Origin of the sequence: Jeongeupia naejangsanensis, assembly GCF_016865585.1 — a bacterium.
Lineage (GTDB): Bacteria > Pseudomonadota > Gammaproteobacteria > Burkholderiales > Chitinibacteraceae > Jeongeupia > Jeongeupia naejangsanensis.
The window spans coordinates 902,022-1,015,855 of sequence record NZ_JAESND010000001.1; the positions used below are offsets into that span (position 1 = coordinate 902,022).

The window sequence follows — 113,834 nt, forward strand, 5'->3', positions numbered from 1 at the left end:
ACGCGCACCACCCGATGTTTTGTGCAGCGTGAACTTCAGACCTTGATCCAATTTCTTTAACCACTCCGTATTTGCCCGCCGGATAAACAGTCCTGCGGCATGTGTAAATCGCCGGGGACAGGCCCCGCGTGCTGCACACTTGGTCGTTCACAGCACAGTTTCGATCGATTTTGTCGCTTGGATGATACAAAGGAATAGCATCATGCGCACTACCAGCATTTTGCTTGGCCTGCTGCTCACCGCCTGTGGTGGTGGTGGCGGAGGGGGCGGCAACGACAGCGGTCCGCCAGTCTCTGGGACGCCAACGCCGGTCACCAGCCCCACACCCGGGACCACGCCGGCACCGACAAGTCCCTTCGCGCTGGACATGCTGGATCAGCACAACCGGGTACGACGCGCGGAAAACGCCGGTCTGGCCGACCTGAGCTGGTCGGCGGACCTCGCCGCCTTCGCGCAGGACTGGGCCAACCGGAGCGCCAGCAACGGTCAATGCCTGAATCTGACCCACCGCAGCGGCAGCGAACGCAACCTCAACGGTCAGGTCACCGGCGAAAACCTGAGCGCCTTCGGCTCGTCTTCGCCGTATTCCGGCTATCAGGACACACCCGCCGGCGTTGTCGGCCGCTGGGCCGCCGAACGCGCCGACTGGAACTTCAGCAGCATGCAGTGCCGGGCCGGCGCGGTTTGCGGCCATTACACCCAGATCGTCTGGCGGGACACCACGGCAGTCGGCTGCGGTCAGGCCCGCTGCGCGCAAAGCGAAGTCTGGGTCTGCAACTACCTGCCGGCCGGCAACGTGGCCGGGCGCAATCCGTTCTGAGACGCCCCCCTGCCCCTCGGCCTTATTCCCCGGTGGCGCGTTCGAGCAGCATCGCGTCACCATAACTGAAGAAACGATATTCACCGGCCACGGCATGCGCGTAGGCCGCCTTCATCGTTTCCAGCCCTGCGAATGCCGCAACCAGCATCAACAGGGTCGATTTGGGCAGATGGAAATTGGTGATCAGCCGGTCGACGACACGGAACTCGTAGCCGGGCGTGATGAAGATGTCGGTATCGCCTTCCGGCTCGGCCAGCACCCCCCGTTGCGACGACGCTTCGAGCGCGCGCAGGCTGGTCGTACCGACGGCGATCACCCGCCCGCCCGCCGCCTTGGTCGCGCGGATCGCTTCCTGCGTCGCCTGAGGAATCGAATAACGCTCGTGATGCATCGTATGGTCGGCGATATCGTCGACGCGGACCGGCATGAAGGTACCGGCACCAACGTGCAGCGTCAGGAATGCCGTGCCGACGCCCTGCGCGCGCAGCTGCTCCAACAGGGCGTCGGTGAAATGCAGCCCGGCGGTCGGCGCGGCCACGGCACCCGGGTCGCGCGCATAGACGGTCTGATAACGCTTGGCGTCCTCGTCGTCGGGCGTGTGGGTGATGTACGGCGGCAGCGGCAAGGCACCGGCCTGATCGAGGATGTCGAGCACCGACTGATCGCCGTCCGTCCCGGACCGATCGAATTCGAGCAGGAACAGGTCGCCCCGGCGCTCGACCATCGTCGCCCACCAGCGTTCGGCAAAGCACAGGCGGCTGCCGGGCTTGGGCGACTTGCTGGCGCGCACATGCGCCAGCGCCCGATGCGTATCAAGCACACGCTCGACCAGCGCCTCGACCGCACCACCGCTCTCTTTCTGGCCGAACAACCGCGCCTTGATCACCTTGGTATCGTTGAACACCAGCAGATCACCCGCACGCAGCAGCGCCGGCAGGTCACGGAACCAGCCGTCGTGCTGCAATTTGCCGTCAACGTGCAGCAAACGGCTCGCACCGCGCTCGGCGGGCGGAAACTGGGCGATCAGGTGTTCAGGCAGGAAATAATCGAAGTCGGAGAGCTGCATCGGGTCCATCACGTAGGAAAATGCTGCGAACAAGCGCGTAGCAAAACTACAGCAGTATACCAGCGCCCCTCGCCAGCAAGCCGCGACCCGCTTGATGGCGCGCCACTTTCAAACACCCGTTTTAGCGCGAAAATGCCGGGAATTTCGTCGAATTTGCTAGACAAGCCCGTTTCGGCTCGGCAAACTCCCGCCGATGATTTGGAACGAGACTGGGAGGTGAGCATGGCAAAAGCCCGCAAAATCCTGGTGCTGCATGGCCCCAATCTCAATCTGCTGGGGGTGCGTGAGCCACAGCACTACGGCGCCGATACGCTGGCGGACATCAACACCCGCCTGACCAAGATCGGCGCACAGCAAGGCGCGCAAGTCGAGACTTTTCAGTCCAACCGCGAATACGAGCTGATCGATCGCATTCACGCCGCTTTTGGCGACGGCACTGACTTCATCGTCATCAACCCGGCTGCATTCACTCACACCAGCGTTGCACTCCGCGACGCACTGGCCGGGGTCAAGCTTCCCTTCATCGAAGTGCATCTATCCAATGTGCATGCACGCGAAGCGTTCCGGCATCACTCCTACTTCTCGGATCTCGCCGTCGGCGTGATCTGCGGCCTCGGGGCCAAGGGCTACGAATATGCGCTGGCCCACGCCCTCGAAGCATTCAAACCGGCGTCCTGAACGGACGTCCCCGTTTCCCCCATAAATGCGTCAATAAGCATTACCTTATAAGAGGGTTGCCGTATGGATCTGCGTAAACTGAAGAAACTGATCGACCTCGTCGAGGAATCCGGCATTGCCGAACTCGAGGTCACCGAGGGCGAAGAAAAAGTCCGCATTACCCGCGTCAACCAGAACGCCGCACCGGCCTACATCCAGCAGCCGATGCAGTTCCAGGCGCCGGCCGCCGCAGCGGCAGTAGCCGCACCGGCCGTCGTGGCCGAAGCCGCTGGCAGCGCGCTGCCGGAAGGCACGCCGGTGAAGTCGCCGATGGTCGGCACCTTCTACCGTGCAGCCAGCCCGGGCGCGAAGTCCTTCGTCGAAGTCGGCCAGCAGGTCAACGCCGGCGATACGCTGTGCATCATCGAAGCAATGAAACTCCTGAACGAAATCGAGGCCGAAACCTCTGGCGTCATCAAGGCCATCCTCGTCGAGAACGGCCAGCCGGTCGAGTACGGCGAACCGCTGTTCGTCATCGGCTGATGCGGTGCCGCATCCGCCTGACGGATGCAGCACGTCTCACGGAGTTCAAAGATGTTTGAAAAAGTACTGATCGCCAACCGCGGCGAAATCGCGCTGCGCGTGCTGCGCGCCTGCCGCGAAATGGGCATCAAGACCGTGGTCGTCCATTCGGAAATCGACCGCGAAGCCAAATACGTCAAGCTCGCCGACGAATCGGTCTGCATCGGACCGAATCCGTCGCCGCAAAGCTACCTGAACATGGCCGCCATCATTTCGGCCGCCGAAGTCACCAACGCCAACGCCATCCACCCGGGCTACGGTTTCCTGTCGGAAAACGCCGACTTCGCCCAGCGCGTCGAGGAATCCGGCTTCGCCTTCATCGGCCCGACCCCCGAGTCGATCCGCGTGATGGGCGACAAGGTTTCGGCCAAGAACGCGATGAAAAAGGCCGGCGTGCCCTGCGTGCCCGGCTCGGACGGCGCGCTGTCGGACGACCCGAAGGAAATCCTCGCGACCGGCAAGAAAGTCGGCTACCCGGTGATCATCAAGGCCGCCGGCGGCGGCGGTGGTCGCGGCATGCGCGTGGTGCACAACGAGGAAGAGCTGCTGCGCTCGGTCGAAATGACCAAGTCCGAAGCCGGCGCTGCCTTCGGCAACCCGACCGTCTACATGGAACGCTACCTGCAGACGCCGCGTCACGTCGAAATCCAGATCCTCGCCGACCAGCACGGCAACGCGATCTATCTGGGTGAGCGCGACTGCTCGATGCAGCGCCGCCACCAGAAAGTGATCGAGGAAGCACCGGGCCCGGGCATCACCGAAGCGCAGCGCAAGAAGATCGGCGATGCATGTGCCGAAGCCTGCCGCCAGATCGGCTACCGTGGCGCAGGCACGTTCGAGTTCCTGTACGAAAACGGCGAGTTCTTCTTCATCGAGATGAACACCCGCGTTCAGGTCGAACATCCGGTCACCGAAATGATCACCGGCATCGACATCGTCCAGGAGCAGATCCGCGTTGCCGCAGGCCTGCCGCTGCGTTACACGCAGAAGGACGTGAAGATCAAGGGCCACTCGATCGAGTGCCGGATCAACGCCGAAGACCCGCTCAAGTTCGTGCCGAGCCCCGGCCGGATCACCACCTGGCACACGCCGGGCGGCCCGGGCGTGCGCGTCGATTCGCATGTGTATCAGGGCTACTTCGTCCCGCCGAACTACGATTCGATGATCGGCAAGATCATTACCTACGGCGACACCCGCGAGCAGGCGCTGGCGCGGATGCGCATCGCGCTGTCGGAAATGGTCGTTCAGGGCATCAACACCAATATCCCGCTGCACCAGCAACTGCTGCTCGACAGCGAGTTCATCAAGGGCGGCACCAGCATCCACTACCTCGAGCACAAGATGCCCGAGATCCGTGCGTTGCTGGAAAAGCAAGGCTGAGCGATCGGCCTGCGATTGAAAAAGGGCCGCTTCGGCCCTTTTTTCATGTTTGTTCAAGCCGTGAGACAATCACGGCCATTACTTTTCAGGAAAGACCGCCATGTCGTGGCAGGAACTGCGCATCACCACCGATTCGAAACATGCCGAAGCGCTGTCGGACGCCCTGTTTGACCTCGGCGCACTGTCGGTGTCGATCGAAGACGCCGCCGCCGGCACCGACGCGGAAAAACCGATCTTCGGCGAACCCGGTGAGCCGGTCGACCAGATGTGGGACCTGAGCGTCGTCGTCGCCCACCTTCCGGACGAGATGGACCCGCAACTGGCCGTTGCCGCTGCCGCCAATACCGTCGGCATCGACCATCCGCATTTCGCCGTCGTCACCGTCGAGGACCAGGACTGGGTCCGGCTGACGCAGTCGCAGTTCGATCCGATCCGGATTTCCGAGCGGTTGTGGATCACCCCGACCTGGCACGAATCACCGAATCCGGATGCGATCAACATCGCGCTCGACCCGGGTCTGGCCTTCGGCACCGGCAGCCACCCGACGACGCACCTGTGCCTGCAGTGGCTGGACGCTAATATCGCCGGCGGCGAAACCCTGCTCGACTACGGTTGCGGCTCGGGCATTCTCGCCATTGCCGCGAAGAAGGTCGGCGCAGGCCAGACCCACGGTGTCGACATCGACCCGCAGGCCATGATCGCGTCGAAGCAGAACGCAGAGCAGAACGGCGTCGAGATCGATTTCTTCCTGCCCGACGCCCTGCCGGCCGGCGAGTACGACGTCGTGGTCGCCAACATCCTGACCAACCCGCTGAAGGCGCTGGCGCCAATGCTGGCCGGTCGGGTCAAGGCCGGCGGCCGGATCGCATTGTCGGGCATTCTGGCCGAGCAGGCCGACGAGATCGTGGCCATCTACGGCGCCTGGTTCGATTTCGCGCCGGCCAAGGCGTCGGAAGGCTGGGTCTGCCTGTCCGGTCGCAAGCGCTGACACGCACTGCAATGATTCCGGGCTACAATCTGCGGCGATGAGTTCGATTACCCGCTGCCCCAACTGTCATACGGCGTTCAATGTCACCGCCGCGCAACTGGCCACCCACAAGGGCAAGGTGCGCTGCGGCAAATGCGCCTTCGTGTTCAACGCGCTGGAATGCATGACGGCGCCGGAGCCGGCCGACCAGCCTGTCGCCTCACCGGACACCGGGGCGCAGATCCCAGAACCGGTCGCCGAGCTGCCGACGCCGCCGGCAGCCGAACTCAGTGTCGCCGAATACCTCGCTCAGCGAACCGAACCGGAACCGGAACCGGAACCGGAACCGGAACCGGAACCGGAACCGGAACCGGAACCGGAACCGGAACCGGAACCGGAACCGGAACCGGAACCGGAACCGGCAACAGTCGACCCTGATCCGGCCACCGCCGCCAGCCCGGCCCCCTCTCCCGTTGACGAAACGCCGTCGGACTACAGGCCGATCCCGACTTTCGACAACGACGCCCTGCTCGCCCTGCCCAAACCGCCGTCGCGCTGGCGCTGGCTGGTCATGGCACTGTCCGCGCTGGCCGTGTTTGCCCTGCTGACACAAGTCGCCCTGCGCTACCGTGCAACGCTGTCGACCGAGGCCCCCTGGCTGCGGCCGATCTACGTGTCTGCCTGCAATGCACTCGGCTGCGACATGCCCTTGCCGAGGCATGCAGAACTGCTGCGCTCGGACTACTCTGAGCTCAGCTATGTGCCCGGCCGGCCCAATCTCGTTCAACTGTCCGCCAGCGTGCGCAACCTTGCGCAGTACGAGCAGGCCTTGCCGACGCTGGAACTGACGCTGACCAACGAGCGCGAAGACGTGGTGGCGCGCAAACGCTTCACCCCTGCCCAATACTTGGCCGCGAGCGAAAAGGGGCGCACGCGGCTCGCGCCGAACGACGAGCTGCGCGCATACCTGCAACTCGACCTCGGCCAACTCGATTCCTCCGGTTACTCCATTTACTGGTTCTATCCATGACGATTCCTGCCGATCTGCTGTACTCCGAAACCCATCAGTGGGCCCGTTTCGACAACGATGGTCTGGTGACCGTCGGCATCACCCACTTCGCCCAGTCGACGCTTGGCGACATGGTCTACGTCGAATTGCCCGCCATCGGCCGACAGGTGAAGCAGCAGGAAGCTGTCGCGCTGGTCGAATCGGTCAAGAGCGCGTCCGACGTCCATTGCCCGCTGTCGGGCGAGATCACCGAAACCAATGCCGAGGCGGTGGACACGCCGGAACTGATTAACGACGCACCGTACGACACCTGGCTGTTCCGGCTGCGGCCGAGCGATCTGGCCGAGCGTGCAGCGCTGCTCGACGCGGCGGCGTACGAGAAGGCCATCGCCTGAATTTGAAATGGCGCTTGATTCCTGCGGAATCGGCGCCATTTTCACAAGATGCGGCTCGCCAGAAGCCGCCTTTTCCAAGCCACATCGACGATACCACTCACCAGGAGCATCCCATGTCCAGCGTTACCCTCGGCGGCAACCCGATCGAAGTCAGCGGCGCTTTCCCCAAGGCCGGCGACAGCGCCAAGCCGTTCACCCTCGTCGGCAAGGATCTCGCCGATGTCTCGCTGGCGTCGTTCGCCGGCAAGAAGAAAGTCCTGAACATTTTCCCGAGCATCGACACGCCGACCTGCGCGACCTCGGTCCGTCGTTTCAACGAATCGGCTTCCAAGCTCGCCGACACCGTCGTGCTGTGCATCTCGGCTGACCTGCCGTTCGCGCAGAACCGCTTCTGCGGCGCCGAAGGTCTGGAAAACGTCGTCACGCTGTCGACCATGCGCGGCCGCCAGTTCCTGAACGACTACGGCGTCGAATTCGCGACCGGCCCGCTGGTCGGCGTCGCCGCCCGTGCCGTTGTCGTCCTCGATGCCAACGACAAGGTGCTGCACGCTGAACTCGTCGCCGAAATCAAGGACGAGCCGAACTACGACGCAGCGCTCAAAGCCCTCGCTTAAGTTCTTTCCGGCACCGTGACTTCGGTCACGCCGCCCGCAGGACCGAATCGGCTAGAATGAACGTTCTAGCCGATTTGCTTTTCAAGGCCTTCAGATGAAGAAATACCTCCCGCTCGTTGTTTCGGCACTGTTTGCCGTGCTCGCCACCGTCCAGTACGCCATGGCCGATGGTCCGAGGCTGACGGTACGTTTCGCCAATCCGGCGTGGAACGGCATCGCCATTCCGGCCGGCCAGCAGTGCGCGCAGCTCGGCGGCAAGGGCAACACACCTGCGCTGAACGTGTTCGATCTGCCCAGCGGTACCGGCGCACTGCAGCTGGAATACAAACAACGCGGCGGCGCCAGCCTTGGCGTCCTGCGCTACGACGTTGCACCGAATGTCGCCAGCGTGCAGCTCTCCAGCGTCACCGGCGCGCAAGCCGTGCTGCCGGCCGGGTACTCGTGGGTCAGCCAGTCCGCCACCGGGGGTTACCAGCCGCCGTGCACCAAGGGTGCGAGCTATTTCCTCGTCGTGAAAGCGCTGGATGCCGGCGGCAAGCCGCTGGGCGAAGGCCGGCTGGAGTTGGGCAAGCTGCAATGAGTGCGCGGCAATGACGGCGTGGCCCGCCACGCTTTTCGACCGGCACCCCGGCTACGCGCCGATCCGCCCGGTGCTTGCACGGTTTGATTGCCTGCCCGACTGGCAGGCATGGCAGGCGCTGGGTTCGCCGGCGTGCAACCGCCTCGGCCTGCCGCTTTCCTTCGTCGATCCGGATTCGCTGACGCAGTATTACGAATCGGAGATCCACGACGCAGGGCGCATCGCCACCCGCCACAACTGGCACGACGGCTTCAATGCCGCAGTCTGGCATACGTTTCCGCGTACCAAGGTCGCGCTGAACGCGCTCCACCACCGCCACACGCAAGGCAACGCGCGCGGGCCCGTACGCGATGCGGCGACCCTGTTCGACGAATGCGGGCTGATCGTCGCCTGTAGTGATCCGGCGCTGACCGACGCACTGGTCGGTCACGACTGGCCCTGGCTGTTCCAGCATCGCCGCGACGACTGGGGCCAGCGTATCGAGGCGCTGTGCTTTGGCCATGCCAATTACGAGTACCTGCTGGCGCCGTTCCGCGGGCTGACCGGCAAATGCTGGCTGGTCGCCGTCGATGACGCTCACTTCACCCTGCCCTTGCCCGAACGGATCAGCGTGCTCGACATGCGGATCGCGGCCGAGATCGACGCCGACCGGCTGGAACGGCCGAAGCAGCTGCCGCCGCTGCCGTTTCTCGGCATTCCCGGCTGGTGGCCCGAGCAGGATGCCGCGTTCTATGCCGACACCGGCTACTTCCGCCCCAAGCGCGCGACCACCTGACGTCGCAACCGCCTTTCGTCCGGTCAGCCGCCGGGCCCGAACCGCTCCTTGCCTTCGTCTGCACCGGTTCCGATGCTGAATCGACCGGCCCGATGCCGGCGACTCACAGAGAGAACATCGAGGAGCAGGCATGAAACGCATTCATTGTTCCGTATTCGTCGCACAGCTCGTCGCCGGCTTCGCGCTGGCGTGCCCGCCATCGGCCCGGCCGCCGTCGGCACCGTTGCCGGCCGGCATTGATGGCCAGCTGCCGCTTGTTCAGCCCGTCATCGCCACGCCGGCCACGGTCGGCGACGATCAGTGCGCCAGCGGCGGTGCCTACAGCGACACCGCGCAGCTCGCGTCGCTGTCGGATGGCGAATATCAGCGCCGCTTCGGCGTGCCCCTTGCCGCGTCGGCGCCGCCTTTCCATGCCGGCATCACGCAGACCGGCGGCGGTTACGACTTCTTTATCAGCACGCCACTCGGCAGCGGCGGCGGGCAAGCGCCGGCGAGCTGGGAAGTCCGCGTCGATGGTCAGGTCATCGCGAGCGGCAGCTGGTTCGAACTGATCGGCGCATGCCCGGCCTCGGACGAGACGTGCAGCTCCCAATCGGCGTGGATCGCCACGACGTCGCTCTCGCCGAGCGCGTTCGATGCCACGCGCTATGTCACCGTCTGGGTCTGCGGCACCGGCGATGCGTGCCGGCCGACGCCGCTGCTGTCGCCGCGATTCAAGCAAGGCATTAGCTGACGCTGCAATCCGCCCAAACGCCGTGTCCTGCGATACGGCGTTGTGCCCCCGTCCGCGAGCGGTATTCAGTACATCGGCTGCGGTCCCCAATCCGAAACAGGCTCAGACCAGCAGGCGCCCCGATTCGTCGAACACCCAGGCATCCTCGTAGCACACCTCGAACAAATGGCCGTCCGGATCGCGGAAATAGCCGGCAACACCCCATGCCGTTTGCGTGGCCGGTTTAACCAGCGTGCCGCCGTGCTGTTCGACCTGCGCCAATGTCTCGGCAACTTCACCCGGTTGGCGGGCCAAATACACGAGCGCGCTGTGCGCGGCCTGCGCCGGCTGCGATGCGGGCTGGCCGGCATCGGCAGCCAGATCGCTGCGTGAAATCAGGCCCAGTACCACACCGCCCAGATCAATCTTGATGAAGCCGGCGTGCGACGTCGGCGCAGCCTGCCAGCCAAGCGCCGCATAAAAAGCCGAGCTGCGCGCAATATCATCGACGCCAAGCAAAATCAGGTTCAGGCGTGCCTGCATCTCTCTCTCCGTGATGGACAATAAGAACGAACGTTCTATATTGCCATGCGGCACCCCGGCTGTCACACCAGCCGGAAGCTGATCGTCATTGCGTCTCTACCGGGATACACCCGAAGCGGGCCATCAAGGATGTTGGGCGGCCCCGCCAGCCTCTGCGGCGAACACGTCACGGGCTGCAAACAGGCCGTTCAGCGCGGCCGGAAAACCGGCATAGACCGCCATCTGCATGATGACCTCGACGATCTCGTCACGCGTGCAGCCGACATTGAGCGCCGCGCGGACATGCACCTTGAGTTGCGGGGTGGCGTTGCCGAGCGCGGTCAGCGCGGCGACGACGGCGATCTCGCGCGACTTCAGGTCGAGTCCGGGGCGCGAGTAGATGTCGCCGAACGGGAACTCGATCAGGTAGCGGGCGAAATCGGGGGCAATGTCGGCCAGCGAGGCGATGACCGCTTCGCCGGCATCGCCGTCGATGTCTCGCAGTCTGTTCAGGCCGCGTTCATAACGGTCATCAGGGAGTGGATTTGCTGCAGGTACGGTCATGGTCAGGCTCCTTTGAGCCTGTCCACCTCCATGCGGCGATACAGGGCGATCTTGTCGGCGAGTTTGCCCAGATGGCTTTGCAAACGCTGAACCTCGGCTTCGACACGAGCGGCATGCGCCTGCAGCAGCTCGCGCCGCTGCAGCAGCGTTGCATCGCCTTCGCGGCGCAGGGCCGCATAAAGCTGCATCTGCTCGATCGGCATGCCGGTTTCGCGCAGCCGGATCAGGAAGCCCAGCCACACCAGATCCGCCTGGCTGTAGCTGCGATGCCCCGAAGCATTGCGCGCAACGCGATCGATCAGGCCGATCTTCTCGTAATAGCGCAAGGTGTCCGCGCTCAGGCCGACCGTACTGGCAAATTCGCTGATGTTCATGGGATGGACAGGGTGAGCCAAGGCTAATACTTGGAGCTTACTCCAGGTCAAGCGCAATGACCTGCCGCCCGTCCGGACTACGGTACCAGCCGATAGCCGACGCCGGTTTCGGTCAGCAGATGCTGCGGCTGCGCCGGGTCGGCCTCGAGCTTCTGCCGCAGGTGACCCATGTAGATGCGCAGATAGTGGCTGTGCTCGACATAGGCCGGCCCCCAGACTTCGAGCAGCAGCTGCCGGTGCGTCAGCACCTTGCCCGCATGACGGATCAGGACCGACAGCAAGCGGTATTCGATCGGCGTCAGGTGCAGCGCTTCGCCGCCGCGCGAGACTTCGCGTGCCACAAGGTCGATTTCAACGTCGCCAACGGTCACCTTGCCGTCGCGGCTTGATGCGTCCTGCCGGGCATGACGGCGAAGCAGCACGCGGACCCGTGCCATCAGCTCGGCAACGCCGAACGGCTTGGTCAGGTAATCGTCGGCGCCTGCGTCGAGCGCGGCAACCTTGTCGCTCTCCTGCGTGCGGGCCGACAGCACCAGCACCGGTACATCGGAGAACGCGCGCAGTTCGCGGACCAGCACGATCCCGTCGCCATCGGGCAGGCCGAGATCGAGGATCAGCAGATCGGGCTGGCGCGTACCGGCCGCGATCAGGCCGTCGCGTACAGTGCCGGCGACATGGCTGACCATGCCCTCGCCTTCGAGGGCCAGCGACACGAAGCGGGCGATCTGCGCCTCGTCTTCGATCACGACGACGGTCGGGGCAAGGGCAGAGAGGGACGACGGGACAGGCATCAGGCAGCTTCCGGCGGGGAGGCGAAAAAGTCCGGGTCGGCATTCGGCAGTGCCGGCGGAGGACGGCGCGGCAAGCGGATGGTGAACATCGCACCGACGGCTTCGTCGTTGGTTTTGGCGTTAACGCTAGCGGCGCTGATGGTACCACCGTGGGCATGGACGATGGCCCGGCACAGCGCCAGCCCGAGGCCGACGCCGCCGATGCTCCCTTCGGCCGTGCCACGGCTGAACTTGGCGAACAGCGCTTCCTCCTGCCCCGTCGGCAGGCCCGGGCCGGTATCACTCACGAGCAGCAGCAGGCTGGCCGGTTCGGCCCGGGCCGCCAGCGTGATCGTGCTGCCCGCCGGCGTGTATTTGGCCGCGTTGTCGAGCAGGTTGACCAGCACGCGTTCGATCAGCACCGCGTCGAACTCGACCAGCGGCAGATCGGCCGGCACGGCCAGCACCACCCTGTGTGCAGCGAGCCGCTGCCCCATCGCCCGCAACGTGGCACCGAACACTTCTTCGACCGACTGCCAGTCGCGCCGCAGCCGCACCTCGCCCGACTGCAGGCGCGCCATGTCGAGCAGATTGGCGACCAGTTCGTTCATCCGGCGGGTCTCGTCGACCAGCTGGACGGCCAGCGACTGCGAGACCTCGGCCAGCGGCTGTGAGGCCAGCGTGCTGGCTAGGCCGTGCAGCACCGTCAGCGGCGTACGCAGGTCGTGCGAGATCGTCGACAGCAGGTTGTTGCGCAGCTGCTCACCCTGCATCGACACCAGCGCCTCCTGAGCGACCTCGACGAAGTGCACGCGCTCCAGCGCCAGTGCGATCTGCGCCGCGCATGTCGACAGGAAGCGCTCGTGTTCGGGACCGGGCTGCCAGTCGCCACGCGGCGTCAGCGCCAGCACGCCGCGCACGCGCACCGGGGCCGCCAGCGGCAGATAGTACGCCGACGACGCCGGCAGCGTTCCGGTACCGCGCCCGGCCGGCTGGCCATGGCGGAACACCCAGTCGGCCACCGCCAGATCGACCGGCGCACCGCCGACGTGCGAGAGCACTTCCTCACGACTCGGCAGAGCCAGCCCGACGTCGGCATCGACGCGCGGCGCCAGTTGCGCCAGCGCGATCTCGACGACCTGCTCATGCGTCAGCGCCGCCGCCAGTGCCTGCGACAACTCGTACAGCGCCGCGGTACGCCGCTCGCGCCGCGTCGCCGCATCGGCCTGGAAACGCAACCGTGCCGACAGCTGGCTGATCGTCAGCGCCACGCCGAGCATCACGATGAAGGTCAGCAGGTACTGGGTATCCGAGACATTGAACGACAGCTGCGGCGGCACGAAGAAGAAATCGAACGCGGCGACGCTGAGCAGCGCCGACGTTGCGCCGGCGGTTCGGCCGAAGCGCACCGACACCAGCAGGACCGACACGAGGTAGAGCATCACTACGTTGGGCAGCTCGACGACCTTCGACAGCGGCACCAGCAGCGCCGACGAAATCCCGCAGCCGATGGCGGCCGCCAGCATCCCGCCGGAGCGACGCCCGAGATCGACCGGTGGCCACCAGGCGCGCTCGGGCGCGTTGACGCGGATGGACTGGATCGCCAGACCCGGTGCCTGTGCGAGCACACGTTCGGCCAGCCCCGAACGCAGCCCCGACAGCCAGCGGCGCGGGGTTTCGCCGATGATCACCGTGCTGACCTCGTGCTCGCCCGCGTAAACGGCGATCGTTGCCGCGACATCGCGTCCGGGCAGCGTCGCGGTTTCGGCACCCAGCGATTCGGCAAACTTGAGCGCGGCAAACAGCCGCGCGCGCATCGCTGCGTCGCGGGACAGACGCGGTGACTCGACCAGCACGGCGAACCAGTCGGTTTTCAGCCGGCCAGCCAGTCTGGCGGCATGCCGCACCAGCCGGTCCGGCTGCTCGGCATACGGCAGCACCACCATCACCCTGCCCTCGGCAGTCGCGGAGCCGCTCGCGCGGCGCTCGGCATCGACGCGTTCGGCGGTGCGGCGCAGCGCCAGTTCGCGCAGTGCAATCAGGTTGGATTTGCGGAAGAAGTGCTCGCGCGCCCGGCTGGCGGCCTCGGCGAGATAGACCTTCCCCTCGGCCAGCCGGCCGAGCAGCTCGTCGGGCGGCAGGTCGACGAGCACGACGTCGTCGGCCGCGTCGAACACGTGATCGGGCACCGTTTCGCGCACCCGCACGCCGGTAAGCTGGCCGACGACGTCGTTGAGGCTTTCCAGATGCTGGACGTTGACCGTCGTATACACGTCGATACCGGCGGCAAGCAGCTCGTCGATGTCCTGCCAGCGCTTCGGATGGCGGCTGCCGGCGACATTGCTGTGCGCCAGCTCGTCCACCAGCAGCAGTCCCGGCGCACGCGCGAGCGCGGCATCCAGATCGAACTCGGACAGCGTACGCCCCTGATGCGGCATCGCGCGCCGGGGCAGCGCCGGCAGGCCGTCAAGCATCGCCTGCGTCTCGAGCCGCCCGTGCGTTTCGACCAGCCCGGCAACGACATCGACACCCTGTGCCGCCTGTGCCCGCGCCTGCACCAGCATCGCGTAGGTCTTGCCGACACCGGCATTGGCGCCGAAGAACACTTTCAGCCGGCCGCGCTGCGCACGCGCTTCCTCGGCCTTGAGTTCGGCCAGCAGTTGATCGGGGTCGGGACGTTGGTCTATCGGCATTGGCGGTCGTTCGAAAAGATTAGGTTCATTCTATGCCCGAGGCCGGTCCGCGGGGCGCGGCCTCGGGAGCAAGCCGGCTCAGGCGCGCAACAACCGTTCGCCCCAGCTCTCGCCGCCGCGTGGACGCGTATGCGGCAGCACCGGCACGATCAGTCGGGTCCGGCCCGGCAGTCGCGAAATCCAGCGGCCGTAAACACGGTCGGCCAGCCGGTGCAGCGCCGTCACGCGGGCATCGAGGTTGGCAAGGATATCGGCCTCGGCCTGCACCGACGCAAAACGGTGCAGGCGGATGTCCTCGGCGTCGCTGCGGCACCACTGCCGCACGCTGTCGGCGGTGACCTCGAGATGCGACTGCAGCCCCAGGTGCGGTCCGATCGCGAAACCCTTGTTCATGCAGTACGTGCCGAACAGCACACGCTTGGCGCCGCGCGGGATTTCGAAAGTGTCGAAATGCCAGTGGAACAGCTCAAGCTCGCGCCGTGCCCCGAACCATTCGACCGCCTCGTCAAAACGCGTCACCAGCACCCGCCCCCAGCCGATGTGCGGCACGCTGTTGCGGCGAACTTGCGCCCCCAGCGTCTTGGCCAACAACTGGCCACCGAAGCAATGGCCGAGCACCGGCCGTTCGAGCCGGATCGCATCGCGCAGCAGGGCCTGCTCCCGGCGCATCCACGACAGGTCGTCGTTCACGCTGGCCGGCGAGCCGAGGATGACCACGCCACTGAACTCGCCCGCGCGCGTCGGCGGTGTTTCGCCGGCATCGACGGCAAACAGCCGCCACGGAATCGCGTGGGCCTCGAAAAAGTCGATCAGATAACCGGGACCTTGCGCCGCATCGTGGCGGCAGATGGCTACAGGCTGCATGGCGTCACTCAAGGTGAAGAACACGCAGCCACTTTAGGGAAGGGCATATCAACGGCGCGCAAAGAAACGGCGGCGCCACATAAAAACGGCGTAAAAACCCGCGCCGGCAAGCAATGCACAGCGCGCGCCACGCAAAACACTTACAAACAACAAACTACATTCGTTATTACTTATTCAGTTGCACGAAATATTGAACACACAATAATCGATGTTCTCATCAACCTTTGCAGGAAACGAGCATGAAACTGCATCAAGCGCTCAACGCCATCTTGCTGGCGCTCGGCGTCACCGCCGCAGCGTATGCGGCCGATGGCATGACGCCGGGCCAATGGCTCGAAGCCAACAATACCCAGATCATCAGCACCAGCCCGGCCTACCCCGACTACACCGATCTCGCCGCCTTCGGCAAGGCGATCGGTGATGCCCGCGTCGTACTGATCGGCGAGCAGACCCACGGCGAAGGCAACGTGTTCGAGCTGAAGAACCGCATCGTCCAGTACCTGCACAAGAAGAAGGGCTTCGACGTGCTGCTGATCGAAAGCGGCATGGTCGACGGCACGGCGCTGTGGGACTACGCCCAGTCCGGCGGCAAGATCGCCGATCAGGCTCCGGGCCGGATTTTCTACATGTACTCGCGCACCAAGGAAGGCCGTGGCGTACTCGAGTACGTCGACAGCCAGCGCACCAGCAAGCGCCCGCTGATCCTCGCCAGCTACGACACGCCGCACGCCGGGCTTGAATCGATCAACCGGCTGCTGCCCGATCTCGAGCGTTTTCTGGCCGCGCGCCAGTCGCCGGCACTGGCCGATCCGCGCTGGCAGGCCTATCTGCGCGCTGCGCAGGCGGTCGTCTCGGACAACTTCAACGGCCCGCCATCCGACGCGGACAAGCAGGCGCTGATCGACCTGACACCGGTACTGCTTGCCGAACTGGACGACAGTGTCGCCGCCAGCGGCCGGATGTTCGATTCGCCCGGTTTCTGGCGCCTGCAGATCGCGAGCATCCGCGCCGGCGCCAGTGACCAGTGGCAGATCGACAACGGCGGCGTGGCATTCTGGGCCGCACGCGACCAGCAGGCCGCGCAGAACATCGCCTGGCTGGCCGACAAGTTCTATGCCGGCAAGAAGCTGGTAGTGTGGGCGCACAACTTCCACGCCGGCGCATTCTGGGGATACACGCTCGGCGACTTCGTCATCCAGCATTTCGGCCAGAAAGACACCTATCTCGCCGGCTTTGTCGGCTATGCCGGCGCCACGCGCAATATGGACAACAGCACGATCGGCGAGATTCCGGCCCCCCGCGCCGGGCTGATCGAAGCCGAGTGGCGCGCAGCCGGCCTGCCGATGGCTTTCATCGACATGAAGCAGCGCAAGAACGTGCCGGACTGGGTCTGGTCGATCTATGCCCGCCCGTTCAACTACACGGACGTGGACTGGCCGATCTTCTATTCCTTCCACGGCCTGTTCTACGTCGACCAGCCGGTACCGGCCACACCGATTCCGTAAAGCCTTTCGGCCACGCCGAGATGCAAAAATGGGGCGCCAAGGCGCCCCGTTTTCATCGCGCGGCAATCACGCCGCAGCGGTCCGGATCGGTTTCTTCAGCGCCCACAGCGCCAGCGCGGTAACCACGGTACCGGCCAGCAGCGCAACCAGATACATCCCGAGATGGGTAATCGCGTTCGGGATTGGCAGCACGAACACGCCGCCGTGCGGCACTTTGAGTTCGGCCCCTGCCGACAGCGAGATCGCCCCGGCGACGGCCGAGCCGAGCATGCACGACGGGATCACCCGCAGCGGATCGCGCGCGGCGAACGGGATCGCGCCTTCGGTGATGAAGGCAATTCCCAGCACCGCCGCAGCCTTGCCCGCATCGCGATCCTCGGCGGTGAAGCGGTTCCTGAACAGCCAGCACGCCAGCGCGATACCCAGCGGCGGCGTCATGCCGGCGACCATCGCGGCAGCCATCGGCGTGTAGATCTGGCTGGCGATCAGCCCGGCGCTGAATGCATACGCCGCCTTGTTCACCGGCCCGCCCATGTCGAACGCCATCATTGCACCGATGATCGCACCGAGCGCCAGCGCGCTGCCGGCCTGCATGCCCTTGAGCCAGGTTTCCATTGCGTGCAGCACCATCGCCACCGGTTCGCCGACGACGTACATCATCAGCAGGCCGACGATCAGCGTCGAGAACAGCGGCAGGATCAGCACCGGTTTCAGCCCTTCCAGATTGCGGTGCAGCCTGATGTGCCGGTTCAGCAGCAGCGTGATGTAGCCGGCCAGAAAGCCCGAAATGATGCCACCAAGAAAGCCCGCGCCGATCGCGCCGGCGAGCATGCCGCCGACCATCCCCGGCGTGATGCCCGGTCGGTCGGCGATTGAGTAGGCGATATAGCCCGACAGCACCGGAATCATCAGCGCGAACGCCGATTTGGCGCCGATCTGGAACAGCGTCCACGCCAGCGTGCCCTTGTGTGCGTCGTCGAAGGCGTAGATGCCGCCGAGCGCGAAAGCCACGGCAATCAGCAGCCCGCCGGCAACGACGAAGGGCAGCATGAACGAGACGCCGGTCATCAAATGCTTGTACGGCCCGCTGAAGTTGTTGCGCGCCTTCTTGGCCTCGGCCGCCTCATCGGCCAGCCCCTGTTTTGGGGGCGCCGCCCCCTGCACCGCCGCACCGGCGATCGCATCCTCGATCAGCTTCACGCCGTTGTTGATCGCACGCTTGGTGCCGGTCTCGAACACGCGCTTGCCGCCGAAACGGCCCAGATCGACCTGCGCATCGGCGGCGATGATGACCAGATCGGCGTCCAGAATCTGTTGTGCGCTCATCGGGCTTTGCGCGCCGACCGAGCCTTGCGTCTCGACATGGATCTCGTGGCCAAGTTTGGCGGCAGCGGCCTGCAGCCCTTCGGCCGCCATGAAGGTATGGGCGATACCGGTCGGGCAAGAGGTGATCGCGACGATCTTCAGCACCTTCGGCACTGCCGCCACGGCGACGTCGGGCACGCCAACTGCCGGCGCAGCCGGGGCGATCCGGCCCAGCACCGCGTCGGCGCCGGTGATCGCCTCGTCGAGGCCCAGCTTGTAGATCTGCTTGCCCTGATACGGCGCCAGATCGACGTCGTCATCGGCGGCGACGATCACGCCGTGGGCGTCGCGCAGTTCGTCGCCGCTCAGCACCTGCTGCACGCCAAGCCGGGTGCGGACTTCGATGTTCAGTGTGAACTTCAGCGTGTCGGCAGCGCGCGCCAGCGCTTCGGCGGCCATCAACGGCCGGGTCAGGCCGTCGCGGCTGGCCACCACGGCGACCAGGGAGGGGGACAATCGGGACATGACTTATTCCTCGGTAGCGTGGGCAGGTGCCACGTGGCTGGAAGGCTGTTCGATGCGGCGGATTTCGACCCGCGCGGCGATCGCGTCGATGTCGGACTGCGCCGGCAAGGCCGGGCCGACGACAGCAAGCTTGGCGCTGGCGCAGGCCACGGCGCGGCGCAGCGCATCGTCGCCGTACCGGCCTTCGAGCTGCGCGGCTATCAGGCCGGCGACCAGTGCATCGCCGGCGCCGACGGTACTGCCGAGGGCGAGTGCCGGCGGCAGGGCTTGCCGGACCGCATCGGCCTCGACCAGCAGCGCGCCCTCCTCGCCGAGCGACACCACCACCTGTGCAATACCGCGCTGCTGCAGTTCTTGCGCCGCAGCGACGACGTCGGCGAGCGTCGGCAAGGCACGGCCGGCCCATTGTTCGAGTTCGCGGCGGTTGGGTTTGACGAGATGCGGCAGTGCGGCCGACGCCGTGCCCGACAGGCTGGCGCGCAGCGCCTCGCCGCTGGTATCCAGCGCCACCTTCACGCCCTGCGCATGCATCAGCGCGGTGATGAAACGGTAGAAACCGGCCGGCACGCCGATCGGCAGGCTGCCCGACAGCACGACCCATGCGGCGTTGCCGGCCAGCGTGTCGAGCTCGCGCTCCAGCGCCTGCTGCGCGTCGGCGTCGACCGTGAACGACGGCAGGTTCAGATCGGTCGTCTGCCGGCGCTGTTCGTCGACCAGCTTGATGTTGATCCGCGTTTCGCCATCGACGCCGACCATGCGGTTGTCGAGGCCACGGTCGTCGAAGAAGCGCTCGAACACCGCCGCGTTGTCGCGACCGAGAAAGCCCGTCACCGTCACCGCCAGGCCGTAATCGGCAAGGCAGGCCGCCACGTTGATGCCCTTGCCGCCGGCATTCCGGGCGGCGTCGGCAGCCAGATTGACTTCGCCGGCGCGCAGCGACGGCAGCGCCACGGTCAGGTCGATCGCCGGATTGCACGTCACTGTCACCACCGGCTTCTGCTTCAGCGCCAGCGATACCTGCTCGCCCAAGGCCTGCAGATCGCCTTGTTCGGGGGCAAGGACATCGTCCCGGGCGGTTTCGCCCACCGCGTCGCGCCATGCATCGACGACATGCTGGCCCGACAACAGTCGTGCCGAAACCCGGCGCAGCAACGGCAGATAGCCGAGGTAAGCCTGTCGGCGCACCATCACTTCCCGGGTGGCGGCATCGGTCATCTCGCTGGCGGCCTCGCGCGTCAGGTGACGCTCGACCCGGCGCAAGGCCAGCTCCAGCGCCTTGCCGGCGACAAGCGGATCGTCCGGGCTCGGCTCGGTGGCCCTGCCCGCAGCTGGCGGGCGGGCCGGCGCTGTGCTCGCGGCAGGCTTGAACCCGGCCGGCGCATTCGCCTTCTCGGCATGGCTCAGCTCGGCAATCGTGGCGCACAGCGCGGCGATCGCATCGCTGGCATCGTCGCCTTCGGCCGACACCGTCAGCCGTGCACCGTACTCGGCGCCAAGCTGCAGCAGCGACACCATGCTCTTGGCGTTGGCGATTTCATCGCCATGGCGGACGCGCAGCTGCGCATTGAAGCGCTTGGCGGTGCCGACCCAGCCGCTGGCCGGCCGGGCATGCAGGCCGCTCGGATAATCGAGAACGATCTCGGCCTTGACCGAAAAATCCGCCACACCGCCGGCCGGCGCCGCTGCTGCCGGCGCTTCGTCGGCCAGCGCGGCGACGATCTCGTTCACGTCGCCGGTCACGAACAGTCTTTCAAGTCGTGCTTCGTCGCCGAGCAGTCGGGTCAGCCGGCGCAGCACGGCGATATGTTCGTCGTTCTGCGCGGCAATGCCGACGATGAAGCGCGCTTTCTCCTCGCCCATCCACATCACGCCCGCCGGCACCTGCAGCACGGCAATGCCGGTCTGCTTCACCAGATGCCGGTCTTTCGGAATGCCGTGCGGAATCGCCACGCCGTGGCTCAGATAGGTGTTCGCCTGGTCCTCGCGCGCCAGCATGCTGTCGCCGTAGGCCGGATCGATGAACCCTGCTTCGGCCAGCAGCGCGGCCACTTCGGCGATCGCCGCCTTCTTGTCGGCCGGGCTGGCGTTCAGTCGCGCCAGTGCCGGGGTGAGCAGTAAAGCCATGTCGGAGACTCCTGTCGGATGACGCAACAATTTGAAAACGTTTTCATCAATAACGTCAATACGGGTTACACCCTTGATGCACCAAGAGCGTCCTTCATCGTGGTGCACCTACGGCTGAAAGCGAGCAAATGCGCCGATTTTGCGTGCACCAATGGTGTACGCAGCCGACAAAAGGCGTTGTCTCACGTCGAAAACCGACAAAATCCAGCCAGCCGGCGCTAGCCAAGGCGGAGCGACGCTGATAGATTACTAGAAAACGTTTTCAGGTTATTATCGATTCATGGCCATGAAACCCAGCATCAAGGACGTCGCCGCTGCGTCGGGGCTGTCGCTGGCGACGGTGTCGCGGGCGCTGGCCGACAACGGCCTCGTCAACGAGCAGACCCGGCAGAAAGTGCTGGCCGCCGCCGAGGCGCTCGGCTACCGGCCCAATCTGCAGGCACGACGGCTGCGCTCGAAGCAGTCGCAGACGATCGGGCTGATCGTTGCCGACATCCGCAACCCCTTCTTCACCGCGGTCAGCCGCGCGATCGAGGATGCTGCCTACCGCGAAGGCATCCGCGTACTGCTGTGCAACAGCGACGAGGACCCGGCCAAGGAAGCGATGTATCTGCGGCTGATGCAGGAGGAACAGGTCGGCGGCGTGATCTTCTCGCCGACGCTGTCGGCCGCCGCCGCCATTGCAGGCACGACGTTCGACTTCCCGCTGATCACGATCGACCGCGCACTCGGCGATGCCGACTGCGTCGCGCTGAACAACCACGAGGCCCTCGACAAGCTGGTCGATCATCTCGTCGCCAACGGTTACCGCCGCATCGGCGGACTGTTCGGCAATACCAGCGCCACCGGCCAGGCGCGACACGATGCTTATGTATCGGCCATGCACCGCCACGGCCTGACGCCCGACGCGCACCGGCTGGTGCCGACGATGGACGCCGCACAGCAGCTGGTCGGCGACCGGCTCGATGCCGGCGACGCGCCCGAAGCGCTGATCGCCAGCAACGGCCTGACCCTGCTTGGCGCGATGCGCGCCATCCGCCAGCGCGGGCTGCGCATTCCCGACGACATTGCGCTCGCCGGCATCGACAACGAGGCATGGACCGAACTGGTCGAACCGGCGCTGACCGTGATCGGCCAGCCGACGTACGACATCGGCGACACCGCGATGCGCATGCTGATGAACCGGATCCACGAACCCGCGCTGTCGCGCCGCGTCGTCGCCCTGTCGGGCGAACTGATCGTGCGCGATTCGACCCGCCCCCGAACTGCCTGACGGAGATTGCCATGCCCACTTCCACGCGCCCGCGCAACGCGCTGTACGCCCAGTCCGGCGGTGTCACCCCGGTCATCAACGCCTCGGCCTGGGGCGTGATCGATACCGTGCGCCAGCATCCGGAGCGGATCGGCTCGCTGTTCCTCGCCCGCAACGGCATTCTCGGCGCACTGAACGAGGCGCTGATCGACGCGGCAACGCTCACCGACGCGCAACTGGCGTCGCTGAAAACCACGCCGGCCGGTGCTTTCGGCTCCTGCCGCCACAAGCTGAAAAAGGATGCCGAGTTCGATCGGCTGGTCGCACTGTTCGAGGCGCACGACATCGGCTACTTTTTCTACAACGGTGGCGGCGACTCGGCCGACACCTGCCTCAAGGTCGCCGAACTGGCACGATCGCGCGGACTGGACCTGACCGCCGTGCACGTGCCGAAAACCATCGACAACGACCTGCCGCTGACCGACTGCTCGCCGGGCTTCGGCTCGGTCGCCAAATACATCGCCACCTCGGCGCGCGAGGCCGGGCTCGACATCGCGTCGATGGCGCCGACGTCGACCAAGGTCTTCATCATGGAAGTCATGGGCCGCCACGCCGGCTGGACCGCCGCCGCTGCCGGCCTGGCGGCCGCCAACGCCGACACGCCGCCGCACCTGATTCTGGTGCCCGAGATCGCCTTCGACGAGGCACGCTTCATCGCCGCGGTGTCGCAAACCGTCGAACGCGTCGGCTATTGCGTGGTCGTCGCGTCGGAAGGTATCCGCGACGGCGAAGGCCGCTTCCTCGCCGAGAGCGGTGCCACGGATGCCTTCGGCCACGCCCAGCTCGGCGGCGTCGCGCCGGTGCTCGCCAATCTGGTCAAGGAGAAACTGGGCGCCAAGGTGCACTGGGCGGTCCCCGACTACCTGCAGCGCGCATCGCGCCACATCGCCTCCGCCACCGATCTGGAACAAGCGATCGCCGTCGGCCAGGCTGCCGTTGGCTTCGCACTCGAAGGCAAAAAGAGCGTAATGGCCGCCATCGTCCGCGATCAGGCCACGCCCTACCGCTGGCACGTTGACGCGGTGCCGCTGTCCGACGTTGCCAACAAGGAAAAAACACTGCCGCGCGATTATCTGGACGCCGAGGGCTACCGGCTGACCGAAGCCGGCCGTGAATACTTCGCGCCACTGATCCGTGGCGAGGCCTTCCCGCCGTTTGTCGAAGGCATGCCGGCACTACCCAACTGGCACTTCGACGACGTGGCCAAGCGGCTGGTGCCGTTCAAGGGGTGAACGCTCGCCGCGCGGGCATGACGGCATGCGTGCAATCCGGACACCGCCCAACGGCTGCCGTTGAACGGTCGGATGGCACGACAACATGCTACCCTGCGCGGCTACTTTTACCGTGCTCCGGAGTCACCTCATGTTTACCTGTCTGAACCAAGCTTGCGAAGCGAAGTGGAAGCCCGAGGAAGTCGAAATCACGAACGAAGGCCAGGGCGAGCTGTTCCGCTGCCCCCTGTGCCGCGCCCGCAACTACGTGACGCGCAGCGTCAACGCCGACGGTTCGGTCATCTACAAGCAACTGCCGCCGCCGCCCAGGATCGGATAACGGCTGCGGCCGGTACGCCGCTCAGCGCAACTGCGCAGCAAGCACCTTTCTGGGCACGACCGGCACCAAAGCCACCGGCGGGCCGATCACCGGGGTGTTCAACGGTGCCGCCGCGCCGATCATGATCACGATCGAGTTGCTGCCGGGATTGAGATCGGGATTGGGGTTCTGCTTCCAGTTGTTCATCATCCACACATTGCCGGAGCGGTCGATCTGGCCGCCGGTAATCCGCTCGAGCGAATTGCTGAGATAGCCGGTTGGCGGCGAGATCGGATCGCCGACCTTCATGCCCGGCGGGCATTTGCTGGTATCGGTGCCGCAGAAGCGGCTGATGCCGGTCAACGCGGTCGTCGGCGTGACACCGACGCCGTCCGGGCCAAAATTGAACACCCACACCGTATCGTTGCCGTCGACCGAGATCCCCCAGGGCACGGTGATGCCGCCGCCGGTAAACGGCGAGCCCGGATACGGGTCGTGGCTGCCCCGCTGAAACAGCGTGATCGACGGGTTCTTGGCCGGGCCGACGTTCGACCTGTCGGGGCACGGCGCATCCAGCCAGTCCGAATTGGCGACCCAGACATTGCCCTTGCTGTCGGCCGCGTTGCCGATCGGGTGGCTCAGCAGCGGGCGCGCCGGGTCGCCGCCTGTGTTCCCCAGCGTTTTGATGATGCTGCCGTCCGGCGCAAGCACCACCACGGTATTGCCCTTGTTGGTCGTGACCCAGACGTTGCCGTCCAGATCGACAACGGTGCCGAAGGGCTTGAGGTTCGGCAGTGCGCCGGCGGCGAGCACGCCGAGCGGGATATTGACAGCCCGGGTCGGATCGCCATCGGGAATTTTGGTCACCGAATCGTTGCCGCAATTGGCCAGCCAGATGTTGCCGGCCTGATCCGACGACGTGCCTTGCGGCCACGAAATCTTGCCCTGGGTAAAGCCGGTGGCCGGTGAAATCGCCGAACCGTCGGGCCGGAATGCCGACACGCTGTTGTGCGGTGCTTCCAAAGGCGTGCCGATGCAGGGCGGGTCTTCGAAGCCGAAATTGCCGGTCCAGATATTGCCGCTGGGATCCAGCGTAATGCCGAAGCCGGCGCCGCTGAGGCCACCACCAAAATAGGGCGAACCGGGCACGATCTGCGCCGATGGCGAGAACCGGAGCAGACTCAGGCCCGCACAGGTCGGCTGACCACTGTACTGCGGCTCGTAGTTGTCGTTGGCCCAGGCATAGCCCTGCGCATCGAAGGCTATATTGCCGACACCGTTGAGGAGATTGCTCGGGTTCTGTTCGCTGTAGAAGCCACCGGTCACCTTCAGAAACAGCAGCCAGTTGGTCGGGCGCGCCGCCAGCCCCGGATACGGCGCCGGCGCGGCCTGTGCGAGGCGGAAGATCGGGTCGGCCGCACTGTCCGGATAGCCGGGATACGCCGGGTACTTGACGATGTTGGACAGCGCCTGCAGCACGTTGACCGGTGGCACACCGCCAGGCGGGGTTGCGGCAGCGAACAGTTGGGCGCAACGGTCTTGCGCCGCGACACAAGCGGCGACGACATTGGCCAGCGAATTGAAGGTCGCCAATGTCGAGGTCGCATCACCATTCGGGGACGACGAAAGCGCGGTGCCGACCGCGCCGGAAACCGGGTTCGCCAGATTGGTCGCCATCTGCGCAGCGTTGCGCATGCCGATGGCGTCGCCGGCGATGCCGGACGCGCTGATGAACTGCGCAAACGCATTCCCGGTGGCGACCGTGGTGCGGTCGTTCACGATGACGGGTGCGCCGACCGCGCCGTTGTCGGTACCGATTGCGCTGGCCAGCATCGCCGCGCCTGAACTCGCCTCGACGAACAGGATGGGCTGCTGGTTCGCCTGCGCGTCGGACAAGGCGTAATCGATCGCAAAGCTGCCGTCACCGCTGGTCGTCGCCTCGCCCAGCAGCACCCACGCGGCCGGGTCGCCGGAAAAGCTCGCGTACAGCTCGACCTTGTAGTTGCCGACGCCAACCGACCGGCTCTGTACCTGCCCCGAGAGCCTCAGCGGGTTTTCTGACGGCGAATCGTCGCTGACGCATCCGGTCAACGCTAGCGCCAGACCGACCGACAACGCAATCGCCCGCCACAATCCGCCGCGGTGCAGATGCAGAACCCGTAGTCGCTGTTTCATGCTCACCGCCCTGCTGGTCGACGCCGTTGGAGACAAGGGGAAAAACGCGAGGAAGCTTTTTCAAGCTAATGGAGCCACACGGGCTTATCCAGCCTTTTTCAACGCGTAACCGACGTGCTACCGGCGGAGATTCTCGACAAACTCGGGATGCTGGCCGCCATTGCTCAGCCAGACTGACGCGGCCCCGTCTCGCTGAAGGACGTTGCGCCGCTGCGCTTCGAGCCGGGTTTGCGGCTGCGTGGAAGCATCAAACCAGTACGTGTCGCACTTCGGCGAAGAAGTCGTACACCTGCTGCTCGACGGCCGGATCGACCATCGTCTCCGGCCGCCGTCCGCGCGGACAGGCCAGTTTTGGCGTGGTGCCGAACAGCCGGCAGATGATCGGCCGTTCGGTGTAGACCTGACAGCCCTTGGGGCCGAGGTGCGGGCAACTCAGCTCGGCCAGCGCCGCATCGAGCTCGGCACGGGTCTTGCGCGGCAGGCGGGCCATTTCCTCGCTCGACGTCGTCACCGGCCCGCAGCAGTCGTGGCAGCCCGGCTCGCATTCGAAGGACGGGATGCGTTCACGGAAAAAGCGGATGGTCTGGGCGTGCGGGGTCATTGGGTCACATCGGGCTGGGCTTGCCCGCAATCTACGCGCATTGCGGCTCGATGCCAGTGGCACATTGCCAATACTCCCCCGCCGGGTCGGATGCGGGATCGGATATCGCGGTCTTTTCACCGCTCGGCAAAACCTTGCCGGGCGCCCTTCAATTCCGTATCCGGGTTTTCCGGAGTTCGCTGGGGGTCACCCCGAACAGGTCCTTGAACTTGCTGGTAAACCGGGATTGCGAATGGTAGCCGCACCGCTCCGCAATCCGCCCGATCGGCGCCAGCGTGGTTTGCAGCAAGTGCAGGCCATGGCCCAGTCTGGCGCGATTGACGATGTCGGTCAGGCTGACACCTTCGGCCTGCAGCTTGCGCCGCAATGTCGATTCGCTCATTGCCAGCGCGCTTGCCAGACGGTCGACGCTCCACTTCCCGGCAACATCTCCGTTGACCAGTGCGTGCACCCGGTGGGCAATACCCGGCGGCTCGACGAATGACGCAACGCCCTCATGACCCGACAGGTAAATCAGCTGAAGCAGCTCTTTTCGTCGCAGATGCCAGATTGCCGCGGGCGCGCACGCCGACCATTCGACGAATTGCTGCAATGCCTTGGCCAGAACGTCGTCCATTTTCCCGTGGACACTGGCGCCGGCCTGCTGCCTCAAGCCGTTGAACTGGTGAAAATCGCTGTAGTCGAGTTCGATCAGCACCGCGAAATAACCGTCGCCGCCCGGAATATTCCGCATGTCCACGCCGGAAGTGCTCGACAGGAAAAAGAAATGCCCGGCCGGACATGCCACTCCACCATCCGGCCCCAGCGTTTTGACCCCTGCAAGCACGAAGATCAACAACGGTTTTGCAATCGGCGCATTGAGAATGCGTTGCTCCAGCACCGACGAATACACCGAGAACGGCAACGTGGCCGACGCATCGCATGCCTGCTGCGCCAACGCCATCAAGGCCTGCATTTTCATCTGTGGATCCATTGTCGGACTGGACTCAAGCCGGGCGGCAAGCATACCAAGCAGGGCAACGGCCGACCACGCCGCTGCCGCCCGGATCAGGATCAGTCCCGCCGATACAGGGCCTCGATCGTGCTCGAAGCCAGCGTATTGGCACGGACCATATACCCCGTCAGCGCCGCCGATGCGTCTTTCGGCAGTTCCAGCTTGCTGGACAGCGCGAATACGGTGAATTGATAACGGTGCGTGCCGTGGCCTTTGGGCGGGCAGGCGCCACCAAACCCGGCAACGCCATAATCATTCCTGATGCTGATGCTGCCCTCCGGACTCCGGCTTTTGCCCGGATCACCGGCACCGGCCGCCAGGCTGTTGACGTTCTTCGGGATATTCACAAGCTGCCAATGCCACCAGCCGCTGCCGGTCGGCGCATCGGGGTCATAGGCCAGCACGGCAAATGCCGCCGTTTCTTTCGGCGCCCCCGTCCAGGACAGCTGCGGCGACACGTTATCGCCACCGCATCCGAAGCCCTGAAATTCCTGCGCGCGTTTCATCATTTCACCCTGAACGATATCCATGCTGGTCAGCGTCAAGGTCTCTGCCAGGACCGGCATTGAAATGCACAGGGGCAAGATCAAGTTCAAAAGCGTACGACACATCATGATTCGCAATTCCGGTTGGGTGAAAACCCGCCCATCTTATGAATTGCAGCACGCGCCGTTTAGTCGGAAAACCGTCATTTTTTGTCCCTGAACACCGCTCGGACGCGGCATCGCCGCAAAGGCCGTCAGCGCACTTTGCGGAACGTCAGGTTGATCCGTGTTTCACCGAGCAGTGGATGGCTGCCTGGCTTGATCGGCAGCACGCCGTGGTAGCGCAGCCGCGAAGGCCCGCCCCAGACGACGACATCACCATGGGCGATCGGAATCCGCACCTGTTTGTCGCTGCGCTCGAAGCCGCCGAACAGGAATACCGCCGGCAGCCCCAGTGACACGGAGACGATCGGGTGGTCGTAGTCGAGCTCGTCCTTGTCCTGATGCAGGCTGAGCCGGGCGCCGATGGCGTAGCGGTTGATCAGGCAAGCTTGGGGCGTGAAACCGTCGAACCCGGATTCGCGCGCGGCGTCGAGCGCCAGTTCCGCGAACGCCGCCGGCATCGCCGGCCATGGCCGGCCGGTTTGCGGATCGGTCGCGTCGTAGCGGTAGCCGCGCCGATCGCTGACCCAGCCGAGCGAGCCGGTGTTGCTCATCGCCACCGACATCGTCTGCCCGCCCGGCGTGACCAGATGGCGGAACGGCGCGCCGGCGGTGACCGCTTCAACGCCGGCCAGCAGCGCCGGCACCAAGGGCAGCGCGAAGCCGCGCAACACCACGGCACCGGGCGCGAGGTCTTCGCGCCAGTCGGGCAGCGAGTCGGCAAACAGGTCGGCAGTCATCGCAGGTTGCTCGTCATGCGCTTCACTGGGCATCGTGGAAGATGATGCCGACAGTATGCCGCGTCCCGGCGCGCACCCGGCTGACGCCATGACGCATGGCGACGCGGTAAATACCGCGCGTGCCCTGCACCGGCCGCTGGTTGACGGCGAACACCACCGCGTCGCCCTGCCGCAGCGGCACGACCTCGGCGCGCGACTGCATCCGTGGCCGCTGTTCGGTCAGCACGAACTCGCCGCCGTCGAAATCCCGCCCCGGCTCGGACAGCAGGATCGCCAGCTGCAGTGGAAACACATGCTCGCCATACAGGTCCTGATGCAGGCAGTTATAGTCGCCGGCACCGTACTGCAGCAATAGCGGCGTCGGCCGCAGCTGGCCGGCTTGGTGGCAGCGGGCGATGAAGTCCGCATGGTCGGCCGGATAGCGCACGTCCAGCCCCATCGCCGCATTCCAGCGGTTGGCGATCGGCACCAGCAGCGGGTACAGCGCGGTGCGCAAGCGGGCGACGATGTCCGGCAGCGGATGGGCGAAGTATTTGTATTCGCCGCGGCCGAAACCGTGCCGTTCCATCACCACCCGGCTGCGAAAGCCCGCATCGCCGGCGTACAGGCCGGCGAGCGCCTCGCAATCGGCAGGGGACAGCAGGCCGGGCAGCAGCGCCCAGCCTTGCACATCCAGCGCGGTTTCGACACCGGTCCAGTCAAGCGCGGCCAGCGGCGCATGCAGTGGCGCGTTCATTCCCTCGTCTCCGCCCCGCGCGCTTCCAGCGCCAGCAAAGCCTGCTTGCGTTCCACGCCCCAGCGGTAACCGGAGATCGTACCGTCGCTGCGCAGTACCCGATGGCAAGGCACCACGACGGCCAGCGGGTTCGCGGCGCACGCCCCCGCGACCGCGCGGACCGCTGCCGGCGCGCCCAAGGCCCGGGCCAGCTCGGCATAGCTGCGCGTTTCGCCCGGCGGAATCTGCCGCAGCGCCTGCCACACGGCCTGCTGGAACACGGTGCCGCGCGCGTCGAGCGGCACGGCAATCGCGCGCGAGGGCTGGCTGATCAGCGCCAGCACCTGTGCGAGCAGCGCCACTGTCGTTTCGTCGCCCTGACCGATCCGCGCTTTCGGAAAGCGTGCCTGCAGATCGTCGAGCAGCGATGCAGCCGCATCGCCGATCAGCACCGCACAGATTCCGCTCGCACTCTGCGCGACCAGCACCGTGCCGAGGGGCGATTCGCCGCAGGCATGGCGCAGCACTTCCGGCTGCACGCGCGGCCGGCAGCGTTTGCACGGCCGGAAGCCGGCGGCTTCGGCGGCATCGCAACTCGCGTGGAAGGCGACGTTCTCCGGTTTGGGGCGCGCGCCACACGACGGTCGGCAATACACCCCGGTCGTCGCGACCGAGTAATAGAACGTTGCTTCGCGGTCGCGGGTGAGCACGGCGGCCCAGCGTGGATCGGACTGCGTGGTCAGGGCACGCGCGGCGGTCGGGTTCGGCTTCATGATCGGCTCCCGTAGAGATCATGGCCTCATGCTGCGCCCGCGCCGGTAACGCCGCACTCCGGTTCTTGCGCACGTTTCATTTCCCCGGATCAGCATCGGCTGATGCAGCTGTTGTACCGGCCGCTTGCCCGCACTCCGGCACTTGAGTCCCCTATCCGGTGCTGGCAATTTGGCAACACATGACAATGTCATGCAATCAAGCAGAAAGACACCAAGGACAGGGGAATTACCAATGAAACACATCATTTACGCCATCCCGCCCCGCCACCCGGCATCGGCAAAACCACCCGGTACGCGCCTGCACCGGCTGCTGCTCGGCGTACTGCTCGCTACCGGCATGCACGGCGCGCTTGCGGCAGCCTGGCAGCCGGGTGCCGTCTATCTTCAGGGCGATGTGGTGACGCATCAGGGACAGGAATGGCAGGCCCGCTGGTGGACCCGCGGCGACACACCGGCTGCCGGCGTAGCGCCATGGCTGGCTGCGCCGGCCGAAGACGCGGCCGGTGACTGGCAAGCCACTCGCGCCTATGCCGCCGGCGAGCTGGCCGCACTCGGTGGCGAGCTGTATCAGGCGCGCTGGTGGACACGCGGCGACGCACCAAGTGCCGGCAGCCCGGTCTGGCGAGCGCTCGGCACCGGCGTCAACGGCCGGCAGTTCGTCCGCGTACCCGGCGGCAGCTTCGTGATGGGGGCGACGATCGCCGGCCCGGTCAACTACCCTAACGAATATCCGGTCCACACGGTCACGCTGTCGCCATACTGGCTCAGCGCCACCGAAGTCACCTACCGCCAGTTCGACCGCTACACCCGCGCCACCGGTCAGGCGCCGCTCAGCTCGGCCGACATGGGTGGCATCGACATGGGTCGGGGCGAGAATCCGGCCGTCAACGTCACGTGGTGGGCGGCAATCAAGTACGTGAACTGGCTGAACCAGCGCAAGGGCTGGCCCAGGGCATATGACGAAACGACCGGCGACCTGCTCGACGCCGCCGGCCAGCCCACGCTCGATGTCGCCAAGGTGATCGGTTACCGGTTGCCGACCGAGGCCGAGTGGGAGTACGCGGCGCGCGATCGCGGCCAGGACATCGTCAACGCCTGGGGCAACGGCGCACCGCTGGTCAACGGCAAGCCGGCGGCCAACATCGCCGACAGCAGCTTCAAGCAGTATTTCGAAGACCTGCTCGGCGAGCCGTTGCCTGCGTGGCTGGTGCCGTGGCCGGTGACCGACGGCTACGCACGGCAGGCGCCGGTGGGTAGCTTCGTCGCCAATTCACTGGGTCTGTACGACATGTCCGGCAGCGCGTGGGAATGGACCGGCGACAAGGCGCGGACCTACACCACGCAGGCGCAGACCAACCCGGTCGGCACCGGCGACGCGCCGGGGCGGGTGATGCGCGGCGCCAGCTGGGACAACGGTCAGGACATGCACATCACCGACCGCTACGCCGGCGACCCGGCCGAGTCGACCTCGGCCACCGGTCTGCGGCTGGCCCGCTCGGTCGTCGCCGGTCAGGCGAACGACAGGGAAGACTGAGGGCGCCGACCCTGGTTGAAAAACACCCCGCCGTCGGCGGGGTGTTTGCTCAGGCCGTTGCCGCCTCGACCACCCGCGCGCGATTGAGGCCCGACAGCAAGGCCTTGATCGCCGCGGCAACGATGTTGCGGTCGGTACCGACACCGAAGCCGGACGGGGCTCCGTTCACGGCCATCTCGATGTAGCACGCCGCCTGCGCGTCGGCGCCGCCCTTGAGCGCGTGCTCGTGATAGTCGTGCACGGCCAGCTCGATGCCGGCACTGGCCAGTGCCGCGACGAAAGCGGCGATCGGGCCGTTGCCGGTGCCAATGACGACGCGCGATTCGCCCTCGTACGCCAGCTCGACTTCGATCACGGCCCCGCCCGAACCGGAATCGCCACTGGCGCCACCGGTTTCCTCGAGGCTGTGGCGCACGTAAGTCCATGGCGCAACGCGATCAAGGTATTCGCGGCGGAACAGCGCATGGATGTCATCCGGCGTGACCTCGCGGCCGGTCGCATCGGACTCGCACTGGATCGCGCGGCTGAACTCGATCTGCAGTCGCCGCGGCAGCTCGAAACCGTGCTCCTGCTGCAGGAGGTAAGCCACGCCGCCCTTGCCCGACTGGCTGTTGACGCGGATCACCGCGTCGTAACTGCGACCGACGTCGAGCGGGTCGATCGGCAGGTAGGGCACTTCCCAGACCGCATCGGCGCGCTGCTGCGCCAGCCCTTTCCTGATCGCATCCTGATGCGAACCGGAGAACGCCGTGAACACCAGATCGCCGGCATACGGATGGCGCGGATGCACCGGCAACTGCGTGCAGTACTCGGCGGTACGGCGGATCGCATCGATGTCGGAGAAATCCAGCCCCGGATGCACGCCCTGGCTGTAGAGGTTGAGCGCCAGCGTCACCAGATCGACGTTGCCGGTGCGCTCGCCGCTGCCGAACAGGCAACCTTCGACGCGGTCGGCGCCGGCCATCACCGCCAGCTCGGCCGCGGCCACCGCGCAACCACGGTCGTTGTGCGGGTGGACCGACAGGATGATGCTGTCGCGCCGGGCCAGATGCCGGCTCATCCACTCGATCTGGTCGGCATAGGTGTTCGGCGTGCCCATCTCCACCGTTGCCGGCAGGTTGATGATCATCTTGCGATGCGGGCTCGGCTGCCAGACGTCGGACACCGCGTCGCAGACTTCCTTGGCGAAGTCGATTTCGGAGCCGGAAAACACCTCGGGCGAGTACTGGAACACCCACTCGGTTTCCGGATGCCGGGCCGTAGCCGCCTTGACCATCCGCGTGCCGTTCACCGCCAGCGCCTTCACGCCGGCCTGGTCGGTATTGAACACGATGCGGCGGAAGTTCGGCGCGATCGCGTTGTACAGGTGGACGATGGCGCGGCGTGCGCCGACCAGCGATTCGACCGTCCGCTCGATCAGGTCCTCGCGCGCCTGCGTGAGCACCTCGATCGTCACGTCATCGGGAATCCGGCCCTCATCGATCAGCTTGCGGACGAAGTCGAAATCGGTCTGCGACGCCGACGGAAACGCCACCTCGATTTCCTTGAAGCCGATGGCGACCAGCGTCTCGAACATCCGCAGCTTCTTCTCGACGCTCATCGGCTCGATCAGCGACTGGTTGCCGTCGCGCAGGTCGGTGCTCATCCAGATCGGCGGCGCGGTCAGCACGCGATCGGGCCAGGTGCGGTCCGGCAAGGCAATCGGCGTAAAGGCACGGTACTTGGTGGCGGGCTGGGCAAGCATCATCGACCTCATTAATTGGACATTTTGTAAATAAAACCAAATAGATTCATTTGAAAATCTACAAAACGTCCCTGAATTCGTCAACAAAAATTCAGAAACAGCACCAAATCTTGATTTTACCGTCACAAAATCGGACATAAAGTCCGAAATTAATGCGCAACATTCAGAAAAACCGTCGTTTACGCAATTTTTATATCCCTGCCCCGCCTTTTACCGGGGTCTTTATGCCGTCCTCCCTAGAGTTCGGGGTGAACAGGTGCCCGCCGGCTTTTGCCGCAACAGACGCCTGACCTACCACCCAGGGAGAAAGCCATGGACCTCGCTTACCTCGCGCTCACCGGCCTGATCGCCGCGCTGATATTTCTGCTGATCCAGCTGTGCCACCTCACGCGGAGGCCGTCATGACCGCGATTGCACTGCTGGCCGGCGCGGCCGCCATCGGCCTGCTCAGCTACCTCGTCTACGCCCTCTTCAATCCGGAGCGTTTCTGACATGAACACCAATGCTGTTGTGCAGCTCGCGCTTTACCTCGCGGTGCTGCTGGTTCTTGCGTGGCCGCTGTCCGGCTACATCGCGCGCGTCATGCGCGGCGAACACCTCGGCCCGACCCGGCTGCTCGCACCGGTCGAGCGGCTGTTCTACAAACTCGCCGGTGTCGATGCCGGACGGGAGACCGGCTGGAAGTCGTACGCGGTCGGCCTCGTGCTGTTCAACCTGATCGGCGTCGTCGCCGTTTACACGCTGCAGCGCCTGCAGGGCGTGCTGCCGCTCAATCCGCAAGGCTTCGGCACGATCAGCCCGGATTCGTCGTTCAATACGGCGATCTCCTTCGTCGCCAACACCAACTGGCAGGGTTACGCCGGCGAATCGACGATGAGCTATCTGACCCAGATGCTCGGCCTGTCGGTGCAGAACTTCCTGTCGGCGGCGACCGGCATCGCTGTGGTGATTGCGCTGATCCGCGGCTTTGCACGCAAGAGCCTCGACACCATCGGCAACGTCTGGGCCGACCTGACCCGCGTGACGCTGTACGTGCTGGTACCGCTCTCGCTGGTCATCGCCGTGCTGCTGGTCGGCCAGGGCGTGATCCAGAACTTCAAGCCGTACACCGAAGTGCAGACGGTTCAGGCGACGGTCTACCAGACCGCCAGGCTCGATGCGCACGGTGCACCGGTCAACGGCGCCGACGGCAAGCCGCTGATGGTCGACACCGCCGCGACGACGCAAACCTTGCCGATGGGCCCCGTCGCGTCGCAAGAGGCGATCAAGATGCTCGGCACCAACGGTGGCGGTTTCTTCAACGCCAATTCGGCGCACCCGTACGAAAACCCGACGCCGCTGTCCAACTTCATCGAGATGCTGGCGATCTTCCTGATCCCGGCTGCGCTGTGTTTCGTCTTCGGCCGCATGGTCAGCGATCGTCGCCAGGGCTGGGCCGTGCTGGCCGCAATGACCGTGCTGTTCGTCACCGCCTACGGCGTCACCGTCTGGGCCGAGCTCGCGGGCAACCCGGCGCTGCAGCACGCCGGCGCCGCCAGCAGCATCAATATGGAAGGCAAGGAAACGCGCTTCGGCATCGTCGCGTCGAGCCTGTTCGCAACGATCACCACCGCCGCGTCGTGCGGTGCGGTCAACGCAATGCACGATTCGTTCACGCCGCTGGGCGGCATGGTGCCGATGGCGCTGATGCAGCTCGGTGAAGTGGTGTTCGGCGGCGTCGGCTCGGGGCTGTACGGCATGCTGGTGTACGCGATCCTCGCGGTGTTCATCGCCGGGCTGATGGTCGGCCGCACGCCGGAATACCTCGGCAAGAAGATCGAATCGTTCGAGATGAAGATGACCGCCATCGCCATCCTCGCCACGCCGATCCTGGTGCTCGCCGGCACGGCGATCGCCGTCAGCGTCAGCGCCGGCCAGGCGGGCGTGCTCAACCCGCAGGCGCACGGTTTCTCGGAAGTCCTCTACGCGTTCTCGAGCGCGGCCAACAACAACGGCTCGGCCTTCGCCGGTCTGTCGGCCAACACGCCCTTCTACAACGTGATGCTCGGTCTGGCGATGTGGTTCGGCCGCTTCGCGATCATCGTCCCGGTGCTGGCCATGGCGGGTTCGCTCGCCGGCAAGCAGCGCCTCGCAGTGACTGCCGGCACGCTGCCGACGCACGGCCCGCTGTTCGTGGTGCTGCTGATCGGCGCGGTGCTGCTGGTCGGCGCGCTGAACTACATCCCGGGGCTGGCGCTCGGCCCGATTGTTGAACACCTGCAAATGATTGGCTGATTCGTACCGGGCCCAGCCGGGCCCGGACGATACCCTTCAGGGGAATAGAGAAATGACCAAACGACTCGAAGTGCCGGACGAAATCGGCACCGACCAACGCACCGGCAGTGGTGCACGCAAACTGCCGCTGCTGGACCCGGCGTTGCTGATGCCTGCCGTGACCGATGCGTTCAAGAAGCTCGCACCGCAAGTGCAATGGCGCAATCCGGTGATGTTCGTCGTCTACGTCGGCAGCATCCTGACCACGGTACTGTTTGGCCAGGCACTGTTCGGCACCGGCGAAGCGCCGGCCGGCTTCATCGGCGCGATTGCGGCCTGGCTGTGGTTCACCGTACTGTTCGCCAACTTCGCCGAAGCACTGGCCGAGGGCCGCAGCAAGGCGCAGGCCGAAGCCTTGCGTGCGACCAAGAAGAACGTCATCGCCAAAAAACTGAAGGTCGCCAAAAAGAGCGCCTACGAGCTGATCGACAGCCCGAGCCTGCGCAAGGGCGATCTGATCCTGATCGAAGCCGGCGACACGATCCCGATGGATGGAGAAGTGCTCGACGGCGTCGCCTCGGTCGACGAATCCGCGATCACCGGCGAATCGGCGCCGGTGATCCGCGAATCGGGCGGTGACTTCTCGGCCGTCACCGGCGGCACCCGCGTGCTGTCGGACTGGATCGTCGTGCGCGTGTCGGTCAACCCGGGCGAGGCCTTCCTCGACCGGATGATCGCGATGGTCGAAGGTGCCAAGCGCCAGAAAACGCCGAACGAGATCGCGCTGACCATCCTGCTGGTCGCACTGACCATCGTCTTTCTCGTCGTCACCGTCACCTTGCTGCCGTTCTCGCAGTACAGCGTTTCGGTCGCCGGTGCCGGCACGCCGATCACGATCACCGCGCTGATCGCGCTGCTGGTCTGCCTGATTCCGACCACGATCGGCGCGCTGCTGTCCTCCATCGGCGTCGCCGGCATGAGCCGGATGATGCAGGCCAACGTGATCGCCACCTCGGGCCGCGCGGTCGAAGCCGCCGGCGACGTCGACGTGCTGCTGCTCGACAAGACCGGCACGATCACGCTCGGCAACCGTCAGGCCTCGGCCTTCATCGCCGCACCGGGCGTCACCGAGCAGCAACTGGCCGATGCCGCGCAGCTTGCGTCGCTGGCCGACGAAACGCCGGAAGGCCGCTCGATCGTTGTGCTCGCCAAACAGCGCTTTGCCCTGCGCGGCCGCGAACTCGCCGCGCACCAGGCCGTGTTCGTGCCGTTTACCGCGCAGACCCGCATGAGCGGCATCGACTACGACGGCCGGCAGATCCGCAAGGGTGCACTCGACGCGGTGCGCCAGCACGTCGCCGATCTCGGCGGGCTGTTTCCCGATGCCGTGGCCAAGGCCGCCGACGACGTCGCCCGCCGTGGCGCCACACCGCTGGTCGTCGTCGACGGCACCACCGTGCTCGGCGTGATCGAACTCAAGGACATCGTCAAGGGCGGTATCAAGGAACGCTTCGCCGAACTGCGCGCGATGGGCATCAAGACCGTGATGATCACCGGTGACAACCCGCTGACCGCCGCGGCCATCGCCGCCGAAGCCGGCGTCGATGACTTCCTCGCACAGGCCAGACCGGAAGACAAGCTCAAGCTCATCCGCGACCATCAAGCCGAGGGCCGGCTGGTCGCGATGACCGGCGACGGCACCAACGACGCCCCGGCGCTGGCGCAGGCCGACGTGGCCGTGGCGATGAACACCGGCACGCAGGCTGCGAAGGAGGCCGGCAATATGGTCGACCTCGACAGCAATCCGACCAAGCTGATCGAGATCGTCGAGATCGGCAAGCAGATGCTGATGACGCGCGGTTCGCTGACGACGTTCTCGGTCGCCAACGACATCGCCAAGTACTTCGCCATCATCCCGGCGGCGTTCGCCGCCACCTACCCGCAGTTGGGCGCGCTCAACGTCATGGGCCTGCACTCGCCGGCGTCGGCGATCCTGTCGGCGGTGATCTTCAACGCGATCATCATCGTCTTCCTGATCCCGCTGGCGCTGAAAGGCGTGAAGTACCGCGCGCAATCGGCGGCACAGCTGCTGCGCAACAACATGCTGATCTACGGCCTGGGCGGCCTGATCGTGCCCTTCGTCGGCATCAAGCTGATCGACCTGCTGCTGGTTGCACTGCATCTGGCCTAACGGAGAAACACCATGAACATTTCCTCCCAACTCCGCCCGGCGCTGACGATCTTCGTGCTGCTGACCGCACTGACCGGCGTGCTCTACCCCGCCGCCGTCACAGGTATCGCCCAGGGCGTCTTCCCGAACCAGGCCAACGGCAGCGTCATCAGCAAGGACGGCCGCGCCGTCGGCTCCGGGCTGATCGGCCAGAACTTCACCGAGCCGCGCTACTTCTGGGGCCGTCCGTCCGCCACCGGACCGATGCCTTACAACGGCGCCGGCTCGGGCGGCAGCAACCTCGGCCCGACCAATCCGGCACTGTTTGATGCGGTCAAGGCCCGCGTTGCCGCGCTGAAGGCCGCCGATCCGGGCAACACCGCGCCGGTGCCGGTCGACCTCGTCACCACCTCGGGCAGCGGCCTCGACCCGGACATCAGCCCGGAAGCCGCCGCCTACCAGATCGGCCGTGTTGCCAAGGCTCGCAATCTGTCGATCCCGCAGGTCGAGGCGCTGGTCGCCGCGAACACCACCGGCAAGCAGTGGGGCTTTCTCGGTGAAGCACGGGTCAACGTGCTGAAGCTCAACCTCGCACTCGACGCGCTCGGCAAGTAAAGCACCACCCTCCGTGCGCCTTGATACGCCCGCCTCGTGCGGGCGTTTTTTTGAATGCAAAAAGCCCGCGCGAGGCGGGCTGAAGGGACGGACTGGCGCAGTCGGCTCAGTTGGCGATCAGGCCGACCGCGCGTTCGCTCACCGCGTTGCCGCCATTTTCGCTGACGCTTTCGATGCGTTTGGCATCCTGCATGCGGTAGCTCGTCAGAATCTCCTTCCCTTCACGCAACGAGCGGGCTCGCAACTGAACCTTGTCGCCCGAGACCGTCAGTTTGCCGACACACGGCCCATAGACCGGGTGATCGAAGTTGCGCCACTGGCCAAGGCCGTAACTGTAGGTCGCGCGGTCCTGCTGCTGCCGGTTGCGGTAGTCGGCAACGATTTGCACGCCGTCGGCATCGAGCCTGAACTGCGGCTTGCTTTGCCAGCCCAGACCGGAGAACTGCGCCGTTTTGCCGTCGAGCCGTTTGAACCATGCGGGCAGGACCGTTTTTTCCGGCTTCGGCGCCATGGCCGCCAGTCTTTGCTGCAAACGTCCCCACGCAGCATCGTCAAGCGGAATCGGCCCTTGCCGCTTGAGCTCCTGCGCAAAAAACTGCTCCAGCATGTCGGGCGTCATCCACGCACCGTTGCCGTTGGCATCGGAGCTGGTCAGCATGGCGACGACCATCCCCAGTTTGGGAGCGACGATCAGCACCTGTCCGCCCCAGCCTTGCGCCGAATAGTTGTGCCCCGAGCCGTCGACCCACCACTGGTAGCCGTACTGCGGCACCCAGCCGAACGGCGGCACGGTCCTGATCTGCGCTTGGGTTGCATCGTGCACCCACGCCGCCGGCACGATCTGCTTGCCCTGCCACTGGCCGTTTTGCAGGAAAAGCTGACCGAACCTGGCCAGATCGTCGAGCCGCAGCGTCAATCCGCGCCCACCGATGAGCGCGCCTTGCGGATCAACCGGCCAATGGTAGTCGCTGATGCCGAGCGGTTTGAACAACCTGTCATCCGCAAACGCCGCTTCGGATTCACCGCCGAGGCTGTCCTGCAGCATCAGCGACAACAGATGCGAGCCACCGCTGTTGTAGACAAAGGTCTGCCCCGGCGCTTCGGCCATCGGCTTGTCGAGCACATAGTGCCGCCAGTTGGCACTCCGCACGACCTTGCTCGGGTCTTCCTCCTCCGAGAAGCCTGCCTCGTACCATTCGAATCCCGAACTCATCGTCAGCACGTCTTTCAGCGTGGCCGGGCTGTCGCACAACGCGCCACGGCAGTCCTTCAGCAAGGCGTGCACCGGCGTCGTCACCGGGCCGATCTTGCCTTCACCCTGCGCGATACCGACCAGGGTACTGACGAACGATTTGGCCACCGAATTGAGCTGGTGGGGAATGTCGCCGCGATAAGGCGGCGTGTAGTGCTCGAACACCAGCTTGCCGTCGCGCACGATCACGAGGCCATCAAGGCTTGCGCCGTTGCGCGACACCATCGCCAGATAGTCGAGCATTTTCCCGATGCTCGCCGGCGAAATGCCGACCGTCTCCGGCCGCGCCCGCGGCCAGCCTGAATCGGCGGCCCCAGCCGGATGCAGCGCCACCGCACAGCATGCGGCCGCAAGGAAAATTTCAATTTTATTCATCATCAAGTCAGCAAACGAAAACATTCGAGTATACCCGGCGCGCCGTGGCCGCGTTCGATGGCGGCAATGCCAAGGTTGTGCTGTGCATGCAGCCGTTCCCGGGCCGCTGAATCGATCCTCCCGCTGCGCACACCATCACGGGCGGCGATTGGCACGCGCCGCATCGTTGTACGAATGCGAATCGACCGCATGCCGATGCAAAAAACCAACCGTTCATCTGCCTGCCTGCCGCTTGAAGGACGCATTTTTCGAGGCCGGGATGCCCCGAAGGACGGCAACGGACCGATCTTCAACTCTTACAAAAAAGATGCGTAAATCAACCAAAAAGATGTAGTGATGTAGTCAAATAAAGCCTTGCAAGGGTGCAACCCGAAATGCACCACCGCGCCCAACCCCTTGCATTGCATCACTTTTATGGCCTGCGCAATGGTGCAACCCCTAGGGATTATCCGTAGTTGTACCGGTCGAACTAGATCGTACTATGGACCGAACATTCAACTTGTAAGCAACGGACATGGCCAATACCACGCTGGGGATCAAGGTTGACGACGCATTGCGGACACGGATCCGCGACGCCGCGCAAACGCTGGAACGCACGCCGCACTGGCTGATCAAGCAGGCGATCTACGCCTATCTGGAGCGTGTGGATCAGGGCGTGCGGCCGGCCGAGCTCGGCAACGGTAGCACCGCCGAGATCGACGAGGCGCAACCGGCCACCGATGCCCTGTCGGTCCCCTTCCTCGAATTCGCCCAGAGCATTGCGCCGCAATCGGTGCTGCGTGCAACGATCACCGCCGCATGGCGCCGACCGGAGACCGAGTGCGTACCGCTCTTGATCGAGCAGGCCCGCCTGCCGAACGCCCAGATGGGCGAACAGGTGCAGGCGCTGGCGCACAAGCTCGTGGCCAAACTGCGCGGCAAGCGCAAGGGCGGCGGCGTCGAGGGGTTGATCCACGAATTCTCGCTGTCGAGTCAGGAAGGCGTCGCGCTGATGTGTCTGGCCGAGGCGCTGCTGCGCATTCCGGACAAGGCCACCCGCGATGCGCTGATCCGCGACAAGATCAGCAAGGGTGACTGGCATTCGCACCTCGGCAACTCGCCATCGCTGTTCGTCAACGCCGCGACCTGGGGGCTGATGCTCACCGGCAAGCTCACCGCGACCAGCAGCGAGGCCGGTCTCTCGAAGGCGCTGACCCGGCTGATCGGCCAAGGCGGCGAGCCGCTGATCCGCAAGGGCGTCGACATGGCGATGCGGCTGATGGGCGAGCAGTTCGTCACCGGTGAAACGATTGCCGACGCGCTGGCCAACAGCCGCAAGTTCGAGGCCAAGGGCTTCCGCTATTCGTACGACATGCTCGGCGAAGCGGCGACGACCGAGGAAGACGCGCAGCGTTACTACGCGTCGTACGAACAATCGATCCACGCCATCGGCAAGGCCGCCCACGGCCGCGGCATTTACGAAGGCCCGGGGATCTCGATCAAGCTTTCCGCGCTGCACCCCCGCTACAGCCGCGCCCAGCAGGAACGCGTGATGAGCGAGCTGCTGCCGCGCGTGAAGGCGCTGGCACTGCTGGCCCGCCGCTACGACATCGGCCTGAACATCGACGCCGAAGAAGCCGACCGGCTCGAACTCTCGCTCGACCTGCTCGAAGCGCTGTGCTTCGACGCCGACCTCGCCGGCTGGAACGGCATCGGCTTCGTGGTGCAGGCCTACCAGAAGCGTTGCCCCTTCGTGATCGATTTCATCATCGATCTGGCCCGCCGCAGCCGGCACCGGATCATGGTGCGGCTGGTCAAGGGCGCGTACTGGGACAGCGAAATCAAGCGCGCCCAGCTCGACGGCCTCGAGGGCTATCCGGTCTACACCCGCAAGATCTACACCGACGTCTCGTACCTCGCCTGCGCGAAAAAACTGCTGGCCGTGCCGGACGCGATCTACCCGCAGTTCGCCACCCACAACGCCCAGACGCTGGCAACGATCTACCATCTGGCCGGCGCCAACTACTACCCGGGCCAGTACGAATTCCAGTGCCTGCACGGCATGGGCGAACCGCTGTACGAGGAAGTCACCGGCTCGCTCGGTGAAGGCAAGCTGAACCGGCCGTGCCGGGTGTACGCCCCGGTCGGCACGCACGAAACGCTGCTGGCCTACCTTGTGCGCCGGCTGCTGGAAAACGGCGCCAACACCTCCTTCGTCAACCAGATCGCCGATGAAAAGATCGCGATCGAGAGCCTGATCACCGACCCGGTCAGCGCTGCCGGTGCGATCAGCCCGGTCGGTGCCCCGCACGACAAGATCCCGCTGCCGCGCGCGCTGTTCGGCTTCGAACGCGCCAATTCGGCCGGGCTGGATCTGGCCAACGAACAGCGGCTGGCATCGCTGTCGGCAGCCCTGCTCGCCGGCGGTCACTGGCGTGCCGTGCCGCTGCTTGGCGACGACACCGTCAGCACCGCCGAAGCGCAAGCCGTCTGCAACCCGGCCGACCGCCGCGATGTCGTCGGCAGCGTGACCGAAGCCGGTCTGGCCGACGTCGAGGCTGCGCTGCAGCACGCCGTCGCCGCTGCGCCGATCTGGGCCGCGACGCCGGTTTCCGAACGCGCCGCCATCCTGCGCCGCACGGCCGACCTGCTCGAAGCGCAGATGCCCTCGCTGCTGGGCCTGATCGTCCGCGAGGCGGGCAAGACACTGGCCAACGCCGTCGCCGAAGTGCGCGAGGCGGTCGACTTCCTGCGTTACTACGCGGCGCAGATCGAGCACGAATTCGACAACGACAGCCACCGCCCGCTCGGACCGGTGCTGGCCATCAGCCCGTGGAACTTCCCGCTGGCGATCTTCATGGGTCAGGTTGCTGCGGCGCTGGCCGCCGGCAATCCGGTGATCGCCAAGCCGGCCGAACAGACGCCACTGATCGCCTTCGAAGCGGTGCGCCTGCTTCGCGAGGCCGGCGTACCCACCGGCGCGGTGCAACTGTTGCCGGGCCGCGGTGAAACCGTCGGCGCGACGCTGGTCGCCGATGCCCGCATCCGCGGCGTGCTGTTCACCGGCTCGACCGAAGTCGCCCGGCTGATTTCGCGCACGCTAGCCGACCGGCTCGACCCGCAAGGCAGGACGATTCCGCTGATCGCCGAAACCGGCGGCCAGAACGCACTGATCGTCGATTCGTCGGCGCTGCCCGAACAGGTGGTGTTCGACGTGCTGAACTCGGCCTTCGATTCGGCCGGCCAGCGCTGCTCGGCCCTGCGCGTGCTGTGCCTGCAGGCCGACGTTGCCGACCGTGTGCTGACCATGCTCAAGGGCGCGATGCGCGAGCTGAGCATCGGCAATCCGGACCGCCTTGCCACCGACGTCGGCCCGGTCATCGATGCCGAGGCGCAGCAGAACATCGAGCGCCATATCGCCAAGCTGCGCGGCGCCGGCTTTGAAATCAGCCAGCTGCCGCTGCCGGCGGACGCACGCCACGGCACCTTCGTGCCGCCGACGCTGATCGAGATCGACACGCTGGCGTCGCTCGAACGTGAAGTCTTCGGCCCGGTGCTGCACGTGCTGCGCTACAAGCGCGATGCGTTCGATGCGCTGATCGACGACATCAACGCCACCGGCTACGGCCTGACCTTCGGCGTGCATACCCGCATCGACGAAACCATTGCCCACGTCACCAGCCGCATCCATGCCGGCAACCTGTATGTAAACCGCAACGTTGTCGGTGCCGTCGTCGGGGTACAACCGTTCGGTGGCGAGGGTCTGTCGGGGACCGGCCCGAAGGCCGGCGGTCCGCTTTACCTGTCCCGCCTGTTGTCGCGCCGGGCTCGGCCGGTGGCTGCGCTGCCTGCTGCACCAAAACAGGCACTGGACGCAGTTGCGGCTTACCGCGATGGACTCGCCGCACAAGGTGCGGACAATGCGGTCGCCCGTTGCAACCGTTACCTGACGACCTCGCCGCTGGGCGCCGAGCTGATGCTGCCCGGGCCGACCGGTGAAACCAACCGCTACCGCCTGACGCCGCGCGGTCCGCTGCTGTGCCTGGCCTCGACGCTGGCCGGCGCACAGGCCCAGCTGGCTGCGGCACTGGCCAGCGGCAATGTGGCGTGCTTCGTCGACAGCGCGGCGGCCAACATGCTGCTCGGCAGTCTGCCGGCAGCGCTGGCGTCGCAGGTACGCCGCGTGACGGCCGACGAGATCGACACGGTCACCCCGGTCGGCGCAGTGCTGTTCGAAGGCGACAGCGATGCGCTGCTGGAACTCGGCCGCCGGATCGCCCGCCGCGATGGCCCGATCGTGCCGGTGTTCGGCCTGTCGAGCGCCGAAGTCGAGGCCGGTGACGACTACGACCTGCTGCGGCTGTTCGCCGAGCAATCGGTGAGCGTGAACACCGCTGCTGCCGGAGGGAACGCCAGCCTGATGACGATCGCGTAGCACGTCCTCGCACACGGCTCGCCGGCAGGACGCTTGCCCGGTCGTTCCAAGAGGCCCTGCCGGCCGCTCGGAACGCCGGAACCCGCCCAGCGGCTGCGGAACCGGCATGAATGCTGGAAAGCACCTACATCAGATGAATCAGCGCCTGGTGTAGGTTTGGTTGAAAGGTTTGTTCGTAAGCCATTTACGAGTTTGTTTCGCCAGCCCCGAAGGCTGACGGCATTACCCCTGTAGCAACGGACTACAGTCCATCTAGGAGAAGGCACGATGAAGTCGAACATGAAGCAACTGATTGCCATGACCGGTCTGGGCCTCGGCGCCCTGTTCACCGCGCAGGCCCACGCCGATTACTCGGTGGCAATCGCAGGTCCGATGACCGGCGCCTACGCGTCGGCCGGCGAGCAGATCAAGCGCGGTGCGGAAATGGCCGTTGCCGACATCAACGCCAAGGGCGGTGTCCTCGGCCAGAAGCTGAAGCTCGAAATCGGCGACGACGCCTGCGATCCGAAGCAGGCCGTGTCGGTGGCCAACGCCATGGTCAACAAGAAGATCGTCTTCATGCACGGTCACTGGTGTTCCAGCTCGACCATCCCGGCTTCGGACATCTACAACGAAGCGCAGATCCCGATGGCAACGGTGTCGACCAATCCGCAGGTCACCGAGCGCGGCCTGAAGAACATCTTCCGCATCATGGGTCGCGACGACCAGCAGGGCGGCATCGCCGGCGGCTACATCGCCTCGCACTTCGCCGGCAAGAAGGTCGCCGTGATCGACGACAAGAGCGCCTACGGCAAGGGCCTGGCCGACGAAATGGCCAAGGGCATGACCGCCAAGGGCCTGAAGCCGACGCTGCGCGAATCGATCACCGCCGGTGAAAAGGACTACTCGGGTCTGGTCTCGAAACTGAAGGCAGCCAACGTTGAAGTGCTGGCCTACGGCGGCTACCACACCGAAGTCGCGCTGATCCTGCGCCAGGCCAAGCAGGCCGGCATGAAGCTGACCGTGATGGGCGGCGACACGATGAGCAACAACGAGCTGGTCACCGCCGCCGGCGGCAATGCCGACAGCGTGATGTTCACCTTCGCGCCGGACGCACGCGCCAACCCGGCCGCCGCCGAAGTCGTGAAGCAGTTCCGCAACGCCAAGGTCGAGCCGGATGGCTACGTACTCTACGCCTACGCGGCCATGCAGCTGTTCCAGCAAGCCGCAACCCAGGCCAAGAGCGTGAAGTACGGTGACCTGCAGAAGGCACTGTCCAGCGGCACGTTCAACACCGTGGTCGGCAAGCTGTCGTTCGATGCCAAGGGCAACCTGAAGGCACCGGGTTTCGTCGTCTACCAGTGGAAGGGCAACAAGTACGAGATGGTCAAGTAAGTCTTGGCTTGACCCGTCCGCGCCGGCTTGCCGGCGCGGCACCCGGGCCGGTCGGCATCGCCCCCAGGCCGCCGGCCCGCACGCACCACAGGAGCCCAGGGAGACCGGGCACCAAGCCCGACTCCTTCGAGGTCGCGTTTCCCGCCGTCCAGGCCGGAACGCCGCCCCTCCACCTCATCTTCCGGAGCAAGTCGTCATGATGGGACAATTCATTCAACAGCTGATCAACGGCCTTACGCTGGGCTCCGTATACGGCCTGATCGCGCTGGGTTACACGATGGTGTACGGCATCATCGGCATGATCAATTTCGCGCACGGCGACATCTACATGATCAGTGCGATCATCGCCGTCACCGTGCTGACCCTGCTCGGCTCGCTCGGCATCATGGCCGTGCCGGTCGCGCTGCTCATCACCCTGGTCGTCGCGATCGTGTTCACCTCGGTCTACGGCTGGTCGGTCGAACGGATCGCCTATCGGCCTTTACGCAATGCCTCGAGGCTGGCGCCGCTGATCTCGGCGATCGGGATGTCGATCTTCCTGCAGAACATGGTCCAGCTGACCCAGGGCGCCCGTGTCAAGCCGATCAATGCCCTGCTGCCCGGCGGCTTCGAGCTGTTCACCAGCAACGGCTTCACCGTCCACCTCGCCTATACGCAGATCATGATCATCGCCGTCACCGCGGTGCTGCTGGTGGTGTTCACCTACCTGATCACCAAAACGTCGTTCGGCCGGCAGCAGCGCGCCTGCGAGCAGGACCGCACGATGACGGCGCTGCTCGGCATCAACGTCGACCGGACCATCTCGATGACCTTCGTCATCGGTGCCGCACTCGCCGCCGTCGCGGGGGTAATGGTCACCGTGTACTACGGCGTCGTCGATTTCTCGATCGGCTTCGTCGCCGGCATCAAGGCCTTCACCGCCGCCGTGCTCGGCGGCATCGGCTCACTGCCCGGCGCCATGCTCGGCGGTCTGATCATCGGCATGATCGAATCGTTCTGGAGCGCCTACCTGTCGCCCGAATACAAGGATGTCGCCACTTTCGTGCTGCTGATCCTTGTACTGATGTTCCGCCCCAGCGGCTTGCTGGGTCGTCCGGAAGTGGAGAAAGTCTGATGACCACACACGCTCACAACCTGCCGAACGTGGCCAGCCGGCTCAAGGACGCCACCGGCATCGCGCTGGTGTCCCTGCTGCTCGGCGTGCCGATGATCGGCCTGAAGACCGTCGATGCCGGCGGCGCGCTCGCCATCGCGACGCGCTGGCCGTGGCTGCTGGCCTTCGTCGCGACGATGTTCGTCGGCCGCCTCGTCCTGCAGTTCGTGCTCGATCACGTGAAGCTGAACAAGGCCAAGCGTGCCCGTACCCGCCCTGAAATCGGCGCAACGCGGCCGTGGCTCAAATGGATCGGCTATGGCGTGGTCGGTTTTGCCCTCGTGCTGCCGATCGCGTTTTCCGGCAACCGCTACGTTGTCGACACCGCCACCACCGTGCTGATCTACGTGATGCTGGGCTGGGGCCTGAACGTCGTCGTCGGCCTCGCCGGCCTGCTCGACCTCGGCTACGTCGCCTTCTATGCCGTCGGTGCCTACACCTACGGCCTGCTGTCGACCCACTTCGGCTGGGGCTTCTGGGAAACCCTCCCGGTCGCCGGTGCCGCGGCTGCAACATTCGGCGTCATCCTCGGCTGGCCGACGCTGCGGCTGCGCGGCGACTATCTGGCGATCGTGACGCTGGGCTTCGGTGAAATCATCCGGCTGATCCTCGTCAACTGGACCGACTTCTCCGGTGGCCCGAACGGCATCGGTTCGATCCCGCGTCCGACCTTCTTCGGCCTGCCGTTCTCGCCGGACAGCGACGCCGGCCCGACCTTCGCGTCGTTCTTCCACCTCGAGTACTCGCCCGAACACCGGGTGATGTTCCTCTACTACCTGATCCTGGTGCTGGCGCTGCTGACCAACCTGTTCGTTTCGCGCATGCGCAAGCTGCCGGTCGGTCTGGCCTGGGAAGCGGTGCGCGAGGACGAAGTTGCCTGCAAGGCGCTCGGGATGAACGTCACCAACGTCAAGCTCTCGGCCTTCGCGATCGGCGCCATGCTCGGCGGTTTTGCCGGCGTGTTCTTCGCCGCGCGCCAGGGCTTCATCTCGCCGGAAAGCTTCGTGTTCTCCGAATCGGCCACCATCCTCGCCATCGTCGTGCTCGGCGGCATGGGCAGCCAGCTCGGCGTGGTGATCGCCTCGGTGCTGCTGGTACTGCTGCCGGAACTGGGCCGCGACTTCTCCGAATACCGGATGCTGATGTTCGGCGCGGCAATGATCCTGATCATGGTGTGGCGACCGGGCGGCCTGATCGCCCATCGCGAACCGACTTACCGACTGGCGAAAAAAGGAGCGCAGGCATGAGCGAAATGCTGCTCGAGGTAGACCGCCTCACGATGCGCTTCGGCGGCCTGACCGCGATCGACGACCTGTCGGTTGCCGTGCCGAAGGGCAAGATCACGTCGATCATCGGCCCGAACGGCGCCGGCAAGACGACGTTCTTCAACTGCCTGACCGGCTTCTACAAGCCGACCGAGGGCAGCGTGCGGATGCACCACCCGGTGCACGGCCCGCTGCTGCTGAACGAGATGCCGTCGTACCACGTCGCCCGCAAGGCCGGTGTCGTACGGACCTTCCAGAACATCCGGCTGTTCCCGAACATGTCGGTGCTGGAAAACCTGATCGTTGCGCAGCACAACGCGCTGCAGACCGCGTCGCGCTTCTCGCTCGCCGGCCTGTTCGGCCGCGCCGGCTTCAAGCAGGCACGCGAAGCCGCGCTGGAAAAGGCCGAGATGTGGCTGACCCGGCTCAAGCTGATCGAGCTGGCCGACACCGCCGCCGGCAACCTGTCGTACGGCACGCAACGACGGATCGAGATCGCCCGCGCGCTGTGCGTCGACCCGCTGCTGCTCTGCCTCGACGAACCGGCCGCCGGCCTGAACCCGCGCGAATCGGCCGAGCTGAACGAACTGCTGCTGTACCTGAGCCGCGAACACGGCAAGGGCGTGCTCCTGATCGAGCATGACATGAACGTCGTGATGCGCGTGTCCGACCACATCTGCGTGCTCAACTTCGGTACCAAGATCGCCGAGGGCACGCCGGAGCAGGTCCAGAACGATCCGAACGTCATCAAGGCGTACCTGGGCGAAGAAGACGCCGACGACAAGGAGGCTGCATGAGCACCATGCTTGAATACTCGGGCGTGCACGCCTACTACGGTGCGATCCACGCACTGCGCGGCGTCGACCTCGTCGTCAACGAAGGCGAGATCGTCACGCTGATCGGTGCCAACGGCGCCGGCAAGTCGACGCTGATGATGACGCTGTTCGGCAAGCCGACCGCGTCGAGCGGGCAGATCCGCTTCCAGGGCGACGACATCACCCGGACGCAGACGCACAAGATCTCGCGCGAGGGCATTGCGCTGGTGCCGGAAGGCCGGCGCATCTTCCAGCGCATGACGGTGATGGAAAACCTGCAGATGGGCGCGACCTTCGCCGACAAGGCGAATTTCGATGCCGACCTGAAGCGCATGTTCGAGATGTTCCCGATCCTCGAAAAGCGCCAGCAGCAACGTGCCGGCACGCTGTCGGGCGGCGAACAGCAGATGCTGGCCATCGCTCGCGCGCTGATGGGCCGGCCCAAGCTGCTGCTGCTCGACGAACCGTCGCTGGGGCTCGCGCCGCTGTACATCAAGCAGGTGTTCAAGATCATCAAGGAGCTGAACACCCGCGACAAGATGACCATCCTGCTGGTCGAGCAGAATGCCCACCACGCGCTCAAGGTCGCGCACCGCGCCTACGTGCTGCAGCACGGCGAAATCGTCCTCACCGGCACCGGCGAGGAACTGCTCGCCAGCGCCGAGGTGCGCGCCGCCTACCTCGAAGGCAGCCACTGACCGCCCCTTCGTTCCCGCCCCACGCCCGGCTTGCCCGGGCGTGTTTCATTCCTCCTTCCACGCCGCCCCGATGAACTTCAACCGCTACACGCTGTACCTGATCGCATCGATGGCGCTCGTCGGTGCCAATGTCGGCATCGGCAAGACCATCGTGATGGCGCTGCCGGTGACGCTCTTCGCATTGCTGCGCTTCGTCATCGGCGTTGGCGTGCTGCTGCCGCGCTACCGTCTCGAAAAAATGCGCACCGTCACGCGCAAGCAGTGGCTGGGGCTGTTCCTGCAGGCGCTGTTCGGCACCTTCCTGTTCACGCTGCTGATGCTGTACGGCGTGTCGCATACCAGCGCGCTGGCCGCCGGCGTGATCACCAGCACGATTCCGGCTGTCGTCATCGTGCTGTCGTGGCTGCTGTTGCGCGAAAAGCTCGGCCCGCGCGCGCTGATCGCCGTTGCGCTGGCGGTGCTCGGCATGGTGATCATCAACGTGAACCGGGCCGGCGATGCCGGTGAATCGTCGCTGCTGGGCAACGCGATGATCGCCGGCGCGGTCGTCTGCGAATCGGTCTACGTGATCCTGTCCCGACGCCTCACGCAGTCGCTGCCGGCGATCGACATCTGCGCGTACACGCACCTGATCGGCCTCGGGCTGATGCTGCCGCTCGGCCTCTCGGCGTGGTGGCATTTCGATTTCGCCAGCGTCGATGCACCGACCTGGGCACTGGTGTTCTGGTACGGCCTCGCCGCCAGCGTGCTGTCTTTCTGGTTGTGGATGAAGGGCATCCGCCACGTCCCGGCGCAGCAGGCCGGTGTCTTCACCGCCGCACTGCCGGTCGCCGCAGTCGGCTACGCGATCGTCTTCCTGCAGGAAAAACCGGCACCGGCCCACGCGATCGCACTGCTGTGCGTGCTCGGCGCCATCGTGCTGGCCAGCGCGCAGGAACAGCACTAGCGGTCTCAGCCCGGGGCCGCCGTGCCGGCGAAAGCGGATCCGTTACACGCCGCTTTCCACCCGCTCGGCGCACGTCTGGCCGGCCGCGCTGCCGACGGTACGCATGCGTCACCGCAGCAAAGTCGTAGCCCCCTTCGGTACATAGATCTGCAACGCAATTACGTTCAACAATGAATGGATCTTCGTCAGCAATTACCTGAATATTTCATTCGCAAAAATTTCTTCAAAATTGCATACGTGATAGCATTTTTGATCGTTGCCGCCCTTTGGCGCCGGCCGATCATCATGCAGCACAACACGCACGCCGGTGACCGCACTGCCCACCGGCCGACCTTGCGTGCTGCCTGCGCTGCGCCGATGAAACCTGCGAATGATCCGGCAGGCTTTTCAAAAGGAAAGTCGAATGGCCCGTCCCCTCCCCCCGCTGGACTTGCTGATCGGCTTTGAAGCCGCCGCGCGACGGCTGAGTTTCTCCAAGGCCGGCGAAGAAATCTTCCTGACCCAGTCCGCCGTCAGCCGGCAGATCAGAAAGCTCGAAGAACATCTGGGCCTGCCGCTGTTCGAACGCCAGCACCGCGCCTTGGTCCTGACCGAACACGGGCACGTCCTGTTCGAAGTGGTGAGCAACGCGCTGGCGCAACTGTCCGAAACGGTCGAAGGCCTCAAGCAGAAGCCGCACAACCGGGAAATCGCGATTTCCACGACCACGGCGTTCTCCGCGCTCTGGCTGGTTCCGCGGCTGCCCCGGTTCAGCGCCCAGTATCCCGAGGTGGCGCTGCACATCGACGCGGACAACCGGATGATCAACCTGAAGCAGTCGGAAATCGACCTCGCCATCCGTTACTGCAGCGCGGAGCAGACCCCGGCCGAGTCGAGCGTTTTCCTGTCCGGGGAGGAAATCTTCCCGGTCTGCAGCCCGGCACTGCTGCGGCGCAACGGCCGGAAGCTGAACTGCGTCGACGATCTGCGACACCACACCCTGCTGCATCTGGCCGATCCGCAGAACGCCTGGCCGTGGCTGCAATGGTCGAGCTGGTTTCGTGACGCCGGATCGGACCTGCAGGTCGGCGACATCGGCTTCCGTTTCAGCCAGCTTGACCAGACGATTCAGGCGGCGGTCCGGGGGCACGGCGTGGCGTTGGGCAGCTCGCCGCTGGTCGACCACCTGCTCGAAGAAGGCGTGCTGGTCGCGCCACTGGCCGAACGCGTCACCAGCCCCCGGTCCTTCTACCTGTGCCAGGGCGAGCGCCGCGACCGGATGACCACGGATTTCGTCTCCTGGCTGCGGACCTCGATGGCGCGATCGCCGGCACGATAAGCCGGCCCCCGCTCAGGCGAACTGCGGGTGCGCCGATGCGTATCCCTCCTGCCGGAGCCGTTCGATCAGCCGCGTCCCGACCAGCGCCACCGACGCCATCCGGGTCGGATTCATGTGTGCGCGCAGATCGGTTTCCAGATGCACCAGGCCATCGTCCGAATGCGTCGCGCAGACGCGGAACGCCTCCGCCAGCGCGGCCTCGTGATCGATGCCCTTGAACACCTGCTCGGGCAGCACCACGCCCTCGCCCGGATCATTGGGGACGACCATCGCCCGGATGGCCGGCCAGCCGATCTCGGCCAGCAAGGCCCGGGTTTCCGGCGCAGCCGGATCGGCCGGAACACGCCCCTTGACGAAGCGGGTCGGCACATCGGTCAGGTACTCGACGAACTCGACCCCGGACTCGCGATCGACGAAAGCCAGCAGCTCGACATTGCGGGCACCGGGAAACAGCGACTGGCTCGGACGGTACGAGCCTTCGCTGGCCACCGCACGCGGCACCCCGGTTGCGTCGCAAGCACGCCTTGCCTTTTCCAGCGCCGCTTCGAACGCAGTCCCCGGGCGGCGGATGTCACCGGAAAACGTGCCCAGGGCGTCGGTATCGTAGTCGACGGGCAGCAAGACCTGAAAGCCGAGCAGCGCCAGCGCCGGCGCCAGCACCGCTTCCTTGCCATGCATGGTGGCGATCAGGATTTCGGGGGCGCTTGCGTTCCCCGCAACGCGGCTCAGCAGCAACGGAGCCGTGCCGGTGGTACCGTGCTGCGGCGCGTTTTCTTTGTTTGGGGTAGCCATGTGAATTCCGTTTGATGAGGCGTGGTGAGCACTAGGCCGCGAGTGGCCGCTGTTCCGGCAGCGTTTCCACGCCGGCGCAGGTCAGGCGGGCAAAAGGCTCGAGAATCGCCGTTGCATGCGCGTGCATCGAGGCTTCCGACAACTCGCGGGAGGCGCGGGCCGCGCAGGCATCCTCGACAAAGGCGAAGCGATTCCCGCGGTGGTAGCCGTCGACGATGGTCGAAAGGCAACACATCGTGCTGCCGTAGCCGATAACCACGAATTCGTGGTCGGCGTGCTCGTCGACGAACTGGACGAAGGCGGCCGACGAAAACGCCGAGTAATTGCCCTTGACCGCCAGCGTCTCGCCCGCTTCGGGGACGAATCCGTCGATGAAATCGGCGGTATCCGAGCCACGGCCGAACAGGTCGCCGTCCTGAAGGTGCTGGACGTGCACGATGGGCCAGCCTTCGCTGCGGGCAAAGCTCAGCACGTCGTAGGCGTTCTTCAGCGACGGGCCGATCGACCTGATCTGGAACTTGCGGCCTTCGGCAATGTATTCACGCTGGATATCGATCACGACAAGCGCTTTCATGGCATTTCTCCTTCTGGGTGGGTGAGGTTTTGAAGCAGGTGGGTCAGCAAGGCCAGACGGTCCCGATAGGCCGTTTTCAGCATGTGCTCCTTGTCCGAATGCATCCCGCCGCCGTAAGGGCCGACGCCGACCAGCAGCTGGATGCCGGTCTCGGACAGGTTGTTGCCGTCGCTGCCATAACCCACGGCCTGCGCACGGAACGGCTGGCCGACGGCGCGGGCACTGGCTTCGGCAAGCGCGGCAAGCGCGGCGGTACGCTCGACCGGCAAAGGCGGCAACTCGGCGAGCTGGACGATCTCGGTGCGCGTGCCGAGCTGAAGCCGGTCGTTGTAAACGTCGCTCTGCTTGGCGATGGCACCGACCGCGGCATAGGTACGGTCCCAGTCGGCGATCGACCGGAAGCGCACGTCAAACGTCACGCTGGCCTTGTCGCACACGACATTGGGCTTGGTGCCGCCTTCGATGACGCCGGGGTTCAGCGTCAGGCCTTTCGCCGGCTGCGCCAGCGCGCTGATCCGGGCGATCTTCCTCGCGAGGTCGAGGCAGGCATCGATGCCGTTCTCGGGTTCCAGCCCGGCATGGGCAGCCTTGCCGGTCGAGGTCAGCTTGATCCAGCGCACGCCCGACTGGCTGCTGACAACCGCGCCATCCTCCAGCCCGGGCTCGAACACCAGTCCGTACGGAATGTCCTTGGCGAGCGCCTGCAGCGTTTTCTTGGAATGCGGCGAGCCGATTTCCTCGTCGTCGTTGATCACCACACGCACATGCTGCAGCCGGCCGGCCGCCTTGAGCTGCGCCAGCACGTTCAGCATCAGTACCAGCCCGCCCTTCATGTCGATGACACCCGGCCCCGCCAGCCGCTCGCCGTCGTCGACGAAATGCTGAAAACCGCCGCTCTTCGGGAATACCGTATCCAGATGGCCGACCAGCAGCACCCTCGGAGCGCCGTCAGCGGTGTCGAAACGCAGTACCTCGCGCCCCGTGTCGGCCAGCGGCTGGCGTGTCGCGCTCAGGCCGAGCACCTCGAAAGCCGGCACGAGCACATCGCGCGCCTGCGCCAGCCCAGCGACATTGCGGGTCTCGGTATTGATCTCGACAATCCGCTGCAACAGCTGCACATACCCCGGATCGATCACCGGCGTGGCCGCAGTCGCGCTACCGCAAAGTGCAAGGCCCAGCACACCGCTTGAAACCAGCCGCTTCATCCCCTGCTCCTTTCCGTCGCTGCGATCCGTTTTGCACTTCTGAACGCGCCGTGTTCGAGCGGACCCAGCAACTGGGTACTGTTTTCCGGCCGGTTCAGCACCATCGGCGTACTGCCGATGTGCATCGACGGCGACACCAGTTGCGGCTGTTCGCTCAGTTCCATCTCGATGTAGTCGTGATCGGAGAACGAAAAGGCGCTGCCGACCGGGCGAAAACCGTAGCCCTCGTAGAACCCCCGCAGCCTTGCCTGTGCATGCAGATAGAAGTGCGAGAAGCCCTTGGTCCGGCCGAGGTCTAGCAGGAACGACAGCAGGCGGTGCGCGTAGCCAAGCCCACGGTATTCCTTGCGGATCGCCAGCCGTTCGATCTTGGCGAAACCGTTGAAGTAACGAAGGCGGGCCGTCAGCACCGGTTCACCGGTCGCGGTCAGGCCGACGATCTGCGTCGCGGCATGGTCGTTGAGGTCGAACTCCTCGCTGTACGGGCAAAGCTGCTCGTGCATGTAAACGATGGCCCGCACCAGCATTGCCTTGAAGCGCTCGTCCTCGTTCTCGACGATCTTGATCGTCAGATCAGCGTGATCGGGCAGCGCAGCCGCTGCGCCCGGTTTATGCAATTGATGAATCGTCATCATGAATTCGCCATCCTATGAATTGACGCGGGTCAGCACTGGTTTTCCAGCTCGCGCGGAGCGCTGAGCGCGACAATCATTTCCTGCACCGTCGGCGTCGTCAGGCCGATTTCGCCATTGCGAATTGCGGTAGCCGACACCTTGTCGCGGCGGACGACCGGATAGGGATAGACCCAGCCGGATTCGTCGTAAATGCTGCGCACCCACATGCCGCCGAGATCGCTGCCATGAATGCCGTGAACGGCCCGGTGATGCGCCACTTTCCGGATATGTTTCAGCACGGCGTAAAAGCCCCCCCGTGCATATTCGTCGGGCAATGACAGCACTTCGACCTTGCCGCTCAACCCGGCTTCCGCCACGGCCGCACGCATCATTGCAAGGCGGGTGTCGTATTCGTAAAAACGCGATCCGGTCGGAAAATAATTGACATGCACATCGGCGCGTGCCGTTTTTTCATAGATGCGCATCCCCCGTTCATGACGCGCAATCCTGATTTCTCCCCGCTGCAATGCCTGCGCATGCAATTTCGGTACCGTCGTGCTGTGGATATAGACTTTCTCCAGCCCGCGCGATTCGATGGCCTGGCGAATCAGCGCCAGATGCGTTTTGTGAATGGGATTGAAAGTGCCGAAGAACACGCCGATACCGCCGGGCCTGAAAAACACCGCGCGCAGATCCGACGCCAGACCGATGGCGAAGAACAGCGAGCCGAACGTCAGCCCCAGCAGCAGGAAGGCCGTTTTCGACCAGCCCAGCCCGATCGTCGCCAGCGCGGTCACGACGATATTGATCGACAGTGCAATCAGCACATTGCGGTTGCGGTCACCGATTTCGCGATTCGACAAGGCCAGCGCCACATACTGCATGCCTTGCGATGCGCACGTCGTAATCAGCGCAACCCCCAGCACGCCGCCCAATGTATCGATTTGCCGGGAAGGGAAAACGCCACCGACCGTCAGCACCAGGAAGATGCCGATATTGAACGCAAGCTGGGGAATGAAACGCCCCAGCCGGCCCAGGCTGATTCGGGCCGTATGCAGATTGATGATCTCCTCGATTTTATTGCTCAGTTTCGAGTAGTACGGAATAAAGAATCCGACAAAGGCGCACAGCGCAATCAGTGCAATATTATCGAAGGCATGATGTGCAGCACCATAACTCACATACATCAATGCACCAATGGTCAAACCCAATTGAACCGAAGGACTTAGCATATACAACCGGCGTTCCATTGCTCACCCCTTCTTGATGTTTTATCCAGAAAATTCACACCGAAACCGGATTGAATACAAAAGAAATACGAACCATGGTCTGGCATGCGCTGACCCGTATGCGATTTCAGTCATTCATATCAAAGCAACCCGGCCGGTCGCCAATCGGCGCCAACCGGTATTGACGGAAGTGATTGTGGTGATTAGCCAATACGCGGACAAATGATTTTTTGGCACAGCTTGCATGCGCCGCTGGAATGCAGCGCGATCCGGAGGAGCCGGTGACAAGGACGCCCTGAACATCTCCGGGTCGCGCCACCGTCAGGGCGCGTACAATGGTGGATTGCCTGCTGAAGACGTACTGCCATGACCGACCCCATCCGCCTTTCCAAACGCATGACCGAACTCGGTCTGTGCTCGCGCCGCGAAGCCGACGAATTCATCGAACAGGGCTGGGTCCGCGTCGACGGCCAGGTGGTCGACGTCCTCGGCAGCCGCGTGCTGCCGCACCAGAAAATCGAGCTGCAGCGCCGTGCCGCCGCGGTTCAGGCCGAACGCGTCACGATCCTGCTGCACAAGCCGGCCGGCTTTCTGGCCGGCCAGGGCGAACCTGGGATTCGCCCGGCATGGCAACTGGTCAAGCCGGAAACGCACTTCGCCGGCGACCGCTCGGGCATTCATCCGCTCAAGCGTCATTTCAGCCACCTGTCCGCCGCCGGCTGGCTCGATCTTGCCGCGTCGGGACTGATGGTGCTGACGCAGGACGGCCGTGTTGCCAAATCACTGCTGGCCGACGATCTCGACTACGAGAAGGAATATCAGGTGCGTGTCGTCGGGACGATCACCGAGGAAATGGTGTCGCTGCTGAACCGGACCTACACCATCGACGGCGTCACCTGGAAGGCCGCCAAGGTCAGCCAGCAAAGCGAGAACCAGCTGCGCTTCGTGCTGCGCGAGTCGCACAAGAAGCAGATTCAGGAACTGTGCGAGGCCGTCGGCCTGCGCGTGGTCGGCATCAAGCGGCTGCGCATCGGCCGCGTGGGCCTCAAGGACCTGCCGGAAGGCCAGTGGCGCTTTCTGCGCCAGGACGAGCGCTTCTGATCACGCGTCCGATCGCACCCCGTTCGAAAAAGCCCACTGTCGAAGTGGGCTTTTTTCATGCCGGGCAGGCAAGTGCCGCAGCCCGCCACGCGGCAGCGGTCGCCGACACGGCATGAGGCCCGGCTTCCGCTCCCGCACAAAATATATACAAATGGCATCCACGATACGGTCAACATACCGTACGTCGCATGATGCTGACCCACTCCCTCCCCGATCAAGACGCGCGCCGTGCCCGCATACACGCACGGGCCCGCGCGCAGCCAGACGGAATGCCTTGGCCCATGAACAAAATCATGATCATCGAGGATGATCTCCGCCTTTCCAGACTGATTGCCGATTTTCTCGAGCAGCACGGCTATCTGGTCAATACCGAGCACCGCGGTGACACCGCGGTGGCGGCGGTCAAGCGCGTGAAGCCCGACGTGGTCGTGCTCGACATGATGCTGCCGGGCAAGGATGGCCTGCAGATCTGCCGCGACCTGCGCGAATGGTCGAACCTGCCGGTACTGATGCTGACGGCGCGCGAGGAAGATATCGACCAGATCCTCGGCCTTGAAGCCGGTGCCGACGACTACGTGATCAAGCCGGTCGAACCGCGCGTACTGCTGGCGCGCATCCGTGCGCTGATGCGCCGTCAGAACGCGCCGTCCGGCTCGCCGGACAGGCTGCAGTTCGGTGCACTGACGATCGACAGCGGCACGCGCTCGGTGACACTGGATGGCGAGGAAGTCGATACCGGCACCGCCGAATTCGAACTGCTGTGGCTGCTGGCGACGAGCGCCGGCAAGGTCTTGTCGCGCGATGCGATCCTCACCGCGTTGCGCGGCGTCGACTACGACGGCATCGACCGCAGTGTCGACGTCGGCGTCAGCAAGCTGCGCAAGAAGCTCGGCGACGATCCGCGCGAACCGCGGCGGATCAAGACCGTCTGGGGCAAGGGTTACCTGTTCAGCCGCGACGAGTGGGAGAACTGACATGCTGCGTCTGTTCATCCGCGTCTACCTGATCCAGCTCATCGGCTTCGCCATCGCGATCACCGCGCTCGAGTACGGCCTCGACTACATCACCCGCCCCTACCAGCAGGAGCTGAACTACGAGATGGGGCGCGGCTCGTTCGGCTATCTGGCCGACGAACTGCGCGGCAAACCGCTGGCAGAGCAGCAGGCACAGATCCGCAAGTGGCAGCCGAACTACGGACTTGGCCTGCGGCTGGTCGACGGCGCGCGGATGACGATCGAAGCCGACGAGCGTGCGCTGCTCGACAGCGGCAAGTTCTTCGGCCGCGACGAGTTCGAGCTATTCTTCGTGCCCATCGACTGGCCGCGCAGCAAGACGCTGCTGGAAATCCACGTCAAGCCGCCGCCGCGCACGCTGATCCTGACGATCCAGACCGGCTCCTATCTGCTGCTGGCGCTGACGTTCGCCTTCTGCCTCTACCTGTGGTTCCGGCCGCACTGGCGCGACCTGCAGCAGCTCAAGGCCGCGGCAAAGCGGTTCGGCGACGGCGACCTCGGCGCGCGGGCCGGGGCGTCGAAACGTTCGTCGATCCGTGACCTGACCACACAGTTCGACATCATGGCGACACAGATCGAATCACTGGTCGCCAGCCGTCGCGACCTGACCAATGCGGTGTCACACGAGTTGCGCACCCCGATGGCGCGGCTGTCGTTCGAGCTGGATGCCGCGCGCAAGCTCGACGATCCGGCGCAGTGGCGCGCGCTGATCGGCAATATGCGTCAGGATCTGACGGAGCTGGAAACGCTGACATCCGAATTGCTGAGCTTTGCCCGGCTCGAGCATGCCGGCAGCGCCTTTGCCCAGGAGGCCGTTCGCGCCGACGACTGGCTCGACAGTGTCGTCGCCATGGTCGCACTCGAAGCCGAAGCCCGTGGTGTCCGCTGCTCGGTCAGCGCCGGAGTCCCGGACACCGTCACCCTCGACGCCCGGCAGATGGCTCGCGCACTGATCAATGTGGTCCGCAACGGCGTCCATCATGCCCGGTCTCGCGTCGAGGTCAGTCTGGTTCAGACCGGTTCGCGGTACACGCTCTCGATCGACGACGACGGCTGCGGCATTCCCGAGGGTGAGCGGCGCCGCGTTTTCGATCCGTTCGTCCGGCTGGACGAAAGCCGCAACCGCGCCACCGGCGGTTTCGGCCTCGGGCTGGCCATCGTCCAGCAGATCGTCAAGTCGCATCAGGGTGAAGTCCGCATCGAGGACTCACCGCTCGGCGGAGCACGCTTCGTACTGCACTGGTGAAACGGGCGCCGCATGAGGCGGCGCCCGGCAGACCGGCCCGACCGGTCAGAAGGTGTAATTCAGCGTCAGCAGCGCCGAGTAATTGGTCTTGGTATCCAGCAGCGGGCTGTTCTCCACCTCGCCGGCAAACTGCGTCACGCCTGCCGACAGGTCGGTGTTCCAGTTTTTGGTCCACTTGTGGGTCCAGTTGACCGTGGCGGTATAGCTGTTGATGCCCGAACCGGCCTCGTAGGCCTTGAAGCGGCTGGTCCTGCTCTGTGCCTGCGTCACGCCGAAATAGGTCTGGTTGTACTTGCTGTCACCCAGCTGCACCGATCCGGCCAGGCCGATGGTATCGGTCTCGCTCAGCTCGAACGCATGGCCCAGCTGCACGCTCCACGACAGCCCGCGGTCGCGGTTGCTCAGCGCCTGCTCGGCAGACAGGGTGAACATGGTCGCCGGCGTGATCATGAAACCCAGCGACGTCGTGCCGAGCACCGATCCCTTGACGTCGCCCATGCCCTTGAGCCGGTCCGAGCCGGCGCCGAGATCCTTGTCGGTCTCGGCACGGCCGAAGTCGTAACCGACGCCGATCGACAGTACGAATTGCTCGCCGATCTGCGTCTGCCAGCCGACGCCCTGCAGCGGATCGAAATAGATGCCCTGCGGCGTCAGCATGTGGACGTTGAAATAGGGGCCGAACTGGTAGTCCTTGCTGCCGGCGAACTTCGGCGCATAGGCCACGCCGGCGCCGAGCGTGTATTCCGACTCGGTAAACCAATCGCCGACGCCGGTGGTGATTGCATCGATGCGGGGATCGGCCAGCGCCGGGGCGGCGGCCAGTCCCGTCAGCAGCAGCAGGGTATTGCGTTGTAACAGCGTTCGCATGTGAGGAAGACTCCGGTGAAAACAGACCGGAGTATGCGAAGCGCATGGGGTCGACTTGTCGGAGAACTGTGGGCAACTTGTAAAAATTCGTGAAATCACGAAGAAAGCAAGCACGGCGTTGTAGAGCGTGCTTCTCGCGCAACACTTTCAATACAATATCTCCACACTTTCGCCGAAGGCGGGACCGACGGATTTTCGACACTGCTGCTGTCGCCACTTCCGATGCCCTCGCCATGCGCCAGCCTGCTTGTTCTTCCGTCCTTCCGCCGCCCCGCCGCTCCGCCTTTGCCGCCCCGAGCGACGGTTCGGTCGCCATCCTGCTGGTTCACGGCCTCGGCGGTACCGACCGCGACCTCGGCTCGCTGGGCAAGGTGCTGCAGCGCGCCGGCATCACCACCCACACGCTGACCTTGCCCGGCCACGGCGGCCGCCCGGAGGACCTGTACGACGTGCAGGCCGAGGACTGGATCGCCACCGTTGTCGCCCACTATCGCGCGCTGTCGGTGCGCTACGAAACGCTGCACCTGATGGGCATGTGCCTCGGCGCGCTGCTGGCGATCGAAACGGCCAAGCGCGTCGACCTGCGCAACGGCCGGCTTGTCGCGCTGGCGCCGCCGGTGTTCATCGACGGCTGGGCGATGCCCTGGTACCGCGAACTGCGTCACGTCGTTTACCACGTGCCGGGGCTGATGCAGCTGATGCGCATCCCCGAAGCCGAACCCTACGGCATCAAGAACGAACCGATGCGTGCACTGGTCAAGGCCAAGCTCTGCGACGGCAACACCTTCCACTATCCGTGGGTGCCGCTGTCCTGCATTCGCGAGGTCGACCGGGTGCGGCGCTGGGTCCGGTCCGAACTCAATCGCGTGCGTGCCGCCACGCTGATCGTCCACGCGCGCGAGGATGAACTGACCAGCCCGCGTTCGGCCGCACTACTCAAGCGCCGGATCCCGCACAGCCGCGCGGTCATCGTCGAAAACAGCTACCACATGATCTGCGTCGACAATGACCGGAAGCAGGTCGCGACCGAAGTCCTCAGCCATCTCGGGCTCGGCCACGCGGCTCAGTCGTCGTCCTGCACCGCCTTGTAGCCTGCCGAAAGGCGCTGCTGGACCTCCGGCGGCACCGCATCGTAGTGGCTGAGCGTCAGCGCGTAAGCGCCCTGGCCGCCGGTGATCGCCTTGAGCCGGCCGGCATAGCCGTCGAGTTCGGCCAGCGGAACGTGGCCGCGGATCAGCACCAGTTGCTGCGACAGCGTCTCGGTGCCGCTGACCTGCCCGCGCCGTCCCGACAGGTCGGCCGTCAGGTCGCCCAGCCGGGACTCGGGCGCGGTGATCTCGATCTCCACCACCGGTTCGAGCACGACCGGCGCAGCCGCCTGCAGCGCCTCGAGCATCGCCTTGCGCCCGGCGGCCTGGAAGGCGACATCCTTTGAATCGACCGAATGGCTCTTGCCATCGTACACGGTCACCTTGATGTCCTCGATCGGGCTGCCCGACACCGGGCCGGCAGCCAGCGCCGCACGCACGCCCTTCTCTACCGACTGGATGAATTGCCCCGGGATCACGCCGCCCTTGACCGCATCGACAAAGGCAAAGCCCGCGCCGCGCTGCTGCGGCTCGATCCGCAGGAAGACCTCGCCGAACTGGCCGGCACCACCGGTCTGCTTCTTGTGGCGATGGTGGCCCTCGGCCGGACGCGTGATCGTTTCCCGGTACGGTACCCGTGGCACGCTGGTCTGGACTTCGAGCCGGTAGGTGCTCGCCATCCGGTCGAGCAGATAGCGCAGGTGCATTTCGCCCATGCCCCGCAAGACCGTCTCGTGCGTCACGGTGTCGTGATCGACCTTCACGCACGGGTCCTCCATCTGCAGCCGGTGCAGCACTTCGCCGATGCGCTGCTCGTCGCCGTGCCGCTTGGGCTGGATCGCCAGCCCCTGCATCGGCGCCGGAAACGCGCTCGGCTGCAGATGGATCAGATCCTCGTCGTGCGAATCGTGCAGCACGACATCGAAGGCAATGTCGTCGACCTTGGCAATGGCGCCGAACTCGCCCGGCAGCAACCGGTTGACCTCGTCGTAGCGCTTGCCCTGCACCCGCAGCAGGTGGCCGACCTTGAACGGCTTGCGGCCGTCGCCGATGAGCAGTTGCGAGTCGCGCGCCACCGTGCCCTGATGAACGCGGAAGACGCCGAGCTTGCCGACATACGGATCCATCACCACCTTGAACACGTGTGCCACCACGTGTTTGTCCGGATCCGGCACCGCGCGGAACACGCCGGATTTGCCCTTGATGAACGGCGGTGGATTGCCTTCGCGCGGGTTCGGCGCAAGCTTGGCCAGCACGTCGACCAGTTCCGGCACGCCGACACCGGTGCGCGCCGAAACGAAGCAAAGCGGAATCAGGTGCCCCTGCCGCAACGCGGTTTCGAACGGTGCATGCAGTTCGGCCGGCGTCACCTCGCCCTGTTCAAGGTAGCGCGCCATCAGTACCTCGTCGACCTCGACGACCTGATCGATCAGCGCCTGATGCGCATCGGCCACCGACGAGAAATCGGCCTCGCCGTCGGGCGAAAAAAAACAGTCGACGACGCGACTGCCTTGCCCGGCCGGCAGATTGATCGGCAGGACCTCTCTGCCGAAGGCCTCGCGCAGATCGGCGAGCAAGGCGGGCAGATCGACACGCTCGGCATCGATCTTGTTCACGACCAGAATCCGGCACAAGCCGCGATCCGCCGCCGCATCCATCATCCGCCGCGTCGACAGCTCGATGCCGTTCTGCGCATTGACGACGACCAGCGCGGTATCGACCGCCGTCAGCGCCGCCAGCGCCTGACCGATGAAATCAGGATACCCGGGCGTGTCGATCAGGTTGACCGTGACGTCGTCGTGCTCGAATCGCGCGAGCGCCGACGACAGCGAATGGCCGTATTCGCGCTCGAGCGGATCGAAATCGCAGACGGTATCGCCGCGCTCCAGTGCGCCCATCGCCGCAATGGCCCCGCTTTTGAACAACAGCGCCTCGGCCAGCGTCGTCTTGCCGCTGCCGCCGTGGCCGACCAGTGCAACCGTGCGGACTGCTTCAACCGGATCGTGGGACATCGCCGTCTCCAAACCTTACGGGTGTTTGGAGTATAGCGACGACAAGCAAGGCCGCCATCCCGGATGGTTCGCCCTTGCGCCTGATCGGCCGGCGTCCGCGCGGGTCGGATCGACTTCGTCGCGGCGCGCGGGTCCTTCGCTTCTACTGTGCTTGCGCCGTTTCGAGCTGCCGGGCCTGCGCGGCCAGAGCATCGAGCGACAGATCGCTGCCGGCAAGTGCAGCCGGCATGCCTTCCGGTGTACCAAGGAAGAAGCACTGCTTCGCCTGAACGGTGTTGCCGAACAGAATGCCGCCGGTGTAGCCGGGGATGTACGGCCCCATGACCAGATTGATCGAAACACTGAAACGCCCGTCCGCGCCGTTGAGCAGCGTCGTGCCACCACCCGGCGTTTGCGTAACCTTGCCACTGACGGGAATGGCGTAGTCCTTGTGATCGAGCGTGATCCGGAATTCACCGGCAAGCTCGTCGCCTTTCGGGGCCAGATCGACGAGCCAGGCCTTGTGCAGCAATTCGGATTCGTGATCGAAAATGGCGAGCGTAATCGTGTTCGAGGGATGGGACATCGCGGTTTTCCTTTGAAGGGGTGGATGGCAGCCTTTCGCCTTCGCCGCCGTGGCGACGCGCAAAAGTCTTCCGGTCAGGTCTTGCGCCGGATTGATGATAGTTGTCCGGCACCTGCTTCACCCGGGCACCGCCACCCCCCAAAAAAAACGCAGGCACAAGCCGGCGTTTTTGCGGACGAAGCGGGCTCAGCCCAACCGGGTCCGGATCGAAGCTTCGATCCCCGCGGCGTCGAGGCCGCAATCGGCGAGCAACTGCTTCTGTTCACCGTGCTCGACGTAATCGTCGGGCAGGCCGAGCTGCAGCACCGGTTTGACGATACCCTGCTTCATCATGCTTTCGAGCAGCGCACTGCCTGCGCCGCCCATGATGGCGTTTTCCTCGACCGTGACGATCAGATCGTGCGCAGCGACAAGTTCTGCGACCAGTGCATCGTCGAGCGGCTTGACGAAGCGCATGTTGGCCACCGTGGCGTCGAGCGCGTCGCCGGCCTTCAGCGCGGGTTCGAGCAGCGTACCGAACGCCAGGATCGCGACCTTGCTGCCGCGGCGGGCGACACTACCCTTGCCCCAGGGCACGCCGGTCATCCCGGTTTCGACTGCGACACCCGTGCCGGAGCCGCGCGGATAACGCACCGCCGCCGGGCCCGGATGCTGGTAGGCGCTGTAGAGCATCTGCCGGCACTCGTTTTCATCGCTTGGGGCCAGCACAGCCATGTTCGGAATGCAGCGCAGGAACGAATAATCGAACGAGCCGGCGTGCGTCGGGCCGTCGGCACCGACGAGACCAGCGCGGTCGATCGCAAACGTCACGTCGAGGTTCTGCAGCGCAACGTCGTGGACCAGCTGGTCGTAGGCACGCTGCAAAAAGGTCGAATAGATCGCCACCACCGGCTTGAGCCCTTCACAGGCGAGGCCGGCGGCGAAGGTCACCGCGTGCTGCTCGGCGATGCCGACGTCGAAATAGCGGTCCGGGAATTCCTGCTCGAAGCGCACCAAGCCCGAGCCCTCGCGCATCGCCGGCGTGATGCCGACGAGCTTGTCATCCTTGGCCGCCATGTCGCACAGCCAGTCGCCGAACACCTGGGTGAACGAAACCTTGGCGCCGGCTTTGCCGCCGGCCATGCCGTTCTCGGGCTGGAACGGCGTCACCGCGTGATACTTGACCGGATCGTCGACGGCCAGCTTGTAACCCTGCCCCTTCTTGGTCACCACGTGCAGGAACTGCGGTCCCTTCAGCTGCTTGATGTTCGCCAGCGTCGTCACCAGCGCATCGAGATTGTGGCCGTCGACCGGGCCGATGTAGTTGAAGCCGAGCTCCTCGAACAGCGACGCCGGCGTCAGCAGCGCCTTGACGTGCTCTTCGCCCTTCTTCGCCAGCTCCTTCAGCGGCGGCACCGCGCCGAGCACCTTTTCGGACGCATTGCGGAAGCCGTTGTAGAACTTGCCCGACAGCAGCTTGGCCAGATAATTGTTGAACGCGCCGACATTGGGCGAGATCGACATTTCGTTGTCGTTGAGGATCACCAGGAGGTTGGTGTCCCGACGATGGCCGGCGTTGAACAGTGCCTCGATCGCCTGGCCGGCGGTCATTGCACCGTCGCCGATCACCGCGATCGCATGTCGTTGTTCACCGTTGATCAGCGCCGCCTCGGCCATGCCCAGCGCCGCGCCGATCGACGTGCTCGAGTGGCCGACACCGAAGGTGTCGTACTCGCTCTCGTCACGCTTCGGAAAGCCGGCCAGACCGCCCTGCTTGCGCATCGTGTTCATGCGTTCGCGCCGGCCGGTGAGGATCTTGTGCGGATAACTCTGGTGGCCGACGTCCCACACCAGCCGGTCTTCCGGGGTGTTGAACACGTAATGCAGCGCGATCGTCAGTTCGACCGCACCGAGGTTCGAAGCGAAGTGGCCGCCGGTATGGCTGACCGAGTCGAGCAGGAAGGCGCGCAGTTCTTCTGCCAGCGGCGCGAGCTGCTTGCGGTCGAGCTGGCGCAGATCGGCGGGCGTATTGATGGTTTCAAGCAGCATGGATCAGAACCGGCGATCGACGATGAAGTCGGCAAGTTGATTCAACCGGAGGGCGCGATCGCCGAACGGTGCGAGTGCGGCGCGGGCGTCGGCCAGCAGTTCGGCGGCCTTGTCCTTGGCGCCCTTGAGGCCGAGCAGCGCGACATAGGTCGGCTTGTGGTTGGCCGCGTCCTTGCCGGCGGTCTTGCCCAGCGTGGCGGTATCGGCCTCTTCGTCGAGGATGTCATCGACGACCTGGAACGCCAGACCGACGCACTTGGCGAAATGGTCTAGCCGCGTGCGCTCGTCATCCGACAAGGCCGTGCCACAGGCGGCACCCAGCGCGACCGAAGCGCGGATCAGCGCACCGGTCTTGAGGATGTGCATCAGTTCGAGCTGCGGCAGCGTCAGGGTTTCACCGACGCTGTACAGGTCGATGCCCTGTCCGCCGCACATGCCGTGGCTGCCCGAGGCGCGCGCCAGTGTGCGCACCATGCCGAGCTGCACGACCGGATCATCGGCCAGCGGCCTGGCGGTCAATGCGTCGAACGCGGCGGTCTGCAGCGCGTCGCCGGCAAGCAGCGCCGTCGCCTCGTCGTACTTCACGTGCACCGTCGGCTTGCCGCGGCGCAGCACGTCGTTGTCCATCGGCGGCATGTCGTCATGGACCAGCGAGTACGCGTGGATCATCTCGACCGCGCCAGCGGCATGGTCGAGCCGGGCCGGATCGGCGCCGACGAGTTCGCCGGCGGCGAACGCCAGCAAGGGACGAACGCGCTTGCCGCCATCGAGCACCGCATAGCGCATCGCCTCGTGCAGGCGCGCAGGGTGCTGGTTTGCCGGCGGCAGCAGCGCATCAAGCACGGTTTCAACCCGCGCCTGCACGGCGTGCATCCAGTCTGAAAACGGGGCGTTGGATTCGATCAAGGTCATTCGGACTCCGGCTGGAAGGGCTTGAGCTGGCCGGCTTCGAGGATTTTCAGTTGCTGTTCGGCGTCGGCGAGCTTGCCCTGGCAGAAACCGAGCAGGGTCTGGCCGCGCTGGTAGGCATTGAGCGCCGCTTCAAGCGGCAGGTTGCCGGCTTCGAGCTCGGCAATCAGGGCTTCGAGTTCACGCAGTCCGGACTCGAAATCGGCCGGCGTTGCGGCCGGCGTTTTGGCTGCTTTTGGCATGGGGGCAAGGGCGGCAGGAAATCCGGCCAAAATACCCCCAAGCCACGCCGGAAGTCAATCACAGACTGGGTTTCAGCCCGGTTTCAGGCCAGCAGCGCGCGATGCAGGAAACCGTCGAGAAGCCGGTGCTCCTTCAGGTACAAGGTCACCGTGTGCTGCGCCTCCGGATACGGATAGAGCCGCACCGACGGATGGGCCGCCAGCCGCAGCGCATGCACCGCATCCAGACAGACCGCCTCGGCATTGTCGCCGCCGGCACTGGTGCCGAAACCGACGTGCAGCTCGCCCCGGTAATCGTGCTCGGCGAGCAAGGCCGTCAGGTCATCGCACAGGCCGGCCGGCGGACGCTCGGCCAGCGCCTGCATCACCGGCAGCCAGCGCCGTTCGTTGTACAGCAAGGCCTCGTCGACCTTCAGGTGCGACAGCGGGCCGAATGCGGCAATCCGCGCCGCGCCGAGCCGTACGCCGTAATGAATGGCGCCATAGGCCCCCATCGACTCGCCCATCGTCGCCACGTAGGACGGACGGATCCGCTCGATCAGCGTTTGCAGGCTGGCCAGCGTTTCATCCACGCTGTCACCCAGCCCCTTTACGCCCTGCTGGTACCACTGGCTGCGGCGGTCGCGCAGCAGGATGCGGTTGATCGGCCGGCCGGCGATGTCGGCCAGTTTGCGGGTCCGGCCCCAGCCGTAGAAACCGGGGTTGCCGTTCCAGTCGACGAAGGCAAAGGTGATCACCAGCGGTGCGCCGGGATGGATTTCGTCGATCAGGAACTCGCCGGGCGCGGCCTCGACGAGTTCGCGCGACAGCGCCGGAAACGGCTGGGCAAGAAATTCGGGGGTCAGTATCTGGCTCATTCAGGCTCCATGCTGGACTGGGTTGGCGAGGCCTTTGCCGGCCTCAGTAATCAAGCTGCCCCGGATAGAAACCGGTGAAGTCATTATCCCAACGGAAGTTGATCGAGGATACCGTGCACGAGACATCCAGTCCTTCGACAAAATGCCAGCAGCCTACCGGCAGGAAGAGGATCTCGCCCGGATTGAGGATGCATTCGAGCACCTGGACGTCGCGCATCATCGGGAAACGGTTGTAATCGATGTTGCGGCCGTCGACCTCGCTGAAACAGTGCCGATGGTTGTAGACCCGCGCGACCTCGGCCGGCGGAATCAGCAGCACGCGCTTGCGCCCGATCACCTGCGCCATGAAGTTGTTGGTCAGGTCGTGGTGGAACGGCGTGATCGTCCCGGCCGGGCCAAGCCAGAAGAAGCCGTCGTCGGGCGACGCCGCGTCCTGGTATTCGGCCAGCGGCAGCAGGTCGCGCCACAATCCGGACAGCGCGCGGCGGTTCTGCGAGGTGTTGTTCGCCGTCATGTAGAAATCGTTGGTGCGGCCCGCGTCCCTGATCAGCGCGACATAGTCGCCAAAGCGCATCGTCTGCCGGTGCTGCACCGAATTGATTTCGTACTGTGCATCCTGATTGCGGCCGAACTGCACCTGCACCTCGGCATCGCCGAATTCGCTGGCGAAATAGTCGAGGTTCCACTTCTTCATCGCCGGCCAGTCGTCGAGCATGCCGGTGATGATGACCGGACGGCCGGTGCTGTAGAACTCGCGGTAAAAGCGCTCGCGGTCAAGCTTGTGGTGACGTTCGACCTTCAGCTCGAACTGGCGGTTGAGCTTGCGCTGGATGTCGAGGATCCAGTCGTGCTTGGCCAGCCGGTTCTTCAGCCGCGCCGCGCCGGCGATGTACGGGCTGCGCTGCGCGGTTTCCAGTTCGCTCCGGGCTACCTCGGTGTCAATGCCGGCGGCGATCATCACGTCACACAGCGATTGCGGCACGCTGCCGAGGATCAGGTTTTCGGCAATCCAGCGCCGCCAGCCGTCGTCGATCTGTACGGTATTCAGTGATTCCATCGTCTTCCTCCATGTTTTTGACCGTCGCGGTCGGACCGCGATTTGCCCGTGCCGGTCGACGCCGATCGCCGGTGTTTTTTTGTTCACGGGAACGAGGAATACTTTATCCGGATATTCAGCGGACATTAAGATTTGAAGATGATTTTGCACTAGTCTTGAGACAGTCCTTCCACCCCTCCGGCGCGTCCCGTCCATGAGCACGATTTTCGGATTCATCAGCCAAAACAACGCCATTGCGCCGCTCTCCCTGGTTCTGTCACGCCACCCCGAACTCGGCTACCGCCATTTGTCTGCGCTCGGTGGCAATGCCAGCGCACTGGATGCCATCCGTGCCAGCGGTCCTCAGGCCGCGCTGGCCGATGCACTCGGTCCGCACGACGGCCAGCGCCTGCTGGCACGCCTCGACTGGTCGCACGATGGTGAACGCGCCGTAGCGCTCAGTCGAGGCCGGATTGGCGTGGTGCTGCGCGGACAGATCGACAATGCCGACGCACTGGCGGAACGGCTCACGCAACTGGGCTACCCGTCCGATCCGACGCGACCTGCGGCGCTGGTCGCCGATCTGGTCCACTGGCACGAGGACGCACTGAAGTATCTGCCGAGGGCGGTTCAGGCCGCCCGGCTGGAACTGCAAGGCATCCATGCCTTCGGTGTGAGCTGCAGCGACAGCGGAAGCCCGCTGGTGTTCACCGGCAACCGGATCGCCCTCTACCTCGCGCTTTCGATCATCGGTGTGGCCTGTACCGACAACGTGCAATTGCTGCCCGCCGACCGTCGCGAACAACTCCGCCTGTCCGAAGGCGACGTGGTCAGCCTCCATCCCGGTCATGTCGAAGTCGTCGATGCCAACGGCCAGCCGGTGCGGCGCACGGCGACGCTGACGCTGAACGGCGACGAAGCGCTCGACCGTTTCGGCCACCATATGGAAAGGGAAATCGACGCCCAGCCGGCGCTGCTCGCCGATGCGCTTTCGCTTCGCGGCGCAATCCCCACGCTCGAACGGCTGCTCGGCGACGACAGCGTCCATGAGCTGGCCGGCATCCGCACGATCACGCTGCTGGCCAGCGGCAGCAGCCACCATGCCGCGCTGACCGCGCGCTACTGGCTCGAAGCGCTTGTCGGCGTACCGACCCTGGTCGAACTGGCCAGCGAATTCCGTTATCGCGAGGTGGCCTTGCCGCCCGATACGCTGGTCATCGCCATTTCCCAGTCCGGTGAAACCGCCGACACCGTCGCCAGCCTGCGCTTCGCCCGCCAGCTCGGCGCCACGCTGACACTTGCAATTTCCAACGTCAGCGACAGCACGCTGATGCATCAGGCCCGCTGGCACATGGTCACCAATGCCGGACCTGAAATCGCCGTCACGTCGACCAAGACGTTCTCGGCGCAGTTGCTGGCGCTGTATCAACTGGCACTGGCGCTGGCACGCCTGCACCACCGGCTGACGCCGGAAGCCGAGTCGGAAGCACGCCGGCACCTTGGCGAACTCGCGCAGCGCGCGCATGCGGTGCTGGCGCTCAAACCGCTGATCGACGACTGGGCCAGGGCCATCGCGCAGGGGCAGACGCTGTTCTGCATCGGTCGGCACAGCAATTACCCGGTCGTACTCGAGGGCGCGCAGAAAATCCGCGAAGTCGCGTATCTCGGCGCCGAAGGCCACGCCGGCGGGGAGCTCAAGCATGGGCCGCTGGCCGTGGTCGATCGCAACCTGCCCGTGGTGGCCTGCCTGCCATGGAACCGGCTGGCCGAGAAAATGCTCGCCAACCTGCAGGAAATCCGCGCAAGGCAGGGGCGCATCTATGTGTTCACCGATGCCGCGCTGCCTTCGGACGAGCGGATGAACGTGATCCGCATGCCCGCCTCGCTCGGCGACCTCGACCCGCTGCTGTATACGCTGGCCTTCCAGCTGCTGGCGTACCGGATTGCGCTGCATCGCGGCACCAGCATCGATACACCACGCTATCTGGCCAAGACGGTACTCACCGAATAGCGGGGATCAGAGCGCCGCGGCCAGTTGGCCGAGTGTCCGCATCGCCCCGTTCAGTGCCCGCGTGTAGGGCTGGCCGCAGGACAGGCGGAAATAGGCTTCAAAGCGATCGGAGTTGGAAAACATCCGCCCCGGCGCGATGCCGACTCCGGCATTCATCGCCTGCTCGAACAGCGCCGTAGACGAGGCGCCGCCCGGCAGCTCGATCCACAGGCTCAAGCCGCCCTGTGGCACGGTCAGCCGGGTATCAAGCGGAAAGTAGGTCGCAATCGCTTCGGCCATCTGTTCGCGCTGATCGCGCAGCGCCAGGCGCAGGCGTCGCAAATGGCGATCGTAGGCGCCGGAGCCGATGAAGTCGGCAACGGCCAGTTGCGGCAGCACCTCGTTGGCACGCGTCTGCGCGTACTTGAGCATTTCGATCCGCGCCTGCCATCGGCCGCCGATCATCCAGCCCAAGCGCATGCCCGGCGCCAGCGTTTTGTGCAGCGATGCGCAATAGATCACGTTGCCGGTCCGGTCCCAGGCCTTGGCTGCGGCCAGCGGCGTATCGCTGTTGCTGAGCAGACTGTAGGTATCGTCCTCGATCAGCGGAATCGCGTGCGCCTCGCACCACGCAACCAGCCTCGCCTTGGCCGCGTCGGGCATCACCGCACCCAGCGGGTTCTGGAAATTCGGCACCACGACGACGGCCTTTATGTTGCGGTAGGTCTGCGCGGCCAGTTCGAGCGCCTCGACCGAAATGCCGTTCTGCGCACTGGTCGGAATTTCCAGTGCCTTCATGCCCAGACTCTCGAGAATCTGCAGCAGCCCGTAATAGGTCGGCGACTCGACGGCGATCACGTCACCGGGCTGGGCCACGGCACGCAGCGCAAGATTCAGCGCTTCGATGCACCCGTTGGTGACGACGATGTCGTCGCGGCTCGCCGCAATACGCGTCGTCAGCGCGCGCTGCGCCAGCACGCTGCGCAAGGCCGGGCTGCCGTTGGGCGTTGCCGCCGAGGTCAGCACGGTCGGATCGTGCCGCAGTGCCCGCATCATTGCCTGCTTCAATGCCTCGACCGGATACAGTTCGGCCGCGGCACAGGCAACCGCCAGATTGAACTGCAGCGGGTGCGACCGGCCCTGCGCAATGATCGCCGATACCCGCTCGTGGATACCGACATACTGCGCCGGATCGGCCAGCCGGTTCACCGGTTCGGCAACCGGCCGGCATGCCGGTTTGCCGGGCAGGCGGACGAAGTAGCCCGAGCGCGGCCGCGCCTCCAGAAAGCCGTCGCGTTCCAGATGACGGCAGCTTTGCAGCGCGGTCGACAGGCTGACGTCGTGCCGGTCCATCAGGGCGCGCAACGACGGCATGCGACTGCCGGGCGCCAACGTACCGGTCTCGATGGCCTGCTGGTAATGGGCCGCCAACTGGCGGTAAAGCGGGAGTGCGTCCATGGCCCGATTGTTCACCGCTCCCCCGCAAAGAAACAGATACAGATCGGTATCCTCTGTATCGCAACAAGCGTGTTTTTCCGTCGCTGTTCTGCATCCGGACCACACGGCCTATGCCTCGAAGCGCACCGGCGTGGCCCGTAAGCTGGTCGGGTCCATTCAGCGGAGTCCACACCATGCAGCAACGCACCCCACGCCCCGCCCGCCTTGCCCCCCGGCAGACCCTCAATCTGGCCGTCTACCCTGGCGACGTGCTGCATGTCGTCCACGGCAGGGTCAGCATGATCGCAGCGCCGCAATGGCTGGCCGAAACGCTGCTGGCGTGTGAACAGCCGCTGCGGCGGGGCGAACACTGGCATTTCGAGCGCAATGGTTACGTCACGCTACGCACGGATGACGAAGGTGCGCAGCTGATGTACCGCCCAGCCGAACCGCAGCCGCCCCGCCCCGGCGTCCACGCCTGGTCCTGGCTTTGGGCCTTCTGGCGCGGCAGCAAGCGCCCGGCCTGACGGCTCGCGGCAAGGCCTCCTCGTTCAGATGAATATTTCACATACCTGACGAGTCATCATTCCATAACTGTATACAGCCGCCAGCGCCTCAGGCCAAGGCGGCGAAAACACACACCAGCCGGCAAGGATGTCCCATTAATTAGAGTTTCATAATCAACAAATAAGATCGCAGGCTTACAATAACAACAGGATTTCGCCATGCGCATCGCCACCCAGCTCAAGCTGGTCAGCATCGTCACCGTCTGCACGCTGGGTCTGCTCGCCGGATGGATCAGTTGGCAGAACCATCGCCTGCACCAGGAGTACGGCCAGTTCCGCGATAACCAGACCGCACTCGCGGCCATTGCAACGATGAAGGGCAGCATGCTGACGCTGTCACGGCTCGACCCGCTCGCCGCCGACGCCGAAGCCCGCATTGCCGCAACCGAGCAGACCGTTGCCGGTGCCGCCGGACAACTGCGTCCGCTGCTCGACGCCGAGCGCGGCGCCCGGCTCGACGCCTTGCTGGACGGCCGCTGGCGCAACTACCTGACGCAGTACCGCAGCGCGGTGTCGATCTCGGCCACCAGCCCGCAGGACGCCATCGGGATTCCCGAGTCGATCTACCACAGCGAGCTGGAGCCGACGCTGGCTGAACTCGACGCCGCATCCCAGCGCAACCGCGATCAGGCCAAGGCGGTCACTGCGGCCATCGACCACCGCGCCGCGCGCCTGCTGACGCTGACGCTGGTTCCGCTGGGCCTGACCGCGCTGGCCATCGTCGCCAGCCAGCGCTTCTTTGCGCGGAAACTGGCGCGACGGCTCGCAGCCATGGCCGGGGGCGTATCCCGCTTGGCCACCGGCGAGCTGAGCCAGCGCATGCACGAGAACGGCGACGAAATCGGCCAGCTCGGCGGCCAGCTCAACCACTTCGTCGACCGGCTCGCTGCCACGCTGCAGCAGGCACAGGCCGCAGCGCAATCGACACGGGACGATGCAGGCGATGTCGCCCGCCTTGCCGGCGACGTCCACGCCGATGCCGACCGGCAGACCCGTCATCTGCAGGATATCGCCGGCAGCAGCGCCAGCCTCGAAGCCGCCGTTCAGCACGTCGGCCAGCGTGCCGAACAGGCGGCCGGCGCAGCGCAGCAAACCCAGGCGGCGATTGCCGCCGCACGAACGGCCGGCGATGCCTCGCTGGCCCGGCTTGACCGGTTGACCGAGGACTTCGGCCACGCCGAACATGCGATGCACTCGCTGGCCGAAGCCGTCACGCAGATCGTCGTTGTCGCCGAAAGCATCGACGCCATTGCCGGGCAGACCAATCTGCTGGCGCTGAATGCGGCAATCGAAGCCGCCCGGGCCGGCGAGGCAGGACGCGGCTTCGCCGTGGTCGCCGACGAAGTGCGGAAACTGTCGCTCTCGACGACCGATTCGACGCAGCGGATCCGCGAGATTCTCGACGCCACCCGCACCCGAACCCGCGACACGCTGGCGGCCATGCAGGCCGCCGCCGAACGGATCGGCGAATGTCACGACGACGGTGCGACGGTGAATGCGTCGCTGGCCAATATCGGCGCAGCCGCAGCGCAGGTCGGCGCCATGATGAGCGAGATCAGCGAGGCGGTCGACGAGCAGGGTCGCGCCAGCGGCGCCATCCGCGAGCGGCTCGAGCACATCGGCGACAGCGCTCGCGACAGCCGCAGCCTCAGTGAAACGATGCGTGACGAACTGCGCGGCCTGACCGATACCGCCAACGCGCTCGATGGTCAGCTGGGCTGGTTCCGGCTGGCCCGATGAACCGCCGGCCACAGGCAAAAGGCAGCCCCAGGGAAACCCCTGGGTCATGAGTTTCGGGGGGTGGCCTCGTCTGCCCCTTAGGATGCGTGCATAATATCGCTTCAATTTGTAAGGAAAGTTCTTACATACGCTGTTTACCGTCAATAAGGCCGTGCTGGTGTTAAGCAATAGTTACAATCAGCTTCTTGTTCTTTGTTCCTTTCTGGTTGCCATCCTCGCGTCGTACACCGCGCTGGACATGGCCGGGCGCGTTGCGGCAGCGACCGGCAACGCCAAGCGCTGGTGGCTGGCCGGCGGCGCATTCGCCATGGGCCTCGGCATCTGGTCGATGCATTTCATCGGCATGCTCGCCTTCAGCCTGCCGATCCCGCTCGGCTACGATCCGCTGATTACCTTCGCTTCGCTGCTCGCGGCCATCGGCGCATCGGTCTTTGCGCTCTGGCTGGTCTGCCAGCCCACATTGCCGTGGCAGCGACTGACGCTCGGTGCCTTGCTGATGGGCAGCGGCATTGCCGCGATGCATTACACCGGCATGGCGGCGATGCGCATGCTGCCCGGCATCCGCTACGACCCGCTGCTGTTCACGCTGTCGATCATCATTGCCGTCGCCGCCTCGGGCGCGGCGCTGTGGATCGCGTTCCGCCTGCGTTCCGGCTCGCCGCACCTCATGCTGGCCCGCTGCACCGCGGCCGTCATCATGGGCGGTGCCATCGTCGGCATGCACTACACCGGCATGGCCGCGTCGCAGTTTCCGCTCGGCAGCTTCTGCGGCGCCGCCAACAGCGGCATCGCGACCAACTGGCTGGCGCTGCTCGTCATCGTGGTCACGCTGGCAGTCCTGGCCATTGCGCTGATCGTGTCGGTGCTGGACAACCGCATGGCCGCACACACCGCGGTGCTGGCCGAATCACTCGCCGAAGCCAATCACGAACTGATGCATCTGGCGCTGCACGACAATCTGACCAAGCTGCCGAACCGGCTGCTGCTCGAGGACCGGCTTGCCCAGGCCATCCAGAAAGCCGAGCGAGACCGGGGCCGCTTCGCGCTGATCTTCATGGACCTCGACGGCTTCAAGGCCGTCAACGATGCCTATGGCCACCATATCGGCGACGGCCTGCTGATCGATGTCGCCGACCGCATCCGGCGCTGCGTGCGTGCGCAGGACACGATCGCCCGGCTCGGTGGCGACGAGTTCGTGCTGATGCTCGAACTGGCCGGCCCCGAAGGCGCAGCCAGCGTGGCCGAAGCGCTCGTCGACGCCATCGACCAGCCTTTCAACGTCCATCGCCATCTGCTGAGCGTGTCGGCCAGCGTCGGCATCGCGCTCTACCCCGACGATGGCCGCGACCAGCGTGAGCTGATGGCCAACGCCGACGCGGCGATGTATCACGCCAAGGATTCCGGCCGGAACGGATACTGCTTCTTCGAAGCGTCGATGAACGCCAATGCGCAGTCCCAGCTCCAACTGATGCACGACCTGAGACTGGCGCTGGGACGCAAGGAGCTCGAGCTTCACTATCAGCCGAAGTTCGACGCCGTCAGCGGCCGTGTGATCGGTGCCGAAGCGCTGCTGCGCTGGCGCCACCCCAAGCACGGACTGATCAGCCCCGATGCCTTCCTCGGCCACGCCGAGCGCTCCGGCCTCGTGCTGCAGATCGGCGACTGGGTGCTCGATGAGGCCTGCCGGCAGATGCGGGCCTGGCATGACCGGGGCCACGTCGACTGGTCGATCGCGGTCAATCTGTCTGCGGTGCAGTTCGCCCATGCCAGCCTGCCGGCCACCGTCGAAGCCACGCTGCTGCGGCACGCACTGGCACCGTCGCGCCTGACGCTGGAGATCACCGAAACCACGGCGATGCGCGACGCGGAAGCCAGCCTCGTGATCCTGCGGCAGCTGGCAGCCGCCGGTGTGAACATCTCGATCGACGATTTCGGCACCGGCTACTCGAGCCTGCTGTACCTGAAGCGGCTGCCGGCCAACGAATTGAAGATCGATCGCGGCTTTGTCAACGAACTGGCACACGACAGCGACGATGCCGCCATCGTTTCGGCGATCGTCGCGCTCGGCCAGACGCTGAACCTGAACATCGTCGCCGAAGGTGTCGAAACCGCAGCGCAGCAGGATTTCCTGACCCGGCTCGGTTGCGATTCGCTTCAGGGTTTCCTGCTGGGGCGCCCGGTGCCGGCCGACGACTTTCCCTGCGCAGCCGCCGAGGAAGTCATCCGTTGATCACGACTCGCGCTGGGCGAGCAGCGGCTTAGCGGGCGCCTGCAAGCTGGCGATCGCAATACCCGCCAGCACGCACAGCAATGCGATGCCGTGTGCCAGCGTCGGCTGTTCGCCCAGCACGAGGATGCCGTAGCCCGCGGCCGCCACCGGCAGCACCGCGGTGAACACGCCGGCCATCTGGCCCGGCACGTGGCGTATACCCTTCATCCACAGCCAGAACGAAAACACGCTCGCCGCCAGACCGTACCAGATCACCAGACCCCAAGTCTCGAGCCGGACGGCCGTGAAATCGAAAGACAGCGACGCGAACACGCCCAGCGGCAGCATCAGCAGCAAACCGATGCCGTGGGTGTAGGCGCAGATCTCGATCGCTGGCAGCGTCTGCGTCAGCCGGCGCGACAGGATCACGTACAGCGACTCGCACAGCACCGCGCCGAACACCAGCAGATTGCCGAACAGGCTGCCGCCGTCCCCGTCGCTACGAGCCAGATTGACGATCAGTACACCGCCCATGGCCAGCGCCACGGCCAGCATCGCGCGCGGGCTCGGCCGCTCGCCGAGCATGCCCCAAGCCAGCAGGATCACCACCGCTGGAATGGTGCTGGTGATCACGCCAGCGGCCAGTGCGCTGGTATGGCGGACACCGTAGAGCATCAGCAAGGTGAACAGGAAGGTGCCGAACAGGGCCTGCAGAAAGAGGTTGCGCCATTCGGCCCGGCTGACCCGGCGCAGGCGCGACGGCCGGTAGACCGGCGCCAGAACGGTAACGCCGACGACAAAGCGCAACAGGGCGAACAGCAGCACCGGCATCGTCGCGACGATGGCCTTGCCGATGCCGACATTGCTGCCGACCATCAGCATGGCCGCGATCAGGCACAGTGCGTAGCGGTTCACGGGATCAGATCACGAAGCGCATCGACAGATCGATCGCGCGGACGTCCTTGGTCAGCTTGCCGACCGAAATCCGGTCGACGCCGGTTTCGGCGATTGCACGTAGCGTATCGAAATCGACGCCGCCCGATGCTTCCAGCAAGGCACGACCGCCATTGAGCGCCACCGCATCCGCCAGCTGCGGCAGGGTGAAGTTGTCGAGCAGCACGCTGGTCGCGCCGGCAGCGAGCGCGGCGTCGAGTTCCAGCAGGCTCTCGACCTCGATCTGGATCGTCACGCCGGCCGGTGCCAACGCCTGCGCGGCAGTCAGTGCCTCGGCAATGCCGCCGGCGGCCATGATGTGGTTTTCCTTGATCAGGATGCCGTCGTACAGGCCGATGCGCTGGTTGGCGCCGCCGCCGACGAGCACCGCGTATTTCTGCGCCCGGCGCAGGCCCGGCAGCGTCTTGCGGGTATCGAGCACTTTCGCACCGGTCCCTTCGACGGCATCGGCGTAGCGGCGGGTTTCGGTGGCAACGGCCGACAGCAGCTGCAGGAAATTCAGTGCCGAACGCTCGCCGGTCAGCAGGCTGCGGGCCGGGCCAGCCAGTTCGCACAGCAGCGTATCGGCGGTGACGCGGTCGCCCTCGGCGACGCGCCAGCTCACCTTCACTGCCGGATCGAGCTGGCGGAACACTTCGTCGAACCAGGCAATGCCGCAGACCACGGCGTCCTCGCGCGCCAGCACCGTCGCCCTGCCCTGCGCGTCGGCAGCGATCAGTCCGGCGGTCCAGTCGCGCTCGCCGATGTCCTCGGTCAGCGCCGCTGCGACGTTGGTGGTGATCAGTTCATGGGGCGGCAAGGGATGGATCATGTGCAAAACCTGCGGGCAAAAGTACTACAAGGGGTAAAAGTGAAAGCGGTCGGGACAAGGCCCCGACCGCAGTGTACCGACGCTGGCCGGCACGGCGCCAGCAGGGTCTTGACTCAGATTGCGAACACCGGGAACGGCAGCGGCAGTAGCGCCGTGGCCAGCTCATCGCGAATGCGCAGCATGGCATCGCCATGGTCGGCCTCGATCCGCAGCGTCAGCACCGGTGTGGTGTTCGAGGCGCGGATCAGTCCGAAACCATCGGGATATTCGATGCGCAATCCGTCGACCCGAAGGACTGCGGTTGCAGTCGGAAAGGTCGCGGTCGTGGCGACACGGTCGACAAGATCGTGTCCGTCCCCCGCCACCGGCAGCTGCAGTTCCGGCGTCGACAGTCGGGTCGGCAGCGCCGAAAACGCCTCGTTCAGGTTCTGCCCGCCGGCGATCAGCTGCAGCAGTTTCACGCTGGCATACAGGCCGTCGTCAAAACCCCAGCCGGCAAAGGCGAAGTGGCCCGACAGCTCGCCGGCCACCAGCGCGCCGGTTTCCTTCATCCGCTGCTTCATGTGCGTATGGCCGGTGGCGATGATCTCGCTGCTGCCCCCGTGGGCACCGATCCAGCCCGACAGCGCACCGGTCGACTTGACGTCGTACAGCACGTGCCCGCCCGGCTGCCGGGCCAGTTCGGCGGCGGCAAACAGCATCAGCAGTTTGTCGCCCGGCACGAAACGGCCATCCGGCGTCACCACGCCGAGACGGTCGCCGTCGCCATCGAACGCCAGACCGACGTCGGCCCGCTGCTCGAGAACCACACGCTTGAGGTCGGCGACGTTCGCCTCGACCTGCGGGTCCGGATGGTGGTGGGGAAAACGGCCATCGACTTCGCAAAACAGCTCGGTCACGTCGCAACCCAGCGCACGGTACAGCTCAGGGACGAATGCACCCGGCACACCGTTGCCGCAATCGACGACGACCTTGAGCGGCCGTGCCAGCGGCTGGCTGGCGACGATCGCTGAGCGGTACTCGGCATCGACATCGAGCGGGATTACCTGTCCGCCGCCGTCGACGAAATCGTCGCGGACGATGCGGTCGTACAGTCCCTTGAGTGCCCGGCCACCGACGGTCCCGCCGCCCAGCATCACTTTGATGCCGTTGTAGTCGGGCGGATTGTGGCTGCCGGTGACGATGGCACCGCAGCCGTCCGCATGGCGAATGGCCGCGAAGTACATCATCGGTGTCGCGACGAGGCCGAGGTCGAGCACGTCGATCCCGCTGTCGACCAGCCCGCGGATCAGGGCATCGGACAAGGCCGGGCTCGACAATCGGCCGTCGCGGCCGACAACCAGCTTGTGATGTTTCTGCGCGCTGGCCTCGGTGCCGAGCGCACGCCCGATCAGGTACGCCGCTTCGGGCGTCAGCAGGTCGACCCGCGCGCGGACGTCGTAGGCCTTGAAGATTTGAGCTGGAATGGACGCCATCGCGTACTCCTGGAAGGGGCCGCCGGCCGTGCCGCAATGCGGCCGCCGCGCGGCATCCGTACTATCGCGCGTCGGGCGCGTGAAACTGAAAATACCGCAGCAAGGTATTGGGCAACCAGTTGAGCCTGCCCGGCGGCGGACCGGAAAGAAAGCCGACATGCCCGCCTTCCTCCGGCTGCAGCAGCGTCACCCAAGGCGACACGTCATCCTCGCCCGGCAAGGCCGAAACCGGCACGAAGGGATCGTTGCGTGCATTGATGACCAGTGTCGGCACGCAGATGCCGGTCAGGCCCGGCTTGCTGCTGGCGCGCGTCCAGTAGTCGTCGACGCCGTTGTAACCGTGCAGTGGCGCCGTCACCAGATCGTCGAACTCCCGCAGTGTCTCCGCCGCCCTCACCTTGTCCACATCGACAAAGGGGTTCTCGGTGATCTGGAGCTTGGCCAGCATCTTGCGCTTGAGCGTGCGCAGGAAATTGCGCGTGTAGATGCGCCGGTTGACCCCGGTATCCAGCGCGGCACCGCAGATCATCAGGTCGAGCGGCGCGCACACCGACGCCGCCGAGGCCACGACTTCGCCTGCCGCCTCGCCCTGCTCGCCCAGCCATTTCAGCAGCGCATTGCCACCGAGCGAAACGCCGACGGCATACAGCGGCGCATCGGGATTGCGATTGCGGATCCGTCGCAGCACCCAGTCGATTTCGTTGGCGTCGCCGGCATGATAGGCACGCGGCAGCCGGTTGGTGACATTGCCGCAGGAGCGGAAATGCGGCACGACGCAGCGCCAGCCCTTGGGATAGAAATGCTGGAACAGCGACAGTGCATAGTGGCTGCGCGAGCCGCCTTCGAGACCGTGGAACAGCACAAGGATCGGCGTCCCGGCACGGCCGTCGACCCAGTCGACCGCGATGCTGTCGAGGTCGGGCGTTACCCAAGTCTCGCGCCGGTAAGCCGGTGTGCGCTGCCACAGCAGCGTCGCCGGATAGATCGTTTGAGCATGCCCGCCGGGCAACCAGCGCGGCGCGCGGTAGACGGGCAATTGCAGCTGGCGTTCTCGTTGCATCCGAACATCTAGCCCGAAAAAGTGGATCGCATCAATGAGCAAGGCCACCTACGGTGGCCTTTGATCGTTCTCGGCAAACGGTTCCGCTCGGCGGGCATGCCGCCGAACGAGTCCGGTTTTACTCGAGGCCGCGGCTTTCGAGGTATTCCTCGTAACCGCCGAGGTAGTGCGTGAACGTACCGTCGCCGTTGAGTTCGAGAATCTGCGTCGCCAGCGACGACACGAAAGTCCGGTCGTGCGAGACGAAGATCAGCGTGCCCTTGTACAGGTCGAGCGCCAGGTTCAGCGACTCGATCGATTCCATGTCCATGTGGTTGGTCGGTTCGTCCATCACCAGCACATTGGTCTTCTCGAGCAGCAGCTTGCCGTACAGCATCCGGCCCTTCTCGCCGCCCGACAGCACCTTGACCGACTTCTTCACGTCGTCGCCGCCGAACAGCAGCTTGCCGAGAATGCCGCGGATCACCTGGTCGTCGTCACCCGGCTGGCCCCACTGCTTGAGCCAGTCGAACACGGTGACGTCTTCCTCGAAGTCTTCCTCGTGGTCCTGCGCAAAGTAGCCGATCGTGGCCTTCTCGGCCCACTTGATCGTACCGGCGTCAGGCTTGAGCACGTCGACCAGCAGCTTCATCAGTGTCGACTTGCCGACGCCGTTGCCGCCGATGACCGCCAGTTTCTGGCCGGCCTCGAAAATCAGCGACAGGCTCTGGATCAGCGGCTTGTCGAAGGACTTGGACAGATTGGTCGCCTCGAAGGCCTGACGGTGCAGCTTCTGCTTGTCGTCGATGTCGAAGCGGATGTACGGGTTCTGCCGGCTCGACGGCTTCACCTCGACCATATTGTCCTTGATCTTGTCGGCCAGCTTCAGGCGCGACGTGGCCTGACGGCTCTTGGACTTGTTGGCGGCAAAGCGCTGGGCGAAGGCCTGCAGCTCGATGACCTTGTCCTTGGCCTTGGCGTTGTCGGCCAGCAGGCGTTCGCGCGCCTGCGTGCTCGCCAGCATGTAGTCGTCGTAGTTGCCCGGATAAATGCGGATTTCGCCGTAGTCGACGTCGGCCACGTGGGTGCAGACCTGGTTCAGGAAGTGACGATCGTGCGAGATGATCAGCATGGTCGAATCGCGCTGGTTCAGCGTGTTTTCCAGCCAGCGGATCGTGTTGATGTCCAGGTTGTTGGTCGGTTCGTCGAGCAGCAGTACGTCCGGGTTGCTGAACAGCGCCTGTGCCAGCAGTACCCGCAGCTTCCAGCCCGGTGCGACTTCGCTCATCGGGCCGGTGTGCAGCTCGATCGGAATGCCGGCGCCCAGCAGCAGCGCACCCGCGCGCGCTTCGGCGGTGTAGCCGTCGTATTCTGCGACCTTGCCTTCGAGTTCGGCCGCGTGCATGTAATCTTCTTCGGTCGCCTCGAGGTTGGCGTAGATCGCATCGCGCTCGTGAATCGCCGCCCACAGCTCGATATGGCCCTGCATCACCACGTCGATCACGCGCTGGTCTTCGTAGGCGAACTGGTCCTGCTTCAGCTTGCCCAGACGCACGCCCGGTTCGAGCGAGACATTGCCCGCCGACGGCTCGAGATCGCCGCCGAGAATCTTCATGAAGGTCGACTTGCCGCAGCCGTTGGCGCCGATCAGGCCATAGCGGTTGCCGTCGCCGAATTTGACACTGACTTTTTCAAACAGCGGCTTGGCGCCGAACTGCATGGTGATGTTTGCGGTACTGATCATGGGTATAAATATCCGTCGAGGCGCGCCAGCGGCGGCCGAAGCGATTTAGAATTCTTGCCTGCAAGCCGATCGCCGACACCCGCCAGGTGCCTGATTGGTCTGCGAAATTCGCCGGATTTTACCACAGATGCCCCCTGCTTCCCGCCTTGCCGACATTGCCCCTTTTCACGTGATGCGCATCCTCGCCGACGCGCAGGCGCTCGAAGCCGCCGGTCGTGATGTCATCCACCTCGAGGTCGGCGAACCCGATTTTCCGACCCCGCAACCGATCGTCGACGCAGGGATTGCCGCGCTCGCCAATCACCAGACCTTCTATACCGGCGCCTGTGGCCTGCCGCAGCTGCGTGCGGCCATTGCCGGCTTCTACGCACAGCGTTTCGGCCTGAGCATCGACCCGCGCCGGATCATCGTCACTCCCGGGGCCTCGGGTGCCCTGCAGCTGATCCTCGCCCTGCTGGTCGATCGCGACGACGAGGTGCTGCTCGCCGATCCGGGCTACCCGTGCAACCGTCATCTGGTCCGGCTGTTCGAAGGCAAGGCGGTCAATGTGCCGGTCGGTGCGGACACCCGCTACCAGCTGCTCGCCGAGCACATCGGCACACACTGGTCGGAGGGCGCCGTTGCGGCGCTGGTCGCCAGCCCGGCCAATCCGACCGGGGCAGTACTCGCCCCGTCGGAGATTACCGCACTGGCGGCCGCATGCCGCGAACGCGGCGGCTCGCTGATCGTCGACGAAATCTACCAGGGGCTGGTCTACGACCGGCCGCACGAGACCGCGCTCTCGGTCGCCGACGACGTCTTCATCGTCAACAGCTTTTCGAAATACTTCCAGATGACGGGCTGGCGACTGGGTTGGCTGGTGGCGCCCGAGTGGGCCATCGCCGATCTGGAGAAACTCGCGCAGAACCTGTTCCTCGCGCCGCCGACGCCGGCGCAGTACGCCGCGCTGGCCGCTTTCTCGGCCGAGACCCAGGCAATTCTGGAAGCAAGGCGTCAGGAACTCGACGTCCGCCGCCGCTACCTCGCGGACCGGCTGGCCGAAATCGGGCTCGTACAGGCCACGCCGGCCGAGGGCGCGTTCTACCTCTGGGTCGATGCGGCGCGCTTCACCGACGACGCCGCCGCCTTTGCCGCCAGACTGCTTGCGGACGAAGCCGTTGCCGTCACGCCGGGACTCGACTTCGGCCAGGCACCGACGATGCTGCGTTTTGCCTACAGCCAGCCGGTCGAGCGGCTGGCGCAGGCGTGTGACCGGCTGGCGCAATTTTGTAAGCAATACTTGTCCAAAGTGGTGTCGGTTCCTTAGTCTTACCACGCATACTGACGCAACAGCCCGACCGGTTCGGGCGATGGAACGGAGCAGAACATGTTCGACTTCAAGGCGTTGATTGGCGCCCTGCTGGGCCGCCGCGAACGCGAAGGCGTTTACGACTACAAGTCGGCCACGGTCCTGATGCAGGAGTTGCCCGAGAGCGACATCCTGCAGGCGCAGATCGAAATCGTGCAGGCGTTGCGCCAGCTGAACGGCAATGCAGGCATCAGCCTGAAAGAGCGCCTGAAAACGGTGCCCTATCTCGACGAAAAAGCCCGCGCGCTGCAAGCCCATCTGGTCGCCATCTACCGTGGCCAGCTGATCGACGAGACCGCCGCACCGCATCAGGTCCTGCCGCCATTGCTGGCGTTCTGGCGGGAAATGGCCGACGCCTACCGGCTCTGCCTGAAACAGGCGCAGCAGACCAGACAACTCGATCATCGCAGTCTGCCGCTGTGTGCACTTCGGGGCCTCATCTACACCGCCCAGCACAACAAGTGGGCGGCACTGCGCTATATGGAAAGCGATGCGCAAAGCTGGCGCCTGCTGCACCGGCTCTACCAGTATGCCGAAACGCTGAACAGCGCACGCGCACCGCTCCAGCCCTATCCGGACGAGGAAATCACCAGCGCCGAGCGCGAGTACGTGCAGGCGCTGATGCTGACGCTGGCCGCCCCGGAGAAACTGCAACCCGAACAGATCGAACTGACCGCACAGTGGCTGAAGCGCTGGAGCAGCCAGATCGGCCTGGAAACCCAGATCCACCCGACGCAGCAACTGTATGCGGTCAACCTCGCCGGCTCGACCCCGCCCAAACGGCTGCGTCGCGACATGGTCGGCGAAAACTGGCGCTACTGGCAGACCGACGCGCTGACCCAGCACATGCGCCAGCTTCGCGACACGCTGCTGGGCGGCGCCGCACCGGCAACGCACGGCCTGCCCGACGAATCCGCCCAGCCCGCCAGCATTGGCCTGCTCGATACACTGGCCGAACGCTGGTCTCGCGACGCCCCGGCGCCCATACGCAAGCACGAGCGGCACGCAGCCCGGCAAGCCATCACCGTCTGGCGTGGACTCGAAGAGGCGGCGCAGGCACTGCGCAGTGCGCCAACGGGCAAGACCCGGCAATGGGAACTGCTCGACGAGAGCGTCAGCGGCCTCGGCATCCGCTGCCGCAGCGTCGGCGACGACAAGCTGCAGGTTGGCGAGCTGCTCGGCATACAGGGGCTGACGCAGCGCCCTTTCTGTCTCGGCATCGTGCGCCGGATCGTGCGCAAACCGGATGGCGCCGTGGATCTGGGCATCGAAACGCTGGCCAGCAATCCGGTCGCGGTCGAACTGACGCCCCTGCTCGGCGATCGCAGTTTTACCGGCCTGTATGCAGCGGAAAATCCGGCCATGAACCAGGGCCGCTTTCTGGTGCTGCCGCACGGTTTCTACGCCGATCATCGCGAGTTCCGTCTCGGCGCCCAGCACAAGCGCTACCGCATCCGCCTCGGTGATGCGATCGAACAAACACCACACAACGCCATCACGCGTTTCGCCGTTCTGGAAAAGCTTGCGGCCTGAGTGCTGCCAGACGCCGGCGCCTCTGGTAGAATCGCCGGCTTGCTGGAAGCGTGGCTGAGTGGTTTAAGGCAGCGGTCTTGAAAACCGTCGGGGATTTACGTCCCCCGTGAGTTCGAATCTCACCGCTTCCGCCACCCCTTTCTCGTCAATCTGCATTCATCTCGCCGAACACAAGCCATCGCTTGATTCTCGGCGAATCCTGCCGGCGCAATGCCGACAGCACAATGCAGATTGATCGCACCTCTACCACCCCCAAACTGCCCCAGGTTTTCACTGGCGACCTTCGGGGCCCGCATCGTCAGGACTGAAGCCTGTCCGGGCGCTTTGCTCTCCGGCCCTGAATGCACGCTCCCCGCCTCCTTCTCTCGCGGTTCATCGTCGCCGCGTGTCACGTCAGTGAGCGTGATCGTCCCGGAGCCGGCAATGTAAAAAGGCCCTGATCATCAGGGCCTTCTCCGGTACAGAATCGATAACTTGAACCGGGGTTACAACGCGGCGTAGACCCGATGGATCTGACCGGCGACTGCGTGCCAGTCGTATTCGCGACGAACACGATCAGCCCAGTCACTCCAGCGCCGATTTGATCGGGCAAAGTGCGTGATCCGCGCCGCCAGTGCATCGACGTCCCCGAGCGGGAAGTAGCTTTCGTCCGGCAGCTGGATTTCGACGTGCGGCTCGATGTCGCTGACGATGGCCGGCGCACCAAGGCTCAGCGCTTCGAGCAAAGCGATCGGCAGCCCTTCGTGCGACGACGGCAGCACGAAGACGCCGCAATGCGCATAGAGGCTGGCGAGTTCGGTGGCGGTCTTGCGGCCGAGAAAAACGATGTCGTCGCCGGTGCGTTCGAGCACCGATGCCGAGTATTCGTCGTCGTGGTCGGCCGCGCCGGCAAAGGCGAGCTTCCATCCCGGCGGTGGCTGGCGCAGGAAGGCGTCGATCAGGTCGTGGTGGCGCTTTTCCGGCACGAAGCGGCCGACATGCAGAATGTAACGCCCGGCCTCGAGTCCCATCGCCGGCAGCAGAGCGGCGTCGCCGCTGCCTTCAGGAAACGCGGTGACGCCGTTCGGGATCAGCACGGCCTCCTTGCCGAAACCCGTACCGATCCATCGGCGCAATTGCTGCGAGATCACGATGACCCGGTGTGCGCCGAGCACGCCGAAGCGTTCGGCGGTACGCAGGAACAGCCGCGCGCCGCGCCCCCATTTCTGCCGCTGGTAGTCCTGGCCGTGATGCGTCATCACCACCTTCATGCCCAGCAGTCGCGCCAGCGGAACGAAGAACGACGGGCCGATCGCATGGAAATGGATCACCCGGTTGCGGTGCCATGCCGCGGCAAACACCGCGAGCAGTGTATGTACCAGCGTTTCGGTCGATTTGCCGACCGGTGACCAGAGCCGGCAAAAGCGCACGCCTTGCCAGCGGTCTTCCGTCACGTGACGCATGTACGGTGCACGCACGTAGACCGTGACCTCGGCCCCCTGGCTCGCCAGCAACGGCGCCAGCGATTCGACGTGGCGCTCGACCCCGCCCTGCACGTCCGGAAAACCGCGCAATCCCACAATGGCCACCTTCATGCTGCGTACTCCATTTCGCGCGTCGCTTCCCCGCTATCCAGTTTCACACCGATATCCCGATAAACCTGCAACAGCCGTGACACGTGGCGTTCGACGGTAAAGTCCTGCTCGGCCCACGCCCGCGCCATACGGCCTTGGTCGGCGACATCGGCGTCGTCCATCCGGGCGTACTCGCGCAGCACACGTGCCAGGTCGTCACTGTTGCCGCTTTCGAACACCGCACCGGTCTCGCCCGGACGGATCAGCTCCGGAATGCCGCCGATGGCCGCGCCGATGGCCGGCTTGCCACAGGCGTAGGCTTCGATGATGGTCAGCGGCGCATTTTCGTAGCACTCCGACGCCAGCACGATCGCGCGGCTGTCGCGGACCAGTTGCCACAGCGCCTCGCCTTTCTGAAAGCCGCAGAAGCGCACGTTGGCCCCGGTTTCGGCAACGCGTTGCTGCAGCTCGGCCTCAAGCGGGCCGGTCCCGATCATCCACAGTTCGACCCCGGCCTTGGCTACGGCGTCGACCAGCGTCAGCAGGCCTTTTTCGCGACTGAGCCGACCGAAATAAACGAAGTGCTGGCCGGGCTGGTACTGCGGCCGCAGCGCGCCGACATCGGCAAAATTGGGCACGTGCGCCAGCGGTGCGCCATCCCATTGCCACTCGCTGAACTTGTTCATCAGGAAACGGCTCGGCGAGATCACCCGGTCAACGTGCTTGCGGTACAGACCCAGCGCGTCATGCAGGCTCGACTCGAGGTAGATCAGCCCGCTCAGCGCCAGCGATCCCTTCATGCAGCGCTTTTCTAGCAGCGCCTTGCGGCCCCGGGAATTGCAGTCCTCGCAGACCTGACCATGCGAGAGCATGCTGTACGCCGGGCACAGCAGCTTGAGGTCATGCGCGGTCAGGACCACCGGCACGCCGCAGTCGTGCGCGGCCTTGAGCACCGACGGCGACAGGTGATGGTAGACGTTGTGCGCGTGCACGACGTCCGGCTTCACTTTCTCGATCAGCCGCCGAAGCTTGGCGGCCGATTCGAACGAGTAAATGATCTTTGCTGCGTGGCGCGCCTTGGTCAGCGCCCCGTAACCGTGACCGAACTCGATTTCCTCGGCGAAATGATCACCGTAATCGCTCGCCTCATTGCTCGGGTGCTGCATGGCAAAGTCGGCCACGTGCCAGCCCTGCTCACGCAGCAGCCGCGACTGCTCGAGGTAGACGACGTCGGCGCCGCCGCGGCGATAGTGGTAGTTATTGATGGCCAACAGCGTGGGCACTTTGCTCTCCGGTCATATTGTCTTCCTAGCGTTGTATCTGCAGCTGTACGTAGACGGTCGGGTCCGAAGCGGCGGCGACGTCGTCGAGTTCGAACGTCAGCACACCGTTCTGCACCGACACCGGCACATTGCGCTGGGCACTGCCATCAAGGCCGAGCACGGTCGCAGTGGCGCCGGTCGCCGCCCCGAGATCAAGCCCCAGCGCGACCTGCGACGGCGGCATCTTCAGCGGGAAATTGCCAAGCCGGCGCAGCGTCGTCCGGCCTGCGTCGTCGAAGCCCATATTGCTGTTGAGTGCGTCGCTGCCGAGCATCAGCAGGGCCTTGCCGGTCTGGGCGAGCGGCTGCATGTCGAGCGACGAGAGCACGACCAGCATCGGCGTGTTGATGCGCAGCCGCCGGAACACGCCGGTCGGCGCTGCCTCGCCGGCCTGCGGCAGCAGCAGCGCCTGGGTGCGCGGCGTATTCACCGTCATCGTCCGTGCAACGGTATCGGTGACGATCTGGCCGCCCGGGCTGCGGAAGAAGCCGTCGATCGGACGCGAGTCGTTCAACTGGTCGGCCGGCAGTTGCGAAGCCATGCCGCCCTTCGGCGACGCCGGCACCAAGCCGCTGCGGCGCGCGAGGCCGGCCATGGCCAGACTGAAGTTCGACGGCGAATCGACATTGACATTGAGGACGCCGGGCGCATCCAGCGCCGTCGCCGACGACTCGATGCCGCGCAGCAGGCCGATCTCGCCGTAGCTGTCGGTCACGCCCCAGTACTTGAAGGTTGCCGCATCGTTGGCGCTCTGGCTCAGCACCAGACGAATCCGCTGTGCGTCCGGACTCAGGTCGCCCCGCCGGTACAGCAGCGCCGTCAGCCGTTCACCGATGACGGAAACCGGGTCGTAGCCGATCGAGTACGGTCGCAGTGCCACATTCCAGCCGTCGCTGCGGTCATAGCGCAGTTCGGCCGGGTTGTTGGCGTGCTGGCACAGTGCATCCCAGTCCTGCAGCGCGGCGTAGGCCGGCATCACAAGGCTGGCTTCGCGCCGCCACTCGCTCCAGAACGGCTGGCCGTATTCGGTGACGGTAAACGGCTTGCCGGCAATGCGGTTCTGCGCCAGCAGCTGGAAATAGCGCAACCGCGATGCCAGCGAGCTGGTGTTGGCAAGAACGCTGCCCGGGGTGACGAAGGTCGTCGGTTCGCCGTGGTAGGCATGCAGGTCGACCCAGTCGAACTGGTTCCGGCTGAGCCAGCCCTGCAGCGACGGGTTGTTGTCATACGAGGTGATCGGGCCGCGATAGCCGAGTTCGCGCAGCCGCGCGCTCATCCAGCTGGCGGTATCCCGCTCGCGTTCGCTGAAATAGGCGAGCACGTCGGTCATCGCAGGCGAGCTGCTGACCGGATCGGGCAGGGCCAGCGTATCGTCGGCAATCGCCGAATACGGCTGTCCCCAGACGTCGTCGAACTGGTCCGGGTCGGCGGCATAGCGCTGCGTCAGCCACGCGCGCAGGCCGGGACGTACCGACAGCGGAATTTTCTGCCCGACCATCGACAGAAAATGCAGCCCGCCCTCGTTGACCTGGATCACGCCGGCGAGTGCGTCGTCGGCCAGCGTGGTCGCGCCGGTATACGGATTGACACGGCCATACAGGGTCTTGAGCAGATTGAGCCAGTGTTCGCGCGCAGCCGGGTCGACGTGGACGTCCGCCTTCAGCGTGTACTTGCCGACCCAGCGGTCCGGCTGCACGTCTCCCTTGGCGCCGTTCCACGACGTCATCGCGTCGATGTACCAGTAGATGCCCTGATCCTTCAGCGCCTTCAGGAGGAAGAAGAAACGGTCGAGCTGCTCGGGGTCGTAATCGAAATCGAGCTTGCGCCCGAACATCAGGGTGGCGTCGGTAAAATGGAAACGCGCCAGGTTGTACCCGGCCATCCGGAACTGGCGGGCATAGGCCAGCGCCTTGTCGTGATCCGGAAATCCGCCGTACGGGGTACCGAAACCGGCCCCCGCGCAGCTGAAACGGACACGCCCGGCGTTGTTGACGAAGTGGCCGGCCGCATCGATGCGGATCGGCCCGTCGATTTTCTGCCCCGGAAAAAGGCCGCTGAAATCCAGTGCACTGCCCGGCTGGATCGCCAGCTCGGGCAGGCTCAGGGTCAGCCAGTCCTGCGGCACGCCGAACACGCCATCCGGGCCGGTGGAAAGTGGCGCAGCCACGGCGGACGGCAACCAAGAACCGGTCCCCCCCACGCCTGGCTGGCCCTTGCCGCAGCCGAGCAATTGCACCATCGCGAGCACACAGGCTGCCTTGAGGAACGAGCGCGTCATCATTGAGCTCCAGCGAGTCGGAAATAGATCGCTGCAACTCCCTCCGCCAGACGAGCGTAGCTGCGATGCTGCTCAATGTAGGCACGTCCCTCCGCCGCACGCAATCGCGCAACATCAGGCTGATGTAATGCAAAAGTAATTGACTTGACAAACCCTTCCGGCGTGCCGTCGGTCAGCCAGCCGCGGCTTGAGGCACCGAGGACCACCGCCTGATCGGGTGAATCATTGGCGACGGACGGCATGCCGATCGACAGATATTCGGCAAGTTTGGTCGGCGACGACACGTCGAACAGGAACCCGCGCGGCACGTAGGACAGCGCCAGATCGCAACCGGCGACCAGCGACCATGCGTGCTCGCTCGGCAACCAGCCGGTAACACGCACCAGATCCGCAACACCGAGCTCGGCAGCCCGCTGCTCCAGAAAGGCACGCTCCGGCGGATGCGAGCCGTCGCCGATCAGCAACAGGCGCACGCCCGGCATCACCTGCTGCAATTGCGCAATGGCATCGACCAGTACTTCGAGGCCGCGCAGGCGGTCGAGCGCCCCTAAATAGCAAACCACCGGGCCATCCGGCCATTCCGGCCAGCGTCGCGGGGTGACCGCGGCGACACGCTCCAGGTCGACCCCCATCGGTACGGCCGACAACCGGTCCGGCGATATTCCCCGGCCGGCGACGTAATCCCGCATCGCGTCGCTCTGGGTGAACACGTGATCGGCATTCGGCAGGATCAGCCGGTACAGCAACTGGTATTCGAGCCAGCCCTTGGCGAACAGCAGCGGCCGCTTCCAGCCGGCGACGCTCTCGCTGCGGTCGCGGGCACGGCGCATCCGGCTTTCGCTCATCAGGAACGACATCCAGTAGCAGAAGCGCTTGCCGCTCAGTCTGGCGAGCAGCAGCCCCAGCGCACCGGCCCAGACCATGTCGCGCACCTGCAGCACATTGTGGCGACGGCCGCCCCCCGCACGCAGCAACGCAACGGCAAAATGCAGATGCGCCGCCAGCTTGCCCTTCCCCGCACCGGCGGCGATGCACTCGCCGCCGTCCCAGGCTGGCGCCGCCGACGTGCCTGCCGCATAACCGACGATGTCGTTGCCGATGCCGAGCCGCGGCAGATAGCGCGCGAACAGCGCCTGTACATCGGGCCGGTGCGTCGGCAGTGTTTCGGGCACGAACTGGATCAGGCGAACGGTCATGCTGCAACCGCCTGCACCGGACGCACGATGCAAACATCCGGCCGGAGACGGCCGCGATACTGCAAGGAAGCGGGCACGACAAGCGCGAACTCCCTACCCGAATGGCCAAAGCAATGTCTCATCGCGAAGCCCGCGCAGAGACGACAAACTCGATATAAAAACGCCACAACACAAAACCCATGAACAAGATGGCCAGCAACAACGACAAGGCCTGTTCGACACGGCCATTCGTCCAGACGGCAATCGGCCAAGCAAGCAAACCAAAGAAAACCAGAGAATTCAGCGATGCGCGCATTGCACCGAGCTGCTCTCCGTAACGGAGCCGGATTTTTCGCTTGACGATATGGAGCGAGCAGATCGAAAGCAGAATCGCGATCAGCAAGGCCGACCAGACCAGCCCCTTCAGGCCGAAGAGCGATCCCAGCAACAGCAGGGACACGGTCAGCCCTGCCCGAATCATGGCAAACACCATATAGGCCGATGCATTGGCGGCGGCCATCAGGATCGACCAGACAAACTGCCAGAAAGGCAAAAGCATGCCGACCAGGCAATAAACCCGAACGATCCAGACGGAATTGGCGTAGATCTGGCCGAACAGCAAGGGCACAACCGTATCGGCAACCGCATAGACGGCAGCAAAGAAAGGCAAAACGACCCACGAGGACGAGCGCAACGCCAGCAGATACGTTTGTGGCAAATCCCCCCCTTTCGCCTTGGCATTGGCAAAGAGCGGGCCGGATGCCTGCGAGACTGCCGACATCACCATTTCGACCAGCAACTGGTAGATTTTCTTGCCGACCGCATAAAAACCGAGATCGACCTTGCCCAAGGCAAAACCGACGATCAGATCGTCGCAATAGGTCGTCAAAACCTCGACACAACGCCCCACCATCATCGAACGGCCATACTGGAAAACGTCGGCGAATCCATCCCAGGAAAAGCGCCAGCTCGGCCGCCAGTCGCTCATTCCCCAGAGCAGGGCCACCACGATCACGACTTCCAGCAAATGCTTGACCGCAATGCTCCAGAAGCCGAAACCGTTGACCGCCATCGTGCAACCGACCACGCCGGCAATCACTACCGCAAGCAGGGACCGGATTGCCATGCCCTTGTACTGCAAGGCCTTGCGCTGCAATGCGTCCTGAACCCGTGCCAGCGCATTGATCGGCAGCATCACGCCCATCATCAGCGCCACCTGCGCCGCCTCGGCGTAACCGGACAAACGCAAGATCGCCGGCACCGCCAGCTCGAACAGCAGCATGACGAGGACGGACACCAGCAATTGGAACCAGAAAATCTGGTTGCGCTCGCGCTCGCTGTCCGATTTGTAAATCAGGTATTCGGCCAGGCCCATATCGGTCAGGCCGGCAACGACCATGACGATGGAACTGACCAGCGCCGCGACACCGATATCGGCCGGGGCCAGATAGCGCGTCAGAACAAGGAATACCAGCAAGGAAGTGATACGCCCGCCCCAGGTACGGACGAGCGACCAGACAACGACCATCAACGGCGTATCAGCCATTGCGCACCGCCGGCAGATCGCAATCGTCGAGGAAGGCATCGAAACTGGCATACGGTGCGCGATGGCGGCGCTGATAAGCCGCGAGCGAATCACCGAGCTGGGCCGCTACCGGCAGGTCGTCGGGGAGCTGGTCACCGTCCAGAAACAGCGGGAACTCTTCCCTGAAATCGCCCGGGACCGGGCGCCGACCGTGAACCTCGACGATGCTGCGCGCATAGTCCTTGGCCTCGACGACATAGTCGATCCGCCGCTTTTCGCGGTATTCGTCAATCGAGCAGATCACCCGGGCCGGAATGCCGGCCGCGACCGAATTGGCCGGAATGCTGCGGGTGACGACCGAGCCGGTACCGATAATGCAGTTGTCGCCGATCTCGATGCCCTTGAGGACGGTGACATTGAAGCCGAAAAACACATTGCTGCCGATGGTTACCCGGCCGGACGACGCATAGACCTCATCGAAAAGATTGCGCAGCACGTACCAGTCATAACCGTGGGTCAGCAGCAGGAAACCGCGATTGATCCGGACGTTGTTGCCGATCTTCAGCAAGGAAGGACGGGTCAGATCGATGGTCACGCGCTTTGGCTCGCGGACAAACACACCGTCGCCGACCCTTGCACCCCGGCTGCGCAGATAGTCGACATAGCGCTCGCTGCTGGACTCGGCCCAGACACGCCGGCATTTCGACACCAGCCGCTTGAAGAGATTACGCATCATTCTGCTTCCGTTTGCTGCCCCATGCGGCATAGCCGCAAGCCAGCGCAACCAGCAATTGCGTTGCCGGCTCGTTCATCAAGGTGCTGTTGTATGGAATGGTCAGGACCACCAGCACCAGCGCGATCAGGGCAGTGGACAAATAGGCGTGCCGCACCGGATCGGCCTGCCCGGGACGCAATTGCCGGAACAGGGACACCAGTGCGAGCAACAGGATGGACAGGTACGCCAGCGTGCCCAGTACGCCGTAATCCCAGAGCAGAATGGCCAGCGCCGTCGCACCGATGTGGTAGGGGTAGTAGCGCTGCGCGACTTCACCCCGTGAAATCGCCCCTTCCATCGAGGCGGCAATACCGCGACCGAGCAGTACGGAATAGATGTCGTGCTGCGGGTCCTTGGCCCAGAGCGCCAGCGCGGCACCGCGGCTGACTTCCCCGGTTTCCCTGACGATCAGGTTCGGATCGAAAAAATAATCGAAGGAATGCTCGGCGTTCTCGGCCAGCCCCCGCTGAGGTACATCCTTCCAGTACAGCTTCTCGTAAACGAAACCGACACCGAGCACGAAGACGGCAATGCCGGCGCTGGCCAGCAGCAATTTCACCGGGCTGCGCAATATTGCCCTGCCGAAAACCAGCAGGATGGCGACCGGCAACCAGAAGAACGCGGCTTTCACCTCGCCAAGCAGGATGACCAGCAACAGGCAGACAAGCAGGGCTGAGAAATGCCGGCCAGAAAGCTGTTGCCGCAGATAAAGGTTCAGCGCCAGGGCGAAGGAAATGATGCAAAACAGCACCATGACCGCATTCAGCCCGCCCGCCTCCGGATTGCCGCCAAATGTTCCGACGACGGCATCCCAGCCCATCACGCTCCGGCCGGCAGCGATGAAAAAATGCTGGTGGAACACGAAAGGCACCTGGCACACCAGCACGATCAGCATCAGCCGCCAGATCGCGCGCCAGTCGGCGTCATTCAGCCCGGCCAGCGGCAAGTAAAGCGCCACCATCCAGAACGGAAACTGGTTCTTCAGTCCGGCGATCAACTGCGCCAGGGCGGGCCGGTTGATCAGCAGGCCAATGCCTGCAATGGATGCAAATGCCAGCAGCGCCCACATCCAGCCCGCAAAACCCGCCCCTGTCTGTGGGCGGCTATCGAACAGCTTGGTCACGAATTTGACGGCAAACAGTCCGGCCAGCCCGTAGGCCAGCCACGATATCTTGGTGAATCCGGTGTAGTAGCCGACCGCGCCCTGAACAAACAGCACGACCACCATCAGCATCAGCAGCGCATAGCGGTCAGGCAATTGCAGGAAGACACCGCCAAGCAGCAGCGCGACGAGCAAGGCCGGCACGGCGTAAAAACCGATTGCGATCGCCCCGCCGAGTAGCAGTGCCAGCCCCCCAATGGCGGCACTCGCAGTCGTCCACACAGCGGCGCGCTGCAACTGCGCCGGCGACCAGTTCAGGATGCTAGGCATCGGCGCGCCCGGTCAGAATGGCGCGGGCCGGCGCCGGCGTTGCAACAAGCAGCTGGTCGAGGAAGTCCTGCTGTGCCCGGTAGGCCGCCTCGGCACTGGTGCCGGCATTCGGGTCGATCGACGACACCCGAAACAGCAGGCCGTCGGGCAGGTAGCCGCGCAGGCCGGCCGCAAGCTGGGCGCGTTTGGCCTCCCAGCCGGTCAGGACCAGATCGTCACCGACCGTCATCCAGTAGGTGATCGGCTCGACGCGCAAGCCTTGGGTCGCAACCAGCCGCCGGACCGGCAGCGTGGCGCCGGCGACATCGACACGGGTCAGGTGCGCCGGACCGACAACGAATCCCTGCCCGCCGTAGCAGCCTTCGGGCTGGTGCACGCGCAGGCTGTCGTTCTGCCGCTTGCCGTAAGCGATCAGCAACATCATCCGTTCGCCCCGGTCGTTGATGTAGGTCCGGCTGAGCACGTCGGTGTAGATCTTGTCGACCGCAGCCTGGACGGCTGGATCGGGTGCAACCGGTACCACGCTGGCGTCGATTTTCCACTGGCCGAACTGGGCCGGCACCGCCTGTTCGAGCCACTGCTGCGGCAGCTCGCGCAACGCGCGGGTCGGCCGGAGCTGGGCTGCGGCAATGGCGGCAGCGGCCATCAATGCAGCCATCAGCCATGCCATTGCGAGATGCTTGCGTGTCATGTCCGGGCCTCCCGCTTTCGCCACAGCCGGCCGAGCACGCCATCGGCGGCAAAAATCAGCAACAGCGCGCTGCCGAACATCACCATTCCGGCCAGCCCGTGCATGAAGCCCTGGCCGGCGGCGTCCCCCAGGTAATAGGTAATCAGCACCAGCAGCAGGACGCGGATCAGATTGGCCGCAATGGCAACCGGAATGGCCAGCGCCAGCAGCAGCGCATTGCGCCAGCGGCTCGCGTACTGCTGCAGATACAGGTAAAGGCAGGTCAGCGCACTGAGCGAGAACAGCGAGTGCAGGCCGGCGCACGCGTCGGCAACCAGCAACTGGTACGGGCCGACATAGAGGATGACGCCGCTGCGCGTCACCGGCAGGCCGGCCGCATACAGCACCTGCTCGGCGATGCCCGAAATGAAGTGCTTGAGCGGCCCGGTCAGCGCATCGACCAGCGCACCGGGCAGCGGCGCGCTGAACAGCAGGAAAAACAGCGGAAACGCCAGGACGCGCAAGCAGGGCCAGCCACCAAGCACCAAGGCCAGACCGGCCGCGACGAAGAACTGCGAGAACAGCGCCAGAAACAGGATGTCCTGCGATTTGCAGACCACGTAGAGCAGCAGGCCGAATCCGAACACGGCGTTGCCCGACCAAGGCCGCGCCGCACCGGTCGGCAACGGCCCCTGCGCGACGACGCGGGCCAGCAACCAGACGCTGATCAGGACGATGAAGGGGCCGTGCGCCTGATCATCGGTCTGCCACGGGCCAGCCAGCAACTCGCGGTACAGCGGAGCGTACATCAGCAACAGGCCGATCGCGACCGGAACGGCCAGCGCCCAGTTCACCCGGGCCGGCCAGCGTCGCAGCACCTCAATCATGAAGCACCGCGCCGATCAGGTGAACGCCGGCGGCCTGCAGCTGCGCCTTGGTATTCAGCAACGGTTTCAGCCGGGTGTGATTGCGCTTGGCGACGAGCACCACACCGCGCGCACGCGTGGCGACGAGGTGCATGTCCGATGCCTGCGCCGGCGCGGCGCTGACGACGATCACCGCGTCATAGCGCTCGCCGGCCTGGTGCAGCAGTTCTGCAAATGCCGGTTTGGAGAGCAGCTCCTGCGGATTCGGCGCGATCGTCCCGCCCTGCAACAGCTGCAGGTTGTCGATGCCGTCCACGGTACGGATCACCTCATGCCACGACGCCCGCGCCGCAAGGCAATCGGCCAGCCCCTGCCCCGGTGCGACGTCGAACAGCGCGTGCTGAGTCGGCCGACGCAGGTTGGCGTCGATCAGCAGCACCTGCTGCGACAGCTGTGCCAGCGCCACGGCCAGATTGGCTGCAAAGGCCTCGCCATGGCTGCCGTCGTCGTCGGCCGGCACGATGGCGACCTGCTTGCGCGTGCCGTCGAGCCAGTGCAGCAGCAACTGGGTCCGCGCGCCGCGCACCGCTTCGGCTTGCGGCGAATACGGGTCGTAGGCGCAGACGACCTGACGGTCGACGCCGGCGCTGGCGCCCAGTACCGGGAAGTCGAACTGCTCCGACAGCGCGGTCTGGATGTCGTCGCTGCCGACCATCCCCAGCCGGATCGCCGCCTCGCCGAAACGCAGGCCGTGTTCTCGCTGGCACTCGGCAATCAGCGGCAGGTCGGCAATGCCGATCTTGTGCTGCGCCAGCAGGATCTGGCCGATCAGCCCGCCCTGGACACCCTTGTCGGTCGGAAGGGGCAAACGTACCGCTTGATTCATGTTCTGCTCCGCCAGGATCACTGCAGTTTCAGCGTCGGAATGGTTGCGAGGATGTCGATGCCGAGCGCGTCCTCGATATCGGCGCGGGCGCGGATGCGCCGGTCGGCCAGCTCGACGCCGAGCGCGGTCACCACCGCCAGCAGCAGGCCGAGCACGATCGCCAGTGCGACGTTGAGCAGCACCCGTGGTCCCGACGGGCGATCGGGCTCGGTCGCGCTGCGCAGCACGATGATGTTGGCCTGATCCGAGCGGCTTTCCAGCATCGTCTGCGACGTCCGCTGCAGCGCCTGGTCATAGGCGCGCTGGGCGTTTTCGACGTCGCGCTTGAGGATTTCCAGCCCCGATCGCTGCGACTTCAGCTCGAGCACCCTCGCCTTCTGCGCCGCCAGTGCCTGCTGCAGCGCGCCCTGCCGTGCGGCCGAGTTGCCGGCCGCGCCGGACAGGCCCGACGCGTACTGCGCCAGCAGCTGGTTGAGCTGCGCGCGGGTCGCCTCGACCTCGGCCCTGGCCTGCAGGTAGTGCGGATGATTGGGGCCGTTCTTTTCCGCCTGCTCCTTGAGCTTGGCCTCCTGCTGCGCCAGCTGGTTCTTCAGCTGCTGGATCAGCGGGTTGTTCAGCACGTCGGGCGCCGCCGCGCCGCCGCGCGCACGCGACTGCGCGTCGTAGGTCAGCGACTGCACGCCGACGAGCTGGCTGGCGATCTCGTTGAGCCTTTGCGTTTCGATGTCCAGACGCTCGTCGGTCGCCACGATGCCCTGCTGCTGCTGGTAGTCCGACAGGCGCTGCTGCGTCTGCGCGACGTTGGCCTGCAGGCCCTTGAGCTGGCTCTGGAAGAACTGGTTGTTCTGCTGCGCCGCAGCGGTCTTGATCTCGACCGTCGTGCGGACATAGGCCTGGACGAAGGCATTGGCCAGCGTCGCGGCAAAGCGCGGTTCGGTCGCGGTATAGCCGACGTTGATGACGTTGCTGTCGCGGCTCGGCTTGACGTCGAGATGCTTCAGCAGCGTTTCGGCAAACCAGTGCCGGATGTCGCCGTGGCCACCGGTTTCGGCAAGGAAGCGGCTGCGCGCCTCGGGCAGGTTGGCGAAACCCAGTGCATCGACGACTTTCAGCGCGGTGTTCTGGCTGGCGATGATGTCGACCTGCGTCGCCATGAAGCTCGGCGCCAGATAACCGACAACGGGCTGGCCGGTCACCGGATCATTGGCCTTGATGTCGACGGCGACGACCGAGGCCGCACTGTACTGCTTGGGCAGCAGCAGGCTGACCGCGAGCGCCGACAGCACGACCAGCGACAGTACCGCCAGTGCAATCCACTTGCGGGCGCGCAGGATGTTCCAGAACTGTTCGAATTTCATCGGGCGTTTCTCATGGTCAGAACAGGCTTTCCTGGACGTAGATCACGTCGTTGTCGAGCACCGCGTCGGTCAGCTTCGGCGACACTTCGGCCACGCTGCCGTCGGCCTGGCGGCGGTGGATTTCGATACTGCGTCTGGATGCGCGCGGGTTGTAGCCGCCGGCGCTGGCAATCGCCTGCATCACGGTCATCCGCTCTTCGAGGCGGAAGCTGCCCGGACGGTTGACCTCGCCATAGACGTAAACCTGCTGCATGCGCGGCACGAAGACGACGTCGCCGTTGCGGACGCGCGGCACCGCGTCGCCGGCGCGTTGCGCCGACAGCAGCGTCGACAGCAGCAGCTCCTGTCGCGTCTCACCGCGCACCAGCACCAGCCGGTCACCACCGGTGGCACCGATGCCGCCGGCAGTGGCGATCATCTCGACCACATCGGCGTCGTTCTCGAGCGCGTAGCGGCCCGGGCGGCTGACCTCGCCGAGCACCGACACGCGCTGGCTGCGGTATTGCGCGATCAGCACATTGACCTGCGCGTTCCGGATGAAACCGCCATCGCCCAGCTTGCGGGCGATCAGCTGCTCGACCTCGGTGAACGAGCGGCCGCCGGCGGCGATCTTGCCGATCAGCGGAAAATTCAGTTCGCCGTTCTGCGTCAGCTGTGCTTCGGTCAGCAGATCCGGGTGGTCGTAGACCGACACCTTGACCACATCGCCGGGGCCGAGCCGGTACTCGCCGCGCAACTCTGCACCGGCCGTCGCGACCAGCAGCAAAACGCCCAACCACAGGTAGCGCAGCATCAGTTCAACCCCTGCAGGCCGGACTTCAGCGACTCGTCCTTGCCATCGGCGGTGGCAAAGCGTTGCAGGTATTCGATCTTGGTCGCGCCGCGCAGCGCCTTGAGCTTGCTGTCCTCGCGCGCGCCTCCCTGCTCGACGAGCAGGTACTGCTTGATCGCCCCCTGGACTTCGGCCGCCTGCAGCGCCGCCGGCGTACTGCCCTTCAGCTGCAGCAGCAGCACCTTGTCACCATCGGGCACGGCAATGATGTCGCCGTTCTTCATCGCGGCGACTTTCGGCAACAGCGGCAACGGCAGCTGCTCGGGCGCCTTCTGCGACTCGGCCGGCTGCGCGTTGACGCCAGCCTGCTGCAGCACCGCCGCCGTCTCGGCGGCGTTGCGCGCGTGTTGCAGCGCCTGTTCGATTTCGGGCTTGAGCGCGTTCGCGGCCAGCGCGAACACGGCGAAGTCGTACAGTTTGCGTTCGGCGAACAGCTGCGGATGCGCGGCATAGAAAGCGTCGATCTGCGCCTGTGCCGGTTCGGCCGGCTTGCCGATCTCGCGTTCGGCCGCCGCACGGGCAAGGATTTGCCGGCGCGCCGCCTCGACCGCCTGGACCACGTCCGGGTCGCGATCGAGCTTGAGCTCGACGGCCTTTTGCACCAGCAGCTCCTGATCGACCAGCCCGTCGAGCACCCTCTGCTTGACCGCCGCATCGCCCGGATTGGCCTGCTGTGCCAGCAGGTAGTTCAGCTGGTGCACGGTGATTTCGGCATCGCCGACACGGGCGACAACCTGACTCGGCGATTTTTTCTCGCCGTCGTCCTTGCATGCGGTCAGCCCGAGCACGATCGCGGCCAGTACCGCGGTGTTCCTGTACAGCGTTTTCATCTGTCGGTCTCTTTGTCAGTAGGCGTTCTTGTCGCCGGCCATCGACGAGGCCGTTTTTGCGACGATCTTGAGGTCGAGCCAGATCGACCAGTTGCGCAGGTAATCAAGGTCGAACTCGATGCGGCGCTGCATCTTTTCCAGCGTGTCGGTCTCACCGCGGAAACCGTTGACCTGCGCCCAGCCGGTGATGCCCGGCTTGACCTTGTGGCGCATCATGTAACCCTTGATCAGCGACCGGTATTGCTCGTTGTGGGCGTTGGCATGCGGACGCGGTCCGACCACGCTCATCCGTCCCTGCAGCACGTTGATGAACTGCGGCAGCTCGTCGAGCGAGCTGCGGCGCAGGAAGCCGCCGATCGGCGTGAAGCGCTGGTCCTGCTTGGTGGCCTGGACGACCTTGTCGCCGTCCTCCATCACCGTCATCGAGCGGAACTTGTAGACGAGGATGCTCTCGCCATCGGCACCGTAACGGCGCTGTTTGAACAGCACCGGCCCGGGCGAGGTCAGCTTCACGGCGATCGCGACACCGAGCATCACCGGCCAGATCAGCGCCAGGATCAGCAGTGCGAGCACAAGATCGGAAAACCGCTTGAGTACGCCGCGCAGCCCCATGAACGGGCTTTCGCAGACGGCGACCACCGGAATCCCGGCGACGTGGTCGAAGCGCGCCTGGATCAGGTCGAACACGAACAGGTCCGGCACGAAGTAGATCGATGCCGTCGAATCGCTCAGCGCGTCCAGCATCGCCAGCACGCGCGGTTGCGAGCTCATCGGCAGCGAGATGTAGATGTTGTGTACGCCGTGGTGGCGCACGTAACTCGGCAGGTCACGCAGCGTGCCAAGCAGCCGCGACGCCTTGACGCCCGGCAGGCGGGCCAGTTCGCGGTCGTCGAAATAGCCGAGCCAGTTGATCCGGTGCAGCGGATCGGTCTGCAGCGCTTCGGCCAGCGCCACGCCGGGGCGGTTGGCGCCGATGACGACCGCGCGCCGCTGCGTTTCCACCGAATCACGCGGCAGGAAGAAGATCGGCCGGAACAGTGCATGCACGCCGATCAGCGCCGCCGGCGCGAGCACGAACCAGGCGAGGATGAACGGCGGATGGAAATAGGCGGCAAAGCCGGAGACCCAGCCGAGCAGGGTCAGCGTCACGCAGATGAACAGCCACTGCACGGCGAAGCGGCCCAGTCCGAACAGCGGACGTTCGTGTCCGGGCACGAAAAGGAACAGGCCGTCGAGCACCTGCGCCGACAACAGGAAACCGAATGCGGCCAGCACGCAGGTGTAGCCGTCGAACGCGACCTGGAATGGAATCGACAGCAGGTAAAGCACCGCGACAACCACGACCGGATCGACGAAGGACTTGAACACGCTCACCAGCGGTGCGGCGTTGACGAACTCGCTGAAGCGGTTGTTCAGCGACGACACGCGCGGCGGCATCGGCGCATCGTCGATCGCTGCGATACCGGCCTGCTGCAACTGCGGATCCAAATGGCTCATGCATCCACCCCCGTCAATTCCACTTTCCATCCTCTTGCATTCAAAACTGCAGCCTCAGGTCGATGCCGGCCTGTACCGCGCGATAGTCGTTGAGCGGCAATTGCGAATCGCGCGCCTGATGCTGGCCGTAGACCGACAACTGCAGTGCCGGGTCCGGCTGGTACTTCAAACCAAGATGCAAGTAGTCGGTTGTCTGGCTGTACGCCAGCACCTGACGCACCTGCTTGTCCTCGCGTCGCCACGATGCATCGACGCCGATCCGTTCACTCGCCTGCCACTCCGCGCCGACGCCATACCCTTCGATCAGGTTGCGGCCGATGTTCTGCCCCGGCGCCTCGAATGCACGCCGGTAGTCGGCGTACAGCCTGGTTTTCGCGCTTGCCTGCCACGACAGCGCGACATTGCCGGTCGGGCTGCGCTGCCAGTCGGTTTCGGCCTGATACTTCCAGCTCGTCCAGCCGTAGCCGCCTTCCAGCCGGGTCTTGGCGCTGATCGGCCAGACAACGCCAAGCTGGGCCACCCACTGGCGGTATCCGCGTTCGTCGGCCGGCATCAGCAGCAGGTCCTCGCGATACGCAATCCGCGAGTAATCGAGCCGCGCCGTCACTTCGCTCCCCAAGCCGCTGCGGTAGCGCACGCCACCGCCGGCGTTGTCCTGCTGCAGATCGAGGTAGCGTCGCTGGTCATGCCGCTGCTGGCTGCTCGCCAGCGAAGCCAGCAGCGCCCAGTCCGACGTCAGCACGTACGCAGCGCTCAGATCCCCACCCTGCTGCCGGACCAGATCCTTGATCCCCAGCATCACGTCTTCGAATTCGGACAGCGTGCGCGAATCGCGGTAAGCCAGACGCCCCGACCACGCATTGCCCCATTGCCAGTCCCACCCCAGCAGCCCTTGCCAGCCGACATAGTCGAGCTGCCGATGCCGCAGGTACGTCGGCCGGGACAGCTGCGCATCAAGCAGCAATTGCTGGCGCGAAACCGGCCGGTTCATCCGCACGCCGACGCTCGGGTCGACGATCACGTCGGATTTGCTGCCGCCGTACTGCTCGGCCGGCACGCTGTCGGCGAGCCGGAACACGTTGCTGTCGGACAGCGTGGAAACATCGGCATAGAGGATCAGCGGATCGGTTTCATCGACGGCGCCATAGGCCGCCACACCTGATACCAGCATCAATCCGGCGGTCATCACGGCGATACGGCCCGCCGCGCACCACCGACGCTCGAACCTCGCTACGCCCAAAATGTCACCGCCCCTGAAACCCTTGCTTGCGCGCCGTGGCACGCCTTGCTCATCCCGACCTTGCCGAAGAACGGTACGGACCGTCACCGGCCCGCACCGTCCGCTAGACCCGCATCAGACCGCGAGTGCGGCAGTGCTGCGTTGCTTGCGACGACGCGACAACAGCACGCCCAGCAGGCCAGCGCCCATCAGTGCGTAGGTTTCGGGTTCCGGCACCGGCGCGACGTTGAGCTTCAGCGTGCCAAGCCAGTTGGCATCCTTGGTCACGGCGAAGAACGACGAGTAAGTACCAGCGGTCGGCAGGTTGAAGCTGCCGGAGTAGCTGCGTGTACCCGGGTTGAAGATCAGCTGCTGGAGGCCCAGCAGTTGGCCGATCGGGGCCAGTTGATAGTTCACGGCAAACAGGTTGGCCAGGCTGCCCGTCGCGCTGACCGGGGTCAGATCGAAGGTGAGCCTGGACGGACCGGTCACGGTGAACGTGTCCTGAGCCGACAGCGGTGCAGCACCAATGTCATAGGTTTTGCTGAATGCGGCGTGGCTCAGGCCAGCAGCAAGAAACATCGTCACTGCGGCAACGGCTTTCAAACCATCCATGGCAAACTCCTTATATAAGGAAAACATTAATTACACATATCTGATTCAATACTTAAAAATTTATTGCTTTTGTGCCGCGGAGAATGCCATGTGCCCGGTTTCAGTTCAATGACGAATCAATAAATCAACATTGGCTTATATTAGGAATTGCATGGAGAGTCGCGCATTACTTGGGTTGGCGGTGATATTGCAGTCATTTCGTAATGAAAAAATAATCACTACGAAATACGAATTGATTGCACGTCAATTCGCATTGCACCAGTTGAAGCGCTGACGCTGAATAAGCCACAGCAAAAATGTTTCAATTCGAAAACCCGATGCAGGCAATCGCGCTGACATGTAAGACGAGCAGCCACCTCAGCAGGATTGAGCGCTGATTTCAAAATGCTGGTACGGGACCGGTAAGGGGCGAATTGACCAAAAAAAGCGCGTCGAACGTGCAAATTCGACGCGCCATTTGGCTTTATGAAGGGAAGCGGAATACGGGCAATAGCGCGGCGACGGCGCCAGCAGCTTTTCAGTTTCGTAAGGAAGCCAGTTCCGCCGTGGAACGCGTCGTCACCCAACGCAACAGGCTATCCAGTACGGGCATCGCCCCCGGAGCTTTGGGATGATTGACCAGGGCGACCACAGCCCAGTCATGGCCTTGCGCATCCCTGACATAGCCGGCAACCGCACGGACGTTCTTGAGCGTGCCGGTTTTGATGTGCGCCGCACCGGCTTCGTTTTTCAGCCGTTTGCGCATCGTGCCATCGATACCGACGATGGGCAGCGACGAAATGAACTCCGGCGCCAGCGGGCTGCGGTAAGCCGACACCAGCATCTGGCCAAGGTGTTCGGCACTGATCCGCTCGACCCGCGACAGGCCGGCACCGTTCTCCAGATGCAGCTCGCTCATCGCCAGCCCTTGCTGTCGCAGCCAGTCGCGCACGCGGAAATCGGCGGCAGCGATGGTGTCGGTGGCCGGGTCCGGCGCCGTGGCGCCCAGGGTCAGGAACAACTGCCGCGCCATCAGGTTGTTGCTGAACTTGTTGATGTCGCGAACCATTTCGGTCAGCGGCGGCGAGACGCTGGTCGCCAGCACTTTGGCCTGAACCGGTGTTGTTCCGTCACGCACCTGACCGGTAAACCGCCCCCCCTGCTCCTGCCACAGCGAGCGGAACAGGCTGGCCGTGTACGATCTGGCGTCGAGCACGGCAAAGTAACGGTCGCCGGCGCAGTCCGGCGGAAAGCGGCCCGCAACCTGCACGCTGGCCGACTGGCCGGCGTCGTCGAGCCGCAGCTGGACGCCGTCCTTCCATGCCGCACAACTGGCGTTTGGCGCCAGCTTGACCGTGCTGTCGAGCTTTACCGCTGCCAGCGCCGGTTCGAGCGTCGCGCGCACGGCGTTGCCGTCGCTGCGCAGCATCAGTCGCGCGCTGCCGAAGTTGCTGACCAGCGCGTCGGGCGTCACCAGATACGGCTGGCCACCCTCGTCGCTGTCGTCGTCGAACGGTGACGTCGTTGCCGGCAGCTTGAACGCACTGCGATCAAGGACCAGATCACCACGCAAATCGGTGACGCCGGCCGCCCGCAGCTCGCGCACCAGCAGCCACATCCGCTCGAACGTCAGCTTGGGGTCGCCGCTGCCCTTCAGGTACAGCGGCCCGCCCAGCACGCCGTTCACGACCGGCGCATCCGCCAGCAACTGTGTCTTCCAGCTGTAGGCCGGACCGAGCAGATTGAGCGCAGACCATGTCGTCACCAGCTTCATCGTCGATGCCGGATTCATCGGTCGGCCGGCATTCTCGAGCAGCACGGCCGGGCCGCCGTCGACCGGCAGGATCGCCACACCCAGCGCCGATGCCGGCACGCCGGCCTTGAGCAGCGCGGCGTCGACCTCGGCCGGCAAAGCCGCGTGCGCGGCACCGCTGAACAACAACAACGAAAACAGGAGGCGTTTCATCGGCTCGGCAGATCCTTGAATTCGGGGTGACGTTGCAACCAGGCCGCACGTTCGCGGCGATACGCATGCAGGGCTTCGGCGTAGGTATCGAAGATACAGGGCTCGCAACCGCTGCCGCAGCACTCTTCCAGCGCCGGTTCGAACGGCGGCTCGGGAGGTGGATCGTCGGCGGGAAAACCGGGGAGGTGTTGATTGTCTGCGGGCTGATTGTCTGCGGGCTGATTGGACGGAGTAGGCATCTGTTAGAATCCGGGCATGGCTTATCAAGTTCTCGCCCGCAAGTGGCGCCCCAAGACCTTTGCCCAGCTCGTGGGCCAGGAACACGTGATCAAGGCACTCGCGAACGCCTTCGCGAACGAGCGCCTGCATCACGCCTACCTGCTCACCGGCACCCGCGGCGTCGGCAAGACGACCATCGCGCGGATCATGGCCAAGGCGCTCAATTGCGAGACCGGCATCACCGCCGAACCGTGCGGCGTGTGTGCGGCGTGTACGCAGATCGACGCGGGGCGCTTTGTCGACCTGCTGGAGATCGATGCGGCGTCGAACACCGGCATCGACAACATTCGCGAAGTGCTCGACAACGCGCAGTACGCGCCGACGGCCGGGCGGTTCAAAGTGTACATCATCGACGAAGTGCACATGCTCTCGAAGAGCGCGTTCAACGCGATGCTGAAAACGCTGGAAGAGCCGCCGGGCCACGTCAAATTCATCCTCGCGACCACCGATCCGCAGAAGGTGCCGATCACGGTGCTGAGCCGCTGTTTGCAGTTCTCGCTGCGGCAGATGACACCGCAGCAGGTCTCGGGTCATCTGCACAAGGTGCTCGACGCCGAACAGATCGCCTTCGAGCCCGGCGCGCTGCCGATTCTCGGCCACGCTGCCAACGGCTCGATGCGCGATGCACTGTCCTTGCTCGATCAGGCGATCGCCTATGGCGCCGGCAAGGTCGAAGAAGCCGGCGTCCGGGCCATGCTGGGCGCGGTCGATCAGGGTTACCTGTTCGAATTGCTGAACGCATTGCTCGCCCGTGACGGCGCACAGCTGCTTGCGACCGCCGACGATATCGCCGGCCGCGGATTGTCGTTCGAAGCCGCGCTCAGCGAGCTGGCCCATTTGCTGCAGCAGATCGCCGTCGCCCAAATGGTTCCCGGCGCACTGGCCGACGATCTGCCGACCCGCGACGCCATCGTCGCACTGGCCGCGGCCATGTCGCCCGAGGATGCCCAGCTTTACTACCAGATCGTCCTGCATGGCCGGCGTGACCTGCCACTGGCGCCGGACGAGTATGCCGGCTTCACGATGACGCTGCTGCGCATGCTGGCCTTTGCGCCGAGCGACGCGGCTGCGCTGGCGCAACTGCCCCAGCGCACGTCCGGCGATGCCGTTGCATCGCCACAGCAACCCGAGCGCGTTGTGCCGGTTCGCCCGGCAGCACCGGTTGTTGCCGCGCCGGCTCCCGTCGTGGCACAGGCTGCACCTGCACCTGCACCTGCACCTGCACCTGCACCTGCACCTGCACCTGCACCTGCACCTGCACCTGCAGTCCAGAGTGTCCCCGCAAGACCAGCTCCGGCAGCAGTACAGGATGTGCCGCCCTGGGAGGAGGCCACGCCGGCGGGAGAACCGGCGCCACGCGCGCCTTTCCCTGAGCACGAGGCCCCCGCACAGCCGGTACAGCCAGCAGCATCTGCGTCAGCGCCCGCCACCCCTTTCGACGGCGATTGGCGTGCACTGGTCGTTCAGCTCAAGCTTGGCGCCGCCGGCATGCTGGCGCAGAACGCCGAGCTGCTCGACTGGCAGGACGACCGTTTCGAGCTGCTGGTCTCCGATGCCCACCGCGCAGTCGCGACCCGCGACTTCCAGGACAAACTGCGCGAAGCGCTGTCACAGCACTTTGACCGCCCGGTCCAGCTGATCGTGACGTTGGGCGAAGCCAGTGGCGACACCCCGGCCGCGCAACTGCTGCGCGAAAAGGAGCAACGTCAAGGCGAAGCCGAAGCCGAGATCCAGAATGACCCGTTTGTGCAGACGCTGGTGCGCGATTTCGACGCCACCGTCCTGCCCGATTCGATCAAACCACTCTGACGGCGGCTGCCGTCGATCTTCACACTCAGGAGCACATCATGTTCAACAAGGGTGGCATTGGCCAACTGATGCAACAAGCGCAAAAAATGCAGGAAAAAATGCAGAAAGCGCAGGAAGAACTCGCCAACGTCGAAGTCGAAGGCCAGGCTGGCGCCGGCATGGTCAAGATCGTCATGACCTGCAGCCACGTGGTCAAGCGCGTCGCGATCGACGATTCGCTACTGTCCGACGACAAGGACATGCTCGAGGACCTGATTGCCGCGGCCTTCAACGACGCACAGCGCAAGGCCGAAGCAACCAGCCAGGAGCGCATGTCCGGCATGACCGCCGGCCTGCCGCTGCCCCCGGGCTTCAAGATGCCGTTCTGATCGAACGGCGATTCCGAACGGGGCGCGTTCTTCGCGCCCCTTTTTGCAAGCACCTTCCGCCATGACCGTCCCTTCCTCGCTCCAGCAACTGATCCAGGCGCTCAAGGTGTTGCCGGGCGTCGGCCCCAAGTCGGCCAGCCGTATGGCCTATCACCTGTTGCAGCGCGATCAGGCCGGCGCCGCCAACCTGGCCCACGCGATCGAGTATGCAATCCGCACGCTCGCGCATTGTCGTCACTGCAATACCTTCACCGAAGCCGAAGTGTGCGAGATCTGTCTGGACGACGAGCGCAGCCGGCGTCAGCTGTGCGTGGTCGAAATGCCGACCGACCTCTTGATGATCGAGCAGACGCTCGCCTACCAGGGACTGTATTTCGTGCTGATGGGCCGGCTGAGCCCGCTCGACGGCATCGGCACCAAGGACATCGCCTTCGAACGATTGCTCGAACGCGCCAGCGACGGCGAGGTCGAGGAAGTCATTCTCGCGACCAATTTCACCGTCGAAGGCGAAGCCACCGCGCACTATCTGGCCGAAACACTGCGCGCCCGCGGCCTCAAGGTTTCACGCATTGCACGCGGCCTGCCGGTCGGTGGCGAGCTTGAACACGTCGACCCGAGCACGCTGGCGCAGGCTTTGGTCGAACGACGCGGCCTGTAACGTCCAGCAGAAAAAAAGCCCCGCGCGAAGCGGGGCTGTCGATAAGCCGGGACGCGGTCCCGACCGAGGAAGTCAACCGATCCGGATTTCGGTTTCCGTATCGAACAGCACCACCTTGCCCATGTCCGGCCGCAGATGAAGCACCGAACCCGGTGCGCGTGCATCACGCGGGTGCAGGCGTGCCTGCACTTCGATGCCGTTGATCTGCGTGAACACGATGGTGTCCGGCCCGGTCGGCTCGGTCAGGTCGACCTTGCAGTCCAGTCCGCCGCCGTCGTTAGCGACATCCCACTGCTCCGGGCGGATGCCGACGATCACGCGCTTGCCCACATAGCGCGCAAAGCGCTGGCTGTCAGGCAGCGGTACGAAACAGGCGGCCTCCCCGCTCTGCAGGCTGACCCCGATCGCCCCCCCCTCGCTGGCCAGATGCGCCGGAATGAAGTTCATCGACGGCGAACCAATGAAACCCGCAACAAACAGGTTCGCCGGTGCATCGTAGATCTGCTGCGGGCTGCCGAACTGCTGGATGATGCCGTCCTTCATCACCGCGATCTTGTCGCCCAGTGTCATCGCCTCGATCTGGTCGTGCGTGACGTAGACGATCGTCGTTTTCAGCCGGTGGTGGAGCTGCTTGATCTCGGTACGCATCTCGACGCGCAGCTTGGCATCGAGGTTGGACAGCGGCTCGTCGAACAGGAAGAGCTTGGGGTTGCGCGCCAGCGCCCGGCCCATCGCAACGCGCTGGCGCTGGCCGCCCGAGAGCTGCCCGGGCTTGCGGTCGAGCAGATGATCCATCTGCAGCATTTTCGCCACCCGCGCGATGATCTCTTCCTGCTCCCTCTTCGGTACGCCGCGGGTTTCCAGACCGAAGGCGATGTTCTGCCGGACATTCATCGTCGGATACAGCGCGTAGCTCTGGAACACCATTGCGATATCCCTGTCTTTCGGCGCCACATCGTTGACCACACGGTCGGCGATGTGGACCTCGCCGCTGGTCGGCGACTCGAGCCCGGCAATGATGTTCATCAGCGTCGATTTGCCGCAACCCGACGGCCCGACCAGAATCAGGAACTCGCCCGAATCGACATGGATGTCGATGCCCTTGAGGATGTGTGTGTCACCGAAACGCTTGGTGACGTTCTTGATGGCCAATGCACCCATCGGTTTTCCCCTTATCCCTTGACCGCGCCGGCCGCGAGGCCGCGCACGAAGTATTTGCCCGCCAGTACATAGACGGCGATGGTCGGCAGCGCGGCAATCAACGCAGCAGCCATGTTGACGTTGTATTCCTTGACCGAGGTCGAGGTGTTCGCGAGGTTGTTCAGGCCGACGGTGATCGGCTGGCTTTCCCCACTGGAAAACACCAGCCCGAACAGGAAGTCGTTCCAGATCTGTGTGAACTGCCAGATCAGCGTCACCATCAGGATCGGCAACGACATCGGCAGCACGATGCGCAGGAAGATGCGCCAGAAGCCCGCGCCGTCGAGCCGGGCCGCCTTGATCAGCTCGTCCGGAATGCCGACGTAGAAGTTGCGGAAGAACAGCGTGGTACCGGCAATGCCGCAGACGACATGAACGAACACCAGCCCGGCCATCGACCGTGCCAGCCCGAACCAGCCGAGCGTCTGCGCCATCGGCAGCAACAGCACCTGGAACGGGATGTAAAGCCCGAACAGCAGCATCGCGAATGCCAGTTCTGAACCACGGAAGCGCCATTTCGACAGCACATAGCCGTTGAGTGCGCCGAGCGCGGTCGAAATCAGCACCGCCGGAATCACCATCCGCACCGAGTTCCAGAAATAGCCGGACAGACCCGAACACTCGATACCGGTGCACGCCGTACCCCAGGCCTTGCGCCATGCATCGAAGCTGATGGCACCGGGCAGCGACAGCAGATTGCCGCCACGGATTTCGTCCATCGTCTTCAACGACGTCGACAGCATGACGTAGAGCGGCAGCAGGTAATACACGGCCGCGATCAGCAGCACGGCGTACAGGACGCCTCGCCAGGGTTTAGACATGGCGACTCCTCCGCAGCTCGGAATACAGGTAAGGCACGACAACGGCCGACACCGTCACCAACATCATCATCGCGCTCGCGGCGCCCAGGCCCATCTGGCCGCGGGTAAACGCCATCTGGTACATGAACGTGGCCGGCAGGTCGGACGAAAAACCCGGGCCGCCACCAGTCAGCGCCATGACGAGGTCGAAGCTCTTGATCGCGATGTGCGCAAGAATCATCAGTGTCGAGAAGAACACCGGGCGCATGGCGGGCAGGATGATGCGCCAGTAGATGCGCGGCAGGCTGGCACCGTCGATCTGCGCCGCCTTGATGATCGAATCGTCGATGCCGCGCAAACCGGCAAGGAACAGCGCCATCACGAAACCCGACGATTGCCAGATGCCGGCAATGACGATCGTGTAGATCGACCGGTCCGGATTGACCAGCCAGTCGAAGCTGAAGCCGGCATAGCCCCAGTCATGCATCAGTTTTTCCAGCCCCAGCCCCGGATTGAGCATCCAGCCCCAGGCCGTACCGGTGACGATAAAGGACAAGGCCAGCGGATAGAGATAGATCGTCCGCAGCGCGCCTTCTAGCCTGATCTTCTGGTCAAGCAGGATGGCCAGCACGATGCCGACGACCATCGCGCCGCCGATGAAAAGCACGCCGAAAATGAACAGGTTGTGAACCGCTACCCACCAGCGTTCGCTGGCGAACAGCGCCTCGTACTGCGCGAGTCCGACCCATTCGTAGTTGGGCAACAACCGGGATGCGGTGAACGACAGGGCGCCGTTCCATGCGATGAAACCGTACAGAAAAACCAGGACTAGCAGGAACGACGGTGCCAGTACCAGCCGAGGCAACCAGTGCTCGGCAAAACCGTAGTGCGCCGGGCGCGACGTCACGGACATGTGAACCTCCAGGGCAGGCAAGATCCGGCCGGGCATTGCCCGGCCGGCAGAGACGGCAGCCGGCTGCGTCTTTGCGCAGCGCGGCACCCACCTTCCGGATCAGCGAACCTTGGCGGCCGTGGCCAGCTTTTCGGCGGTCTTCTGGGCATTGGCAGCATCGTCGTTCCAGAACTGCGAAATGACGTCGTACATTGCCCCTTGCGTCGCGGAATACATCGCCATGCCGTGCGCGAACGATGGCAGCAGCATGCCCTTGGCCGCATCGGCCTTGAAGTCTTCCGCCGACTTCTTGCCGCAGTCGTCGAACTTGGACATGTCCATGCCCATGCGCGCCGGGATCGACCCCTTGTTGAGGTTGAACAGTTCCTGGAACTGCGGGCTCATCAGCGTTTCGGCCAGATCCTTCTGCCCCTTGACCGCATCCTTGTTCGGCAGCTTGAACATCACGAAACTGTCGATATTGAAGGTGTAGGCATTCGCGGTACCCGGCGCCGGCACGCACAGGAAGTCCTTGCCCGGCACCTTGCCGGCGGCGAGGAACTCGCCCTTGGCCCAGTCGCCCATGAACTGCATCGCCGCAGTACCGTTG

General features: G+C 64.9%; 102 protein-coding genes, 1 tRNA gene and 1 pseudogene (2 of these 104 cut by a window edge). 44 read left to right on the forward strand and 60 right to left on the reverse strand.

The genetic code is table 11. From position 1 onward, the window contains the following. A protein-coding gene (gene tgt / locus JMJ54_RS04385; RefSeq protein WP_238999851.1) for a tRNA guanosine(34) transglycosylase Tgt crosses the window boundary here: on the reverse strand, window positions 1-51 show its beginning. The gene continues 1,074 nt to the left of window position 1, outside the view; only the first 51 of its 1,125 coding nucleotides appear in the window; its start codon is at window positions 49-51; the stop codon falls past the left edge of the window. A 151-nt stretch (window positions 52-202) separates the two neighbouring features. Between tgt and JMJ54_RS04390 the strand changes: the two genes are divergently transcribed. Next, window positions 203-820 carry a CAP domain-containing protein gene (locus JMJ54_RS04390; protein ID WP_203536709.1) on the forward strand — a complete coding sequence of 206 codons (618 nt, stop codon included), beginning with the start codon at window positions 203-205 and terminating at the stop codon, window positions 818-820. 22 nt (window positions 821-842) lie between these two features. Here the strand turns inward: JMJ54_RS04390 and queA are convergent, their stop codons facing one another. Further along, complete coding sequence (gene queA, locus JMJ54_RS04395) at window positions 843-1,886, reverse strand: tRNA preQ1(34) S-adenosylmethionine ribosyltransferase-isomerase QueA (RefSeq protein WP_203536710.1); 1,044 nt, start codon at window positions 1,884-1,886, stop codon at window positions 843-845. A gap of 222 nt (window positions 1,887-2,108) precedes the next feature. Between queA and aroQ the strand changes: the two genes are divergently transcribed. The 10 genes from aroQ to JMJ54_RS04445 all read left to right on the forward strand — a co-directional run bounded on the left by aroQ (window position 2,109) and on the right by JMJ54_RS04445 (window position 9,578). After that, window positions 2,109-2,564: a type II 3-dehydroquinate dehydratase gene (aroQ, locus tag JMJ54_RS04400; RefSeq protein WP_203536711.1), complete on the forward strand. Its 456-nt coding sequence runs from the start codon at window positions 2,109-2,111 to the stop codon at window positions 2,562-2,564. 63 nt (window positions 2,565-2,627) lie between these two features. Beyond that, window positions 2,628-3,086 (forward strand): acetyl-CoA carboxylase biotin carboxyl carrier protein, encoded by a 459-nt coding sequence (gene accB, locus JMJ54_RS04405; RefSeq protein WP_203536712.1) that lies wholly within the window; start codon window positions 2,628-2,630, stop codon window positions 3,084-3,086. A gap of 51 nt (window positions 3,087-3,137) precedes the next feature. Next, window positions 3,138-4,505, forward strand: coding sequence for an acetyl-CoA carboxylase biotin carboxylase subunit (gene accC / locus JMJ54_RS04410; RefSeq protein ID WP_203536713.1), 1,368 nt, complete (start codon window positions 3,138-3,140; stop codon window positions 4,503-4,505). Window positions 4,506-4,605: 100 nt separating this feature from the next. After that, complete coding sequence (prmA, locus tag JMJ54_RS04415; RefSeq protein ID WP_203536714.1) at window positions 4,606-5,493, forward strand: 50S ribosomal protein L11 methyltransferase; 888 nt, start codon at window positions 4,606-4,608, stop codon at window positions 5,491-5,493. A 37-nt stretch (window positions 5,494-5,530) separates the two neighbouring features. Next, a complete protein-coding gene (locus JMJ54_RS04420; RefSeq protein WP_203536715.1) occupies window positions 5,531-6,502 on the forward strand; it encodes a DUF3426 domain-containing protein in 972 nt (323 codons plus the stop codon). After that, window positions 6,499-6,876 carry a glycine cleavage system protein GcvH gene (gcvH, locus tag JMJ54_RS04425; RefSeq protein WP_203536716.1) on the forward strand — a complete coding sequence of 126 codons (378 nt, stop codon included), beginning with the start codon at window positions 6,499-6,501 and terminating at the stop codon, window positions 6,874-6,876. The genes JMJ54_RS04420 and gcvH overlap by 4 nt, the downstream gene beginning before the upstream one ends. A 113-nt stretch (window positions 6,877-6,989) precedes the next feature. Next, window positions 6,990-7,490 (forward strand): thiol peroxidase, encoded by a 501-nt coding sequence (tpx, locus tag JMJ54_RS04430; protein ID WP_203536717.1) that lies wholly within the window; start codon window positions 6,990-6,992, stop codon window positions 7,488-7,490. A gap of 94 nt (window positions 7,491-7,584) precedes the next feature. After that, window positions 7,585-8,070 (forward strand): hypothetical protein, encoded by a 486-nt coding sequence (locus JMJ54_RS04435; protein WP_203536718.1) that lies wholly within the window; start codon window positions 7,585-7,587, stop codon window positions 8,068-8,070. 10 nt (window positions 8,071-8,080) lie between these two features. After that, the gene (locus tag JMJ54_RS04440) at window positions 8,081-8,845 is read left to right on the forward strand and encodes a DUF3025 domain-containing protein (protein ID WP_203536719.1); all 765 of its coding nucleotides are present in this window, start codon (window positions 8,081-8,083) and stop codon (window positions 8,843-8,845) included. 130 nt (window positions 8,846-8,975) lie between these two features. Continuing rightward, window positions 8,976-9,578: a hypothetical protein gene (locus tag JMJ54_RS04445; RefSeq protein WP_203536720.1), complete on the forward strand. Its 603-nt coding sequence runs from the start codon at window positions 8,976-8,978 to the stop codon at window positions 9,576-9,578. Between the two features lie 102 nt (window positions 9,579-9,680). On the opposite strand, the gene JMJ54_RS04450 is transcribed toward JMJ54_RS04445, so the two are convergent. From JMJ54_RS04450 to JMJ54_RS04475, 6 genes are all read right to left on the reverse strand, one after another. Continuing rightward, window positions 9,681-10,100 (reverse strand): VOC family protein, encoded by a 420-nt coding sequence (locus JMJ54_RS04450; protein WP_203536721.1) that lies wholly within the window; start codon window positions 10,098-10,100, stop codon window positions 9,681-9,683. Between the two features lie 123 nt (window positions 10,101-10,223). Continuing rightward, entirely contained in the window at window positions 10,224-10,643 is a 420-nt protein-coding gene (locus JMJ54_RS04455; protein ID WP_203536722.1) for a carboxymuconolactone decarboxylase family protein, read from the reverse strand. Between the two features lie 2 nt (window positions 10,644-10,645). Further along, a complete protein-coding gene (locus JMJ54_RS04460; RefSeq protein WP_203536723.1) occupies window positions 10,646-11,017 on the reverse strand; it encodes a MerR family transcriptional regulator in 372 nt (123 codons plus the stop codon). A 77-nt stretch (window positions 11,018-11,094) separates the two neighbouring features. Continuing rightward, window positions 11,095-11,808, reverse strand: a complete 714-nt coding sequence (gene kdpE, locus JMJ54_RS04465; protein ID WP_203536724.1) for a two-component system response regulator KdpE — start codon at window positions 11,806-11,808, stop codon at window positions 11,095-11,097. Continuing rightward, window positions 11,808-14,480 (reverse strand): DUF4118 domain-containing protein, encoded by a 2,673-nt coding sequence (locus JMJ54_RS04470; RefSeq protein WP_203536725.1) that lies wholly within the window; start codon window positions 14,478-14,480, stop codon window positions 11,808-11,810. The genes kdpE and JMJ54_RS04470 overlap by 1 nt, the downstream gene beginning before the upstream one ends. Window positions 14,481-14,558: 78 nt before the next feature. Beyond that, window positions 14,559-15,344, reverse strand: a complete 786-nt coding sequence (locus JMJ54_RS04475; RefSeq protein WP_203536726.1) for a type 1 glutamine amidotransferase — start codon at window positions 15,342-15,344, stop codon at window positions 14,559-14,561. 239 nt (window positions 15,345-15,583) lie between these two features. On the opposite strand from JMJ54_RS04475, the gene JMJ54_RS04480 reads away from it, so the two are divergent. Further along, on the forward strand, window positions 15,584-16,849 hold the full coding sequence (locus tag JMJ54_RS04480; protein ID WP_203536727.1) for an erythromycin esterase family protein: 1,266 nt from the start codon (window positions 15,584-15,586) through the stop codon (window positions 16,847-16,849). A 66-nt stretch (window positions 16,850-16,915) separates the two neighbouring features. Here the strand turns inward: JMJ54_RS04480 and JMJ54_RS04485 are convergent, their stop codons facing one another. Together JMJ54_RS04485 and pfkB are read right to left on the reverse strand one after the other, a co-directional pair. Next, complete coding sequence (locus tag JMJ54_RS04485) at window positions 16,916-18,679, reverse strand: fructose-specific PTS transporter subunit EIIC (protein WP_203536728.1); 1,764 nt, start codon at window positions 18,677-18,679, stop codon at window positions 16,916-16,918. A 3-nt stretch (window positions 18,680-18,682) separates the two neighbouring features. Further along, a complete protein-coding gene (gene pfkB / locus JMJ54_RS04490; protein ID WP_203536729.1) occupies window positions 18,683-20,803 on the reverse strand; it encodes a 1-phosphofructokinase in 2,121 nt (706 codons plus the stop codon). Window positions 20,804-21,089: 286 nt separating this feature from the next. On the opposite strand from pfkB, the gene JMJ54_RS04495 reads away from it, so the two are divergent. The 3 genes from JMJ54_RS04495 to JMJ54_RS04505 all read left to right on the forward strand — a co-directional run bounded on the left by JMJ54_RS04495 (window position 21,090) and on the right by JMJ54_RS04505 (window position 23,666). After that, on the forward strand, window positions 21,090-22,076 hold the full coding sequence (locus JMJ54_RS04495) for a LacI family DNA-binding transcriptional regulator (protein WP_203536730.1): 987 nt from the start codon (window positions 21,090-21,092) through the stop codon (window positions 22,074-22,076). A gap of 11 nt (window positions 22,077-22,087) precedes the next feature. Further along, complete coding sequence (locus JMJ54_RS04500) at window positions 22,088-23,347, forward strand: 6-phosphofructokinase (protein ID WP_203536731.1); 1,260 nt, start codon at window positions 22,088-22,090, stop codon at window positions 23,345-23,347. A 130-nt stretch (window positions 23,348-23,477) separates the two neighbouring features. Continuing rightward, the gene (locus tag JMJ54_RS04505) at window positions 23,478-23,666 is read left to right on the forward strand and encodes a hypothetical protein (RefSeq protein ID WP_203536732.1); all 189 of its coding nucleotides are present in this window, start codon (window positions 23,478-23,480) and stop codon (window positions 23,664-23,666) included. A 21-nt stretch (window positions 23,667-23,687) separates the two neighbouring features. Here the strand turns inward: JMJ54_RS04505 and JMJ54_RS04510 are convergent, their stop codons facing one another. The 7 genes from JMJ54_RS04510 to JMJ54_RS04540 form a co-directional block, all read right to left on the reverse strand. Further along, window positions 23,688-25,820, reverse strand: a complete 2,133-nt coding sequence (locus JMJ54_RS04510; RefSeq protein ID WP_203536733.1) for an NHL repeat-containing protein — start codon at window positions 25,818-25,820, stop codon at window positions 23,688-23,690. 247 nt (window positions 25,821-26,067) lie between these two features. Further along, window positions 26,068-26,421 carry a YkgJ family cysteine cluster protein gene (locus JMJ54_RS04515; protein WP_203536734.1) on the reverse strand — a complete coding sequence of 118 codons (354 nt, stop codon included), beginning with the start codon at window positions 26,419-26,421 and terminating at the stop codon, window positions 26,068-26,070. A gap of 148 nt (window positions 26,422-26,569) precedes the next feature. After that, a complete protein-coding gene (locus JMJ54_RS04520; protein ID WP_203536735.1) occupies window positions 26,570-27,382 on the reverse strand; it encodes a helix-turn-helix transcriptional regulator in 813 nt (270 codons plus the stop codon). Window positions 27,383-27,474: 92 nt separating this feature from the next. Beyond that, window positions 27,475-28,029, reverse strand: a complete 555-nt coding sequence (locus tag JMJ54_RS04525) for a YbhB/YbcL family Raf kinase inhibitor-like protein (protein ID WP_238999852.1) — start codon at window positions 28,027-28,029, stop codon at window positions 27,475-27,477. A gap of 125 nt (window positions 28,030-28,154) precedes the next feature. Next, window positions 28,155-28,802, reverse strand: coding sequence for a DNA oxidative demethylase AlkB (alkB, locus tag JMJ54_RS04530; protein ID WP_203536736.1), 648 nt, complete (start codon window positions 28,800-28,802; stop codon window positions 28,155-28,157). 22 nt (window positions 28,803-28,824) lie between these two features. Continuing rightward, entirely contained in the window at window positions 28,825-29,538 is a 714-nt protein-coding gene (locus JMJ54_RS04535) for a 2OG-Fe(II) oxygenase (RefSeq protein ID WP_203536737.1), read from the reverse strand. Continuing rightward, entirely contained in the window at window positions 29,535-30,290 is a 756-nt protein-coding gene (locus JMJ54_RS04540) for a methylated-DNA--[protein]-cysteine S-methyltransferase (RefSeq protein ID WP_203536738.1), read from the reverse strand. Before JMJ54_RS04540 ends, JMJ54_RS04535 begins: the two co-directional genes overlap by 4 nt. A 232-nt stretch (window positions 30,291-30,522) precedes the next feature. On the opposite strand from JMJ54_RS04540, the gene JMJ54_RS04545 reads away from it, so the two are divergent. Next, the gene (locus JMJ54_RS04545) at window positions 30,523-31,824 is read left to right on the forward strand and encodes an SUMF1/EgtB/PvdO family nonheme iron enzyme (RefSeq protein WP_203536739.1); all 1,302 of its coding nucleotides are present in this window, start codon (window positions 30,523-30,525) and stop codon (window positions 31,822-31,824) included. Window positions 31,825-31,873: 49 nt separating this feature from the next. Here the strand turns inward: JMJ54_RS04545 and leuA are convergent, their stop codons facing one another. Then, window positions 31,874-33,568, reverse strand: a complete 1,695-nt coding sequence (gene leuA, locus JMJ54_RS04550) for a 2-isopropylmalate synthase (protein ID WP_203536740.1) — start codon at window positions 33,566-33,568, stop codon at window positions 31,874-31,876. Window positions 33,569-33,969: 401 nt separating this feature from the next. Between leuA and kdpF the strand changes: the two genes are divergently transcribed. Genes kdpF through kdpC form a run of 4 tightly spaced genes read left to right on the forward strand, consistent with a single transcriptional unit; the run spans window position 33,970 to window position 38,606 of the window. Continuing rightward, the gene (gene kdpF / locus JMJ54_RS04555; protein WP_203536741.1) at window positions 33,970-34,059 is read left to right on the forward strand and encodes a K(+)-transporting ATPase subunit F; all 90 of its coding nucleotides are present in this window, start codon (window positions 33,970-33,972) and stop codon (window positions 34,057-34,059) included. A gap of 1 nt (window position 34,060) precedes the next feature. Further along, window positions 34,061-35,842, forward strand: coding sequence for a potassium-transporting ATPase subunit KdpA (gene kdpA / locus JMJ54_RS04560; RefSeq protein WP_203536742.1), 1,782 nt, complete (start codon window positions 34,061-34,063; stop codon window positions 35,840-35,842). 52 nt (window positions 35,843-35,894) lie between these two features. Continuing rightward, the gene (gene kdpB / locus JMJ54_RS04565; protein ID WP_203536743.1) at window positions 35,895-38,012 is read left to right on the forward strand and encodes a potassium-transporting ATPase subunit KdpB; all 2,118 of its coding nucleotides are present in this window, start codon (window positions 35,895-35,897) and stop codon (window positions 38,010-38,012) included. 12 nt (window positions 38,013-38,024) lie between these two features. After that, entirely contained in the window at window positions 38,025-38,606 is a 582-nt protein-coding gene (gene kdpC / locus JMJ54_RS04570; RefSeq protein WP_203536744.1) for a potassium-transporting ATPase subunit KdpC, read from the forward strand. Between the two features lie 106 nt (window positions 38,607-38,712). On the opposite strand, the gene JMJ54_RS04575 is transcribed toward kdpC, so the two are convergent. After that, window positions 38,713-40,101 carry a serine hydrolase domain-containing protein gene (locus JMJ54_RS04575; protein WP_203536745.1) on the reverse strand — a complete coding sequence of 463 codons (1,389 nt, stop codon included), beginning with the start codon at window positions 40,099-40,101 and terminating at the stop codon, window positions 38,713-38,715. Window positions 40,102-40,179: 78 nt separating this feature from the next. On the opposite strand from JMJ54_RS04575, the gene JMJ54_RS04580 reads away from it, so the two are divergent. From JMJ54_RS04580 to JMJ54_RS04625, 10 genes are all read left to right on the forward strand, one after another. Beyond that, window positions 40,180-40,548, forward strand: coding sequence for a hypothetical protein (locus JMJ54_RS04580; RefSeq protein ID WP_203536746.1), 369 nt, complete (start codon window positions 40,180-40,182; stop codon window positions 40,546-40,548). Between the two features lie 199 nt (window positions 40,549-40,747). Further along, the gene (gene putA / locus JMJ54_RS04585; RefSeq protein WP_203536747.1) at window positions 40,748-44,647 is read left to right on the forward strand and encodes a trifunctional transcriptional regulator/proline dehydrogenase/L-glutamate gamma-semialdehyde dehydrogenase; all 3,900 of its coding nucleotides are present in this window, start codon (window positions 40,748-40,750) and stop codon (window positions 44,645-44,647) included. 279 nt (window positions 44,648-44,926) lie between these two features. Beyond that, window positions 44,927-46,021, forward strand: a complete 1,095-nt coding sequence (locus JMJ54_RS04590; protein WP_203536748.1) for a branched-chain amino acid ABC transporter substrate-binding protein — start codon at window positions 44,927-44,929, stop codon at window positions 46,019-46,021. 196 nt (window positions 46,022-46,217) lie between these two features. Beyond that, window positions 46,218-47,135: an ABC transporter permease subunit gene (locus JMJ54_RS04595; protein ID WP_238999853.1), complete on the forward strand. Its 918-nt coding sequence runs from the start codon at window positions 46,218-46,220 to the stop codon at window positions 47,133-47,135. Then, on the forward strand, window positions 47,135-48,421 hold the full coding sequence (gene livM, locus JMJ54_RS04600; RefSeq protein ID WP_203536749.1) for a high-affinity branched-chain amino acid ABC transporter permease LivM: 1,287 nt from the start codon (window positions 47,135-47,137) through the stop codon (window positions 48,419-48,421). Before JMJ54_RS04595 ends, livM begins: the two co-directional genes overlap by 1 nt. Further along, window positions 48,418-49,236, forward strand: a complete 819-nt coding sequence (locus tag JMJ54_RS04605) for an ABC transporter ATP-binding protein (RefSeq protein ID WP_203536750.1) — start codon at window positions 48,418-48,420, stop codon at window positions 49,234-49,236. The genes livM and JMJ54_RS04605 overlap by 4 nt, the downstream gene beginning before the upstream one ends. Beyond that, window positions 49,233-49,952 carry an ABC transporter ATP-binding protein gene (locus JMJ54_RS04610; protein ID WP_229797367.1) on the forward strand — a complete coding sequence of 240 codons (720 nt, stop codon included), beginning with the start codon at window positions 49,233-49,235 and terminating at the stop codon, window positions 49,950-49,952. The genes JMJ54_RS04605 and JMJ54_RS04610 overlap by 4 nt, the downstream gene beginning before the upstream one ends. Before the next feature lie 40 nt (window positions 49,953-49,992). Further along, window positions 49,993-50,898, forward strand: a complete 906-nt coding sequence (locus JMJ54_RS04615) for a DMT family transporter (protein ID WP_203536751.1) — start codon at window positions 49,993-49,995, stop codon at window positions 50,896-50,898. A gap of 174 nt (window positions 50,899-51,072) precedes the next feature. Further along, window positions 51,073-51,345, forward strand: a complete 273-nt coding sequence (locus JMJ54_RS04620) for a hypothetical protein (RefSeq protein ID WP_203536752.1) — start codon at window positions 51,073-51,075, stop codon at window positions 51,343-51,345. Then, window positions 51,302-52,216, forward strand: coding sequence for a LysR substrate-binding domain-containing protein (locus JMJ54_RS04625; RefSeq protein ID WP_203536753.1), 915 nt, complete (start codon window positions 51,302-51,304; stop codon window positions 52,214-52,216). Before JMJ54_RS04620 ends, JMJ54_RS04625 begins: the two co-directional genes overlap by 44 nt. A gap of 12 nt (window positions 52,217-52,228) precedes the next feature. Here JMJ54_RS04625 and JMJ54_RS04630 read toward each other — a convergent pair whose 3' ends face one another. Genes JMJ54_RS04630 through JMJ54_RS04650 form a run of 5 tightly spaced genes read right to left on the reverse strand, consistent with a single transcriptional unit; the run spans window position 52,229 to window position 56,651 of the window. Beyond that, window positions 52,229-53,008: a DUF6671 family protein gene (locus tag JMJ54_RS04630; RefSeq protein ID WP_203536754.1), complete on the reverse strand. Its 780-nt coding sequence runs from the start codon at window positions 53,006-53,008 to the stop codon at window positions 52,229-52,231. A gap of 31 nt (window positions 53,009-53,039) precedes the next feature. Further along, window positions 53,040-53,582: an isochorismatase family protein gene (locus tag JMJ54_RS04635; protein ID WP_203536755.1), complete on the reverse strand. Its 543-nt coding sequence runs from the start codon at window positions 53,580-53,582 to the stop codon at window positions 53,040-53,042. Then, window positions 53,579-54,787 carry a M20/M25/M40 family metallo-hydrolase gene (locus JMJ54_RS04640; protein ID WP_203536756.1) on the reverse strand — a complete coding sequence of 403 codons (1,209 nt, stop codon included), beginning with the start codon at window positions 54,785-54,787 and terminating at the stop codon, window positions 53,579-53,581. Before JMJ54_RS04640 ends, JMJ54_RS04635 begins: the two co-directional genes overlap by 4 nt. Continuing rightward, complete coding sequence (locus tag JMJ54_RS04645) at window positions 54,784-55,422, reverse strand: GNAT family N-acetyltransferase (RefSeq protein ID WP_203536757.1); 639 nt, start codon at window positions 55,420-55,422, stop codon at window positions 54,784-54,786. The genes JMJ54_RS04640 and JMJ54_RS04645 overlap by 4 nt, the downstream gene beginning before the upstream one ends. Window positions 55,423-55,451: 29 nt before the next feature. Then, on the reverse strand, window positions 55,452-56,651 hold the full coding sequence (locus tag JMJ54_RS04650; protein WP_203536758.1) for a nucleotidyl transferase family protein: 1,200 nt from the start codon (window positions 56,649-56,651) through the stop codon (window positions 55,452-55,454). A 345-nt stretch (window positions 56,652-56,996) separates the two neighbouring features. On the opposite strand from JMJ54_RS04650, the gene JMJ54_RS04655 reads away from it, so the two are divergent. The 3 genes from JMJ54_RS04655 to JMJ54_RS04665 all read left to right on the forward strand — a co-directional run bounded on the left by JMJ54_RS04655 (window position 56,997) and on the right by JMJ54_RS04665 (window position 59,990). Continuing rightward, window positions 56,997-57,731: a pseudouridine synthase gene (locus JMJ54_RS04655; protein WP_203536759.1), complete on the forward strand. Its 735-nt coding sequence runs from the start codon at window positions 56,997-56,999 to the stop codon at window positions 57,729-57,731. Window positions 57,732-58,012: 281 nt separating this feature from the next. Further along, window positions 58,013-58,705 carry a response regulator gene (locus JMJ54_RS04660; protein ID WP_275411039.1) on the forward strand — a complete coding sequence of 231 codons (693 nt, stop codon included), beginning with the start codon at window positions 58,013-58,015 and terminating at the stop codon, window positions 58,703-58,705. Between the two features lies 1 nt (window position 58,706). Continuing rightward, entirely contained in the window at window positions 58,707-59,990 is a 1,284-nt protein-coding gene (locus JMJ54_RS04665) for an ATP-binding protein (protein ID WP_203536761.1), read from the forward strand. Window positions 59,991-60,035: 45 nt separating this feature from the next. On the opposite strand, the gene JMJ54_RS04670 is transcribed toward JMJ54_RS04665, so the two are convergent. Beyond that, window positions 60,036-60,857, reverse strand: a complete 822-nt coding sequence (locus JMJ54_RS04670; RefSeq protein ID WP_203536762.1) for a MipA/OmpV family protein — start codon at window positions 60,855-60,857, stop codon at window positions 60,036-60,038. A 233-nt stretch (window positions 60,858-61,090) separates the two neighbouring features. On the opposite strand from JMJ54_RS04670, the gene JMJ54_RS04675 reads away from it, so the two are divergent. After that, complete coding sequence (locus tag JMJ54_RS04675) at window positions 61,091-61,948, forward strand: alpha/beta hydrolase (RefSeq protein WP_203536763.1); 858 nt, start codon at window positions 61,091-61,093, stop codon at window positions 61,946-61,948. On the opposite strand, the gene fusA is transcribed toward JMJ54_RS04675, so the two are convergent. The 7 genes from fusA to JMJ54_RS04710 form a co-directional block, all read right to left on the reverse strand. Then, window positions 61,921-63,957 carry an elongation factor G gene (gene fusA, locus JMJ54_RS04680; protein ID WP_203536764.1) on the reverse strand — a complete coding sequence of 679 codons (2,037 nt, stop codon included), beginning with the start codon at window positions 63,955-63,957 and terminating at the stop codon, window positions 61,921-61,923. The two genes, JMJ54_RS04675 and fusA, sit on opposite strands and share 28 nt — an antisense overlap. 142 nt (window positions 63,958-64,099) lie before the next feature. Further along, window positions 64,100-64,522: a hypothetical protein gene (locus JMJ54_RS04685; RefSeq protein WP_203536765.1), complete on the reverse strand. Its 423-nt coding sequence runs from the start codon at window positions 64,520-64,522 to the stop codon at window positions 64,100-64,102. A gap of 186 nt (window positions 64,523-64,708) precedes the next feature. Beyond that, window positions 64,709-66,550: a 1-deoxy-D-xylulose-5-phosphate synthase gene (gene dxs, locus JMJ54_RS04690; protein WP_203536766.1), complete on the reverse strand. Its 1,842-nt coding sequence runs from the start codon at window positions 66,548-66,550 to the stop codon at window positions 64,709-64,711. Window positions 66,551-66,553: 3 nt separating this feature from the next. After that, window positions 66,554-67,462, reverse strand: coding sequence for a polyprenyl synthetase family protein (locus JMJ54_RS04695; protein WP_238999854.1), 909 nt, complete (start codon window positions 67,460-67,462; stop codon window positions 66,554-66,556). Further along, window positions 67,459-67,701: an exodeoxyribonuclease VII small subunit gene (locus tag JMJ54_RS04700; RefSeq protein ID WP_203536767.1), complete on the reverse strand. Its 243-nt coding sequence runs from the start codon at window positions 67,699-67,701 to the stop codon at window positions 67,459-67,461. Before JMJ54_RS04700 ends, JMJ54_RS04695 begins: the two co-directional genes overlap by 4 nt. Window positions 67,702-67,784: 83 nt before the next feature. Next, window positions 67,785-68,558, reverse strand: a complete 774-nt coding sequence (locus JMJ54_RS04705; protein ID WP_203536768.1) for a hypothetical protein — start codon at window positions 68,556-68,558, stop codon at window positions 67,785-67,787. Between the two features lie 43 nt (window positions 68,559-68,601). Further along, window positions 68,602-69,615, reverse strand: coding sequence for a cupin-like domain-containing protein (locus JMJ54_RS04710; protein ID WP_203536769.1), 1,014 nt, complete (start codon window positions 69,613-69,615; stop codon window positions 68,602-68,604). Window positions 69,616-69,808: 193 nt separating this feature from the next. Between JMJ54_RS04710 and JMJ54_RS04715 the strand changes: the two genes are divergently transcribed. Next, window positions 69,809-71,605 (forward strand): isomerizing glutamine--fructose-6-phosphate transaminase, encoded by a 1,797-nt coding sequence (locus JMJ54_RS04715; RefSeq protein WP_203536770.1) that lies wholly within the window; start codon window positions 69,809-69,811, stop codon window positions 71,603-71,605. A 6-nt stretch (window positions 71,606-71,611) separates the two neighbouring features. Here the strand turns inward: JMJ54_RS04715 and JMJ54_RS04720 are convergent, their stop codons facing one another. Continuing rightward, window positions 71,612-73,042 (reverse strand): aminotransferase-like domain-containing protein, encoded by a 1,431-nt coding sequence (locus tag JMJ54_RS04720; protein WP_203536771.1) that lies wholly within the window; start codon window positions 73,040-73,042, stop codon window positions 71,612-71,614. A gap of 173 nt (window positions 73,043-73,215) precedes the next feature. Here JMJ54_RS04720 and JMJ54_RS04725 point away from each other — a divergent pair, with 173 nt between their 5' ends. From JMJ54_RS04725 to JMJ54_RS04735, 3 genes are all read left to right on the forward strand, one after another. After that, window positions 73,216-73,548: a hypothetical protein gene (locus tag JMJ54_RS04725; protein ID WP_203536772.1), complete on the forward strand. Its 333-nt coding sequence runs from the start codon at window positions 73,216-73,218 to the stop codon at window positions 73,546-73,548. A 198-nt stretch (window positions 73,549-73,746) separates the two neighbouring features. Continuing rightward, window positions 73,747-75,327, forward strand: a complete 1,581-nt coding sequence (locus tag JMJ54_RS04730; protein ID WP_203536773.1) for a methyl-accepting chemotaxis protein — start codon at window positions 73,747-73,749, stop codon at window positions 75,325-75,327. 238 nt (window positions 75,328-75,565) lie between these two features. Beyond that, on the forward strand, window positions 75,566-77,557 hold the full coding sequence (locus JMJ54_RS04735) for a putative bifunctional diguanylate cyclase/phosphodiesterase (RefSeq protein WP_238999855.1): 1,992 nt from the start codon (window positions 75,566-75,568) through the stop codon (window positions 77,555-77,557). Here the strand turns inward: JMJ54_RS04735 and JMJ54_RS04740 are convergent, their stop codons facing one another. The 5 genes from JMJ54_RS04740 to JMJ54_RS04760 all read right to left on the reverse strand — a co-directional run bounded on the left by JMJ54_RS04740 (window position 77,558) and on the right by JMJ54_RS04760 (window position 83,559). After that, complete coding sequence (locus JMJ54_RS04740) at window positions 77,558-78,451, reverse strand: DMT family transporter (RefSeq protein ID WP_203536775.1); 894 nt, start codon at window positions 78,449-78,451, stop codon at window positions 77,558-77,560. 4 nt (window positions 78,452-78,455) lie between these two features. Continuing rightward, complete coding sequence (nadC, locus tag JMJ54_RS04745; RefSeq protein ID WP_203536776.1) at window positions 78,456-79,301, reverse strand: carboxylating nicotinate-nucleotide diphosphorylase; 846 nt, start codon at window positions 79,299-79,301, stop codon at window positions 78,456-78,458. A gap of 113 nt (window positions 79,302-79,414) precedes the next feature. After that, window positions 79,415-80,776 carry a phosphomannomutase/phosphoglucomutase gene (locus JMJ54_RS04750; protein ID WP_203536777.1) on the reverse strand — a complete coding sequence of 454 codons (1,362 nt, stop codon included), beginning with the start codon at window positions 80,774-80,776 and terminating at the stop codon, window positions 79,415-79,417. A 61-nt stretch (window positions 80,777-80,837) separates the two neighbouring features. After that, entirely contained in the window at window positions 80,838-81,836 is a 999-nt protein-coding gene (locus JMJ54_RS04755; protein WP_203536778.1) for a YheT family hydrolase, read from the reverse strand. 118 nt (window positions 81,837-81,954) lie between these two features. Beyond that, window positions 81,955-83,559 (reverse strand): ABC-F family ATPase, encoded by a 1,605-nt coding sequence (locus JMJ54_RS04760; protein WP_203536779.1) that lies wholly within the window; start codon window positions 83,557-83,559, stop codon window positions 81,955-81,957. A 127-nt stretch (window positions 83,560-83,686) separates the two neighbouring features. Here JMJ54_RS04760 and JMJ54_RS04765 point away from each other — a divergent pair, with 127 nt between their 5' ends. From JMJ54_RS04765 to JMJ54_RS04775, 3 genes are all read left to right on the forward strand, one after another. After that, window positions 83,687-84,865: a pyridoxal phosphate-dependent aminotransferase gene (locus tag JMJ54_RS04765; protein ID WP_203536780.1), complete on the forward strand. Its 1,179-nt coding sequence runs from the start codon at window positions 83,687-83,689 to the stop codon at window positions 84,863-84,865. Window positions 84,866-84,925: 60 nt separating this feature from the next. Then, a complete protein-coding gene (locus tag JMJ54_RS04770; protein WP_203536781.1) occupies window positions 84,926-86,440 on the forward strand; it encodes a cyclic-di-GMP receptor FimW-related protein in 1,515 nt (504 codons plus the stop codon). Between the two features lie 44 nt (window positions 86,441-86,484). Beyond that, window positions 86,485-86,574, forward strand: a tRNA-Ser gene (locus tag JMJ54_RS04775). 351 nt (window positions 86,575-86,925) lie between these two features. Here JMJ54_RS04775 and JMJ54_RS04780 read toward each other — a convergent pair. The 18 genes and pseudogenes from JMJ54_RS04780 to JMJ54_RS04865 all read right to left on the reverse strand — a co-directional run bounded on the left by JMJ54_RS04780 (window position 86,926) and on the right by JMJ54_RS04865 (window position 107,457). Beyond that, the gene (locus JMJ54_RS04780) at window positions 86,926-88,014 is read right to left on the reverse strand and encodes a glycosyltransferase family 4 protein (RefSeq protein ID WP_203536782.1); all 1,089 of its coding nucleotides are present in this window, start codon (window positions 88,012-88,014) and stop codon (window positions 86,926-86,928) included. Next, complete coding sequence (locus JMJ54_RS04785) at window positions 88,011-89,276, reverse strand: glycosyltransferase family 4 protein (RefSeq protein WP_203536783.1); 1,266 nt, start codon at window positions 89,274-89,276, stop codon at window positions 88,011-88,013. Before JMJ54_RS04785 ends, JMJ54_RS04780 begins: the two co-directional genes overlap by 4 nt. A gap of 25 nt (window positions 89,277-89,301) precedes the next feature. Beyond that, a complete protein-coding gene (locus tag JMJ54_RS04790) occupies window positions 89,302-91,593 on the reverse strand; it encodes a hypothetical protein (protein ID WP_203536784.1) in 2,292 nt (763 codons plus the stop codon). Then, the gene (locus tag JMJ54_RS04795) at window positions 91,593-92,789 is read right to left on the reverse strand and encodes a glycosyltransferase (protein WP_203536785.1); all 1,197 of its coding nucleotides are present in this window, start codon (window positions 92,787-92,789) and stop codon (window positions 91,593-91,595) included. Before JMJ54_RS04795 ends, JMJ54_RS04790 begins: the two co-directional genes overlap by 1 nt. Window positions 92,790-92,907: 118 nt before the next feature. Then, window positions 92,908-94,407, reverse strand: a complete 1,500-nt coding sequence (locus tag JMJ54_RS04800; RefSeq protein ID WP_203536786.1) for an oligosaccharide flippase family protein — start codon at window positions 94,405-94,407, stop codon at window positions 92,908-92,910. After that, complete coding sequence (locus JMJ54_RS19385) at window positions 94,307-95,029, reverse strand: acyltransferase (protein WP_275411042.1); 723 nt, start codon at window positions 95,027-95,029, stop codon at window positions 94,307-94,309. Before JMJ54_RS19385 ends, JMJ54_RS04800 begins: the two co-directional genes overlap by 101 nt. Continuing rightward, entirely contained in the window at window positions 95,019-96,500 is a 1,482-nt protein-coding gene (locus JMJ54_RS04810; protein ID WP_203536788.1) for a hypothetical protein, read from the reverse strand. Before JMJ54_RS04810 ends, JMJ54_RS19385 begins: the two co-directional genes overlap by 11 nt. Further along, entirely contained in the window at window positions 96,493-97,191 is a 699-nt protein-coding gene (epsI, locus tag JMJ54_RS04815) for an exosortase-associated protein EpsI, B-type (protein WP_203536789.1), read from the reverse strand. Before epsI ends, JMJ54_RS04810 begins: the two co-directional genes overlap by 8 nt. Next, window positions 97,188-98,057: an exosortase B gene (gene xrtB, locus JMJ54_RS04820; RefSeq protein WP_203536790.1), complete on the reverse strand. Its 870-nt coding sequence runs from the start codon at window positions 98,055-98,057 to the stop codon at window positions 97,188-97,190. Before xrtB ends, epsI begins: the two co-directional genes overlap by 4 nt. Continuing rightward, a complete protein-coding gene (locus JMJ54_RS04825) occupies window positions 98,050-98,922 on the reverse strand; it encodes a CpsD/CapB family tyrosine-protein kinase (RefSeq protein WP_203536791.1) in 873 nt (290 codons plus the stop codon). The genes xrtB and JMJ54_RS04825 overlap by 8 nt, the downstream gene beginning before the upstream one ends. 17 nt (window positions 98,923-98,939) lie before the next feature. Beyond that, window positions 98,940-100,280 carry a chain length determinant protein EpsF gene (epsF, locus tag JMJ54_RS04830; RefSeq protein WP_203536792.1) on the reverse strand — a complete coding sequence of 447 codons (1,341 nt, stop codon included), beginning with the start codon at window positions 100,278-100,280 and terminating at the stop codon, window positions 98,940-98,942. Window positions 100,281-100,296: 16 nt separating this feature from the next. After that, window positions 100,297-101,073, reverse strand: coding sequence for an SLBB domain-containing protein (locus JMJ54_RS04835; RefSeq protein WP_203536793.1), 777 nt, complete (start codon window positions 101,071-101,073; stop codon window positions 100,297-100,299). After that, a complete protein-coding gene (locus tag JMJ54_RS04840) occupies window positions 101,073-101,942 on the reverse strand; it encodes an EpsD family peptidyl-prolyl cis-trans isomerase (RefSeq protein ID WP_203536794.1) in 870 nt (289 codons plus the stop codon). Before JMJ54_RS04840 ends, JMJ54_RS04835 begins: the two co-directional genes overlap by 1 nt. Window positions 101,943-101,957: 15 nt before the next feature. After that, window positions 101,958-103,439: an undecaprenyl-phosphate glucose phosphotransferase gene (locus JMJ54_RS04845; RefSeq protein ID WP_238999856.1), complete on the reverse strand. Its 1,482-nt coding sequence runs from the start codon at window positions 103,437-103,439 to the stop codon at window positions 101,958-101,960. A gap of 40 nt (window positions 103,440-103,479) precedes the next feature. Continuing rightward, window positions 103,480-104,625: a porin family protein gene (locus tag JMJ54_RS04850; RefSeq protein WP_203536795.1), complete on the reverse strand. Its 1,146-nt coding sequence runs from the start codon at window positions 104,623-104,625 to the stop codon at window positions 103,480-103,482. A gap of 168 nt (window positions 104,626-104,793) precedes the next feature. Further along, window positions 104,794-104,907, reverse strand: a pseudogene (locus tag JMJ54_RS19600) (PEP-CTERM sorting domain-containing protein); the annotation flags it as partial. Window positions 104,908-105,790: 883 nt separating this feature from the next. Then, entirely contained in the window at window positions 105,791-107,218 is a 1,428-nt protein-coding gene (gene dacB, locus JMJ54_RS04860; protein WP_203536797.1) for a D-alanyl-D-alanine carboxypeptidase/D-alanyl-D-alanine endopeptidase, read from the reverse strand. Continuing rightward, entirely contained in the window at window positions 107,215-107,457 is a 243-nt protein-coding gene (locus JMJ54_RS04865) for an oxidoreductase-like domain-containing protein (RefSeq protein WP_203536798.1), read from the reverse strand. The genes dacB and JMJ54_RS04865 overlap by 4 nt, the downstream gene beginning before the upstream one ends. Before the next feature lie 16 nt (window positions 107,458-107,473). On the opposite strand from JMJ54_RS04865, the gene dnaX reads away from it, so the two are divergent. The 3 genes from dnaX (at window position 107,474) to recR (ending at window position 110,332) form a co-directional block, all read left to right on the forward strand. Next, on the forward strand, window positions 107,474-109,306 hold the full coding sequence (gene dnaX, locus JMJ54_RS04870) for a DNA polymerase III subunit gamma/tau (RefSeq protein ID WP_203536799.1): 1,833 nt from the start codon (window positions 107,474-107,476) through the stop codon (window positions 109,304-109,306). A 38-nt stretch (window positions 109,307-109,344) separates the two neighbouring features. Beyond that, window positions 109,345-109,674, forward strand: a complete 330-nt coding sequence (locus JMJ54_RS04875; protein WP_203536800.1) for a YbaB/EbfC family nucleoid-associated protein — start codon at window positions 109,345-109,347, stop codon at window positions 109,672-109,674. A 61-nt stretch (window positions 109,675-109,735) separates the two neighbouring features. Then, complete coding sequence (gene recR, locus JMJ54_RS04880) at window positions 109,736-110,332, forward strand: recombination mediator RecR (RefSeq protein WP_203536801.1); 597 nt, start codon at window positions 109,736-109,738, stop codon at window positions 110,330-110,332. Window positions 110,333-110,404: 72 nt separating this feature from the next. Here the strand turns inward: recR and JMJ54_RS04885 are convergent, their stop codons facing one another. The 4 genes from JMJ54_RS04885 to JMJ54_RS04900 all read right to left on the reverse strand — a co-directional run. Then, the gene (locus JMJ54_RS04885) at window positions 110,405-111,493 is read right to left on the reverse strand and encodes an ABC transporter ATP-binding protein (protein WP_203536802.1); all 1,089 of its coding nucleotides are present in this window, start codon (window positions 111,491-111,493) and stop codon (window positions 110,405-110,407) included. Between the two features lie 11 nt (window positions 111,494-111,504). Next, window positions 111,505-112,353, reverse strand: a complete 849-nt coding sequence (locus JMJ54_RS04890) for a carbohydrate ABC transporter permease (RefSeq protein ID WP_203536803.1) — start codon at window positions 112,351-112,353, stop codon at window positions 111,505-111,507. Then, window positions 112,346-113,245: a carbohydrate ABC transporter permease gene (locus JMJ54_RS04895; protein WP_203536804.1), complete on the reverse strand. Its 900-nt coding sequence runs from the start codon at window positions 113,243-113,245 to the stop codon at window positions 112,346-112,348. Before JMJ54_RS04895 ends, JMJ54_RS04890 begins: the two co-directional genes overlap by 8 nt. Before the next feature lie 99 nt (window positions 113,246-113,344). Then, window positions 113,345-113,834: the final stretch of an ABC transporter substrate-binding protein gene (locus JMJ54_RS04900; RefSeq protein ID WP_238999857.1), read on the reverse strand. The gene runs 755 nt beyond the window's last position; the window shows 490 of its 1,245 coding nt (coding positions 756-1,245); the start codon falls outside the window, past its right edge; its stop codon occupies window positions 113,345-113,347.

Bases quoted from the DNA above. Each gene is read 5' to 3' on its own strand.
- JMJ54_RS04715 (WP_203536770.1), top strand. From the start codon at position 69,809: ATGAGCACGATTTTCGGATTCATCAGCCAAAACAACGCCATTGCGCCG.
- JMJ54_RS04630 (WP_203536754.1), bottom strand. From the start codon at position 53,008: ATGGCTACCCCAAACAAAGAAAACGCGCCGCAGCACGGTACCACCGGC.
- JMJ54_RS04480 (WP_203536727.1), top strand. From the start codon at position 15,584: ATGAAACTGCATCAAGCGCTCAACGCCATCTTGCTGGCGCTCGGCGTC.
- JMJ54_RS04520 (WP_203536735.1), bottom strand. From the start codon at position 27,382: ATGAAAATGCAGGCCTTGATGGCGTTGGCGCAGCAGGCATGCGATGCG.
- accB (WP_203536712.1), top strand. From the start codon at position 2,628: ATGGATCTGCGTAAACTGAAGAAACTGATCGACCTCGTCGAGGAATCC.
- JMJ54_RS04875 (WP_203536800.1), top strand. From the start codon at position 109,345: ATGTTCAACAAGGGTGGCATTGGCCAACTGATGCAACAAGCGCAAAAA.
- xrtB (WP_203536790.1), bottom strand. From the start codon at position 98,057: ATGATTGAGGTGCTGCGACGCTGGCCGGCCCGGGTGAACTGGGCGCTG.
- JMJ54_RS19385 (WP_275411042.1), bottom strand. From the start codon at position 95,029: ATGATGCGTAATCTCTTCAAGCGGCTGGTGTCGAAATGCCGGCGTGTC.
- JMJ54_RS04795 (WP_203536785.1), bottom strand. From the start codon at position 92,789: ATGACCGTTCGCCTGATCCAGTTCGTGCCCGAAACACTGCCGACGCAC.
- JMJ54_RS04460 (WP_203536723.1), bottom strand. From the start codon at position 11,017: ATGAACATCAGCGAATTTGCCAGTACGGTCGGCCTGAGCGCGGACACC.
- alkB (WP_203536736.1), bottom strand. From the start codon at position 28,802: ATGACTGCCGACCTGTTTGCCGACTCGCTGCCCGACTGGCGCGAAGAC.
- JMJ54_RS04700 (WP_203536767.1), bottom strand. From the start codon at position 67,701: ATGCCAAAAGCAGCCAAAACGCCGGCCGCAACGCCGGCCGATTTCGAG.
- JMJ54_RS04455 (WP_203536722.1), bottom strand. From the start codon at position 10,643: ATGACCGTACCTGCAGCAAATCCACTCCCTGATGACCGTTATGAACGC.
- JMJ54_RS04595 (WP_238999853.1), top strand. From the start codon at position 46,218: ATGATGGGACAATTCATTCAACAGCTGATCAACGGCCTTACGCTGGGC.
- JMJ54_RS04685 (WP_203536765.1), bottom strand. From the start codon at position 64,522: ATGTCCCATCCCTCGAACACGATTACGCTCGCCATTTTCGATCACGAA.
- JMJ54_RS04645 (WP_203536757.1), bottom strand. From the start codon at position 55,422: ATGATGACGATTCATCAATTGCATAAACCGGGCGCAGCGGCTGCGCTG.
- JMJ54_RS04755 (WP_203536778.1), bottom strand. From the start codon at position 81,836: ATGCAACGAGAACGCCAGCTGCAATTGCCCGTCTACCGCGCGCCGCGC.
- JMJ54_RS04760 (WP_203536779.1), bottom strand. From the start codon at position 83,559: ATGATCAGTACCGCAAACATCACCATGCAGTTCGGCGCCAAGCCGCTG.
- JMJ54_RS04810 (WP_203536788.1), bottom strand. From the start codon at position 96,500: ATGCCTAGCATCCTGAACTGGTCGCCGGCGCAGTTGCAGCGCGCCGCT.
- JMJ54_RS04845 (WP_238999856.1), bottom strand. From the start codon at position 103,439: ATGAGCCATTTGGATCCGCAGTTGCAGCAGGCCGGTATCGCAGCGATC.
- nadC (WP_203536776.1), bottom strand. From the start codon at position 79,301: ATGATCCATCCCTTGCCGCCCCATGAACTGATCACCACCAACGTCGCA.
- queA (WP_203536710.1), bottom strand. From the start codon at position 1,886: ATGCAGCTCTCCGACTTCGATTATTTCCTGCCTGAACACCTGATCGCC.
- recR (WP_203536801.1), top strand. From the start codon at position 109,736: ATGACCGTCCCTTCCTCGCTCCAGCAACTGATCCAGGCGCTCAAGGTG.
- dacB (WP_203536797.1), bottom strand. From the start codon at position 107,218: ATGAAACGCCTCCTGTTTTCGTTGTTGTTGTTCAGCGGTGCCGCGCAC.
- JMJ54_RS04665 (WP_203536761.1), top strand. From the start codon at position 58,707: ATGCTGCGTCTGTTCATCCGCGTCTACCTGATCCAGCTCATCGGCTTC.
- JMJ54_RS04535 (WP_203536737.1), bottom strand. From the start codon at position 29,538: ATGAACGCGCCACTGCATGCGCCGCTGGCCGCGCTTGACTGGACCGGT.
- JMJ54_RS04540 (WP_203536738.1), bottom strand. From the start codon at position 30,290: ATGAAGCCGAACCCGACCGCCGCGCGTGCCCTGACCACGCAGTCCGAT.
- livM (WP_203536749.1), top strand. From the start codon at position 47,135: ATGACCACACACGCTCACAACCTGCCGAACGTGGCCAGCCGGCTCAAG.
- JMJ54_RS04695 (WP_238999854.1), bottom strand. From the start codon at position 67,462: ATGACCTTGATCGAATCCAACGCCCCGTTTTCAGACTGGATGCACGCC.
- aroQ (WP_203536711.1), top strand. From the start codon at position 2,109: ATGGCAAAAGCCCGCAAAATCCTGGTGCTGCATGGCCCCAATCTCAAT.
- JMJ54_RS04765 (WP_203536780.1), top strand. From the start codon at position 83,687: ATGCCCCCTGCTTCCCGCCTTGCCGACATTGCCCCTTTTCACGTGATG.
- JMJ54_RS04620 (WP_203536752.1), top strand. From the start codon at position 51,073: ATGGATCTTCGTCAGCAATTACCTGAATATTTCATTCGCAAAAATTTC.
- JMJ54_RS04885 (WP_203536802.1), bottom strand. From the start codon at position 111,493: ATGGGTGCATTGGCCATCAAGAACGTCACCAAGCGTTTCGGTGACACA.
- JMJ54_RS04575 (WP_203536745.1), bottom strand. From the start codon at position 40,101: ATGCTCGACTATCTGGCGATGGTGTCGCGCAACGGCGCAAGCCTTGAT.
- JMJ54_RS04485 (WP_203536728.1), bottom strand. From the start codon at position 18,679: ATGTCCCGATTGTCCCCCTCCCTGGTCGCCGTGGTGGCCAGCCGCGAC.
- putA (WP_203536747.1), top strand. From the start codon at position 40,748: ATGGCCAATACCACGCTGGGGATCAAGGTTGACGACGCATTGCGGACA.
- JMJ54_RS04650 (WP_203536758.1), bottom strand. From the start codon at position 56,651: ATGGAACGCCGGTTGTATATGCTAAGTCCTTCGGTTCAATTGGGTTTG.
- epsI (WP_203536789.1), bottom strand. From the start codon at position 97,191: ATGACACGCAAGCATCTCGCAATGGCATGGCTGATGGCTGCATTGATG.
- JMJ54_RS04495 (WP_203536730.1), top strand. From the start codon at position 21,090: ATGAAACCCAGCATCAAGGACGTCGCCGCTGCGTCGGGGCTGTCGCTG.
- JMJ54_RS04735 (WP_238999855.1), top strand. From the start codon at position 75,566: ATGGCCGGGCGCGTTGCGGCAGCGACCGGCAACGCCAAGCGCTGGTGG.
- JMJ54_RS04525 (WP_238999852.1), bottom strand. From the start codon at position 28,029: ATGATGTGTCGTACGCTTTTGAACTTGATCTTGCCCCTGTGCATTTCA.
- JMJ54_RS04725 (WP_203536772.1), top strand. From the start codon at position 73,216: ATGCAGCAACGCACCCCACGCCCCGCCCGCCTTGCCCCCCGGCAGACC.
- JMJ54_RS04675 (WP_203536763.1), top strand. From the start codon at position 61,091: ATGCGCCAGCCTGCTTGTTCTTCCGTCCTTCCGCCGCCCCGCCGCTCC.
- dnaX (WP_203536799.1), top strand. From the start codon at position 107,474: ATGGCTTATCAAGTTCTCGCCCGCAAGTGGCGCCCCAAGACCTTTGCC.
- epsF (WP_203536792.1), bottom strand. From the start codon at position 100,280: ATGAAATTCGAACAGTTCTGGAACATCCTGCGCGCCCGCAAGTGGATT.
- JMJ54_RS04850 (WP_203536795.1), bottom strand. From the start codon at position 104,625: ATGACCGCCGGATTGATGCTGGTATCAGGTGTGGCGGCCTATGGCGCC.
- JMJ54_RS04590 (WP_203536748.1), top strand. From the start codon at position 44,927: ATGAAGCAACTGATTGCCATGACCGGTCTGGGCCTCGGCGCCCTGTTC.
- JMJ54_RS04435 (WP_203536718.1), top strand. From the start codon at position 7,585: ATGAAGAAATACCTCCCGCTCGTTGTTTCGGCACTGTTTGCCGTGCTC.
- JMJ54_RS04625 (WP_203536753.1), top strand. From the start codon at position 51,302: ATGGCCCGTCCCCTCCCCCCGCTGGACTTGCTGATCGGCTTTGAAGCC.
- JMJ54_RS04445 (WP_203536720.1), top strand. From the start codon at position 8,976: ATGAAACGCATTCATTGTTCCGTATTCGTCGCACAGCTCGTCGCCGGC.
- JMJ54_RS04790 (WP_203536784.1), bottom strand. From the start codon at position 91,593: ATGACGCGCTCGTTCCTCAAGGCAGCCTGTGTGCTCGCGATGGTGCAA.
- JMJ54_RS04505 (WP_203536732.1), top strand. From the start codon at position 23,478: ATGTTTACCTGTCTGAACCAAGCTTGCGAAGCGAAGTGGAAGCCCGAG.
- JMJ54_RS04720 (WP_203536771.1), bottom strand. From the start codon at position 73,042: ATGGACGCACTCCCGCTTTACCGCCAGTTGGCGGCCCATTACCAGCAG.
- JMJ54_RS04515 (WP_203536734.1), bottom strand. From the start codon at position 26,421: ATGACCCCGCACGCCCAGACCATCCGCTTTTTCCGTGAACGCATCCCG.
- JMJ54_RS04390 (WP_203536709.1), top strand. From the start codon at position 203: ATGCGCACTACCAGCATTTTGCTTGGCCTGCTGCTCACCGCCTGTGGT.
- JMJ54_RS04475 (WP_203536726.1), bottom strand. From the start codon at position 15,344: ATGCAGCCTGTAGCCATCTGCCGCCACGATGCGGCGCAAGGTCCCGGT.
- JMJ54_RS04420 (WP_203536715.1), top strand. From the start codon at position 5,531: ATGAGTTCGATTACCCGCTGCCCCAACTGTCATACGGCGTTCAATGTC.
- pfkB (WP_203536729.1), bottom strand. From the start codon at position 20,803: ATGGCTTTACTGCTCACCCCGGCACTGGCGCGACTGAACGCCAGCCCG.
- JMJ54_RS04865 (WP_203536798.1), bottom strand. From the start codon at position 107,457: ATGCCTACTCCGTCCAATCAGCCCGCAGACAATCAGCCCGCAGACAAT.
- JMJ54_RS04605 (WP_203536750.1), top strand. From the start codon at position 48,418: ATGAGCGAAATGCTGCTCGAGGTAGACCGCCTCACGATGCGCTTCGGC.
- JMJ54_RS04770 (WP_203536781.1), top strand. From the start codon at position 84,926: ATGTTCGACTTCAAGGCGTTGATTGGCGCCCTGCTGGGCCGCCGCGAA.
- JMJ54_RS04640 (WP_203536756.1), bottom strand. From the start codon at position 54,787: ATGAAGCGGCTGGTTTCAAGCGGTGTGCTGGGCCTTGCACTTTGCGGT.
- JMJ54_RS04710 (WP_203536769.1), bottom strand. From the start codon at position 69,615: ATGGAATCACTGAATACCGTACAGATCGACGACGGCTGGCGGCGCTGG.
- JMJ54_RS04470 (WP_203536725.1), bottom strand. From the start codon at position 14,480: ATGCCGATAGACCAACGTCCCGACCCCGATCAACTGCTGGCCGAACTC.
- JMJ54_RS04440 (WP_203536719.1), top strand. From the start codon at position 8,081: ATGACGGCGTGGCCCGCCACGCTTTTCGACCGGCACCCCGGCTACGCG.
- kdpA (WP_203536742.1), top strand. From the start codon at position 34,061: ATGAACACCAATGCTGTTGTGCAGCTCGCGCTTTACCTCGCGGTGCTG.
- prmA (WP_203536714.1), top strand. From the start codon at position 4,606: ATGTCGTGGCAGGAACTGCGCATCACCACCGATTCGAAACATGCCGAA.
- JMJ54_RS04655 (WP_203536759.1), top strand. From the start codon at position 56,997: ATGACCGACCCCATCCGCCTTTCCAAACGCATGACCGAACTCGGTCTG.
- JMJ54_RS04635 (WP_203536755.1), bottom strand. From the start codon at position 53,582: ATGAAAGCGCTTGTCGTGATCGATATCCAGCGTGAATACATTGCCGAA.
- kdpC (WP_203536744.1), top strand. From the start codon at position 38,025: ATGAACATTTCCTCCCAACTCCGCCCGGCGCTGACGATCTTCGTGCTG.
- leuA (WP_203536740.1), bottom strand. From the start codon at position 33,568: ATGCTTGCCCAGCCCGCCACCAAGTACCGTGCCTTTACGCCGATTGCC.
- JMJ54_RS04500 (WP_203536731.1), top strand. From the start codon at position 22,088: ATGCCCACTTCCACGCGCCCGCGCAACGCGCTGTACGCCCAGTCCGGC.
- JMJ54_RS04840 (WP_203536794.1), bottom strand. From the start codon at position 101,942: ATGAAAACGCTGTACAGGAACACCGCGGTACTGGCCGCGATCGTGCTC.
- fusA (WP_203536764.1), bottom strand. From the start codon at position 63,957: ATGTCCCACGATCCGGTTGAAGCAGTCCGCACGGTTGCACTGGTCGGC.
- kdpF (WP_203536741.1), top strand. From the start codon at position 33,970: ATGACCGCGATTGCACTGCTGGCCGGCGCGGCCGCCATCGGCCTGCTC.
- JMJ54_RS04450 (WP_203536721.1), bottom strand. From the start codon at position 10,100: ATGCAGGCACGCCTGAACCTGATTTTGCTTGGCGTCGATGATATTGCG.
- JMJ54_RS04545 (WP_203536739.1), top strand. From the start codon at position 30,523: ATGAAACACATCATTTACGCCATCCCGCCCCGCCACCCGGCATCGGCA.
- kdpE (WP_203536724.1), bottom strand. From the start codon at position 11,808: ATGCCTGTCCCGTCGTCCCTCTCTGCCCTTGCCCCGACCGTCGTCGTG.
- JMJ54_RS04660 (WP_275411039.1), top strand. From the start codon at position 58,013: ATGAACAAAATCATGATCATCGAGGATGATCTCCGCCTTTCCAGACTG.
- JMJ54_RS04835 (WP_203536793.1), bottom strand. From the start codon at position 101,073: ATGCTGCGCTACCTGTGGTTGGGCGTTTTGCTGCTGGTCGCGACGGCC.
- accC (WP_203536713.1), top strand. From the start codon at position 3,138: ATGTTTGAAAAAGTACTGATCGCCAACCGCGGCGAAATCGCGCTGCGC.
- JMJ54_RS04670 (WP_203536762.1), bottom strand. From the start codon at position 60,857: ATGCGAACGCTGTTACAACGCAATACCCTGCTGCTGCTGACGGGACTG.
- JMJ54_RS04610 (WP_229797367.1), top strand. From the start codon at position 49,233: ATGAGCACCATGCTTGAATACTCGGGCGTGCACGCCTACTACGGTGCG.
- JMJ54_RS04780 (WP_203536782.1), bottom strand. From the start codon at position 88,014: ATGAAGGTGGCCATTGTGGGATTGCGCGGTTTTCCGGACGTGCAGGGC.
- JMJ54_RS04705 (WP_203536768.1), bottom strand. From the start codon at position 68,558: ATGAGCCAGATACTGACCCCCGAATTTCTTGCCCAGCCGTTTCCGGCG.
- JMJ54_RS04890 (WP_203536803.1), bottom strand. From the start codon at position 112,353: ATGTCTAAACCCTGGCGAGGCGTCCTGTACGCCGTGCTGCTGATCGCG.
- dxs (WP_203536766.1), bottom strand. From the start codon at position 66,550: ATGCTGCTTGAAACCATCAATACGCCCGCCGATCTGCGCCAGCTCGAC.
- JMJ54_RS04580 (WP_203536746.1), top strand. From the start codon at position 40,180: ATGCAGCGCCACCGCACAGCATGCGGCCGCAAGGAAAATTTCAATTTT.
- JMJ54_RS04510 (WP_203536733.1), bottom strand. From the start codon at position 25,820: ATGAAACAGCGACTACGGGTTCTGCATCTGCACCGCGGCGGATTGTGG.
- tpx (WP_203536717.1), top strand. From the start codon at position 6,990: ATGTCCAGCGTTACCCTCGGCGGCAACCCGATCGAAGTCAGCGGCGCT.
- JMJ54_RS04825 (WP_203536791.1), bottom strand. From the start codon at position 98,922: ATGAATCAAGCGGTACGTTTGCCCCTTCCGACCGACAAGGGTGTCCAG.
- JMJ54_RS04895 (WP_203536804.1), bottom strand. From the start codon at position 113,245: ATGTCCGTGACGTCGCGCCCGGCGCACTACGGTTTTGCCGAGCACTGG.
- JMJ54_RS04730 (WP_203536773.1), top strand. From the start codon at position 73,747: ATGCGCATCGCCACCCAGCTCAAGCTGGTCAGCATCGTCACCGTCTGC.
- kdpB (WP_203536743.1), top strand. From the start codon at position 35,895: ATGACCAAACGACTCGAAGTGCCGGACGAAATCGGCACCGACCAACGC.
- JMJ54_RS04750 (WP_203536777.1), bottom strand. From the start codon at position 80,776: ATGGCGTCCATTCCAGCTCAAATCTTCAAGGCCTACGACGTCCGCGCG.
- gcvH (WP_203536716.1), top strand. From the start codon at position 6,499: ATGACGATTCCTGCCGATCTGCTGTACTCCGAAACCCATCAGTGGGCC.